Source organism: Serinicoccus marinus DSM 15273, assembly GCF_008386315.1.
In the GTDB taxonomy this organism is placed as follows: Bacteria; Actinomycetota; Actinomycetes; order Actinomycetales; family Dermatophilaceae; genus Ornithinicoccus; species Ornithinicoccus marinus.
On record NZ_CP043808.1, the window covers coordinates 2,451,246 to 2,562,993 of the forward strand.

The following is a 111,748-nucleotide window of genomic DNA, read 5'->3' on the forward strand; positions in this document are numbered from 1 at the left end:
CCGATGCGCAGCGAGAGATCCCGGACCTCCAGGGCGGGCGCGGGGGCGGAGCTCGCCGCCCCCGCGGCCCGGCCCTGGACCGGGCTGTCCTGCTCGGTCACTCGCCCGAGGCCTCCGGCGGCGCGACCTCGTCGGCGGCGACCGTGTCGATGACCTCGGGGACCCAGGCGTCGCCGTCCTGCACCAGGCTGGCGGTGAACATGTCCTGCACGAGGGCGTGGTCGCCCTCACGGACGGTCGTCGTGCCCTTGGGGCCCTCGAACTCCCAGCCCTCGAGCGCGTCGATCATGGCGGTGACGTCGTCCCCGCCCTCGGCGACGGCCTGCACGATCATCTGGCCGGCCACGAAGCCGTCGACGGTGAACAGGTCCGGCGTCCCTCCGGCCTCGGTGACCGAGTCCACGAGGGCCTGGTTGACCTCGTTGTCGGTCGCCTCGGGGAAGTAGTGCGAGAGGAAGGAGATCTGCTCGCCGGCGTCGCCGTAGGCGGCGAAGGTCGCCGAGTCGGCGAGCCCGGTGACGACCGGGGCGGCGTCGAAGACGTCCTGCTGGGTGAGGGACTGCCACATGTTGCCGGCGGTGGCACCCGCCCAGGCGACGAAGATCAGGTCGGGCTCCTCGTCGACCACCTGGCGGGCGAAGCCGGTGAACTCGGTGGCGTCCTCGGGCACCAGCACGCTGGCGACCTCGGCTCCCTCGGCGCCCAGCACTGCCTCGACGGCGGCGAGGTTGCCCTGGCCGAAGGCGTTGTCCTGGGCCAGGACGACCACCTTGCCGGAGCTGTCCTCGAGCATCGCGCCGGCGGTCGCGACGTCCTGGAAAGACTGCCGGCCGGAGCGGAAGGTGAACTCGTTGACGCCGGTGATCGCGTCGGTCGCGGCCGGACCGGAGATGTAGAGGATCTCGTTCTGCGCGGCCTGCTCGGCCATGGCGGTCGCGATGCCGGAGACGACCGTGCCGCCGAGGATCTGGTAGTCCTGACCGATGAGGTCCTTGGCCGCGGCGACGGCGGTGTCGGGGTTGCCGGCGTCGTCGCGGTACTCCACCTCGATCGTGGTGCCGTCGACCTCGCCGGTGCCGTCCGTGGCGTAGTCGATGCCGGCCTCCAGTCCCTGGCGGTACTGCTCGCCGTAGGCCGCCAAGGGGCCGGTCTCGGAGTAGATGATGCCGACCTGGGCGGTGCCGCCGCCCTCGGAGCCCTCGCCGCTCGCCCCGCTGTCGTCGCCACCCCCGTCCGTGCTCGACGGCGCGCAGGCCGAGAGGGTCAGCGCCGTGGTGGCGGTCAGGACGGTGAGCAGGCGGACGGGCCGTGCGGTCACGGGGACACTCCTTCGTGCGGTCGAACATGAAAGGTGATTCATGTTTCGCATCCGAAGGTAGATCTGGCCGTGCAGGGTGTCAACGTCGCCGCGACTCGTGTCCCCCGGTCGTGACCGGATCGTGACCGCGCACCACCTCCGCACACCCCTTCCCCTCCACCGCCCGACCGGACACCCCTTCTGTCCGCCCCCCATACCCGACCGGACACCCCTCATGTCGGCCTCTGGCACGACCGGACACCCGTCGTGACCGGCGGCACCCCAGGGTATGTCGGTGCCCGGTGCCAGGGTGAGGCCCATGAGCGAGGAACTCACGACCGGCGCGGTGCTGCCGCTGCTGCTGGCCCTGGCCGTCGGACTGGTGCTGGGCTGGCTGCTGGCCCGCAGCGGCGCGGCAGCGCGCTCGGCGAGGGCGCAGACCGAGGTGGCGCTGGCCCGCGCCTCTCGGGACCAGGCGCACGCGGAGGCCGCCGAGCTGCGGCTGGAGCTGGACGGCGTGTCCTCCCGCGAGGACCAGGACTCCCGCACCGCGGCCGAGCTCGCACCGCTGCGGGCGGCCCTGGACCGGGTCGAGCAGCAGGTGCGGACGCTGGAGCGCGACCGGGTGGAGCACTTCGGCCAGGTCGGCGAGCACCTGGACCAGGTCGCCACCCAGACGAGGGCACTGCGGGAGCAGACCGCCGCCCTCTCGGGCGCCTTGTCCGCGTCCGGGACCCGGGGCACCTGGGGCGAGGTGCAGCTGCGCCGGGTGATGGAGCATGCCGGCATGCTCGCGCGCTGCGACTTCGACGAGCAGGTGAGCGCGATCAGCCGGCACGATGCCCGGGTCCGGCCCGACGCCGTGGTCCGGCTGCCCGGAGACAAGGTCATCGTGGTGGACAGCAAGGCCCCGTTGTCCGCCTTCCTGCGCGCACAGGCCCCGGAGCGGTCCGGTGACGAGGTCGACGCGCTGCTGGGCGAGCACGCGGCGGCGCTGCGCACGCACGTCGACGGGCTGGCCGCGAAGGACTACTGGTCGGCCTTCGCCACCTCACCGGAGCTGGTCGTGTGCTTCGTGCCCAGCGACGCGGTGCTCGCCGCCGCCCTGCGGGCCGCCCCGGACCTCTACGACCACGCGCAGTCCCGCAAGGTCGTGCTGGCCTCTCCGGCGACGCTCTTGGCGGTGCTGCGGGCGACCGCCCTGGCCTGGCAGCAGGACGCCCTGGCCGGCAACGCCCGAGAGCTGCTCGCCCTGGGCAGCGAGCTGCACCAGCGGCTCGGCACGGTGGGGCGGCACACCCGGGCCATGGGGTCCGCGCTCCGGCGCTCGGTCGAGACCTACAACCAGCTCGTGGGCACGCTGGAGTCCCGGGTCATGGTCACCTCGCGGCGGATGAGCGAGCTCGGGCTCGCCGAGGCGGGCCCGGAGCCGTTGCCGGTCCTCGAGTCCGCCCCCCGACCCGTCGCCGAGGACTGGCTGGCCGTGGAGCTGGAGCAGGGCACGCCGAGCAGGTCGGAGGAGCAGGACGCGGCCGCGGCACGGGGCACGCGGCGCCGGGAGGTGGGCTGATCCGGCGACCGGGCCGACCCCCGGCCGCGGCTCACGCCTCCTCGAGCTCCTGCAGGAAGGCGCGTCCGCGCTCGCTCGTCGGCTGCTGCAGCACCTGGGTCGGCGGGCCCTGCTCCGCGATGCCGCCGTCGGCCAGCAGGACAACCCGGTCCGCGGCCTGGCGGGCGAAGCGCATCTCGTGCGTCACCACCACCATGGTCATCCCCTCCGAGGCGAGGTCACGCATGACGCTGAGCACCTCACCCACGAGCTCGGGGTCCAGCGCGGAGGTCGGCTCGTCGAAGAGCATGACGGCGGGGTCCATGGCCAGGGCCCGCGCGATGGCGACACGCTGCTGCTGCCCGCCAGACAGGTTGTCCGGGTAGGCGTCGGTCTTGTGCTCCAGCCCGACCCGTTCGAGCAGGCTGCGAGCCTTCTCCCGGGCCTGCTCACCGCTGCGGCCGAGCACCTCGCGCTGGGCCACCGCGATGTTCTCCCCCACCGTCATGTGGGGGAAGAGGTTGAAGGCCTGGAAGACCATGCCGATCCGTGACCGGATGTGGTTCAACCGCTTCTCCGTGTAGGCGAGCTCCTCGCCATCCACCTCGATGCTGCCCTCGGTGATCCGCTCCAGCCCGTTGATGCACCGCAGCAGGGTGGACTTGCCGGCGCCCGAGGGGCCGATCAGCGTCACCACCTCGCCGCTGGTGACGTCCAGGTCGATCCCGTCGAGGACGGTCGTGGTCCCGAACCGCTTGACGATGCCGCGCATCCGGACCAGGGGTGTGTCGTCGCTCATGATGTCGCAGGCCTCCTGTGCTTGCTCAGCCGGTGCTCCAGGGCGTTGACCGCCGCCGTCAGCGCCAGCACGATGGCCAGGTAGAAGACGGCGACCGCGATGTAGGCCTCCATCTCCTGGTAGGTGCTCGCCGCCACGTTCCGCGAGGTCTGGAACAGCTCGGTCATGCCGATGAAGGAGACCAGCGAGGAGTCCTTCACCGCGATGATGTACTGGTTGCCCAGCACCGGCAGCGTCGTCCGCAGCGCCAGCGGCGCCTGGACCCGCTTGAGCGTCTTCATCTTCGACATCCCGAGCGAGCGGGACGCCTCGGTCAGCCCCTTCGGCACCGCCTGGAAGCCCGAACGGATGATCTCGGCGATGTAGGCCGAGTTGTGGAACGCCAGCGCCAGCGCCCCGGCCCAGAAGGCCGGGAGCGTGACGATCATGGTCAGGCCGAAGTAGATGATGAAGATCTGGGTGATCAGCGGTGTGCCGCGCACCAACCCGATGTATGCGGTCGCGAGCCACCTCAGCACCCGCACCTTGCTCATCGCGAGGGCCGCGATCAGCGCACCGAGGACCATCGCCATGGCGATGGCTGCGGCGCTGATTCGCAGGGTGACCCAGGCGGCCTCGGTGAACAGCGGCGCATACTCCACGAACAGGTCGAAGAAGCCCACGGGCCGGCGTCCCTCAGTCCGTGGTCGTCGCGGCGTCGTCGGTGCTGCCGGCACCGTCGTCGGTGGCGCCACCGGAGCCGGAGATGTCCTGGCCGAAGTACTCGGTGCTGATCTCGCCGTAGGTGCCGTTCTCGACGATGGTGGCCAGCGCCGTGTTCAGCTCCTCGACCAGCGCGGTGTTGCCCTTCTTCACCGCGAACGCCGGCTCCTCGGTGTAGAGCGGGTCGCCGCAGGGGACGAGGTCGAGCCCGGCCTCGTTGATCTGGTAGAGCCCGACGAGCCGGTCGGTCATCGCCGCATCGAGGCGACCGGTCCCGACGTCCCGCAGCGCCGTGATGTCGGAGGAGAAGGTGCGGACCTCGCCGACCCAGTCGCCGCCGTTGTCGTTGAGCCAGTCCTGGTATGTCGTACCGGCCGCGACCCCGATGGAGGGCTGGTCCATCTGGTCGAGCGAGGTGCACTCCGTGCCGCTGGCGACGAAGGCCTGGGCACCCGAGCTGTAGTAGCCGTCGCTGAACTCGACCTGGGTGGCCCGCTCCTCGGTCGGCGTCATCGAGGCGATGAGCACGTCGTAGCGGTTCGCCCCCAGTCCGCCGATGAGGGTGTCGAAGGCCCCGGTCTGGGGCACCATCTCCAGGCCCAGCTCGTCGGCGATGGCCTGGCCGATGTCGTGGTCGAAACCGGTGAGGGTGTTGCCCTCGAAGTAGCTGAACGGCTGGAACTCGCCGCTCATCGCGACGACGAGCTCGCCGTCGTTGATCAGCTGTGCCTCGGAGGCGTCACCGGTGGAGCCGGCGCCGGACTCGGAGCCTCCCCCGGCCCCGCTGTCGGTGGAGCCGTCGTCGCCGCAGGCGGCGAGGACGAGGGACGAGGCGGCGGCGAGCGCCACCAGGCCGGCACGGAAGGACGTGGTTGCCATTGCTGCAGAACTCCTGCGGTCGCGGGGGCGGCAGGAGCACGCCCCCTCGGGTGCCGGACGGGACCGGCCTGCGGCTCACCCGGCCTCGGCCCGGGGACCGTCAAGGCTCCCGGGCGGGCTCGAGGGGCGGCGCGGCCCGTCAGCCCTCCCACCATGGCAGGTCGTGAAAGGGTCTCCGAACCCGAACGGCCGAGGGTTGACGATGACGGGTCGACCTGCTATCACACACCCGGTGACCTGCGACGCAGCCCCAAGCGGACCGCGAGCGCCCCGGCGGGACCGTTATCGGATCGTGACCTCAGCGCAACGGTCCGTGACCGCTGCCGCTCGGGATCGAGCTCGGGTCGTGCCGCACCTTGGAGGTCTGCTGACCGGCGGCCTTGAGGTCGCGGCGCAGCTCGTTGGGCAGGGCGAAGAGCAGCGACTCCTCGGCCGCCGTCACCGCCGACACATCGGCATATCCGCGAGCCGCCAGCCAGTCCAGCACGTCGCGGACGAGGACCTCGGGGACGCTGGCCCCGCTGGTGACGCCAACCGTGGTCACGCCCTCCAGCCAGGCCTCGTCGATCTCGTCGGCGTAGTCGACCAGGTGCCCGTCGCGCGAGCCGTACTCCAGCGCGACCTCGACCAGCCGCTTGGAGTTCGACGAGTTCTGCGAGCCGACGACGATCATGAGGTCGCAGTCGGAGGCCATCTGCTTGACGGCGACCTGCCGGTTCTGGGTCGCGTAGCAGATGTCGTCGCTGGGCGGGTCCTGCAGCTTCGGGAACTTCTCGCGCAGGCGGCGGACCGTCTCCATCGTCTCGTCGACGCTGAGGGTGGTCTGGGAGAGCCACACGACCTTCTCCGGGTCGCGGACCTCCACGTGGTCGACGTCCTCGGGGCTCTCGACCAGGGTGATGTGGTCCGGTGCCTCCCCCGCGGTGCCCTCCACCTCCTCGTGCCCCTCGTGCCCGACGAGCAGGATGTCGTAGTCGTCGTCCGCGAAGCGGACCGCCTCACGGTGCACCTTGGTGACCAGCGGGCAGGTCGCGTCGATCGTCTTGAGCGAGAGCTGGCGGGCCTCCTCGTGCACCGTCGGGCTGACGCCGTGCGCGGAGAAGATGACGCGGGCGCCCTCGGGCACCTCGTCGGTCTCCTCCACGAAGATCGCGCCGCGCTTCTCCAGGGTCCGGACGACGTGCTTGTTGTGCACGATCTCCTTGCGCACGTAGACCGGCGGGCCGTAGAGCTCCAGCGCCTTCTCCACCGTCACGACGGCCCGGTCCACCCCGGCGCAGTAGCCGCGGGGCGCCGCCAGCAGCACGCGCCTGCCCGTCCGGTCAGCAGCCGCCTCCGGCACGTCCATGGTCTCGGTCGGTCGGGTCGAGGGTGTTGCAGAAGTCACGGGACAAGTCTAGGTGCTGAGGCTGGACGGTCCGTGAACGCCGACGACGGCCTCCCGCAGCGTGGACGCGACCGCCTCCGCGTGGGTCGACGGCATGAGATGGGTGGCGGCCGGGACCGTGACCACACGGGCTCCGCCGGCCGCGCGCGCGAAGCGGCCCGCGTGGATGCGCATCTGGTCGAGCTGACCGTTGACGATGGTCACCGGGCACCTCACCGCCCGCAGCAGCTCCGGGCGGGCCTCACGCATGACCAGGTCCCACGCCGCCGGCAACGCCGCGTAGGCCGCGCCGTCCGGGAGCGCGTCGGCGTGCTCGCCCCGCGCCCCGAGGAGGCGCATCAGCGCGTTGGCCGCGCCAGCGGTGCGGTCCGCGCCAAGGACGGGCAGCGCCCGGGCGAACCCCCGGTAGACCACGGTCAGCGGTCCCCGCGGGTCGGCACTCGCCCCGACGAGGACGAGACCGCCCAGCGCGTCGGGGTGCCGCGCGGCCCACATCATCGCGAGGTATCCCCCGAGCGAGTGACCTGCCAGCACCGGCGGACGACCCCGACCCACGGCTCCGCCGCCGGCCTCGGCGACGGCCGCCCCGATGGTCGCCAGCGCCGACTCGCGGGTGAAGGGCTCGGCGACGCGCGCACCATGACCCGGCAGGTCCACGGTCACCAGGTCGATCTCGGGCAGCAGCGCCCGGTAGGGCTCCCACTGCGCCCGGCTCATCCGGGTGCCGTGCAGCAGCACCATCGCGGGCCGCCGCGCCGTTGCGTCCTCCGGCATAGGCAGGAGTGTGCCCCGCCGCAGGACCCAGGTCGACCGGGGATGTCGCGCCCCGGCAGGAGATCCACGGTCGGCTCCACCGAGGTATGCCCGCTCCGACCGGGGACGTCGCGCCCCGGGCGGACATCCACGGTCGGCGCGGGCACGCGGCATACCCTGGCGTCGTGCCGACGCCCTCGTTGCCCCCGACCGCCCGGGAGACCACGGCCTCCTCGCCGTGGCCGGTGCGCACGCTGTCCATGAAGATCAGCGACTACGTCGACAAGATGTCGCCGCTGTGGGTCGAGGGCCAGATCGTCCAGCTCAACCGGCGCCCGGGGATGTCGACCGCCTTCCTCACCCTGCGCGACACCGATGTGGACATGTCCCTGTCGGTGGCGCTCCCCACCGGGGCCCTGGACGCGATGCCCGCACCCCCGGAGACCGGTGCCCGCGTCGTGGTCCACGCCAAGCCCACCTTCTGGGCCAAGCGCGGCACGCTGCAGCTCGAGGCACGGCAGATGCGCCACGTCGGCGTCGGCGAGCTGCTGGCGCGGCTGGAGCACCTCAAGCAGCTGCTGCGCAGCGAGGGTCTCTTCGAGCCGGGGCGCAAGCGGGCGCTGCCCTTCCTCCCCCGCCGGGTCGGGCTCATCACGGGCCGCGCCACCGCGGCCGAGCGGGACGTCCTCGCCGGTGTCGCCCGCCGGTGGCCCGCGGCGGTGGTCGAGGTGCGGCAGGTGGCGGTCCAGGGCACCGACACGGTGTCCGCGGTCACCGCAGCCCTGCGCGAGCTGGACGAGATGCCGGAGGTGGAGGTCGTCGTCATCGCACGCGGCGGCGGCTCCTTCGAGGACCTGCTGCCCTTCTCCAACGAGACCCTGGTGCGGGCGGTGTCCGCCGCGCGGACCCCCGTCGTCTCGGCGATCGGGCACGAGAGCGACAGCCCGCTGCTCGACTTCGTCGCCGACCTGCGTGCGTCCACCCCCACCCACGCTGCGGCGGCCGTCGTCCCCGACGTCGCCGACGAGCTGCGCGGGCTGACCACGGTGCGGACCCGCGCCCGACGTGAGATGGCTACCCGCGTCTCCCGCGAGCGGGAGCGGCTGCGCGAGCTCATGGCGCGCCCGGTCATGGCCGACCGCGCCGCGATCGTCGCCCAGCACCGGCGGGAGGTCACCGAGGCCCACCGCCGGGGCCGTGCGGTCCTGGAGGGTCGCCTCGACCTGGAGCGCGACCGCAGCGACCAGCTGGTGCGGCACCTGCGGGCGGTCTCCCCCCAGCACACGCTGCAGCGGGGGTATGCCGTCGTCCGCCACGGCGACGGCGTCATCGTGCGCGACCGGGACGAGGTCGACGCCGACGAGCTGCTGCGGGTCACCGTGGCGCACGGGGACTTCGCGGTCCGGCCGGTGGGCCGCTGACGCGACGAGCAGCCGGTCGAACCTACGCCCGCAGCCGGCTCAGGCGTCGGTGGGCGGCCCCTCCGGCGCGGGCTCGGGCGCAGGCTCGGGCTCCATGGGCCCTGGCTCGGACGGGGCGGGCTCCGCCGGGCCGGGCTCGGAGGGTCGTGGCTCGTCGGGAGCCGGTTCTGAGGGCCTCGGCTCGGACGGGGTCGGCTCGGGCGGGGTGGGCTCGGACGTCTGCGGTTGGTCGCTCATCGCACGCTCCTGCTCCTCGGTCGTGGTGCCTCGCACCGTACCGCCGGGCAGGGCCGGTGGCTCGCCGGAGCGTCGCAGCTGCCGGATACCCTGGCCCGATGAGCGAGTCCAGGGACGAATCCACCCCCGCGACCCCCGTGGTCGAGCTCAGCTACGAGCAGGCCCGCGACGAGCTGGTCGCCCTGGTCGCGCGGATCGAGTCGGGCCAGGTGCCGCTCGAGGAGGCCATGACGCTCTGGGAGCGCGGCGAGGAGCTCGCCGCGCACTGCCAGACCAAGCTCGACGCGGCGCAGGAGAGCCTCGACCGGTCCACCCAGGACGGCCGACCGCCGGACGGGACGGCCGCGGAGGACCCCGACGACTAGATGTACTGACCGGGCACGTTGGTCGAGAGAGTGTGACGCGCTGATCTGAGTGATGGCGCACGAGGGCCTCCCGCGGTGAAGTGGAACTGTCTAGGTATCCGCTCTGCTCACAGGAGGCCCTCGTGTCCCACGCTAACGCTGCTCTGACTCCACGGGCTCGGCTCACGGTCGCCCGTCTGGTGATCGATCAGCACGTTCCGATCGCGGAGGTAGCGGCCCGGTTCCAGTGTTCCTGGCCCACGGTCAAGCGGTGGGCCGACCGGCACACGGCCGGTGAACCGCCCCGGGTTCCGCCACCCCGATGAAATCACGAGGTTAGGCGAGCGCGGCGAGGAGACCTTCCTTGAGGCTGGTGGTGGGGCGTCCGATGAGCGCGGAGAGCTCGCCGGTGGCGCCGGCGAGGAGGCCGTCGGCGATGTTCGCATCCAGGGCCGCCATCAACCGCGCGACCTCCTCGGGCATTCCGGTGCCGGTGAGCATCTCGACAAGCGTCGGTCCGTCCACACGCTGGTAGGTGACGGGTTTGCCGATGATCTGGCCGATCGTGGCGGCGAGTTCGTCATAGTCCCACGCCTGGTCCCCGGAGAGCTCGTACACCGTGCCACTGTGCCCCGCGCCGACCAGCACGGCGGCAGCGCCGTCGGCGTAATCGGCGCGGGAGGCGCTGGCGACACGGCCGTCGCCGACCGCCGCGACAACGGCTCCGGTCTGGCGGGCAGTCGCCACCTGCGGCAGATAGTTCTCGGTGTACCAGCCGTTGCGGAGGATCGTGTAGTCCAGTCCTGACGCGGTCAGGTATTCCTCGGTGGCCTTGTGCTCGGCCGCGACCACGAGCTCGCTCGTGGTCGCCTTGGGTGCGCTCGTGTAGACCACGCGACCCACTCCCGCGGTCCGAGCGGCGTCGATGACATTGACGTGCTGCGGCACGCGCTGGCCGACCTCGCTGCCCGAGACCAGCAGCAACGTCTCCACGCCGGTCAGCGCCGACTCCAGCGCGGCGCGGTCTTCGTACGAGGCGACGCGCACCTGCACGCCCTTCGCCGCCAGGTGCTCCGCCTTCTTCTGGTCACGGACCAAGGCGACGAGACTCGCCGCGGACCGGGACTCGAGCAGCTTCTCGATCACAAGGCCTCCGAGGTGACCGGTGGCGCCGGTGACGGCGATCAACGAATCCGACATAGAACACTCCTCAGTTGGTGACGGCGATTCAGTTGGTGACGGCGATGAACCCGAGCACTGCGCTGGCAACCGCCAGCACGCCGAGAATGGCGGGGAACAGCGGGGGCTCCTTGCGACGAATGTGGGTCACGACGGCGCCGATCATGATGATCGCAAGGCCGATCGCCGCGATCGGCGTCAGCACCGGCACGATCCCGGTGAGCAGGGGGACGATGAGGCCAACGGCGCCGAGGACCTCGAGCGCGCCGATGAGCTTGACGGTGCCGGCGGAGAAGTCTTCGACATAGCTCATACCGGACGCGGCCAGGGCGTCTTTGCCGCGCAGGAGCTTCATGCCCCCGGCACCGAGAAAGGCCAGGGCGAGCAGGCCGTTGATGATCCAGAGTGCGAGGAGCATGCAGGTTCCATTCTGCGAGTGGAAGCGTCGGCCCCCCCGTGACGGGAGTAGGTCCGCCGATCCAGACGATCACTTGTCGCGTCAAGTATAACATGGGTGCTTGTCGCAACAAGCAAAGTGAGACTGCTCGCAAGGATTGCCACATGCCGAGTATGGACGAGCTCGAGTCCCGGGCATGGCGTGGACTCATCCGACCTCCATGCAGAAGCGGCCCGACAGACGATGGGCTGGCGCTTCGCGTCGTCGGAGGATCGTGACGCGATTATCGGGATGATCACCGACCAGGCTGAGGCTTCCTCGTTGCGGCTGACACCGCCGGAACTGGCGTCTTCTCCAGACCCGTTCCGGCGCGAGGACGGATCGAGTGTGTTCCGTCCGAAGGCGTCCACCGTGTACTCCTCCGAACAGGTGCTCGCGGCCGAAGACCGTCTCATCGCCGCTGCCGAGACCCGCACCGCGCGCGGCGTGTTGCTGAGCTTCATCGAGGACGCTGCGCGAGGAACCCGCCGCCAGCATGCGCTGACCGCGGATCAAGAGCAAGCGATCGCGCAGGTCGCCGTGTCAAATCGGGTCCTGGACGTGCTTGTCGGCCCGGCCGGGGCAGGGAAGACGACCGCCATGAGCGCGTTGCGCCGCGCCTGGGAACGTCAGCACGGCCGAGGCAGCGTGATCGGCCTGGCCCCGTCTGCCGCCGCCGCCGAAGTGCTCGCTGGCGATCTCGGGATCAGCACGGAGAACACGGCGAAGTGGCTCTACGAGCACCGGCACGGCGCGTGGTCGCTGACGGCCCGGCAGCTGGTGATCATTGACGAGGCGAGCATGGCCGGAACCCTCTCCCTCGACGCGATCACCCGGCACGCCGCCGAGGCCGGCGCGCAAGTCCTGCTCGTCGGCGACTGGGCACAACTGAGCGCGGTCGAGACGGGCGGCGCATTCGGCCTGCTGGTCTCCGCCCGCGAACCCGCTCCGGAACTCACCGATGTGCGCAGGTTCCGCAACGAATGGGAGAAGGGCGCCTCCCTGGGACTGCGCATCGGCGACACAGACGTCATCGACACTTACCTCGCCCAGGACAGGGTCCACGATGGTGGCTACGACGATGTGCTCGACTCCGCATATCGGGCTTGGCAGGCAGATCCAAGGGCATGTCTCCAAAGGCTGAGCGTCGGGGTCGCCGAGTGTGGACCTCGTGAATCGTGAAGCGCTTCTTGAGGATGAGCAGTGGGCGTTGATCGAGCCTCTGCTGCCACCGCAACGGCCCAGGACGGGCCGGCCGATGCGCGACCACCGGCAGGTGGTCGAGGGTGTGATCTACCGGTACCGCTGCGGCCTGGCCTGGCGTGACCTGCCTGCATCGTTCGGGCCGTGGCAGACGGTCTGGAAGCGCCACCGGCGCTTCAGCCAGGACGGCACGTGGGACAAGATCCACCAGGCGCTGCTGACCCGGGCCGACGCCGACGGGCAGGTGGAGTGGACGGTGAGCGTGGACTCCACGATCAACAGGGCGCACCAGCACGCCATCAACCTGCCGCGGGAGAAGCCTGCCGAGGAAGAGAGCGAGACTGTGCCGCAAGACGCTGCGGCGTCCGCGCTCACCGAGGTCCTCGGCCAGGTCAGGGGGGCTGAACCGAATCACAAGAAGCCTGGTCAGGACGGGTGGGCGGACCTGTACACCGAGCCGCTCCATCACGGCATCGGCCGCTCCCGTGGAGGACTGTCCAGCAAGATCCACCAGCTCGTCGACGGACGCGGAAGACCCCTGGTGTGCTCGTCGGACCAGGTCAGGCCAACGACTCCCCAGTCTTTCCCGAACTCCTCGGTCGCTTGAACGTGGCGCGCTGCGGCCCGGGTCGCCCGCGCACCACGCCCGCGGCGGTGCTGGCGGACAAGGCCTACTCCGCCCGTTCCCCCCGCGCCCTGCTGCGCGCGCGAGGGATCAAGGCCGTCATCCCCGAACCCTCCGACCAGGTCCGCAACCGCGAACGGCGCGGCTCCCGCGGCGGCCGACCACCAGCCTTCGACGCCGAGGCCTACCGCGACCGCAACGTCGTCGAGCGCTCCTTCAACACCGTCAGGCAATGGCGCGGACTGGCCACGCGCTACGACAAGCTCGCGATCGTCTACCGCGGCGCCGCCGTCCTACGCGCAATAACGATCTGGCTAAGGCACCTTGAGAGACACGCCCTAGTCGCGCGCCTGGATCGTCTCGAGCAGAGCCCGCGCCTCGTCCTCCTGCGCAGTCCCGTGGACGATCACGGTGCCTGCGTCCTCGGTGTCGAGGACCCAGGCGTTCTGGGCGTTGCCGGACTCGGCCTCCCACGCCTGCCACTGCTGCTCACCGTCGGGCCCCGGGAGCAGGGTCTGGCCCACCTGCTCTCCCCCCGAGAGGACCGCGTCGCGCCAGGCCGGGGTGACTCCGTCCGCCTGGTGGATCGCGAGGTACTCCCCCTCCGGCGTGACGTAGGAGACGTGCCAGGTCGTCACGTCCTCCAGCGGCTCGAACCACACCACGGTCGGCGACCACTCCTGCCCCGGCTCGGGCACCCAGACCGGCCAGTCGGCCTGGTCCACCGCGTAGGCGGCGGTCGAGGCGACCTCCACCCGGCGCGGCTCCTGCTCGGTCGGGTTGTAGGTGAGCGACCACCAGACGAGGACCAGCGCCAGCACGAGCACCGTGGAGTAGACCATGTTGCGCACGGTGTACGACGCCAAGCGCTGGCGCCGACGGTCCGGTGCAGGCGCGGCGGCCGGTGGGCCGGCGGGGGTGGGGTGCGGTCGCTCGCTCACCCCTCCATGGTCGCACCCGACGGCTGGGGTCGGCGCCGGGCGGACCCGATAGGGTGGCGCGCAGCAGCGTTCCGACGAAGGAGGGCCCATGGCCGACCGCTCACCGAAGACGACCGACCAGGTCCTCCCTGACCGCAACCTCGCCCTCGAGCTGGTGCGCGTCACCGAGGCCGCGGCGCTGGCGGCCGGCCGCTGGGTGGGGCGCGGCGACAAGATCCTGGCCGACAACGCCGCCGTCGAGGCGATGCGCAAGGTCATCTCCCAGGTCGCCATGGACGGCGTCGTCGTCATCGGCGAGGGTGAGAAGGACGAGGCGCCCATGCTGTTCAACGGCGAGTCGGTCGGCGACGGCAACGGCCCCGCCGTCGACGTCGCCGTCGACCCGATCGACGGCACCACACCTACCGCCAAGGGCATGGACAACTCGATCGCGGTCATGGCCGTGTCCGAGCGCGGGACGATGTACGACCCGTCGGCGGTGTTCTACATGGACAAGCTCGTCGTCGGGGCCGACGTGGCGGACCGGGTGGACATCCGGCTCCCGGTGCAGGAGAACCTGCGCCGCATCGCCCGCGCCAAGAAGAGGTATGTCGAGGACCTCACCGTCATCATGCTCGACCGCCCCCGCCACGACCGCTACACCCACGAGGTGCGCGAGGCCGGGGCACGGCTGCGCTTCATCACCGACGGGGACGTCGCCGCCGCCATCGCCGCGGCCCGCGAGGGATCCTCGGTCGACATGCTCATCGGCATCGGCGGCACCCCCGAGGGGATCATCACCGCCTGCGCCATGAAGGCCATGGGCGGGGTGATCCAGGGCCGGCTGTGGCCCAAGGACGACGAGGAACGCCAGAAGGCCATCGACGCCGGCCACGACCTCGACCGGGTGCTGTCCACCGACGACCTCGTCACCGGGGACAACTGCTTCTTCGTCGCGACCGGCATCACCACCGGAGAGCTGCTCCACGGTGTCCGCTACGGCTCGGGCACCGCGGTCACCCAGTCGCTGGTCATGCGCTCCCGCTCCGGCACGATCCGCGAGATCACCTCGCACCACCGGCTGGACAAGGTCGCCGCCATCGCCGACTCGCTCGCCCCGGACGCCGTCTGATGGCCGCCGTGCTCACGGTGGGCGAGGCGCTCATCGACATCGTCGTGCCGCACGGCGACGGCGAGCGCAGCGAGCACGTGGGGGGTTCCCCCGCCAACGTCGCGATCGGCATCTCCGCCCTCGACCACGACAGCCGGCTCACGGCATACCTCGCGCCGGACGAGCACGGGGACCGGGTCCGCGAGCACCTCGAGCGGCACGACGTCCGACTCACCGAGGGCTCCCTGCGCGCCGACCACACCTCGACCGCGACGGCGCACCTCGACGCGGACGCCGTCGCGACCTACGAGTTCGACCTCGCCTGGGAGGTGGGACCGCAGGACCTCTCCGGGGTCGGCCACGTGCACACCGGCTCCATCGCCGCCACCCTGGAGCCGGGCGGCTCCGAGGTGGTCCGGCTCATCGAGAGGGCGCGGGAGAGCGCCACCGTGTCCTACGACCCCAACGCGCGCCCCTCGATCATGGGAGACCCGCGGGACACACGGCAGCGGATCGAGGAGTGCCTCGGCCGCAGCGACGTGGTCAAGGCCAGCCTGGAGGACGTCGAGTGGCTCTACGGCGAGGACGTCGACGTGGTGCAGGTCGTCCACGAATGGGGTCAGCTCGGGCCTGATCTCGTGGTGGTGACCCGCGGCGGCGACGGCGCCGTCGTGCATCTCTCGCGCGACGACACCACGCTCGAGCTGCCCTCCCTCACCGTGCAGGTGGTGGACACCGTCGGCGCCGGCGACTCGTTCATGTCCGGGCTGCTGAGCGGCCTGCTCGACGCAGGGCTGCTCGGCTCCCCGCAGGCCCGCACCCGGCTCGCGCACGCTGACCTGGAGGACATCGCGCCGGCGCTGGAGCGGGCGGTGGCCTGCGCCGGCTTCACCGTGGCGCGCGCCGGGGCGGCAGCCCCCACTCGCGCCGACCTGGGCCTGGCCTGACCCACCGCCCGGATAGGCTGACGCACCATGAGCACGAGCACCGCTTTCGAGGACCTGCTGCGCGCCAACGAGGAGTATGCCTCCACGCACGCCGAGGAGCTCCAGGGCTTCGACGGGGTGGCGCACGCCGGTGTCGCCATCGTCACCTGCATGGACTCCCGGATCGAGCCGCTGCAGATGCTCGGCCTGACCCACGGCGACGCCAAGATCTTCCGCAACCCCGGTGGTCGCGTGACCGATGCCGCGCTGGAGGCACTGGTCCTGGGGGTCCACCTGCTCGGGGTCGAGCGCATCCTCGTCGTGCCGCACACCCGGTGCGCCATGACGACGAAGAGCGAGAACGAGCTGCGCGAGACCATCTCCGAGCTCACCGGCATCGACGCGTGGTTCCAGCGTTTCCACGTCGTGCCGGACCAGCAGGCCGTCCTCGCCGAGGACGTGCACCGGGTCACCTCGCACCCGCTCATCCAGGGGCGGGTCGAGGTCGGTGGGTTCCTCTACGACGTCGACACCGGCCGGCTGACCCAGCTGGTCTGAGCCCGTGCTGAGCGCCCTGTCGCTGGCGCCGTTGACGCTGGCCGCGCTGCTCGGCTGGTCCGGGGCGGTCAAGCTGCGCCAGCCCGCCGCCACGGCCGCCATGGTGCGCGAGCTGCGGCTGCCCCGCTGGTGCGCTCCCGCCGCGGTCTCCCGCGTCCTGCCCTGGGCGGAGCTGGGCACCGCGGCGCTGCTGCTCACCCCCTGGACCTGGACGTATGCCGTCGGCGCCGGCGCGGCGCTCGCGCTCTGCACCGCCTTCCTCGTGGTCGTGGCCCGGGCCATGGGCTTCCGACCCCGACCGGTCTGCGCCTGCTTCGGCCGGGTGGGCCACCACCACATCTCCGCCCGCACCGTCGTGCGCAACGCCGCGCTCGTCGGACTGGCCGCCCTCGCGGTCGGCATCGCCGTGGCAGGATCCAGCACCGGGCGCCTCGTGGCGTCCTACCGGGGTGCGGACTGGGTGTGGCTGGGGCTGGCGGTCGCGCTGGCAGCCCTCACCGCGGCCGCGGTGGCGGGCGGCGGCCCTGACACCGACCTCCGGCCCTCCTCGACCCCTGGTCCCGCCTCCCCGGACCGGAGCACCCTGCTGCACTCCCCCCTCGTCGCCGCCGACCTGGAGACCACGACGCTCCTGACCCTGGTGCTGCCGCGTCCCCAGCTCGTGGTGGGGGTCGACTGCTGGTGCGGGTCCACCTTCGCCGTCCTGCAGCGGCTGCCCGACTGGCGCGGGCGGGCGCCGTGGCTCGGTGTGCACCTGGTGCACACGCGTCCGCCCTTCGCCGAGCCGCGCACCCGGGGCCTGACGGACCTGTGGTGGGACCCGGACGGCCGGCTCGTGGCCGCCCTCGGCGCCGGCCCGGGGCCGTGCGCCGTCCTGGTCGACGAGAGCGGCGTGCTGGACGGCCCGGTCACCGGTGTGGAGCAGATCGAGCGCCTGGTGGACTACAGCGCGAGCCGCTCGCGCACGACCTGAGCCAGCCGGTCGGCATACTCCGCCGCCCGCTCCTGCGTGTCCGCCTCGACCATGACCCGCACGACGGGCTCGGTGCCGGACTTGCGCAGGAGCACCCGTCCCTGCTCGCCGAGCTGGGTCTCGATGTCGCGCACGGCGGCGGTGACCCCCTCGTCCTGCTCGACCCGGTCCTTGTCGACGCCCTTGACGTTGACCAGGATCTGCGGCAGCCGCGTCATGACGCCGGCCAGGTCGTGCAGCGCCTGGCCGGAGGACACGACCCGCTGCGCCAGCGCGAGGGCGGTGAGCACGCCGTCCCCCGTCGTGCCGTGCTCGAGCATGATGACGTGCCCGGACTGCTCCCCGCCGAGGGAGTACCCCTTCGCACGCATCTCCTCGAGCACGTAGCGATCCCCCACCGCGGTCTGGACGACCGTGATCCCCTCGCGCTCCATGGCCTGGATCAGCCCCAGGTTGCTCATGACCGTGGCGACGAGGGTGTCGTCGCGCAGCTCGCCCCGGTCGTGCAGGCTGAGCGCGAGGATGGCCATGATCTGGTCCCCGTCGATCTGCGCGCCGCGGGCGTCGACCGCGAGGCAGCGGTCGGCGTCCCCGTCGAAGGCCACACCCATGTCGGCGCCGCGCAGGCGGACCGCCTCCTGCAGCTGGTCGAGATGGGTGGACCCGGCTCCGTCGTTGATGTTGAGACCGTTGGGGTCGGCGCCGATGAGGTCGACGGTCGCCCCGGCCCGACGGAAGACCTCCGGACCCACCTCCGAGGCGGCCCCGTGCGCCGCGTCGATCACGATGCGCAGGCCGTCCAACCGTCCCGGCGCCGCGGCGAGCAGGTGCTCGATGTAGAACTCGGCCCCGACCTGGAAGGGCCGGATGCGTCCCACCCCGGCCCCCGTGGGGCGCTGCCAGTCGCCACCCATCCGCTCGGAGATGCGGTCCTCGATCTCGTCCGCGAGCTTGTGCCCGCCGCGGGCGAAGAACTTCAGACCGTTGTCCGGCATGGCGTTGTGCGACGCCGAGAGCATGGCGCCCATCTCGGCGTTCATACGTTGGGTCAGGAAGGCGATGGCCGGGGTCGGCAGGACCCCGGCGTCCAGCACGTCGACGCCCGCCGAGGCGAGACCGGCCATGACCGCGGCCGACAGGAACTCCCCCGAGGCCCGTGGGTCGCGGCCCACGACCGCCGTGGCCCGGTTGCCGCCGTAGACGCTCTGCCCGCCCAGCTCGTGCGCGACCGCGACCGAGAGGTCCAGCGCCAGCTCGGCGGTGATGTCCTTGTTGGCCAGACCGCGCACCCCGTCGGTGCCGAAGAGCCGTCCCATACGTCGTCCTTGTCCTCGTCCTCGTCCTCGTCGTCGTCCCGTGCGGGCCGACACGGCAGTATGCCGCACCGGCGCCCCCAGGGACGCCGACGGCCCGCCGGGAGCCGTGCTCCGGGCGGGCCGTGCGGGCCGACGGGACGGTCGGTCGACCGGCCCGGCAGGCTCAGCGCTTGCTGTACTGCGGCGCCTTGCGCGCCTTCTTCAGACCGGCCTTCTTGCGCTCGGGGACGCGCGCGTCGCGCGTGAGCAGCCCGGCGCGCTTGAGCGCCGGCCGGTTGAGCTCGGAGTCCACGCCGTTGAGCGATCGGGCCACGCCGAGACGCACAGCGCCGGCCTGGCCGGAGGGGCCACCGCCGTGCACGCGCACGAGGACGTCGTAGGCGCCGTCGAGCTCCAGCAGGGTCAGCGCCTCCGCGGCGATCTGCTGGTGCACCTTGTTGGGGAAGTACTCCGCGAGGGTGCGGCCGTTGATGCGCCACTGGCCGCTGCCCGGGACGATCCGCACGCGGGCCACGGCCTGCTTGCGGCGGCCGGTGCCGGCGCCGGGGGCCGAGGCGCTCGGGCGCTCGGCGGTCGTGCCCTCCGCGCCGGGGGCCGACTCGGTGGTGTACTCGGAGACGGCGTTCTCGTCGAAGTCGCCGTCGGTGGTGTCGATGTCGTTGACAGTCATGGGTCCTTCGGCTTCCTTACTGGGCGACCTGGGAGATCTCGAACGGGACGGGCTTCTGGGCGGCGTGCGGGTGGTTGTCGCCCGCGTAGACCTTCAGCTTGGAGAGCATCTGCCGACCGAGCGAGTTCTTCGGGAGCATGCCGCGCACGGCCTTCTCCACGGCCCGGGTCGGGTGCTTGTCGAGCATCTGCTCATAGCTCTGCGCCTTGAGGCCGCCCGGGTAGCCGGAGTGGCGGTAGGCCTTCTTCTGCTCCAGCTTGGAGCCGGTGAGGGCCACCTTGTCGGCGTTGACGATGATGACGAAGTCACCGGTGTCGACGTGCGGGGCGAAGATCGTCTTGTGCTTGCCGCGCAGCAGCGTCGCGGTCTGTGACGCGAGCCGGCCGAGCACGACGTCGGTGGCGTCGATCACGTGCCAGGCACGGGTGACGTCACCGGCCTTCGGGGAGTAGGTGCGCATTCGCCTACCTTCTTTGCGGAGTCGGGTTCTGGGCAACTGTTCCAGTCTACCGACGCGCGGGACCCCACCCAAACCGATCATCGTCGCAGGTCAGAGTGGGTATGCCCGGCCCACGACCGCGTCATACAGCACCTTTGTGCACAGAGATTGTGCATACTCAGCGGCGCTCGAGTAGCCTCGTCGTCGTCGAGAGGAGCACGCCCGTGCCCATCCTGCCCCCACTGCGTCGTCGCGAGCCCGAGCGCCGCGGCGTCGAGTCCCCCGCCCCCGCGGCCACCCCGGCGGCCCCGACCCCGTGGCCCCGGGCGGTGGTCGTGCTCCTGGGCGTCGCGCTGGCCTTCGCCGTGCTCCTCGGCCTGCACCAGCTCCGGGACTACGTCGCCCCCGTCTTCCTCGCCCTCAACCTGGTCCTCGCCGCCGCCCCGCTGCAGCGCTGGCTGGTCGGGCTGAAGGTCCCCGGACCGCTGGCCGCGGTGACCACCGGCGCGGCGATCTTCGCCTTCCTCATCGGCTTCTTCACCGCCCTGGGCTGGTCTGCCGCGGCGATGGTCGAGGAGCTGAGCTCGCGCGAGTACCGCCAGCGCTACACCGAGCTCTACACCCAGGCGGTCACCTTCCTCGAGGGCTACGGGCTGCAGCAGGACACCCTGACCGAGCAGCTCGAGTCGGCGCTGGACCCGAGCCGCATCATCGGGGCGCTCGGCGGGGTGCTGAGCAACCTCACCGGCATCCTGGGTCTGCTGACGACCACCGCCATCGTCATCTTCTTCCTCATGATCGACACGATGAGCGCCGGCCGGCGGCTCTCGCTCGTCAAGGACCAGCACCCCGACGTGGCGCACGCCCTGGTGAGCTTCGCCCGCGCGTCCGGCGCTACTGGGTCGTCACGACGATCTTCGGGCTCGTCGTGGCGCTGCTCGATGTCATCGCGCTGGTCTGGCTCGGCGTTCCGCTGGCCCTGGCCTGGGGCGTGCTGTCCTTCCTCACCAACTACATCCCCAACATCGGCTTCGTCATCGGGCTGGTGCCCCCGGCCGTCGTCGCGCTGCTGGCCAACGGGCCGGTCAACGCCTTGCTGGTGGTCGTCGTCTACAGCGTGCTCAACTTCGTGGTCCAGTCCCTCATCCAGCCCAAGTTCACCGGCGACGCCGTGGGCGTGACGCCGACGATCACCTTCATCTCGCTGGTCGTGTGGGCCTGGGTGCTGGGCCCGGTCGGTGCGCTGCTCGCCCTCCCGGCGACGCTGCTGGTCAAGGCTGTCCTCATCGACGCCGACCCGGCCGCACGCTGGGTCAACGCCTTCCTCGCCTCCAACCCGGACACGGCGCGGGCGGAGAACACGCGGGAGAGCTTCGAGCAGGGGACCTGAGATGGCGCAGTCGTCGGCGCTGCGCACCTTGGCGCACCCGCTGCGCAGCAGGCTCCTGGCCGAGCTGCGGGTGCACGGCCGTGCGACCGGCACCGAGCTGGCGGCCGCGCTGGGCACCCACACGGGTGCGACGTCCTACCACCTGCGCCGGCTGGCCGAGGTCGGGCTCGTGGAGGACACGGGCACGGGCACGGGACGCCGACGGGTGTGGCAGGCGGTCGAGGACCCCGGACCGGGCGCGACGGACGCGGAGCCCGAGCCGTTGGACGAGGACGACGCCCAGGCCGCCGACTGGCTCGCCCTGGACTACCTCGCCCACTTCGGCGACCGGGCCCGCCACTGGCTGGTCGCCCAGCAGGACTGGGACCCGATCTGGCAGCGGACCTGCGGGCTGGAGGACCACACGGTGCAGGTGACGACCGAGCAGCTCACGGCCATGCGGGCCGAGCTGCTCGAGGTGCTCGACCGCTACCGCCGCGTGGGCCAGGGCAACCCGGTCGCCAAGCGGGTCGTCGTCTACACCTGCGCGCTGCCGGTGGACCCCCGCTCGACGGGTGGGCCGGGTGAGCTCCCCACCCGCTAGCGACGTGCGGGACGCACGAGGACCGTGGCGGTGAGCCCCGGCACCACCACCTGACCCTGCCCGGCGCGCCACCGCGTGGCCTTGACCACCTCGTCGGCACCGTCCCGCAGGACGGACGAGAGCTCCCAGTGCTGCCCGGCCAGCTCGCTGATCTCGATCTCGACGGTGCCGACCGCGGCGTTGAGGACGACCAGCAGGCCGTCCTCGCCACGCCAGGACCCCGCGCACCGGCGTCCGTCGACGAGCATCACCACCCGGTCGGCGGCGCCCTGGCCGCTGCCCGAGACGGGGAAGGACACGGCATGCTCCACCGCCGCCGCCGAGCCCAGCCGCAGCAGCGGGTGACGCTCCCGCAGCCGCAGCAGGTCCAGCGCCCGGTCTCGCGCGCCCTGCATGTCCTCCCTGCTCGGCACCAGCGACGGGTCCGCCAGCAGCGGCCGCATGACGTCCCAGCGGGGACCGTTGTCCGGCTCGGGGGGCAGCCCGCGCGCGAAGCCGTTGTCGCGCAGGCCCGGGTCGTAGTGGTTGAACCAGTCGCCCGAGGCATAGCTGTTGCGGTCCAGGCTCTTGCTCCGCAGCAGCTCGGCCCCGGCGTGCCAGAAGCTGAGGCCCTGCGACAGGGTCACCGTCGCGAGCGCCAGCGTGTTGCGCCGCACCCGCTCGGCCATGCTCGTCCCCGGCGGCAGCTTGAGCAGGAGGGTGTCCCACAGCGTCTCGTTGTCGTGCGCGTCGACGTAGTTGACGCACTCCTCCGGCGAGGCGGCATACCCTGCCGGCGAGCCGCCGTAGGGCACCTGCTCGCCGCGCACCACCTCTCCCGTCTCCTGGCTGCGCAGCACGATGCCCCGCAACCCACCGGCCAGCCCCACCTGCAGCAGATCGGTATGCCGGGGGTCCGCTCCCCCGGTCGCGAAGCCGAGGCCGGACCGCGGGTCGGCGTCGTGCACGCTGCCGCCCCGGACGGCGTCCCGCAGCCGGTCGTTGAAGGTGCCGATCCCGGTGCCGTCCAGCTCCCCCTGGCTCGCCTGGCGGAAGCGTGCGCCGTGCGCGACCTCGCCGAAGTCCCAGCCCTCGCCGTAGAGGTGCACGGCGCTGCCGTCGACCCCGTGCTCCGCCACCGTCAGGGCGTCCAGCGCGTCGCGCACCGCCTCCAGGTTGTCCCGGGAGTGGTGCCCCATGAGGTCGAAGCGGAAGCCGTCCACCCGGTAGTGCCGCACCCAGAGGACGCAGCCGTCGACCATGAGCTTGCCGGCCATGGCGTGCTCGGTCGCGAGGTTCTGGCAGCAGGTCGAGGTCTCGACGTGACCCTCCTCGTCGAGCCGGTGGTAGTAGCCGGGGACGACGCGGTCCAGCACCGAGGCGCGGTGCAGCCCGGAGTCGGTGGTGTGGTTGTAGACCTGGTCCAGCACCACGCGCAGGCCCAGCTCGTGCAGCCCGGCCACCATCGTGCGGAACTGCGCGGTCCGGGCTCCGCCGTGCGCCTGCCCGGGATTGGTGGTGTAGGACCCCTCGGGCGCGAGGAAGTGCCAGGGGTCGTAGCCCCAGTTGAAGGCGTCGCGCAGCGCGTGCGCGCGCACCCGGCGCTGCTGCTCGGGGCTGTCCGGCGGCAGCGCCGCGAGCGCCTGCACCGGCTCGTGCGCCCGCTGCGCCGGGTCCTCCGGCACCGAGGTGAGGTCGTAGGTCGGCAGCAGGTGCACCGAGGTCAGACCGGCCTGCGCCAGCCGCCGCAGGTGCCGCCGCCCGAGCCCGTCGGCGGCGAAGGCCAGGTATGACCCGCGCTCGGCCGGCGACACCTGCGGGTCGTCCCGGGAGAAGTCGCGGACGTGCAGCTCGTAGATCGCCTGGTCGACCGCGCGGACCGGCGCGGGCGTCGGCGCGTCGGTCCACCGCCGCGGGGCGTGCGACGGGTCCTCGAGGTCGACCAGCACCGAGTGCCTCGAGTCCAGCGACAGCCCGACCGACCACGGGTCGGTGCTGCGGACCTGCCGGCGCTCGCCGGTGCGGGGCAGGACGTGGTCGAGCTCGAGGACGTAGCAGCGCTCGGCCCACGCCGTCGTGCCCGTGACGGTCCAGGTGCCGTCCGGCTCCCGGTCCATCGGCACCCGCATCGGCTCGCCGGCCGGCGACCAGGCACGCTCCCGCCCCGGCTCGGGCCGCCCCTCCCACAGCAGCAGGTGGACGCCCCGCGCGGTGGGCGCCCAGACCCTGACGGTCGGCACCCGGGGGAACGGCTCACCGGGCGGCCCCTGCCAGCTCACCCCGAGCTCCCGGCTCGCGGCGGACGAGGCATACAGGTCGTCCAGCACCCCGGGCACCTGCAGCGAGGTGGCGACCCGCAGCGCGCCACCCCCGTCGCGACCGAGCAGCGCGACCTGACCGGTCAGGATCTCCTCGACGCGGCCGACGTCCTCGTCCGCGAGGTGCAGCGCGTGGTATGCCGCGAGGTGCGGCCACCGGCGCGCCGCCGGGTCCGGCAGCGCCCCGGCACCGAGGACGAGCCGCGCCGACCCCGGCGGCGCCTGCGGGTCGAGCCCTCCCTCCGGCGCCAGCGCCAGCTCCCAGCTCAGCTCCGCCACCGCGGTGCCCTGCGGCGCCGCGGTGGCGGGGACGGCGAGGAGGTCACGGGTCAGCCAGTGCGCGCGGGCGCGCAGCAGATCGAGATGGTCCACGCGGCCCATCCTGCCTGCCGCGTCAGGGCTGGACGAAGACCGCCACGGTCCGGGCCGGCACCTGGGCGGTGCCGGTGGCCGCGTCCCACGTGGCCTCCTGGACCACGGGGTCGGCGCCGTCCGCCTGCACCGGCGAGAGCTCCAGATCGGCACCCTCGAGACCGGGCACCACCTGGTCGACCGGCTCGGCGCCGGCGTTGAAGACGACGACCAGGCCGTCCAGCTCCGGGTCGACGTCCGCGCCGACCGTGTCGTCCACCCGCATGACGACGACCTGCTCGTCACCCTGCTCCGTCCCGGAGACCGGGAAGGTGAGCTTGGCCTCGATGAGCTCGGCGTCGCCGAGCCGGAAGAGCTCGGTGGAGGAGCGCAGCCGCAGCAGGTCGGCGGCCATCGCGGAGGCCTGCTCGATGTCGGCCGGCTCGGGCGCCAGCGCCGGGTCGGCCAGGAGGGGCTGCATGAGGCCCCACTTGTCCTCGTTGTCCGCCGCCGGCGGCAGGCCCCGGCCGAAGCCGTTCTCGGTCATGGTGAAGTCCAGCAGGTTGAACCAGTCGCCGCTGTTGTAGGAGTTGCGGTCCAGGCTCTTGCTGCGCAGCAGGTCGGCGCCACCGTGCCAGAAGCTGATCGACTGCGACAGCGTCGTGGTGGACAGGGCGAGGGTGTTCATCCGCACCCGGTCCGCCATCGGCAGGTCCTGCGGCAGCTTGAAGGTGAGGGCGTCGAAGATCGTCTCGTTGTCGTGGGCGTCCACGTAGTTGACGACCTCATCCGGGTCCTCCGCGTAGCCGGCGGGCGAGCCGTTGTAGTCGACCTGCTCGCCGGTCACCACCTCACCGGTCTCCTGGCTGCGCAGCTCGAAGCCCCGCAGGTTGCCGGCGAGGCCGACCTGCACCAGGTCGGTGTCGTTGCCGCTGGTGCCACCCGTCGCGAAGCCCTTCTCCGCACCCGGGTCCTCGTCGAAGGGTCCGCCACCGCGGACGCCGTCGCGCAGCCGGTCGTTGAAGGTGCCGATCGAGGTGCCGTCGAGCTGGCCCTGCGTGGCCTGGTAGAACCGGGCGTTGTCGGCCACCTCGCCGAAGTTCCACCCCTCGCCGTAGAGCGTGACCTGCGAGCCGTCGACGCCGTCGCGGCGGACGGTGAGCTCGTCCAGCGCGGCACGCACCGCCTGCATGTTGTCCCGGCTGTGGTGACCCATGAGGTCGAAGCGGAAGCCGTCGACCTTGTAGTCCCGCGCCCAGACGACCACCGCGTCCACCATGAGCTTCTCGGCCATGGCTTGCTCGGTCGCGATGTTCTCGCAGCAGGTCGAGGTCTCCACGTCACCGACGGCGTTGAGCCGGTGGTAGTAGCCGGGCACGACCTTGTCGAGGACGCTCTTGCTCCCCTGGCCCGACTGGGCGGTGTGGTTGAACACCTGGTCCAGGACGACGCGGAGACCGGACTCGTGCAGCCCGCCGACCATCGTCCGGAACTCGGCCACCCGGGCACCGCCCTGGGCCGCCTGCGTCGTCGAGGCGTAGGAGCCCTCGGGCGCCATGAAGTGCCACGGGTCGTAGCCTCAGTTAAAGGCGTCCGCGTCGGCCTGCGCCATGACGCACTCCTGCTGCTCGGCGCTGTCCGGCGGGAGCGAGTCGAGGTCGCAGTCCGGCTGCGGCACCGCGTCCGCGTCGGCGGTCGTCTCCGGGATCGAGGCGATGTCGAAGGTCGGGAGCAGGTGCACGGTGTTCATCCCCGCCTCGGCGAGCGCCTCCAGGTGGCGGCGGCCGTAGCCGTCCTCGGCAAAGGCCAGGTAGGAGCCGCGCAGCTCGGCCGGCACGTCCGGGTCGGCCATCGAGAAGTCGCGCACGTGCAGCTCGTAGATCGTCTGGTCGACCTCGTCCTCGAGCGCCGGCGCCTCCGCCCGCTGCCAGACCCGCGGCTGCCACTGCCGGTCGTCCAGGTCGACCAGCACCGAGCGCTCGCTGTCGAGGGTGAGGGCGACCGAGTACGGGTCGGTGACCCGGTTGGTCTCCACCGCCCCGGTCTCCGGCACGAAGACGTCGACCTCGAAGAGGTACTCGCGACCCGTCCAGGACCTCTTCCCCTTGATCTCCCAGCTGCCGTCCTTGAGCCGGCGCAGGGACGACTCCTGGGGGTCACCCTGGCCGCCCTCGGGCCAGGTCAGCAGCCGCACGTCCTGGGCGGTCGGGGCCCACAGCCGCAGGGTCGGGTTCGGGCCGCGCCAGCTCACGCCGAGCGCGGTGTCGGCGGCCCGCTCGGCATACAGGTCGTCGAGGACGCCCGGGACCTGGACCCCGGTCGCGTCGGCCAGCCGGCCGAGGTCGTCGTACATCGCGACGGCCACCTGTCCGGTGAGGATGTCCCCGGCGGCCCGGGCGCTGCGCCGGTCCAGCCGCAGGGCGAGGTAGCCCTCGAGGTGCGGGAAGTCCTCGAGCACCTCCTCAGGAAGCCCGTCCGGGTCGAGGGTCAGCGGCGAGGAGTCACCTCCGGTGACGGCCTCGGCATCGATCCCCAGCCCGCCGTCGACGGACCAGTGGAGCCGCCAGTCGCGCAGCACGGCGTCCTCGACCCCCTCTGCGGGCCACGCCACCAGGTCCTCGCGCACCCAGTAGGCGCGCTGCGAGCCGAGGTCCGGCGCCACGCCCGCCTCGGACGTCGTCACGCTCAGCACGTGCGTCTCCAGGTCGTAGCTGAAGGTCGTCCGCACCCCGTCGGAAGGCACGGAGAAGCCGATGTTGGCGCCGTCCCGCTCGCCGCCCTCGCCGTAGTTCTCGTCCCAGGACAGGCCGTGCGCCACCTTGAGCTCGTAGGTGCCGGCCGGGATCGCGGTGGTGGCATAGGTATACGTGCCGTCGCCGTCCGGGTCGATGAGCCAGGGGGCCATGCAGGAGGGGTCCCAGTCGCCGGGGCAGCCCAGCTCGCTCTGCATGGAGCCGGGAGCGGTGATGATCGGGCCCTCCGCGTCGGAGGTCACGTAGTGGCGGGCGTGCTCGTAGTAGAAGCTCACCGGCCCGCCATCGGCGGTGTAGCCGATGTTGGCACCTCCGGGTGCTCCGCCGGCGCCGTAGCTCTCGTCCCAGGAGCGGTCGATCGCAGCCTTGTACTCGTAGTCGCCGGCCGGGATCGTGCCGGCGTCGTAGGTCCCCTTCCAGACGGTGTCCTTCGCGTCCAGCGTGAGCTGCGCCTGGTCGCAGTCCGGCTGCCAGTCGCCCGAGCAGCCCATGGCGGCGTTGTGGCTACCGGGCACGCTGACCGCGTCCGGCTGCTCGACCGGGCCGATGGGGTCCACCCCACCACCGCCGCCCCCGCCGCTGCCGGCCTCGCCGACGATGCCGTAGCTGGAGGAGGCCGAGACGTTGCCGGAGTGGTCCTGCAGGATCGCCCGGTACTCCAGCAGGGTGCCGTCCGGCAGACCGGTGACGTCGTGGAAGACACGGTAGGGCGCGTTGTCGTCGGTGCCGAGCACCGACCACTCCTGCACACCGACGGGGCGGTAGGCGAAGGTCACCTGCGCGAAGACGTTCTCCGGCACCGCGGCACCGATCTCGGCGCGCCGCCCACGACCCCGCCGGCCGCCGGGCTGGTCATCGCGACCGACGGTGCCTCACGACGCCCGCGCAGGTCTTTCTCGGCCCGGTAGACCTCGACGGACAGCGGGTCCACGTCGAGGGTGAGACGGCCTTCGGACCCGGTGATGAACCGGCCCCGCTCGCCGTAGATGGCGCGGAACATCGTGCGGGAGCCGTAGGTCGACAGGGAGGCCTGCTGGGGCTCGTCGGAGTTGTTGGCCACGACGAGGTACTCGACCTGCTCCTCGGCGTCGATCCGGGAGAAGGCGTAGATCCCGGCCTCGTTGCTCGCGTAGCGGTGGATCTGCGCCCCGTCGGCGAGCGCGGGGTTGGCCTCGACGAGGTCGCTGAGCGCCGCGATCTGCCGGTACAACGGGTGCCCGGTGTCGTAGCGGTCCCGCGCACCGGAGGGAGCGCCGATGACCGGCTCGTCGGCATACTGCTGCACCTGGGTCGCGAACATGTCCTGCCGCGCGTCCTTGTCGCCGCCGGCTCCGATGAAGCCCTGCTCGTCGCCGTAGTAGACGACCGGCTGCCCGCGGGTGAGGAACATCAGCGCGTTGGTCAGCTCGACCCGCCGCTGCAGGTCCTCCCCGGAGTGGTCCCCGGCCAGCATCATCGCCGCCCGGCCCATGTCGTGGTTGCCCGTGAAGGTCGGCAGCTGGTAGGCGTTGGAGTCGGTGTCGGTGTAGTAGTCGTCCTGCGCGTAGAACGTCCGCAGATCGGTGGTGGCGGCACCCGCGCGAAGGCGACCGAGCGCGCCTGGAAGCCGAAGTCGATGACGGCCTGGAGCTCACCCTCGGTGGGGAAGGTGGAGAGGTACTCCGGGTTGGAGTCGTAGACCTCGCCGAACATGAAGAAGTCCTCGTTGCCCTCACGCGCCGCCTCCAGCACCGCGGGCTGAACTCCTGCCAGAACTCCAGGTTGACGTGCTTGACGGTGTCGATCCGGAAACCGTCGATGCCCAGGTCGGCCCAGGTGGAGTAGATGTCGACCATGCCGTCGACCACCTCGGGGTTCTCGGTGAAGAGGTCGTCCAGGCCGACGAAGTCGCCGTACAGGCTGGACTCGCCGGCGAAGGTGGAGTCGCCGCGGTTGTGGTAGAGCGTGCGGTCGTTGAGCCAGCCCGGCGCACCTTCACCTCCGCGTCCTCCTCGGTGCGGAAGACGGGGGTGTAGGGGAAGGAGGTCTCGGGGTCCAGGAGCGGGAACGGCTTGTTGACGTAGTCGCGGTCGTCGAAGGCGTTGCCGGCCGCGTCGCGGTAGGGCTCGGTCTCCTTGTCGACGTAGCCGTACTCACCCTCGGCGTAGTCGATGACGTCCGCGGTGTGGTTGGTGATGATGTCGAAGTAGACCTTCATCCCCCGGTCGTGCGCCTCGTCGATGAGCGCCTCCATCTCCTCGTTCGTCCCGAGGTGGGGGTCGATCTGGGTGAAGTCGGTGACCCAGTAGCCGTGGTAGCCCGCGCTCGCGTCGGCCCCCGACCCCTGGACCGGTCGGTTCTTGAAGCTGGGAGTGAGCCAGATGGCGGTCGTCCCCAGGCCCTCGATGTAGTCCAGCCGGTCCTGGATCCCGGCGAGGTCGCCGCCGTGGAAGAAACCCTTGTCGGTCGGGTCGAAGCCGTGCTCCAGCCGGTCGCCCGCGATCTGGGCCGTGTCGTTGCTGGTGTCCCCGTTGGCGAAGCGGTCGGCCATGACGAAGTAGAACTGCTCGCGGGTCACCGGGGCGCGCAGGCTGTCCGCCGCGAGGGCGGCGTCCTGGTCCTCCTCACCTTCCGGGAGCACGGGCACGAGGCCCATCGCATCCGTCTCGTCGTCGAAGGAGAACTCGAGCGTGGCGGGCCCCTGGACCTCGAACGAGAGGTTCTGCTCGGGGTATGCCTCGTCCCACCCGCCGTCCAGCGCGACCTTGTACTCCCAGCGGCCCGCGGGCACCTCGAAGGTGCTGCGGTAGTGGGTACCGCTGCCCTCGACCGGAGCCAGCCGCGTGCTCTCGCACGCCGGCGCCCAGTCCTCGTCGCACCCCAGCTCGCTCTGCAGGTCACCCACCAGGGTGACGGTGCGGGCCTCGTCGGCCTCGGGTGCGGCCAGGGTGGCGGCCGGGAGCACGGCGGCCGCCGTGGTGGCGAGCAGGGTGGACCCGAGCACAGCAGCGAGAAGTCGACGCGTCATTGCGATCTCCAGGAGGGCAGGGATGTGGACCTGGCACTCAACCTAGGACCTGGCTGCGAGAAACACAACACTTCTTCGCAAGATCTTGCACGAACCGCTCAGGCCGGCACCGGCGTGCGCTCGAACGGCGAGGGAAAGGGGAAGCGGGAGTCCAGGAAGTCGCGCATCATCTCCTGCACCGCCGCCCGGGCCTCCTCCGGGGTGTCCAGGTCGTTGAGGCAGAAGGTGTCCACCGGTGGTCCGGCCTCGAGCCGGGCCAGCCGCTCCGCCGCGTCCGGCGCCCCGACGTCGACGTAGCGCATCGCGATGTCGGCCGGGACCGCCCGGCCGGTGAGCAGGGCGTAGTGGTGGTGCAGCGTCGCCGCGAAGCCGACGTCCGCGGGCGAGCGGAAGCGGGACCTGGTCGTGGCACCGACGGCCTCGGGGTAGGCCTGCTCCAGCTCCAGCATCACCTCCCGGATCTGGGGGTGCGGTGCGTGCTTGAACTTGTGCGTGATCCCCCGCCCGAAGGACTCGGCCAGGAGCGCCCGGACGTTCTTGCCGGCCGAGTTGGGGGCGACCTCCCCCGGGATGAGGTCACCCACCCCGAGCTGGAACGGCGAGAACGCCACCCGGGCGATCCCGTTGCCGTGGAAGAAGGTCTCCGCCGTGACGGGCCGCGCGAGGAAGACGTCGTCGTTGAGGTAGAGGTACCGGTCGGAGAGTCCGGCGATGTGGTGCAGCCGGGTGCCGATGGCGTGCGAGTTGAAGGTCGGGAGCGCGTCGTCGTCGAAGATGTCCTGGTGGTCCACGACGGTGATCCCCCGTGCCTCACGGTCCAGCCACCCCGGGACCTGGGCGTCGGTGACGACGTAGACGTGACGCACGAAGGGGGCATACATGTGCAGGGAGCGCAGGGAGTAGCGCAGCTCGTCGTGGCTGATGTACCGCGAGGCGTTCGCGGCGAGGCCTGCAGGCGCCTGGCCGCTGAACCGGGCGCGTCGCCGGGCGTGCTCGGGGTCGTCCCCGTCGACCCAGGTGTAGACGACGTCGACGGGAAAGGTGACCTCGTCGGCCAGCGTCCAGGCGAACGGCTCGTAGGTCGGGCGGGACCGACCCCCGATCGACACGGTCGTGCGCTGCTGCGCCGAGGGTGGCAGGACGTCTGCGACCAGGTTGGGGCGGGGTGCGACCAACGAGACGTCCCTCACCTCCGGAGGTGTCTGGCACCGCAACCGGGCCACCCGCTCCGGTCCGTCCGCCGCCTCCGTCAGCCGCGCCCCCTCCTGCCAGAACTCCACGTCACAGCCGTACTCCAGCCCGGCCAGCAGGCGGCCGGTCGGCGAGACCAGCGGTTCGGCGAAGCGGATGACAGGCGCCCGCTTGATCCGGGCGTCCAGGGCACCGTCCGCGTAGGCGCTGCGCACCTGGGGCCGCCCCTCCCGCGCGGGTCGCAGCGCGTGCAGCGCGCTCATGGCGTGACGTTCGCGCATCGCCTCGAGGACCGCGGCCCGGTGCGACTCGTGGACCCCCACGACCCGCCTCAGCCGCGAGCGGCCTCGGACCACGAAGTAGTCGATCCCGGCCGACTCCAGGACGTCCGCGACCAGTCCCAGGTTGCGATCGCCGGCCCTCGGGCGGTGAAGGCCACGACCTCCCGCCCCGGCCCCTGGAGGCCGTCGGCATCGATGATCCTGATCTGCGGGTCGGCAGCGCGCGCCGCGTCACGCCGCTCGGCGACCCGCCTGCGTCGGCGCTCCTGCCGGTCACGGCGCTCCCGCTCCTCCGTCTCACGCTCGGCGCGCTCGGCAGCCACCCGGCCCGCCTCGGCGCGACGGGCTCGGACCGCGCTCGGCAGCAGCCGGCGCACCGCACCGGGCAGCAGCTGGTCAGGCTGTGGCATCGAGACCTCCCCCGGGCTCAGGCACGACCGCGGGCAGGCCCACGACCGTAGATATGCGAAAGGGCCCACCTTGGGGGGGTGGGCCCTTTCGTTGAGTGGTGGTCCGGCGGTGTCCTACTCTCCCACACTGTTTCCAGTGCAGTACCATCGGCGCTGTCAGGCTTAGCTTCCGGGTTCGGAATGTGACCGGGCGTTTCCCTGACGCTATGACCGCCGTAACAATGTCGACCTCGGGTCAACCACGTGCTGGGTGGTTGCGGGTCGGGAACCGTGCAGTGGACGCGAGCAAATGTTGTCTTGTGTTGCTGTGATGTTTGTTAAGTTGTCGGCTTATTAGTACCGGTCAGCTACGCACATTGCTGTGCTTCCACGTCCGGCCTATCAACCCAGTAGTCTAGCTGGGAGCCTCTCCACCCAAAGGGTGTTGGAAACCTCATCTTGAAGTGTGCTTCCCGCTTAGATGCTTTCAGCGGTTATCACGTCCGAACGTAGCCAATCAGCGGTGCTCCTGGCGGAACAACTGACACACCAGTGGTTCGTCCATCCCGGTCCTCTCGTACTAGGGACAGCTCTTCTCAAGTTTCCTGCGCGCGCAGCGGATAGGGACCGAACTGTCTCACGACGTTCTAAACCCAGCTCGCGTACCGCTTTAATGGGCGAACAGCCCAACCCTTGGGACCGACTCCAGCCCCAGGATGCGACGAGCCGACATCGAGGTGCCAAACCATGCCGTCGATATGAGCTCTTGGGCAGGATCAGCCTGTTATCCCCGGGGTACCTTTTATCCGTTGAGCGACGGCGCTTCCACGAGCCACCGTCGGGTCACTAGTCCCGACTTTCGTCTCTGCTCGACATGTCTGTCTCACAGTCAAGCTCCCTTGTGCACTTACACTCGACACCTGATTACCAACCAGGCTGAGGGAACCTTTGGGCGCCTCCGTTACTTTTTAGGAGGCAACCGCCCCAGTTAAACTACCCACCAGGCACTGTCCCTGATCCGGATCACGGACCGAGGTTAGGAATCCAGAACGACCAGAGTGGTATTTCAACGATGACTCCACAACCACTGGCGTGGCTGTCTCACAGTCTCCCACCTATCCTACACAAGCCGTACCGAACACCAATACCAAGCTATAGTAAAGGTCCCGGGGTCTTTCCGTCCTGCTGCGCGTAACGAGCATCTTTACTCGTAGTGCAATTTCGCCGAGTTCGCGGTTGAGACAGTGGAGAAGTCGTTACGCCATTCGTGCAGGTCGGAACTTACCCGACAAGGAATTTCGCTACCTTAGGATGGTTATAGTTACCACCGCCGTTTACTGGCGCTTAAGTTCAGAGCTTCACCCGAATGGGTTGACCCGTCCCCTTAACGTTCCAGCACCGGGCAGGCGTCAGTCCGTATACATCGTCTTGCGACTTCGCACGGACCTGTGTTTTTAGTAAACAGTCGCTTCTCCCTGGTCTCTGCGGCCCTCAACGCTAACCCGCAAAGGGTTTCACGCCTCGGGCCCCCCTTCTCCCGAAGTTACGGGGGCATTTTGCCGAATTCCTTAACCACGATTCACTCGATCGCCTCGGTATTCTCTACCTCACCACCTGAGTCGGTTTGGGGTACGGGCGGCTCGAACCTCGCTAGGAACTTTTCTTGACAGCATAGGATCACCCTACTTCCCGCATACGCGGTCACGATCAAGCCTCGGGCACTCATGGGGCGGATTTACCACTCCCCGGCCCTGCGCTCTTCGACGTGGACAACCATCGCCACGCGGAGGCTACCTTCCTGCGTCCTTCCATCGCTTACCTACTACCAGATTGGGTCGCGCGTTCCACCACCCGCCCCAACACCCGAAGGTGCCAGGTTATGGGTGGCTTCAGGCGCTCAGCATCCCCGGATTCAGTACTGGGCGGTTCTTCGCCGGTTCCGGAATATCAACCGGATGTCCATCGACTACGCCTGTCGGCCTCGCCTTAGGTCCCGACTTACCCAGGGCAGATTAGCTTGACCCTGGAACCCTTGGTGATTCGGCGGAAGAGTTTCTCACTCTTCTTTCGCTACTCATGCCTGCATTCTCACTCGTGCCGGATCCACACCTCGATCACTCGGATGCTTCACTCCCGGCACGACGCTCCCCTACCCACCAACACGCCTGAACACCACCCACAAAGGGGTGGCGCTGAGCAAAGTGTTGGTGCCACAGCTTCGGTGGTGTGCTTGAGCCCCGCTACATTGTCGGCGCGGAATCACTTGACCAGTGAGCTATTACGCACTCTTTCAAGGGTGGCTGCTTCTAAGCCAACCTCCTGGTTGTCTTCGCAACTCCACATCCTTTCCCACTTAGCACACGCTTAGGGACCTTAGCTGGTGATCTGGGCTGTTTCCCTCTCGACTACGAAGCTTATCCCCCGCAGTCTCACTGCCATGCTCTCACTTACCGGCATTCGGAGTTTGGCTGACGTCAGTAACCCGGTTAGGCCCATCAGCCATCCAGTAGCTCTACCTCCGGCAAGAAACACATGACGCTGCACCTAAATGCATTTCGGGGAGAACCAGCTATCACGGAGTTTGATTGGCCTTTCACCCCTACCCACAGCTCATCCCCTCAGTTTTCAACCTAAGTGGGTTCGGGCCTCCACGCGGTCTTACCCGCGCTTCACCCTGGCCATGGGTAGATCACTCCGCTTCGGGTCTAGACCCAGCGACTAAACGCCCTCTTCGGACTCGCTTTCGCTACGGCTCCCCCACACGGGTTAACCTCGCCACTGAGCACTAACTCGCAGGCTCATTCTTCAAAAGGCACGCCGTCACCCACACACAAGGTGCAGGCCCCGACGGATTGTAAGCGCACGGTTTCAGGAACTATTTCACTCCCCTCCCGGGGTACTTTTCACCTTTCCCTCACGGTACTTGTCCGCTATCGGTCACGAGGTAATATTTAGGCTTAGCAGGTGGTCCTGCCAGATTCGTACGGGATTTCTCGGGCCCCGTACTACTCGGGTGGTCATGCACGCAGTCGAGGGTGTTTCGGCTACCGGGGTCTCACCGTCTACGCCAGGCCTTTCCAGACCCTTCACCTACACCACACGATTTCTCACTACGCACCAGGATGGTAGTCCCGGTCAACACAACTCCCACAACCCCGCAGCTGCAACCCCTACCAGGTCTCACACAACTACGGTTTAGCCTCATCCGCTTTCGCTCGCCACTACTCACGGAATCACATGTTGTTTTCTCTTCCTGTGGGTACTGAGATGTTTCACTTCCCCACGTTCCCTCCACACACCCTATACATTCAGGTGCGGGTGACCAGCGATGAAGCTGGCCGGGTTTCCCCATTCGGACACCCTCGGATCACAGTCTGGTTATCGACTCCCCGAGGCTTATCGCAGATTCCTACGTCCTTCTTCGGTTCCTCGTGCCAAGGCATCCACCGTGCGCTCTTAAAAACTTAACAAAAAGCAACAAAGATACAGATGCTCGCGTCCACTGTACAGTTCTCAACCAACAACCAGCCACCCACACCGACACGATCACCACACACCCACACCCACCACACACAACGTGATGACCATGAACGGGTATGACCCACGGCACCAGGGCCCCAGCCACCGAAAAACCCAACCCCACCCCCCACCACCACACGGGTGATCGGGGGTCACGGGGTCCGATCCTTCAGGACCCAACAGCGTGCTTGCACCACACCCCGACACCACCGCCCCAACCTTTCCCCACCACCACACCCCACCCAGACCCCCACCACAGCAGGGATCCAGACAAACAGGGCGTGGTCGTACTCGACCAGACACAGCAGCACCAACAGTGCAGCGACAGTTCCTTGATGTTCCACCCACGAGCAACCCCGGGCACCACACTCGGGTGCACCACGAGGCCACCCACACCCACCACCACAAACGCGCCGGCGGGTGTGAACGATGCTCCTTAGAAAGGAGGTGATCCAGCCGCACCTTCCGGTACGGCTACCTTGTTACGACTTAGTCCCAATCACCAGTCCCACCTTCGACAGCTCCCTCCCCACAAAGGGGGTTAGGCCACCGGCTTCGGGTGTTACCGACTTTCGTGACTTGACGGGCGGTGTGTACAAGGCCCGGGAACGTATTCACCGCAGCGTTGCTGATCTGCGATTACTAGCGACTCCGACTTCATGGGGTCGAGTTGCAGACCCCAATCCGAACTGAGACCGGCTTTCTGGGATTCGCTCCCCCTCACGGGATCGCAGCCCTTTGTACCGGCCATTGTAGCATGCGTGAAGCCCAAGACGTAAGGGGCATGATGATTTGACGTCATCCCCACCTTCCTCCGAGTTGACCCCGGCAGTCTCCCATGAGTCCCCAACCACCCAAAGGTGTTGCTGGCAACATGGAACGAGGGTTGCGCTCGTTGCGGGACTTAACCCAACATCTCACGACACGAGCTGACGACAACCATGCACCACCTGTACACCAGCCACAAAGGGAAACCACATCTCTGCGATCGTCCGGTGTATGTCAAGCCTTGGTAAGGTTCTTCGCGTTGCATCGAATTAATCCGCATGCTCCGCCGCTTGTGCGGGCCCCCGTCAATTCCTTTGAGTTTTAGCCTTGCGGCCGTACTCCCCAGGCGGGGCGCTTAATGCGTTAGCTGCGGCACGGACCCCGTGGAATGGGACCCACACCTAGCGCCCAACGTTTACGGCGTGGACTACCAGGGTATCTAATCCTGTTCGCTCCCCACGCTTTCGCTTCTCAGCGTCAGTCATGGCCCAGAGACCTGCCTTCGCCATCGGTGTTCCTCCTGATATCTGCGCATTCCACCGCTACACCAGGAATTCCAGTCTCCCCTACCACACTCTAGCCTGCCCGTACCCACTGCAGACCCGGAGTTAAGCCCCGGGCTTTCACAGCAGACGCGACAAACCGCCTACAAGCTCTTTACGCCCAATAATTCCGGACAACGCTCGCACCCTACGTATTACCGCGGCTGCTGGCACGTAGTTAGCCGGTGCTTCTTCTGCCCCTACCGTCACCCCAAAGGGCTTCGTCAAGGCTGAAAGAGGTTTACAACCCGAAGGCCGTCATCCCTCACGCGGCGTCGCTGCATCAGGCTTGCGCCCATTGTGCAATATTCCCCACTGCTGCCTCCCGTAGGAGTCTGGGCCGTGTCTCAGTCCCAGTGTGGCCGGTCACCCTCTCAGGCCGGCTACCCGTCGTCGCCTTGGTAGGCCATTACCCCACCAACAAGCTGATAGGCCGCGAGTCCATCCACCACCAAAAAATCTTTCCACACCAACCCATGCAGGCTGATGTCACATCCAGTATTAGACACCGTTTCCAGTGCTTATCCCGAAGTGGAGGGCAGGTTACTCACGTGTTACTCACCCGTTCGCCACTCATCCACCCCAACAAAAGCTGGGGCTTCAGCGTTCGACTTGCATGTGTTAAGCACGCCGCCAGCGTTCGTCCTGAGCCAGGATCAAACTCTCCGAAAAAACCAAAAACCCATAAACATGAGCATCCGGAAAGCCAGACAAACCCGGCAAAAAAACCACAACACCAACCACGGGGGTGACCAGTGCCATGGCCAAACAAACATGGCATCAAAAAACAAACACGCTGTTGAGTTCTCAAGAATCGGACACACACCGGGGGTAAGACTCTGATCGAGCCTTCCCGCTGCGGGGCAGCCTCTCCAGCCTACCGGACCCTGTGCACCGTCTCCAAATCAGGTGATCTGGAGTGGGTGGTCGGGGTGCCGACTGTGGCTGTGCGTCCGCCGCTTTCGCGTCGGCCGCGAAGCACTACTCTACACGGGCACAGGACCGGCGTGCAAACCGCCGCTCTGGCGGTCAGCGGACCTGGATCCCTAGCTGCCCCACGGCTCCCCCGTCGTGCATCCGGCGCAGGGCGTCAGCCGTCTGGCTCAGGGGATAGCTGCGGTCCATCACCGGCCGCAGCCCGGTGCCGGAGACGAAGCGGCAGAGCCGGGCCAGGTCCTCCCGGGTCCCCATCGTGGATCCCACGACGCGGAGCTGCTTGAAGAAGATCTTCGTCAGCTCCGCCTTCTCGGGAGCATCCCCGGAGGTGGCACCGCAGATGACCACGGTGCCGCCGGGTCGCAGCGCGTTGATCGAGTGGGACCAGGTCGCCGCGCCGACGCTCTCCAGGACGGCGTCGACCCGCGCCGGGAGTCGCTCACCAGGCTCGAAGGTGCGCTCTGCGCCGAGGTCCTGGGCTCGTCGCCGCTTCTCCTCGCTGCGCCCCGTCACCCAGACCGTGAGGCCGGCCGCCGCACCGAGCTGGATCAGAGCGGTCGACACCCCACCACCGGCGCCCTGCACGAGGACGGTGTCACCGGGGGCGACGCCGGCCCGGGAGAACAGCATGCGGTAGGCCGTGAGCCAGGAGGTCGACAGCGCGGCGGCCTCCACGGCGCTGAGGTGCTCCGGTCGCGGGACCCATGCCCCTTCCGGCACGCAGACGTACTCCGCCAGGGTCCCCTGGTGCACCTCGGAGAGCAGACTGCGCCGGGGGTCCAGGGTCGGGTCCCCCTCCCACCCGGGGGTGCCCACGGTGACGGGGTAGATCACCACTTCCCCGAGCTCGGGATGCTCCGCGACCGCGTCACAGCCCAGGATCATCGGGAGCCGCTCGGGGGACAGCCCCACGCCGCGCAGCGACCACAGGTCGTGATGGTTGAGTCCGGCGGCGACGACCGGCAGGACCCGCCATCCCCTCGGCGCCTCAGGGTCCGGCCGCTCCCCGACCACGAGCCCGCGCAGCGGCTCGTCCGGATGGATCTCCTGGGCGTAGGCGGCCTGCATGGCTCGACCCTAGTCCGTCCCCGACCGCGGGTCTCGTCGGCCCGCGGTCACCGGGGCACGCGTGGCCCGGCTCTCCGACGCCCGCGCCGCCTGCGCCTCGGCGGCCTCGGGATAGACGATCTCCTCGAGGCACAGACCGTGCGCCGGCATGACGCGGACACCAGGGTCGCGGGTCCGGGCACGGAGCACCTCCGCCGGCCAGGACCCGGTCCGGCGCCCCTCCCCCACGGGCAGGACACCGCCGACCAGCGCCCGCACCATGCTGTGGCAGAAGGCGTCCGCCACGACCGTGCCGACCAGCACGCCGTCCTCACCCCGGGTCCAACGGTAGTCGAGCAGGGTCCGGATGGTGGTCGCCCCGTCCCGGGGCCGGCAGAACGCCGCGAAGTCGTGCAGCCCCATCAGCGACCGTGCTGCGGCGTCCATCGCCTCCACATCGAGAGCCTGTCGCACCACGACCGTGTCCCGGCGCCGCAACGGGTCGGCGACCTCGGGACGGTCCAGCAGGCGGTAGCTGTAGCGACGTCGCAGCGCGGAGAAGCGCGCGTCGAAGCCGTCGTCCACCTCACGCGCGCGGCGGACCACGACGTCCCGGGGCAGCACGCCTCCCAACCGGGCGACGAGTGCCTGACCGGGTGGCCGGTCGGACCGGCCCGGCACCCTGGACCAGACGGCAGCGTCGACGTCGAGGTGGCACACCGATCCCCGGCGTGCACGCCGGCGTCGGTGCGCCCACCGACGGTCAGCCTCGGCGGGTCGCTGCGCAGGACGGTCGCCAGCGCCGACGCGAGCGTGTCCTCGACCGTCCGTAGCCCGGGCTGACGCGCCCACCCGGAGAAGTCCGTGCCGTCGTAGGCGAGGTCGATCCTGATGCGCACCCGTCCATCCTGCCCTGCACGACCAGGAGGCGACGACGAGGGCCGCCCACCCCCGGTGGGGGATGGGCGGCCCTCAGGTGCGTCCGGGACGCGACGGCTCACTTCGCGGAGTCGTCGCCCTTCGCCGGCTGCTGCGCATCGTCGGCCCCGCCGGAGACCATCGCGGCCTCGGTCGTGTCGTCGGCGGCCTCGTTGTCGGCGACCTCGGTGAGCTCGCCGTCGGCGGCCGGCTCGGCACCGCGCTCGGCGGCGTCGTCGGCGGCCTCGACCTCCGCCTGGGCCTGGTCGACCTGCGCGGCGTCGCTCGTGGTGGGCTCCTCCGCCTCGAGCTCGGCGTCGCTGATGGCCGCGGCCTCGCGGTCCTTGGCCGAGCGCTTGGTGGCACCCTCGGCCTGGGTGACGACCGCCTTCTTGGCGACCGGCTCCCGCACCAGTTCGATGACGGCCATCGGGGCGTTGTCGCCCTTGCGCGGCGCGATCTTGGTGATCCGGGTGTAGCCACCCTGCCGCTCGGCCACGTCGGGCGCGATCTCGGTGAAGAGCCGGTGGACGACGCCCTTGTCCCGGACGATGGCCAGGACCTTGCGGCGGTTGTGCAGGTCGCCGCGCTTGGCGAAGGTCACCAGTCGCTCCGCGAGCGGACGGAGCCGCTTGGCCTTGGCCTCGGTGGTGGTGATGCGGTCGTGCTCGAACAGAGCAGTCGCCAGGTTGGACAGCATCAGGCGCTCGTGCGCCGGACCGCCGCCGAGGCGCGGACCCTTCTTGGGGGCAGGCATGAGTTCTCCTTAAGCCTTCTCGTATCTCAGTACTGCTCGTCCTCGGCGAAGGCGGCGTCGCCCTCGTCCTCGTAGCCGCCGTCCTCGTAGGACGCGGCACCCTCGAACCCGGGCGGGCTGTCCTTGAGCGCCAGGCCCATCTCGGCGAGCTTGTCCTTGACCTCGTCGATCGACTTGGCGCCGAAGTTGCGGATGTCGAGCAGATCCGCCTCGCTGCGCCCGACGAGCTCACCCACGCTGTGGATGCCCTCGCGCTTGAGGCAGTTGTAGGAGCGCACCGTCAGGTCCAGCTCCTCGATGGGCAGCGCCAGGTCGGAGGCCAGGGCACCGTCCCCCACGGAGGGACCGATCTCGATCCCCTCGGCCTCGGCGTTGAGCTCACGGGCCAGGCCGAACAGCTCGACCAGGGTGCGCCCGGCCGAGGCGACGGCGTCGCGCGGGGCGATGGAGCTCTTGGTCTCCACGTCGATCACCAGGCGGTCGAAGTCGGTGCGCTGCTCGACACGGGTGGCCTCGACCTTGTAGGTCACCGCGAGCACCGGCGAGTAGATGGAGTCGACCGGGATCCGGCCGATCTCCTGCTCCCCGGACTTGTTCAGCTGCGCCGACACGTAGCCGCGGCCGCGCTCGACGGTCATCTCCATCTCGATGGTGCCCGACTCGCCGAGGGTCGCCAGGTGCAGCTCGGGGTTGTGGACCTCCACGCCCGCCGGCGGCGCGATGTCCGCGGCGGTCACCGGGCCTGCGCCCTGCTTGCGCAGGTACATCACGACCGGCTCGTCGTGCTCGCTGGAGACGACGAGGGACTTGAGGTTGAGGATGACCTCGGTCACGTCCTCCTTGACACCGGGGATGGTGGAGAACTCATGGAGCACGCCGTCGATCCGGATGCTGGTGAGCGAGGCCCCCGGGATGCTGGACAGCAGGGTCCGGCGCAGGGAGTTGCCGAGGGTGTAGCCGAAGCCCGGCTCCAGCGGCTCGAGGGCGAACCGCGACCGGGTGTCGGAGACGACCTCCTCGGTGAGGGTGGGGCGCTGTGCGATGAGCACTGTTCAGTTCCTTTCCACGGGCGACCGCTATATGACGCCGCGTGCGGGAGCCCGGCATACCTCTGTCCGTATGCCGGGGCCCGGGAATCCGGCGAGCGGAGCGAGGCCTGGATTCCCGGAACGACCAGGAGCGCGAGCGAAGCGAGCTCCTGGTCGTGGGGGTAGGTGGGGGCAAAGCCCCCACCCGATCAGTTCTTCGAGTAGAGCTCGACGATCAGCTGCTCGGTGAGGATCGTGTCGATCTGCTCCCGGGTGGGCAGCTGGTGGATGAGGATCTTCAGCGAGCCGGGCACGACCTTCATCCAGGCGGGGACCGGACGGTCGCCGTAGGTCTGGCGGGCCAGCTCGAACGGGAAGGTCTCGACCGACTGCGGCCGGATCTCGATGATGTCGTACTGCTCGACCCGGTAGCTCGGCACGTCGACCCGCTGGCCATTGACCAGGAAGTGACCGTGGGTCACGAGCTGGCGGGCGGCACGACGGGTGCGGGCCAGGCCGGCCCGGTAGACGACGTTGTCGAGGCGCGACTCGAGGATGATGAGCAGGTTGGCGCCGGTCTTGCCCGGGCGGCGGGCCGCCTCGGCGTAGTAGCGACGGAACTGCTTCTCCATGACGCCGTAGGTGAAGCGGGCCTTCTGCTTCTCCTGCAGCTGGGTCAGGTACTCCTTCTCCTGGCTGCGGCGCCGACCATGCTGCCCCGGGGGGAAGGGACGCAGGTCGAAGTTCTTGTCGCCGCCGACGAGGTCGACCTTGAGCCGGCGGGACTTCTTGGTGATGGGGCCGGTGTAACGGGCCATGATGCTTACCTAGTTCCTTCCGGGGCGGTCAGTTGCGACGCTTCTTGGGCGGGCGGACGCCGTTGTGCGCCTGGGGCGTCACGTCGGAGATCGCGCCGACCTCCAGGCCGGCGGCGGTCAGCGAGCGGATCGCGGTCTCGCGACCCGAGCCCGGACCCTTGACGAAGACGTCGACCTTCTTCATGCCGTGGTCCATCGCGCGGCGCGCGGCGGCCTCGGCGGCCATCTGGGCGGCGTAGGGGGTCGACTTGCGCGACCCCTTGAAGCCGACCTGGCCCGAGGAGGACCAGGCGATGACGGCACCGGTCGGGTCGGTGATCGAGATGATGGTGTTGCTGAACGTGCTCTTGATGTGAGCCTGCCCGAAGGCGACGTTCTTCTTCTCCTTGCGGCGCACCTTGCGCGCACTGGTGGCCTGACGGCTCTTGGGGGCATGTGTTTCTCCTAGCGGAAGAGCAGGTCTGCGGGGGCGGGGCCTCCCGGCAGAGGGATTACTTGGTCGCCTTCTTCTTGCCGGCGACGGTGCGCTTCGGGCCCTTGCGGGTCCGGGCGTTGGTCTTCGTGCGCTGACCGTGCACCGGGAGACCGCGGCGGTGCCGCAGGCCCTGGTAGCTGCCGATCTCGACCTTGCGGCGAATGTCGGCGGCCACCTCACGGCGCAGGTCGCCCTCGAGGCGGAAGCTCGCCTCGAGGTGGTCACGCAGGGCGACCAGCTGCTCTTCCGTCAGGTCCTTGACGCGGGTGGACGGGTCCACGCCCGTGGCCTCCAGCGTCGAGGCGGCGCGGGTGCGTCCCACGCCGAAGATGTAGGTGAGAGCGACCTCGACGCGCTTGTCGCGCGGCAGGTCGACACCGATGAGTCGTGCCATGTGGCAGTGCTCCTTGGCTGTCGTGCGAGAGTCTGGTGCAGCACCGGTCCGCATCGTCTGATGGGCTCGGTCGCCCGCGGTCCCCGGCTCTCGCGGCCGGGGGTGACGTCCCGCCGGTCGGCGGGGGTCGGGTGCTGCGTCATCCTGGGGATATTCAATTGTGGTCGTGCTGACGCATCGAAGCTGCGACGCGCGCGGATCGCTCTCTGCTCAGCCCTGGCGCTGCTTGTGGCGCAGGTTGTCGCAGATCACCATGACCCGGCCGTGACGGCGGATCACCTTGCACTTGTCGCAGATCTTCTTCACGCTCGGCTGAACCTTCATGGCTTCCTGCCTTCGGGTGGAGGGATCTGATCAGGGGTGCTGAGGACGAGGACCCGGAGGGGTCCGCACCACTCAGCGGTAACGGAAGACGATGCGACCGCGGGTCAGGTCGTACGGGCTGAGCTCCACCACGACCCGGTCCTCGGGGAGGATCCGGATGTAGTGCTGCCGCATCTTCCCGGAGATGTGAGCAAGCACCACGTGTCCGTTGGTGAGCTCGACCCGGAAGTTCGCATTCGGGAGGGCTTCGACAACCGTGCCCTCGATCTCAATGACGCCGTCCTTCTTCGCCATGTCCTCCACATTCCCTGAATTGCACTGGACTCGGCCCACGCAGGGCCGACGCACCATCGTACGGGACGGGCAACCCTCGAGGCGAATCAGTCGGCGAGCGGGGCGCAGCGGGCCCCCACGCGCTCCAGGCCGGCCGCTCCCCCGTCGGCCGCGGTGAGCACCCACAGGCCGTCGTCGGTGACCGCGACCGTGTGCTCCCAGTGCGCCGCCCGGCTGCCGTCGCCGGTCACGACGGTCCAGTCGTCCTCGAGCGTGCGGGTCTCGATGGTGCCCAGCGTGACCATGGGCTCGATCGCCAGGGTGGCCCCGGACGGGACCGTCGGCCCGGTGGCGCTGACACCGTAGTTCGGGACGTGCGGGTCCATGTGCATCTCCCGACCGATGCCGTGGCCGGTGTAGTCCTCGAGGATGCCGTAGACCTCCACCCCGGGCACGCCCTCCCGCCGGCGCCGGTCGAGCGAGGCGTCGACGCTGGCCTCCACCGCGTCGCCCACGGCGAAGAGCCGGTCCCCCGGCCGCAACGCCGCCATACCCGCCCACAGCGAGGTCTCGGTGTCGTCCATGAGGGCCAGGTCCGCGGGCGTCCCCCGGTCCCTGCCGCCCACGACCAGGCTGACGGCGGCATCACCGTGCCAGCCCTCGACGATGGCTCCGCAGTCGATCGAGACCAGGTCACCCTCGGCGAGCACCCGCTCCCCGGGGATGCCGTGCACGACCTCGTCGTTGACCGAGATGCACAGGCTCCCGGTGAACCCGTGGTAGCCGAGGAAGCTGGGCACCGCCCCCGCGCTGCGGATGGCGTCCTCGGCCAGGGCGTCCAGCTCGCCCGTCGAGACCCCGGCCACAGCCCGCCGGGAGGCGAGCGCCAGGGTGTCGGCGACGACCCGCCCGGCCCGGCGCATCGCCCGCAGCTGCTCGGGCGTCTTGGCCTCGATCCGGGACCGGCGACGGAACAGCGACATCAGCGCGGGGCGGAGGCGGCGTCGCCGCCGTCCGGCCCGGTGAGGTCCGCGAGTGCCGCCTCGATCCGGGCGGTCACCTCGGCGACCTCGCCCATGCCGTCCACCCGGCGCAGCAGCCCGCGCTCCTTGTAGCGCGAGGCCAGCGGAGCGGTCTCCTCGGCATACATCCGCATCCGCTCGCGGACGACCTCCTCGGTGTCGTCCTCGCGGCCCTGCTCCTGGGCGCGGGTCAGCAGCCGCTGGACCACCTCGTCGGTGTCGACGGTGAGCTCGACCACCGCGTCGAGGCCGTGACCGGCCTCCGCGAGCATCTCGTCCAGCGCCTCCACCTGGCCCGTCGTCCGGGGATAGCCGTCGAGCAGGAAACCCCGGGCCGCGTCGTCCTGGCCGAGCCGGTCGCGCACGATGGCGTTGGTGACCTCGTCGGGGACGTAGCCGCCGGAGGCGGTGATCTGCTTCACCTGCATCCCCAGCTCGGTCTCGTCCTTGATGTTGGCCCGGAAGATGTCGCCGGTGGAGATGGCGGGGATCCCGTGGGCGGCGGAGACGTGGACGGCCTGGGTGCCCTTGCCGGCACCGGGCGGTCCGAGCATGATCAGTCGCATCAGCGGAGGAACCCTTCGTAGTCGTGCTGCTGGAGCTGGGACTCGATCTGCTTGACGGTCTGCAGACCGACACCCACGATGATGAGGATCGAGGCGCCGCCCAGCGGGAAGTTGGCCACCCCCATCACGTTGAAAGCGATGAGCGGGATCAGCGCGAGCCCGGCGAGGTAGAGGGCACCGGGGGTGGTGATCCGGTTGATGACGTACTCGAGGTACTCCGCCGTCGGACGACCGGCCCGGATGCCCGGGATGAAGCCGCCGTAGCGCTTCATGTTGTCGGCGACCTCGGTCGGGTTGAAGGTCACCGAGGTGTAGAAGAAGCAGAAGAAGATGATCATCGCGGCATACAGCACCATGTAGACCCAGTGCGTCCCCGACCCCGTGGCCCCCATCGACAGGTAGCGGTCGACGAAGGTGACCCAGCCCGGTGCCGTCGCGCCTGCCTCCGTGGGCCGGTTGAAGTTCGCGATGAGCGAGGGCAGCATGAGGATCGAGCTGGCGAAGATGATCGGGATCACGTTGGCCATGTTGAGCTTGAGCGGGATGTAGGTCGAGGTCCCGCCGTACTGCCGGCGCCCCACCATCCGCTTGGCGTACTGCACCGGGATCCGCCGCTGGCACTGCTCGACGTAGACGACCAGGGTCATGATGACCAGGCCCAGCAGCATCACCAGCACGAAGGTCGTCACCGAGCTCTGGTAGATCGCGCCGAGGGCGGCCGGGAAGCCGGCGGCGATGGACACGAAGATGAGCAACGACATGCCGTTGCCGACGCCCTTCTCGGTGATGAGCTCCCCCAGCCACATGATGAGGCCGGTGCCGGCCGTCATGGTGAGCACCATCAGGGAGAGGGTCCAGATGCCGTCGTCGGGCATGACGGACGTGCACGCGGCGCCGAACAGCCGGGTGGGTTCGCGGGCGATCGTCACCAGCGTCGACGCCTGCAGCACCGCGAGCCCGATGGTGAGGTAGCGGGTGTACTGCGTCATCTTGGTCTGCCCGGCCTGCCCCTCCTTCTTCAGCTGCTCGAAGCGCGGGATGACCACCGTCAGCAGCTGCACGATGATCGCGGCCGTGATGTACGGCATGATCCCCAGAGCGAAGACGGACAGCTGGACCATCGCGCCGCCGGAGAAGAGGTTGACCATCCCCAGCACGTTGCCGGACAGCTCGGCGGTGTTGAGGCACTGCTGGACCAGGCCGTAGTCGACGCCGGGTGTGGGGATGTGCGTCCCGAGGCGGTACAGCGCCATGATCGCGAGCGTGAAGAGGATCTTCTTGCGAAGATCCGGTGTCTTGAACGCGCGCACGAAGGCGGAGAGCATTCAGGTCCTCCTGAGGGGCCGGTCGACTCGCGCGGCGCGTCGGGCGAGGGTCAGGCCCGGTGACGAGCCATGGATCTCGTTGACGATAACACCGGCGAAGGTGGTGCAGAAAAGCCGTGGGTATGCACGTGAGGCCCTGCAGTCGCCGGAGCGACGCAGGACCTCACGTGGACGAGCGGTGCGGCAGGGGGGTCGGTCAGGCCTCGGTGGTGCTGCCGCCGGCCGCCTCGATCTTCTCCTTGGCGGAGGCCGAGAACTTGGTGGCGGTGACATCGAGCTTGACGGACACCTCGCCGGTGCCGAGGACCTTGACCGGCTGGCCCTTGCGGACCGCGCCCTTGGCCACCAGGTCGGCCGGGCCGATGGAGCCGCCCTCGGGGAAGAGGGAGGCCAGGGTGTCGAGGTTGACGACCTGGTAGGTCACCTTGAACGGGTTGGTGAACCCGCGCAGCTTCGGGAGCCGCATGTGCATCGGGGTCTGTCCACCCTCGAAGGTCTCGGGCACCTGGTAGCGGGCCTTGGTGCCCTTGGTGCCGCGGCCTGCGGTCTTGCCCTTGGACGCCTCACCGCGACCCACACGGGTCTTGGCGGTCTTGGCTCCCGGGGCCGGGCGCAGGTGGTGGACCTTGAGCGCGGCCGCCTCGCGGCGGGCAGTGCTGTCGGCCATATCAGTCAACCTCCTCCACGGTCACCAGGTGGGCGACCGTGCGGACCATGCCCCGGAACTCCGGGCGGTCCTCCTTGACGACGGTGTCACCGATCCGCTTCAGGCCCAGGCTCCGGACGGTCTCCCGGTGCATGTGCTTGGTGCCGACGGTGGACTTGATCTGGGTCACCTTGAGCTTGGCCATCAGGCACCTGCCTTCGCCTCGGCCGCCGCGTCGGCGCGAGCCTTGAGCATCGCGTGCGGGGCGACGTCCTCGAGGGACTTGCCCCGGCGGGCCGCGACGGACTCCGGCTGCTCCAGCCCCTGCAGGGCCGCGACGGTGGCGTGGATGATGTTGATGGAGTTGCTGGACCCGAGCGACTTGCTGAGCACGTCGTGGATGCCGGCGCACTCGAGCACGGCGCGCACCGGACCACCGGCGATGACACCGGTACCCGGGCTGGCCGGCTTCAGCATGACGACGCCTGCGGCGTCCTCACCCTGGATGGGGTGCGGGATGGTGCCGGCGATCCGGGGCACGCGGAAGAAGTTCTTCTTCGCCTCCTCCACGCCCTTGGAGATCGCGGCCGGCACCTCCTTGGCCTTGCCGTAGCCGACGCCCACGGTGCCGTCGCCGTCACCCACCACGACGAGCGCGGTGAAGCTGAAGCGGCGGCCACCCTTGACGACCTTGGCCACGCGGTTGATGGTGACGACGCGCTCCAGGTACTGGTTGCGGTCGTCGTCCCGGCCGCCACGGCCACGGCCGTCACGGTTGTCTCGGTTGTTGTCACGGCCGCCCCGACGGTTGTCGCGGGCGTCACCGGAGGCGGAGCTGCCACCAGAGCCGCGGCGCTGGAAGTCACCAGCCATAGGAAGGTTCCTCTTTCCTGGTCTGTGTCTGTCGGGGTCTGTCAGAGGGCCAGGCCGCCCTCGCGGGCGCCCTCCGCGATCGCGGCCCACCCGGCCGGCGTAACGGTTGCCACCACGGTCGAAGACCGCGGTCTCGACGCCGGCGGCCTTGGCACGCTCGGCGAGCAGCTCGCCGACGCGCCGGGCCTTGGCGGTCTTGTCGCCGTCGGCGGAGCGCAGGTCCGCCTCCATGGTCGAGGCCGAGGCCACGGTCGCGCTGCGGGTGTCGTCGACCAGCTGGACGAAGACGTGCCGGGAGGACCGGTTGACCACGATGCGCGGACGCTCCGTGGTGCCGGTGACCTTCTTGCGCAGCCGCACGTGACGGCGGCCCCGCGCGGCGCTCTTGCTCTTGGCGCGCTTGACGATCTGTGCCATGGCTTACTTACCAGCCTTTCCGACCTTGCGGCGGATGCGCTCACCCTCGTAGCGCACGCCCTTGCCCTTGTAGGGGTCGGGGCGGCGCAGCTTGCGGATGTTCGCGGCGACCTCGCCGACCTGCTGCTTGTCGATGCCCGTGACCGAGAACCGGGTGGGGTTCTCGACCTGGAAGGTGATGCCCTCCGGGGCCTTGATGAGGATGGGGTGGCTGTAGCCGAGCGCGAACTCCAGGTCGCTGCCCTTGGCCACCACGCGGTACCCCGTGCCGTGGATCTCCAGCTTCTTGGTGTAGCCGTTGGTCACGCCCTCGACCATGTTGGCGATGAGGCTGCGCGTGAGGCCGTGCCGGGACCGCGAGTCACGCTCGTCGTCCGGTCGGGTCACCTCGATGCTGCCGTCCTCGCCGGCGGCCACCGCGATCGGCTCGACGACGTCGAGCGCGAGCTGACCCTTGGGGCCCTTGACGGTGACGGTCGAGCCGTCGATGGCCACGTCGACACCGGAGGGGACGGTGACGGGCAGTCGTCCGATTCGAGACATTCTTCTGTGCTCCTTACCTTCTGCTCCGGGTCACCAGACGTAGGCGAGCACTTCGCCGCCGACGCCCTTCTCGGCCGCCTGGCGGTCGGTGAGCAGGCCCGAGGACGTGGAGATGATGGCCACGCCCAGGCCGCCCAGCACCCGGGGCAGGTTGGTGGACTTCGCGTAGACGCGCAGGCCCGGCTTGGACACACGGCGCACACCCGCGATGGAGCGCTCCCGGTTGGGGCCGTACTTGAGGTCGATGATCAGCGTGCTGCCCACCTCGGCCTCCGCAGAGGACCAGGAGGCGATGTAGCCCTCGGCCTTGAGGATCTCGGCAATGGTGGACTTCAGCTTGGAGTACGGCATGGAGACCTGGTCCTTGTGCGCCGAGTTGGCGTTCCGGATCCGGGTCAGCATGTCCGCGATCGGGTCGGTCATGGTCATGGGCTTCGTGCCCTTTCTCATCGCGGTTTCCCCCGGGGCTCCCGGGCGACCTTCGATGTTCCAGGTGGTGGTTTCTCAGATGCAGGTGGTGCGGTATGCCGTGGGCTCGGGCGGGTGTGCCGCCGTCACCAGCTCGACTTGGTCACGCCGGGCAGCTCGCCCCGGTGCGCCATCTCGCGCAGGCAGATCCGGCACAGGCCGAACTTGCGGTAGACCGAGTGCGGACGGCCGCACCGCTGGCAGCGGGTGTAGGCGCGCACCGCGAACTTCGGCTTGCGGTTGGCCTTGTTGATCAGCGCGGTCTTGGCCATCAGTTCTCCTTGAACGGGAAGCCCAGGTGCTTCAGCAGCGCCCGGCCCTCGTCGTCGGTCTTGGCGGTGGTCACGACCGTGATGTCCATGCCTCGGACGCGGTCGATCTTGTCCTGGTCGATCTCGTGGAACATGGACTGCTCGTTGAGGCCGAAGGTGTAGTTGCCGTTGCCGTCGAACTGGCGCGGGGACAGACCGCGGAAGTCGCGGATGCGCGGCAGGGCCAGCGCGAGCAGACGGTCGAGGAACTCCCACATGCGGTCGCCGCGCAGCGTCACGTGCGCACCGATCGGCATACCCTCGCGCAGCTTGAACTGCGCGATCGACTTGCGGGCCTTCGTGACCGACGGCTTCTGACCGGTGATGGTGGCCAGGTCGCGGATGGCGCCCTCGATGAGCTTGCTGTCGCGAGCGGCCTCGCCGACACCCATGTTGACCGTGATCTTGACCAGCCCGGGCACCTGCATGGGGTTGGCGTAGCCGAACTGCTCGGTCATCGCGGGGACGATGTCCTCGCGGTAGCGGCCCTTCATGCGCGGCGCGGGGGCGGCGCTCGGAGCGTCCTGCTCTGTCGCGTTGTCGGTGATCGTGTCAGTCATGCTCACAGGTCCTTACCCGAGCGCACCGCCACGCGGGTGCGCACCGTCTTGTCGCGGCCATCGCGGTCCACCGTCTCGACGCGCGTCCGGATCCGGGTCGGCGTCTTGGTCTCCGGGTCGACCACCATCACGTTGGACACGTGGATGGGGGCCTCCTGGACCTGGATGCCACCGGTGTTGACGCCCCGCTGCCCACCGGCACGGGTGTGCTTGGTGATGCGGTTGACGCCCTCGACCAGCACGCGGTCGGTGTCGGTGTGCACGGCGATGACGCGGCCCTGCAGGCCCTTGTCCTTGCCGGCGATGACCTGCACCAGGTCGTTCTTCTTGATCTTCATCTTCGCCATGTCCTCAGATCACCTCCGGCGCGAGCGAGACGATCCGCATGAATCGCTTGTCGCGCAACTCACGGCCCACCGGGCCGAAGATGCGGGTACCGCGGGGGTCACCGTCGTTCTTGAGGATGACCGCGGCGTTCTCGTCGAAACGGATGTAGCTGCCGTCGGGGCGCCGACGCTCCTTGCGGGTGCGCACGATGACCGCCTTGACGACGTCGCCCTTCTTGACGTTGCCGCCGGGGATGGCGTCCTTCACCGTGGCCACGATGGTGTCCCCGATGCCCGCGTAGCGGCGGCCGGAGCCACCGAGCACACGGATGCACAGGAGCTCCTTGGCACCGGTGTTGTCGGCGACGCGCAGTCGCGACTCCTGCTGGATCACTGTTCGTTCTCCTACTGCCGGCTGGTTCTCACGCGGTATGCCGTGAGCCTGGCCAGACGTCGTGGTGTGGGGGTGCACGGGGGGCGCGAGCCCCCCGGGGGTGTTCTTACTTGGCCTTCTCCAGGATCTCCACCAGGCGCCAGCGCTTGGTGGCCGACAGGGGGCGGGTCTCCATGATGAGGACGCGGTCGCCGATCCCGGCGGTGTTGTCCGCGTCATGGGCCTTGACCTTGTTGGTCGTCCGCAGGACCTTGCCGTAGAGACCGTGCTTCACGCGGTCCTCGACCACGACGATCGTCTTGTCCATCTTGTCGCTGACGACGTAGCCCTGCCGCACCTTGCGGTAGTTGCGGTCACCGCCGTGCCCAAGCGAGCTCTCGCTCGGCTCGTGCGCCTCGACCGCGGTCGCCGCGGTCTCCTCGGCCTGGGTCTGGGTGCTCTCGCTCATGCTCAGCCCACCTTCTCGTTCTCGTCGGACTCACGGCCGATGCCGAGCTCGCGCTCGCGCATCTCGGTGTAGATGCGCGCGATGTCCTTGCGGACGGCGCGCAGCCGGCCGTGGCTCTCCAGCTGCCCGGTGGCGGACTGGAATCGCAGGTTGAACAGCTCCTTCTTGGCCTCGGCCAGAGCGTCGGCCAGCGGGCCGTCCTCCAGGCCGCGCAGCTGCTCGGGGGTCAGGTTCGCAGAACCGACAGCCATCAGATGTCACCACCCTCACGGGAGACGAAGCGGGTCTTCATGGGCAGCTTGTGCATCGCCAGACGGAGCGCCTCGCGGGCGACGTCCTCGGACACACCGGACAGCTCGAACATGACGCGGCCGGGCTTGACGTTGGCCACCCACCACTCGGGCGAGCCCTTGCCCGAACCCATGCGGGTCTCGGCGGGCTTCTTGGTCAGCGGACGGTCCGGGTAGATGTTGATCCACACCTTGCCGCCTCGCTTGATGTAGCGGGTCATGGCGATACGAGCGGACTCGATCTGCCGGTTGGTGACGTAGGCCGGCGCGAGCGCCTGGATGCCGTAGTCACCGAACGCGAGCTGGGTGCCACCCTTGGCCATGCCGGAGCGGCCGGGGCGGTGCTGCTTGCGGTGCTTGACGCGACGGGGGATCAACATCAGGACTGCCCTCCCTCGGTGGTGGCGGGGGCGGCCTGCGCCGACTCGGCCGGCGCGCTCGCAGGAGCCGCGGCACCGGTCTCGGCGCTGCTCGCCTCGTCCCGGCGCGGGGCGCGGCCGCGACGCTCGCCGCCGGCTCCGCCACGGCCGCCTCGGCCACCGCGGCGGTCACCGCGACCGCTGGGGGCCTGGGCCTCCTCGCGCGCGAGCTCCTTGGCGGTCAGGTCGCCCTTGTAGATCCAGACCTTGACGCCGATGCGCCCGAAGGTCGTCTTGGCCTCGTAGAGGCCGTAGTCGATGTTCGCCCGGAGCGTGTGCAGCGGCACCCGGCCCTCGCGGTAGAACTCCGACCGGGACATCTCGGCGCCGCCGAGACGGCCGGAGCACTGGATCCGGATGCCCTTGGCACCGGCCCGCAGCGCCGACTGCATACCCTTGCGCATCGCGCGACGGAAGGTCACGCGAGCGGCGAGCTGCTCGGCGATGCCCTGGGCGACCAGCTGCGCGTCCACCTCCGGGTTCTTCACCTCGAGGATGTTGAGCTGCACCTGCTTCCCGGTGAGCTTCTCCAGCGCACCGCGCAGGCGGTCGGCCTCGGCGCCGCGGCGACCGATGACGATGCCGGGGCGGGCGGTGTGGATGTCCACGCGGACGCGGTCCCGGGTGCGCTCGATCTCGACCTTGGAGATGCCGGCCCGGTCCATGCCGGTCGACAGCAGCGCACGGATCGCGACGTCTTCCTTCACGTAGTCGCGGTAGCGCTGACCCTCCTTGGTGGAGTCGGCGAACCAGCGGCTGCGGTGGTCGGTCGTGATGCCCAGGCGGTAGCCGTTCGGGTTGATCTTCTGCCCCATCAGCGGGCACCTCCCTTGGTCTGATCGGCGACAACCACGGTGATGTGGCTGGTGCGCTTGTTGATCCGGCTCGCGCGACCCTGGGCCGCGGGCGGAAGCGCTTCATGGTCGGGCCCTCGTCGACGTAGGCGGAGGCCACGACGAGGCTGGCCTCGTCGATGCCCGAGCCGGCGTTGTCCGCGGCGTGACGGGCGTTGGCGACCGCGCTGTTCAGGACCTTGAGCACCGGCTCGCTGGCTCCTCGGAGCGAACGCATCAGGGCCTGGGCTCCGGGACGCACTCATGCCCCCGGATCAGGTCGACGACACGGCGCGCCTTCATCGGCGTCACGCGGACGAACCGCGCCTGCGCCTTGGCTTCCATGACGAATCCTTCTTCCGTGCTGTTCGTGGTGGTCGTCATCGCCGGCGACCCTTCCTGTCGTCCTTCTCGTGACCCTTGAACGTGCGGGTCGGAGCGAACTCACCGAGCTTGTGACCGACCATCGACTCGGTCACGAAGACCGGGACGTGCTTGCGGCCGTCGTGGACCGCGAGGGTGTGGCCGAGCATGTCGGGGGTGATCATCGACCGGCGGGACCAGGTCTTGATGACGTTCTTGGTTCCGGCCTCGTTCTGCGCGTCCACCTTCTTGGTGAGGTGGCCGTCGACGAACGGGCCCTTCTTCAGGCTGCGAGGCATTCTTCGGACTGCTCCTAAACTCAGCGCTTCTTGCCGGTCCGGCGACGGCGCACGATGAGCTTGTCGCTGGGCTTGTTGGGCTTGCGGGTACGACCCTCGGGCTGGCCCCAGGGGCTCACCGGGTGGCGGCCACCGGAGGTCCGGCCCTCTCCACCACCGTGCGGGTGGTCGACCGGGTTCATGACGACACCGCGGACGGTCGGGCGCTTGCCCTTCCACCGCATGCGGCCGGCCTTGCCCCAGCTGATGTTGCTCTGCTCGGCGTTGCCGACCTCGCCGATCGTCGCGCGGCAGCGCGCGTCGACGTTGCGGATCTCGCCGGAAGGCATCCGGAGCTGGGCCATCGAGCCCTCCTTGGCGACCAGCTGCACGCGGGCGCCGGCGGAGCGGGCGATCTTGCCTCCCCCACCGGGCCGCAGCTCGATGGCGTGGATGACGGTACCGACCGGGATGTTGCGCAGCGGCAGGTTGTTGCCGGGCTTGATGTCCGCGGACGGGCCGTTCTCGACCGTGTCGCCCTGCTTCAGCCGGTTCGGCGCGATGATGTAGCGCTTCTCGCCGTCGGTGTAGTGCAGCAGCGCGATGCGGGCGGTGCGGTTGGGGTCGTACTCGATGTGCGCGACCTTGGCGTTCACGCCGTCCTTGTCGGCCCGACGGAAGTCGATGACCCGGTAGGCGCGCTTGTGGCCACCACCGATGTGCCGCGTCGTGATGCGACCCGAGGTGTTGCGGCCGCCCGTCTTGGACAGCGGCTTGACCAGCGACTTCTCCGGGGTGGAGCGGGTCACCTCGACGAAGTCGGCCACGCTCGAGCCACGGCGGCCCGGCGTCGTCGGCTTGTACTTGCGAATAGCCATTCTCGAAAGTCCTCTAGCTTCTCGTGTCCCGGCGCTCAGAGCGTGCCGAAGATGTCGATGGAGCCCTCACGGAGCGTGACGATGGCCCGCTTCGTGTCCTTGCGCCGCCCCATGCCGAAGCGGGTGCGGCGGGCCTTGCCCTGGCGGTTCATCGTGTGCACCGAGGAGACCTTGACGTCGAAGATCGACTCGACGGCCTTCTTGATCTCCGACTTGTTGGCGCGGGGGTCGACCAGGAAGGTGTACTTCCCCTGGTCGAGCAGCGCGTAGGACTTCTCCGACACGACCGGCGAGAGCAGGATGTCCCGCGGGTCCTTCTGGGTGCTGAATGCAGTGCTCACTCGGTCTCCTCGGCAGTCGCGGCGGGGCCGGAGATGAAGGTGTCCAGGGCCGCCTGGGTGAAGACCACGTCGTCGGCGCACAGCACGTCGTAGGTGTTGAGCTGGTCGACGAAGAGCACGTGGACCTCGGCCATGTTGCGCACGCTGCGCAGACCGAGCTCGTCCGCGCGGTCCAGGACCACGAGGAAGTTCGGGCGGTCCGAGAGCGCCAGCAGCGCCGTGCGGGCGGTCTTCGTCGACGGGGCCTCCCCCTCGACGAGGGCGGACAGGACGTGGATACGCCCGTGCCGCGCCCGGTCGGACAGCGCACCGCGCAGGGCGGCGGCCTTCATCTTCTTGGGGGTCTTCTGGGCGTAGCTGCGCGGCTGCGGCCCGTGGACCGTGCCACCGCCGGCGAACTGCGGCGCCCGGGTCGAGCCCTGACGGGCGCGACCGGTCCCCTTCTGGCGGTAGGGCTTGCGGCCACCGCCGCGGACGGCGCCGCGGGTCTTGGTGGCGTGGGTGCCCTGGCGCGCCGCGGCGAGCTGCGCCACGACGACCTGGTGGATGAGCGGCACGTTGGTCTGCACGTCGAAGAGCTCGGCGGGCAGGTCCACGGTGCCGGCGTCACCGCCTGCGGGCTTGGTGATGGTGATGGTGGTCATAGCTGGTTCACGCACCCTTCGCGGCCGTGCGCACGAGGACGACGCCGCCGCGGGGGCCGGGGACGGCACCCTTGATGAGCAGCAGGCCCTTGTCCGCGTCCACGGCGTGGACGGTCAGGTTCGAGGTGGTCTGGCGCTCGCCGCCCATGCGGCCGGCCATGCGCAGGCCCTTGAAGACGCGGCCCGGGGTGGCGCAGCCACCGATGGACCCCGGCTTGCGGTGGTTGCGGTGGGCCCCGTGCGAGGCGCCGACGCCGGAGAAGCCGTGACGCTTCATGACGCCCGCGAAGCCCTTGCCCTTGGTGGTGCCGGTGACGTCCACCTTCTGGCCGCCCTCGAAGGCCTCGGCCGTGATCTCCTGGCCGAGCTCGTAGTCGGCGGCGTCGGCGGTGCGCAGCTCGGCGACGTGCCGGCGGGGGGTGACCCCGGCCTTGGCGAAGTGCCCCTTGAGCGGCTGGGTCACCTTGCGCGGGTCGATCGCCCCGAAGGCGATCTGGACCGCGTCGTAGCCGTCGGTCTCGGCGTTGCGCACCTGGGTGACGACGGCCGGACCGGCCTTGATGACCGTGACCGGGACCAGGCGGTTCTCGGCGTCCCAGACCTGGGTCATGCCGAGCTTCTCGCCGAGGACGCCCTTGAGGGTGCGCGTCGTGGTCGATGCAGTGGTTGCCATAGTCATCGTCGTCACACTCACAGCTTGATCTCGATGTTGACGTCCGCCGGGAGGTCGAGACGCATCAAGGAGTCGACCGCCTTGGGGGTGGGGTCGACGATGTCGATCAGCCGCTTGTGGGTGCGCATCTCGAAGTGCTCGCGGCTGTCCTTGTACTTGTGCGGCGACCGGATGACGCAGAAGACGTTCTTCTCCGTCGGCAGCGGCACCGGGCCGACCACGGTGGCGCCGGCACGGGTCACCGTGTCAACGATCTTGCGCGCCGAGCTGTCGATGACCTCGTGGTCGTACGACTTCAGCCGGATGCGGATCTTCTGTCCCGCCATCGCTTGTCTGACTCTCTCTCGTCGTCCATCTGGAACATTCGTGGGCCGACCGTCGGGCACGGGTGGCCACCGACCCCCGCGGTCGGGCGTGTCGCGCCTCCCGCGGACGTCACCCATGGATCTCTCCATCGATCTGGGCGGTGTCCGTGCCCGGCTCGGCCGGGGCCGGCGCTGCCGTCGCCCGCGTCCGTGTCAGGGATGCGTGCTGGACGGCCGGCGACGCGCACATGGGTGCACGCCGCGCGCCAAGCAACCTGTCTAGTGTGCCACGAAGCGCGGCAGCACCTCAAATCGACCCTGGCGGGGGCGGCCCGGCGAGGGTGTTCCCCTCCCCCAGCAGCTCGGTCAGCTCTCCCGGGGTCCACGCGGCACCCACCGCCGGGCTGCGTCGGAGGTACCTCACCACCTCGTCGAGACTGAGCCGGTGCGCGTCCACGAGCCCGCTCGCGATGGTGCGGAGGTAGGCCGGGGCCGGGGCGTTCTCCGACAGGTCGGTCGGGCGGTCCGCGGTGAAGGTGAGGACGGGACGGCCCTCGAGGTCACCCACGTGGTGCACCGTCTCGTAGCGCCCCGGGCCGTACGCGTGCCGCCCGGCGCGCAAGGTCGGCGTCAGGTCGAGCGCGGCGCCGGGGGCACGCCGCATCTCCTGGGCGACGACATCGGCGAACTGCTCGTCGGTGAGGAGGTAGGCGCGGGCCAGGACCTCCGGGCCCTCCCCCTCCTCCGGCTCCGCCCCGGACGGCCGCCCCTCGCCACCGCTCGCCTCGTAGAAGGCGATCCCCCCGCCCCACGTGGGCGAGGTCCACCCGAACCGGAGCTGTCCGGGCAGGTGGTAGGCGACGTCGTCCCGCGGCGCGGCGGCGTCACGGGCGCCCGCGTAGGTGCGGTGCGCCCCGTCGGGTCGACCGCCCTGCAGGTAGCGCAGGAAGCGGCCGCGGTGCAGGTTGGACCCGTAGGCGGCATACCAGACGAGCACGAGGCCTCCTGGACTCGGGAGCGGTCCACCGTCCGGCACTGTAGTGCGACGACGTCGTGTCGTCCCGGCGCCGGCCGGTCCTGGTCGGGACGCGCGAAGGCCCCCGTCACGGATGACGGGGGCCTTCGCGACCGTGAGGGGTCAGATCACTCGAGGATCTTGGTGACCCGGCCGGCACCGACGGTGCGGCCGCCCTCGCGGATGTTGAACATCAGGCCCTCCTCCATGGCGATCGGCTGGATCAGCTCGACCTTCATGTCGGTGTTGTCGCCGGGCATGACCATCTCGGTGCCCTCGGGCAGGTGCACGACACCGGTGACGTCCGTGGTCCGGAAGTAGAACTGCGGACGGTAGTTGTCGTAGAACGGCGTGTGCCGGCCACCCTCGTCCTTGGACAGGATGTAGGCCTGCGCCTCGAACTCGGTGTGCGGGGTGATGGTGCCGGGCTTGACGATGACCTGGCCGCGCTCGACGTCCTCGCGCTTGGTGCCACGCAGCAGCAGGCCGACGTTCTCACCCGCACGGCCCTCGTCGAGCAGCTTGCGGAACATCTCGATGCCGGTGACGGTCGTCTTGCTCGAGCCGGGGCGGATACCCACGATCTCGATCTCCTCGTTGACCTTGAGGATGCCGCGCTCGATACGACCGGTGACGACGGTGCCACGACCGGTGATCGTGAAGACGTCCTCGACGGGCATCATGAACGGCTTGTCCAGGTCGCGCTCCGGCTCCGGGATGTACTCGTCCACGGAGTCCATGAGCTCGAGGATGGTGTTGGCCCACTCCTCGTCGCCCTCCAGCGCCTTGAGCGCGGAGACCTTGACGACCGGCAGGTCGTCGCCCGGGAACTCGTAGGAGGAGAGCAGCTCGCGGACCTCCATCTCGACGAGCTCCATGATCTCCTCGTCGTCGACCATGTCGGCCTTGTTCAGCGCCACGACGATGTAGGGGACGCCGACCTGACGGGCCAGGAGGACGTGCTCCTTGGTCTGCGGCATCGGGCCGTCGGTGGCGGCGACCACGAGGATCGCACCGTCCATCTGGGCCGCGCCGGTGATCATGTTCTTGACGTAGTCGGCGTGACCGGGGCAGTCGACGTGCGCGTAGTGACGCTTCTCCGTCTGGTACTCGATGTGCGCGATCGAGATCGTGATCCCGCGCTGCTTCTCCTCGGGCGCCTTGTCGATGGAGTCGAAGGGCGAGGCCTGGTTCAACTCCGGGTACTTGTCGTGCAGCACCTTGGAGATGGCAGCCGTGAGGGTGGTCTTGCCGTGGTCGATGTGACCGATGGTGCCGATGTTGACGTGCGGCTTGCTCCGCTCGAACTTGGCCTTCGCCACTTTCGTGTCCTCCTGTTGGACTCGGGATGTGCAGTCGTCACCGGCTCGGTGCCGGTGCCGACGTCTGGGATGGGTGTTGCTCGGTCCATCACTCCGCGGACGGAGTGAGCGGGCTCACTCGCCGCGGACCTTCTTGATGATCTCCTCGGCGACGTTCTTGGGAACCTCGGCGTAGGAGTCGAACTGCATCGTGTAGTTGGCACGACCCTGGGTCCGGGACCTGAGGTCACCAACGTACCCGAACATCTCGGACAGCGGCACCACGGCCTTGACGACCTTGGCACCGGAGATGTCCTCCATGGACTGGATCTGGCCACGGCGGGAGTTGAGGTCGCCGATGACGTCCCCCATGTAGTCCTCCGGGGTCCGGACCTCGACGGCCATCATCGGCTCGAGCAGCACCGGGTTGGCGCGGCGAGAGGCCTCCTTGAAGGCCATCGAGCCGGCGATCTTGAACGCCATCTCCGAGGAGTCGACGTCGTGGTAGGCGCCGTCCAGCAGGGTGGCCTTGATGCCGACCACCGGGTAGCCGGCCTGGATGCCGACCTGCATGGCGTCCTGGATGCCCTGGTCCACCGAGGGGATGTACTCCTTGGGGACACGCCCACCGGTCACCGAGTTGTCGAACTCGTAGAGCTCGCCCTCCGCGGTGTCCAGCGGCTCGAAGGTCAGCTGGACCTTGGCGAACTGACCCGACCCACCGGTCTGCTTCTTGTGGGTGTAGTCGTACTTCTCCACGACCTTCTTGATGGTCTCGCGGTAGGCGACCTGCGGGGCGCCGACGTTGGCCTCGACCTTGAACTCGCGCTTCATGCGGTCCACGAAGACGTCCAGGTGCAGCTCGCCCATCCCGCCGATGACGGTCTGACCGGTCTCCTCGTCCAGCCGGACGGTGAAGGTGGGGTCCTCCTGGACCAGCTTCTGGATCGCGGTGGACAGCTTCTCCTGGTCGCCCTTGGTCTTGGGCTCGATCGCCACGTGGATGACCGGCTCCGGGAAGCTCATGGACTCCAGCACGATGTGCTGGTTCATGTCCGAGAGCGTGTCACCGGTGGTCGTGTCCTTGAGGCCGATCATCGCGTAGATGTGCCCGGCCGACGCGGTGCCGACAGGGTTCTCCTTGTTGGAGTGCATCTGGAACAGCTTGCCGATGCGCTCCTTGCGGCCCTTGGTGGCGTTGTAGACGGGCTGACCGGCGTCGATCTTGCCCGAGTAGACGCGCACGTAGGTCAGCGTGCCGAAGAACGGGTGCGTCGCCACCTTGAAGGCCAGGCCGGAGAACGGCTCGGTCGAGTCGGGGCGACGGGTCAGCTCGACGCTCTCGTCGCTGGGGTCGTGGCCGATCATCGGCGGGACGTCCAGCGGGGAGGGCAGGTAGGAGATGACCGCGTCCAGCATGGGCTGGACACCCTTGTTCTTGAAGGCGGAGCCGCACATGACCGGGTAGGCCTGGCTGTTGACGGTCATCGCGCGGATGCCGGCGACCAGCTCCTCCTCGGTGAGCTCGCCCTCCTCGAGGTACTTCTCCATCAGCTCGTCGGTGGCCTCGGCGACCTGCTCGACGAGCGTCTCGCGGTACTCCTCGGCCTTGGCCTGAAGGTCGGCGGGGATGTCCTCGACGACGTAGTCCTCACCCTTGGCGACCTCGCCGCGCCAGGTGAGGGCACGCATCTTGATGAGGTCGACGACACCGATGAAGTCGCTCTCGGCGCCGATCGGCAGCTGGATCACCAGCGGGGTCGCCCCCAGGCGGTCCTTGATGGTCTGCACGGTGAAGTAGAAGTCGGCCCCGAGCTTGTCCATCTTGTTGACGAAGCAGATGCGGGGGACGTCGTACTTGTCCGCCTGCCGCCAGACGGTCTCGGACTGCGGCTCGACGCCCTCCTTGCCGTCGAAGACGGCGACGGCACCGTCGAGCACGCGCAGGGACCGCTCCACCTCGACCGTGAAGTCGACGTGCCCCGGGGTGTCGATGATGTTGATCTGGTTGTCTTTCCAGAACGTCGTCGTCGCGGCGGAGGTGATCGTGATGCCACGCTCCTGCTCCTGCTCCATCCAGTCCATCGTGGAGGCGCCGTCGTGCGTCTCACCGATCTTGTAGTTGATGCCGGTGTAGAACAGGATCCGCTCGGTGGTCGTCGTCTTGCCGGCATCGATGTGCGCCATGATGCCGATGTTGCGGACCTTGTTGAGGTCCGTGAGGACGTCGAGTGCCACAGTCTCTCTTCTCTGGTCGGGTCTTCGTCGGGAGGGGGTGAACCGCGGTGTCGCTTACCAGCGGTAGTGCGCGAACGCCTTGTTGGCGTCGGCCATCTTGTGGGTGTCCTCGCGGCGCTTGACCGCGGCACCCAGACCGTTGCTCGCGTCGAGGATCTCGTTCATGAGGCGCTCGGTCATCGTCTTCTCGCGGCGCTGCCGGGAGTAGCCGACGAGCCAGCGCAGCGCGAGCGTGGTGCTGCGGCCGGGCTTGACCTCGATCGGGACCTGGTAGGTCGCACCACCGACGCGGCGGGACTTGACCTCCAGCGCCGGCTTGACGTTGTCCAGCCCACGCTTCAGCGTCTGCACGGGGTCGGTGCCGGTCTTGGCCCGGCAGCCCTCGAGGGCGCCGTAGACGATGCGCTCGGCGGTCGCCTTCTTGCCGTCCAGCAGGATCTTGTTGACCAGCTGGGTGACGAGGGTCGAGCCGTAGACCGGGTCGTTGATCAGGGGGCGCTTCGGAGCGGGGCCCTTACGAGGCATTACTTCTTCTCCTTCTTGGCGCCGTAGCGGGACCGGGCCTGGTTGCGGCCCCGGACGCCCTGGGTGTCCAGGGACCCGCGGATGATCTTGTAGCGGACACCGGGGAGATCCTTCACCCGGCCGCCGCGGACGAGCACGATCGAGTGCTCCTGGAGGTTGTGACCGACGCCCGGGATGTAGGCCGTGACCTCGACGCCGCTGGTGAGGCGCACACGGGCGACCTTGCGCAGGGCGGAGTTCGGCTTCTTGGGGGTGGTCGTGTAGACGCGGGTGCAGACGCCTCGGCGCTGCGGGTTGCCCTTGAGGGCCGGGGAGTTGGTCTTCTTGACCTTGTCCTGCCGGCCCTTGCGGACAAGCTGGTTGATCGTAGGCACTGAGTCTCCGTCAGTCGTCGTTGGTCCTCGCTCGCCGCGCGGCCGTGCCGGCCCCGCGGGTCACGCTCCTAGGGTTGGGCCTGTCTTCGACACCCGAGGTCGGGCGTGTCGGACACGCTGCTCTCCCCTGCACTTCCCGCCCGGCGCCCGGACGCCCGGTCGTGCGGGGCCAGGGCCGGGCGGACTGCCCGGCGAGAGATGGGTGCCGGCGCGAGGCGCCGACGCGTGCGCAGGACCTAGCCCACGCACGACTCTCCAGAGTACCGGCCTCGCGGCACGCGGACAAATCCTCGCAGGACCGCCGCGGGCGGGTATGCCGGTGCTCGGCATACCCGCCCGTGGCGTGCGCGGTCGACGCGTGGCGCCGACCGGTCCTCGCGTCAGTAGCGCGGCTCGTCCACGGGGACGTCGTCGAGACGGACGGCCTCGCCGCTGCCCTGGCCGAAGGTGCCGGCGTAGTCGAAGTCCTCGTAGTCCGGGACGGCGTACGCGGCGGCCTTGGCCTCCTCGGTCGGCTCCACCGTCAGGTTGCGGTAGCGCGTCAGCCCGGTCCCCGCGGGGATCAGCTTGCCGAGGATGACGTTCTCCTTCAGACCCAGCAGCGGGTCGCTCTTGGCCTCCATCGCGGCCTCGGTGAGGACGCGGGTGGTCTCCTGGAAGGAGGCCGCGGAGAGCCAGGAGTCGGTCGCCAGCGAGGCCTTGGTGATGCCCATGAGCTCGGGACGGCCCGAGGCGGGACGACCGCCCTCGGAGACGACCCGTCGGTTCTCGGTCTCGAAGCGACCGCGCTCGGCGAGCGTGCCCGGCAGCAGCTCGGTGTCGCCGGCCTCGATGATCGTCACCCGGCGCAGCATCTGCCGCACGATGACCTCGATGTGCTTGTCGTGGATCGACACACCCTGCTGGCGGTAGACGCCCTGCACCTGGTCGACCAGGTGCTGCTGGGTGGCCCGGGGGCCGAGGATGCGCAGCACCTGCTTGGGGTCGATCGCACCGACCACGAGCTGGGTGCCGACCTGGACGTGCTCACCGTCCGAGACCAGCAGGCGCGCGCGCTTGCTGACCGGGTAGGCGTGCTCGTCGCTGCCGTCGTCAGGGGTGAGCAGCAGCCGACGCGTCTTGTCGGTGTCCTCGACCTCGATCCGGCCGGTCGCCTCGGCGATCGGGGCGACCGCCTTCGGGGTGCGGGCCTCGAAGAGCTCGACCACACGCGGCAGACCCTGGGTGATGTCGTCACCGGCCACACCACCGGTGTGGAAGGTGCGCATCGTCAGCTGTGTCCCGGGCTCACCGATGGACTGGGCCGCGATGATGCCGACGGCTTCACCGATGTCGACCAGCTTGCCGGTGGCCAGCGAGCGGCCGTAGCACTTGGCGCAGGTGCCGACCAGGGACTCGCAGGTGAGGACCGAGCGGACCTTCACCTCCTCGACGCCGGCGGCCACGAGCTTGTCGATGACCACGTCGCCGAGGTCGATCCCCGCCTGGGCCAGGACCTCACCGTCCACCTCCACGTCGGCGGCGAGGACGCGGGCGTAGACCGCGGTCTCGACGTCGTCGTGCTCGCGCAGACCACCCTCGGCGCCGGCCTGGGCGATCGGCATGACGAAGCCACGGTCGGTGCCGCAGTCGTCCTCGCGGATGATGACGTCCTGGCTGACGTCCACCAGGCGGCGGGTGAGGTAGCCCGAGTCGGCGGTCCGCAGCGCGGTGTCCGCCAGACCCTTGCGGGCACCGTGCGTGGAGATGAAGAACTCCAGCACCGACAGGCCCTCGCGGAAGTTGGACTTGATTGGACGCGGGATGATCTCGCCCTTCGGGTTGGCCATGAGGCCGCGCATCCCGGCGATCTGCCGCAGCTGGAACCAGTTGCCTCGCGCACCCGAGGTCACCATCCGGTAGATGGTGTTGTCCTTGGGCATCGAGGTCTCGAGCTCCTTGGCCACCTCGTTGGTCGCCTGCGTCCAGATCTCGATGAGCTCCTGCCGGCGCTCGTCGTCGGTGATCAGACCGCGCTCGTACTGGAGCTGGACCTTCGCCGCCTTCTCCTCGTAGGAGGACAGGATCTCGGTCTTGCGCTCCGGCGTCTGCACGTCGGAGACCGCCACCGTGGTGCCCGACCGGGTCGCCCAATGGTAGCCGGCGTCCTTGAGCGAGTCCAGGCTGGCCGCGACCTGCACCTTGGTGTAGCGCTCAGCGAGGTCGTTGACGATCGCGGAGAGCCGCTTCTTGTCCACGACGTCGTCGATGTAGGCGTAGTTCGCGGCAGCGCGTCGTTGAACAGCGCCCGGCCCAGCGTGGTCTCCAGGACGAAGGTGTCGACGACACCGTCCTCGCTGACCTCCGCTCCCTCGGGCAGCTCGAAGCCCTCCGGGGTCGCGGTCTGGTTGAGCCGCAGCCGGATCCGGCTGCCAAGCTCAATCTGGCCGGCATCGAAGGCCATGCGCGCCTCCGCGACCGAGCCGAAGCTGCGCAGGTGCTGCTCGCCGTCCTCGTCCACGAGGTAGGCCGAGCCGGCCTCGCCCCGGGTGCTCTCCGAGGTCAGGTGGAACAGCCCGATGATCATGTCCTGGGTGGGCATGGTCACCGGTCGACCGTCGGCCGGCTTGAGGATGTTGTTGGAGCTCAGCATGAGGATGCGGGCCTCGGCCTGGGCCTCGGCGGACAGCGGCACGTGGACCGCCATCTGGTCGCCGTCGAAGTCGGCGTTGAAGGCGGTGCAGACCAGCGGGTGGATCTGGATCGCCTTGCCCTCGACCAGCTGCGGCTCGAAGGCCTGGATGCCGAGACGGTGCAGCGTGGGGGCGCGGTTGAGCAGCACGGGGTGGTCGGTGATGACCTCCTCGAGCACGTCCCACACGACGCTGCGGCCACGCTCGACCATCCGCTTGGCGGACTTGATGTTCTGCGCGTGGTCGAGGTCGACCAGCCGCTTCATGACGAACGGCTTGAAGAGCTCCAGCGCCATCTGCTTGGGCAGACCGCACTGGTGCAGCCGCAGCTGCGGGCCGACGACGATGACCGAACGGCCGGAGTAGTCGACGCGCTTGCCGAGCAGGTTCTGCCGGAACCGGCCCTGCTTGCCCTTGAGCATGTCGGACAGCGACTTCAGCGGCCGGTTACCCGGCCCGGTGACGGCACGGCCACGGCGGCCGTTGTCGAAGAGGCTGTCGACGGCCTCCTGCAGCATGCGCTTCTCGTTGTTGACGATGATCTCCGGCGCGCCCAGGTCCAGTAGCCGCTTGAGGCGGTTGTTGCGGTTGATGACGCGGCGGTAGAGGTCGTTGAGGTCCGACGTCGCGAAGCGTCCACCGTCGAGCTGCACCATGGGGCGCAGGTCCGGCGGGATGACCGGGACGCAGTCCAGCACCATGCCGGCGGGCTCGTTCTTGGTCTGCAGGAAGCTGGTGACGACCTTGAGCCGCTTGATGGCGCGGGTCTTGCGCTGGCCCTTGCCGGTCGCGATGGTCTCGCGCAGAGACTCGGCCTCGGCGTCGAGGTCGAAGCTCTCCAGCCGCTTCTGCAGCGCCGCGGCACCCATCCCGCCCTCGAAGTACATGCCGAAGCGGTCACGCATCTCGCGGTAGAGGATCTCGTCGCCCTCGAGGTCCTGGACCTTGAGGTTCTTGAACCGGTCCCAGACCTGCTCCAGGCGCTCGACCTGGGCGTCGGCCCGGCGGCGGATCTGGTTCATCTCCCGCTCGGCGCCGTCCTTGACCTTGCGCTTCGCGTCGGACTTCGCACCCTCGGCCTCCAGCTCGGCCAGGTCGGTCTCGAGCTTCTTGGCCCGCTCCTCCACGTCGGAGTCACGGCGGTTCTCCAGCGCCTTCTTCTCGGTCTGGATCTGTGCCTCGAGGCTGGGCAGGTCCTGGTGACGACCCTCCTCGTCGACCGAGGTGATCATGTAGGCCGCGAAGTAGATGACCTTCTCCAGGTCCTTCGGGGCCAGGTCGAGCAGGTAGCCGAGCCGGCTCGGGACACCCTTGAAGTACCAGATGTGGGTGACCGGGGCGGCGAGCTCGATGTGGCCCATCCGCTCGCGCCGGACGCCCGCCCGGGTCACCTCGACGCCGCAGCGCTCACAGATGATGCCCTTGAAGCGGACCCGCTTGTACTTGCCGCAGTAGCACTCCCAGTCCCGGGTCGGGCCGAAGATCTTCTCGCAGAAGAGGCCGTCCTTCTCGGGCTTGAGGGTGCGGTAGTTGATGGTCTCCGGCTTCTTGACCTCGCCGTGGGACCAGGTGCGGATGTCCTCGGCCGTGGCCAGGCCGATCCGCAGCTCGTCGAAGAAGTTGACGTCGAGCACGTGATTCCTTCTCTCGTGATCTCGTGAAGAGCGTTAGGTGCAGGTATGCGGTGGAGGGGTCCGCCGCGGCCGTCCCACGTCGCGTGGTGGCCGCGGCGGCATACCTCAGACTTCTTCGACCGAGCTGGGCTCGCGCCGGCTCAGGTCGATCCCGAGCTCCTCGGCCGCGCGGAACACCTCGGTGTCCGACTCGCGCAGGTCGATCTGGCTGCCGTCGGAGGACAGGACCTCGACGTTCAGGCACAGCGACTGCATCTCCTTGATGAGCACCTTGAAGGACTCGGGGATGCCGGGCTCGGGGACGTTGTCGCCCTTGACGATCGACTCGTAGACCTTCACCCGTCCGGTGACGTCGTCGGACTTGATCGTCAGGAGCTCCTGCAGCGCGTAGGCGGCGCCGTAGGCCTCCAGGGCCCAGACCTCCATCTCACCGAAGCGCTGGCCGCCGAACTGCGCCTTACCACCCAGCGGCTGCTGGGTGATCATCGAGTACGGCCCGGTGCTGCGGGCGTGGATCTTGTCGTCCACGAGGTGGTGCAGCTTGAGGACGTACATGTAGCCGACCGAGATCTCGTCCGGGAAGGGCTCGCCGGAGCGGCCGTCGAACAGCTTGGTCTTGCCGCTGGAGTCGATGAGGCGCTGGCCGTCACGCGTCGGCGTGGTGGAGTCCAGCAGACCGACGATCTCCTCCTCGCGGGCGCCGTCGAAGACCGGGCTGGCCACGCGGGTGCGCGGCTCGGCGCTGCGGGCGTCGTCCGGGATGAGCTCGGCCCACTCCGGCTGACCCTCGATCGACCACCCCTGGGCCGCGGCCCAGCCGAGGTGCAACTCGAGGATCTGGCCGATGTTCATGCGGCCGGGCACACCCAGCGGGTTGAGCACGACGTCGACCGGCGTGCCGTCCTCCAGGAAGGGCATGTCCTCGACCGGCAGGATCTTGGAGATGACGCCCTTGTTGCCGTGGCGGCCGGCGAGCTTGTCGCCGTCGGTGATCTTGCGCTTGTTGGCGACGTAGACCCGCACCAGCTGGTTGACGCCCGGGGGCAGCTCGTCGCCGTCCTCGCGGTCGAAGACCTTGACACCGATGACCGTGCCGGTCTCGCCGTGCGGCACCTTCATCGAGGTGTCGCGGACCTCGCGGGCCTTCTCGCCGAAGATGGCGCGCAGCAGGCGCTCCTCCGGGGTCAGCTCGGTCTCGCCCTTGGGCGTGACCTTGCCGACGAGCAGGTCGCCGTCGCGGACCTCGGCACCGATGCGGATGATGCCGCGCTCGTCGAGGTCGGCGAGGACGTCGTCGGAGACGTTCGGGATGTCCCGGGTGATCTCCTCCGGACCCAGCTTGGTGTCGCGGGCGTCGATCTCGTGCTCCTCGATGTGGATCGAGGAGAGCACGTCGTCCTGCACCAGACGCTGGGAGAGGATGATCGCGTCCTCGTAGTTGTAGCCCTCCCAGGGCATGAAGGCCACGAGCAGGTTGCGGCCCAGCGCCATCTCGCCACCGTCGGTCGCGGGACCGTCGGCGAGGAGCTGGCCGGCCTCGACGTGCTCGCCGACGTCCCCCGCACCTGCTGGTTGTAGCAGTTGCCCTGGTTGGACCGGGTGAACTTGTTGATCTTGTAGGACTGGTAGGTCCCGTCGTCGTTCGCCACGGTCACCAGGTCGGCGGACACCTCCTGGACGGCGCCGGCCTTGGCGGCCCGCACGACGTCGCCGGAGTCGAGCGCGGCGCGGTGCTCCATACCGGTGCCCACGAGCGGGGCCTCGGCGCGGACCAGCGGCACCGCCTGCCGCTGCATGTTGGCACCCATGAGCGCACGGTTGGCGTCGTCGTGCTCGAGGAAGGGGATCATCGCGGTCGCCGCGGACACCATCTGGCGCGCGGAGACGTCCATGTAGTCCACCTCGGAGGCGGGCACGTCCACGGCCTCGCCCTCACGGGCACGCACGAGCACCCGGTCGTCGAGGAAAGTGCCGTCGTCGTCCAGCTTGGCGTTGGCCTGGGCGATGACGAAGCGGTCCTCCTCGCCGGCGGACAGGTAGTCGACGACATCGGTGACCTTGCCGTCCTCGACCCGCCGGTAGGGGGTCTCGACGAAGCCGAAGGGGTTGATCCGTCCGTAGGAGGCCAGCGAGCCGATGAGACCGATGTTGGGACCCTCGGGGGTCTCGATCGGGCACATGCGGCCGTAGTGGCTGGGGTGCACGTCGCGCACCTCCATGCCGGCCCGGTCGCGGGACAGACCACCCGGTCCCAGCGCCGACAGCCGCCGCTTGTGCGTCAGCCCGGACAGCGGGTTGTTCTGGTCCATGAACTGGGACAGCTGGCTGGTGCCGAAGAACTCCTTGATGGAGGCGACGACCGGCCGAATGTTGATCAGGGTCTGCGGCGTGATCGCCTCGACGTCCTGGGTCGTCATCCGCTCGCGCACGACCCGCTCCATCCGGGACAGGCCGGTGCGCACCTGGTTCTGGATGAGCTCGCCGACGCTGCGGAGGCGACGGTTGCCGAAGTGGTCGATGTCGTCGACCTCGGCCGGCACCTCGCCGGTCGGGGAGCCGACCTGCTCCTCGCCGGCGTGCAGCGCGACGAGGTACTTGATCGTGGCGACGATGTCGTCGGTGCCCAGCACCGACTCCGACAGCGGGGCCTGCAGGCCGAGCTTCTTGTTGATCTTGTAGCGACCGACCTTGGCCAGGTCGTAGCGCTTGGGGTTGAAGTAGAGGTTGTTGAGCAGCGCCTCGGCCGCGTCGCGGGTCGGCGGCTCGCCCGGGCGCAGCTTGCGGTAGATGTCGAGCAGCGCCTCGTCCTGGTCGGTGGTGTGGTCCTTCTCCAGGGTGAGGCGGATCGACTCGTAGTCGCCGAACTCCTCGAGGATCTGGTCGTTGGTCCAACCCAGCGCCTTGAGCAGCACCGTCACGCTCTGCTTGCGCTTGCGGTCGACGCGGACGCCGACCTGGTCGCGCTTGTCGACCTCGAACTCGAGCCACGCGCCGCGGCTCGGGATGACCTTGGCGGAGTAGACGTCCTTGTCGGAGGTCTTGTCGAGGCTGCGCTCGAAGTAGACGCCCGGGCTGCGCACGAGCTGGGAGACGACCACGCGCTCGGTGCCGTTGACGATGAAGGTGCCGCGCGGCGTCATGAGCGGGAAGTCGCCCATGAAGACGGTCTGGCTCTTGATCTCACCGGTGGAGTTGTTGATGAACTCGGCCGTCACGAAGAGCGGGGCGGAGTAGGTCATGTCCTTCTCCTGGCACTCCTCGACGGAGTACTTCTGCTCCTCGAACCGGTGGTCCCGGAAGCTCAGGGACATGGAGCCGGAGAAGTCCTCGATCGGCGAGATCTCCTCGAAGATCTCCTCCAGACCGGAGGTGGTGGGGATGTCGTCGCGCCCCTCGGCCTCGGCGTCGGCGACCCGCGCCTGCCAGGCCTCGTTGCCGAGCAGCCAGTCGAAGCTGTCGGTCTGGAGGGCGAGAAGGTCCGGGACCTCGAGGGGCTCCCGGATCTTCGCAAAGCTCAGCCGGCCGGAGGGCGTCTGAGCGGTGGACACAGTCTTCTTCGCAGTGCGCGAGGCAGCCAAGGATGGTCCTTCCACGGGCCTAAATGTGTGCGGCGGTCAGGCGTCGCCCGTCTGCTCGCAGAACGCAGCACGAAGTGTCGGTGTCAAGCGCAGCGACGGACCGGCCGGCGCGCGCACCGATCTCTTCGGCGGGATCGAGGGCAGAGGTAGGGCAGCGCAAAGTACTACATTACACGCCCCTCCCCCGAGAGTCCAACTCGCCCGCCCACGAGCCCCGCGCCCCCGATCGTCCTCCTCGCAGGCCTCTTCGTCAAGCACACGGGGACCTCGCGCGTCGTGTCCGTGCACCACCTCCGGCACGGAGACACCGGGGACGACCGAGGGCGGGGCCCCGCATCGACGATGCGCGACCCCGCCCTCGGCGGAGTGGAGCGGCCGGGACCTACGGCATACCCGCAGGTCCCGCCGGGCTCACTTGAGCGTGACGGTGGCGCCAGCGCCCTCGAGCTGCTCCTTGGCCTTCTCGGCGGCCTCCTTGTCGACCTTCTCCAGGACCGGCTTCGGGGCCCCGTCGACCAGGTCCTTGGCCTCCTTGAGGCCGAGGGAGGTCAGCGCGCGGACCTCCTTGATGACCTGGATCTTCTTGTCGCCGGCCGCCTCGAGGATGACGTCGAACTCGTCCTGCTCCTCGGCAGCGCCGCCGGCGTCGCCGCCGCCCGCAGCCGGGGCGCCGGCCGCCGCGACGGCGACCGGGGCAGCAGCGGTGACCTCGAAGGTGTCCTCGAAGGCCTTGACGAACTCGGACAGCTCGATGAGGGTCATCTCCTTGAACTGCTCCAGGAGCTCCTCGGTGCTCAACTTCGCCATGATGGGCGTTCCTTCCTGTTGTGTGCCGTGAGTGGCGTTGTGATGAATGTGCTGATCGCGGTGGCCGGAGCCGGTGCGGTCAGCTCTCGTCGCCACCCTCGGCGACGTCGGTGGTCGCCTCGGCAGGCTCGGCTGCCTCGGCGGTGGTGTCGGCCTCGTCGGCGGGCGCCGACTCGGTCGCGGCGGCGGACCCGCCCTGCTCCTCGACCTTCGCGCGCAGCGACTCCACGACCCGGGCGGTCGTGGACATCGGGGCGGCGAACAGGCCGACGGCCTTGGACAGGTTGCCCTTCATGGCACCCGCCAGCTTGGCCAGCAGGACCTCGCGGGACTCGAGGTCCGCGAGCGTGGTGATCTCGTCGGGCGTCAGCGACTTGCCGTCGAGGACGCCTGCCTTGATGACCAGGGCCGGGTTGGCCTTGGCGAAGTCACGCAGCCCCTTGGCCGCCTCCACCGGGTCACCGGTGACGAAGGCGATGGCCGTGGGCCCCTGGAGGTGCTCGTCGAGGCCGTCGATGCCGGCCTCGGCAGCAGCACGCTTGGTCAGCGTGTTCTTCACCACGGCGTAGGTGGCGTGCTCACGCATGGAGGCGCGCAGCTCGGTGATCTGGCTCACCCGCAGCCCGCGGTACTCCGTGAGCACGGCCCCACCGGAGCTGCGGAACTTCTCCGTCAGCTCGGCGATGGCAGCAACCTTCTCGGGCGTCGCCATACTGGCCTCCTTCACGTCGTGGTGCCGGCTACCCCATGGCCTGGCACGACGAGAGCCCCGGCGCAGGCGCACCGGGGCTCGAGGTTCTCCGGCGAAGGCCGGCGAGCAGAGCTCTGATCACACCTGCGCTGGCGCCCCGACGTGGTCAGGACCTTCGGTCGGCGCCTCCGGCTCGCTCTCGCGCTCCGGGCACACCGACAACCGGCGGTCTTGGGTATGCCTCCAGGCTACGGCATACCGGGGGTGCGCCCAAATCCCCGGAGCCGGCCGCAGCGGCCGCCGGCGCGTTGGGCACCATGGTGCGGTGAGCGAGCAGTCGACGTGGGAGCGGTGGTACCACCGGTTCGTCTCCGCGGACCAGGAGGCCGAGGACGACTTCGGCGGGACCGAGCGGGTGAGCCGGGGCGGGTTGCGGCTCATCGCCGCGGGCGCCCTGCAGAGCATCGGCGACCAGGTGGTCAACGCCAAGACGGTGCTGCCCTGGCTGCTGGCGGTGGTGGGAGCACCGGCCGCGCTGGTGGGGCTGCTCGTCCCGATCCGCGAGTCCGGGTCCATGCTGCCGCAGGCCGCCCTGACCCCGTGGGTGGTGGCGCACCGACGGCGCACCCGGGTCTGGATGGTCGGCGCGGGCGGCCAGGCCCTGGCGACGGTCGCGATGGCCGGCGCGGCCCTGCTGCTGGAGGGGATCATCGCGGGGCTCGCGGTGCTCCTCGCCCTCGCGCTCTTCGCGCTGGCGCGGTGCCTGTGCTCCATGGCGGCCAAGGACGTGCAGGGGCGCACGGTGCCCAAGGGGCAGCGCGGGCAGGTCACCGGCGCGGCGACCATGGTGTCCGGGGCGGCGGCGCTGGTCATCGGGGTCACGCTGCACCTGCTGGGCCCGGACCTCGGGGCGCCGGTGCTAGCGGCCTTCCTCCTGGGAGCATCGCTGATGTGGGCGATCGCCGTGGTGGTGTATGCCGGCATCCCCGAACGCCCGCAGGATCCCGAGGACGCGCGGGAGCCGTGGTGGACCGAGACCGTGCAGCTGCTGCGGCAGGACGCGGCCTTCCGGCACTTCGTGCTGGCCCGTGGGCTGCTGCTCGTCTCGGCGCTCGCGCCGCCCTTCCTGGTGTCGCTCGCCGTGGGCGCCGGCGGCGCCGGCCTGCTCAGCGGCCTGGGGTCCTTCGTCATCGCGCAGGGGGTGGCCTCGGTGGTCGGCGGCCGGGTCTTCGGCGGGCTCGCCGACCGGTCCAGCCGGCTGGTCATGGTCGTCGGGGCGCTCGTGGCGTCCGTCGTGGTCCTGCTCGCCGTCGCCGCCGTGCTCGCGCTCCCGCCGGGCTCGGCAGCACTCCTGGCGTCGCTGGTCGCGGCATACCTGCTGCTCAGCCTGGTGCACGTCGGCGTCCGGGTGGCGCGCAAGACGTATGTCGTGGACGTCGCCGAGGGCGACCGGCGCACCCGCTACGTCGCCGTCTCGAACACGGCGATGGGCGTCATCCTGCTGGTGACCGGCGCGATCAGCGCGGGCCTGGCGACCCTCGGCACGGTGCCCGCGCTGGTCTTCCTCGCCGTCCTGGGGCTGCTGGGCGCGGTCGTCTCCTGGCGCCTGCCCGAGGTCTCGCGCCGCTGAGTCCCCGGCCCGACCTGGGCAAGGCTAGGCATCGCACACGCCATCCCCCGCCGACCTGCGCCGCACGGCCGACCTGGGCCTGGGTATGCACCCGATGCGCCGAGAAGGCTGCTTGCTCCTACCCAGACCTGGGCAAGGGTATGCCCGGCAGACCCCGTCGAGAGGGCTGCCTGTGGTGCACAACATTGCCCAGGTCGAGGGGGGACGAACGACGACGCCCCCGGGAGCCGAGGCTCTCCGGGGGCGTCGCGTCGCTCAGCGATTGGTCACTCGGCCGGCGCGGTCTCCAGGACGCTGCCGACGCGGGCCGGGTCCATCGGGATGCCGGGGCCCATGGTCGTCGACATGGTCGCCTTGGTGACGTAGCGGCCCTTGGAGCTGGCCGGCTTCAGCCGCAGGATCTCCTCGATCGCGGCGGCGTAGTTGCTGGCCAGGGTCGCCTCGTCGAAGGAGGTCTTGCCGATGATGAAGTGGAGGTTGCTGTGCTTGTCCACGCGGAACTCGATCTTGCCGCCCTTGATGTCGGACACGGCCTTGCCGGTGTCCATCGTGACGGTGCCGGTCTTGGGGTTCGGCATGAGGCCGCGGGGGCCGAGCACCTTGCCCAGCCGGCCGACCTTGCCCATGAGGTCCGGGGTCGCGACGACGGCGTCGAAGTCGGTCCAACCGCCGGACACCTTCTCGATCATGTCGTCCGAGCCGACGTGGTCGGCGCCCGCGTCCAGGGCGGCCTGCGCCTTGTCGCCGTTGGCGAAGACGAGGACGCGGGCGGTCTTGCCGGTGCCGCCGGGCAGGTTGACGGTGCCGCGGACCAGCTGGTCGGCCTTGCGCGGGTCGACGCCCAGGCGCAGGGCGACCTCGACGGTCGGGTCGAACTTCGTGGTGGAGGTCTCCTTGGCCAGGCGGATCGCCTCGCGGGGGGTGTAGAACGACCCCTCGGAGAGCTTGTCCGCCGCGGCGCGGTAGGCCTTGCTGCGCTTCATGTGTGACTCCTCGTGATGAGTGGTGGAGCTGTGGTCGGACGGGCCGAAGCGGGCCCTGCCACAGGGTTCGTGGTAGGCCGTCCGCCCGGCGGGCGGAGGCATACCCCGGAGGTTCAGCTGGTGGTGATGCCCATCGACCGGGCGGTGCCCGCGATGATGCGCTTGGCCATGTCCACGTCGTTGGCGTTGAGGTCGGCCATCTTCATCTCGGCGATCTCGGTGAGCTGCGCGTCGGTCAGCGTGCCGACCTTGGTCTTGTGCGGCTCACCCGAGCCCTTGCCCACGCCCGCGGCCTTCTTGATGAGCTCGGCGGCCGGCGGGGTCTTGGTGATGAAGGTGAACGAGCGGTCCTCGTAGACCGTGATCTCGACCGGGATGACGTTGCCACGCTGGGACTCCGTCGCAGCGTTGTAGGCCTTGACGAACTCCATGATGTTGACGCCGTGCTGACCCAGCGCGGGGCCGACGGGCGGGGCCGGGGTGGCGGCGCCGGCCTGGATCTGCAGCTTGATGAAGCCGGAGACCTTCTTCTTGGGGGGCATGTGCTCTCCTTGGTTGTGGGCCGACGCCCTGGGCGATGACCCGGTTGCATCACGAAGACGGCGTCTTCGTGATCCGAGGCCGTCCACGGCCTCGGACATCTGTGAAGTTGTGCGGGCGAAGCCCGCTCCCCCGCGGCGCAGCCGCCCCTCGGGGCGCAGCAACTGCGGGAGTCAGTCGGGGGGCGGAGCCCCCTGACCACTTAGAGCTTGGCGACCTGGTTGAAGGCCAGCTCGACGGGGGTCTCGCGGCCGAAGATGGAGACGAGCACCTTGAGCTTGTTGCTCTCGGGCAGGATCTCGGAGATCGTCGCGGGCAGGGTCTCGAACGGGCCCTCCATGACGGTGACGGACTCGCCGACCTCGAAGTCGACCTGCGGCTGGGCCGGGCGACCCGCACCGCTGTCGCCGCTCTCGGCGCCGGAGTCGGCGGTGGCGGCCGCAGCCGGGCTCGGGGTGTCGAAGACCGGGGCCAGCATCGAGACGACCTCGTCGATCGAGAGCGGCACCGGCTGGTGCGCGTTGCCGACGAAGCCGGTGACGCCAGGGGTGTGCCGGACGGCGCCCCAGGACTCGTCGGTGAGCTCCATCCGGACCAGCACGTAGCCGGGCATCCGCACGCGACGCACCTGCTTGCGCTGGCCGTTCTTGATCTCGGTCACCTCCTCCATGGGGACCTCCACCTCGAAGATGTAGTCCTCCATGTTGAGGCTGGTGATGCGGGTCTCCAGGTTGTGCTTGACCCGGTTCTCGTAGCCGGCGTAGGAGTGGATGACGAACCAGTCGCCGTACTTGCCGCGCAGCACCGAGGTGAACTCCTCGAGCGGGTCGACGACCTCGGCCTCCTCCTCGGCTTCGTCCTGGGCCGGATCCGCGGTGGCCTGCTCGGTCGCGTCGGCCTCCACGGCGGCGTCCTCGGTGCTCACCTGGTCGTCCTCGCCGTAGACGGCCTCCTCCACGGGGTCGGCAGCGGGCTCGCCGTCGTGCCGCTCGGCGGCCTCGACGTCGGCGTCCTGCACGGACTGCTCGGCCGTGACCTCGTCGTGGTCGGGGGTCTGCTCGGACATGCCCTACTTCCTCAATGTCGATTCTGTGGCCCGGCGCGGTGCCGGCACCGAGTGGCGGTCAGGCCCCGAAGACGAGACCGACCAGCCACTGGAACAGCTGGTCCAGGCCGAAGACGAAGGCCATCATCACGAGCACGAAGACGAACACGACGATCGTGTAGGTGATGAGCTCGTTGCGGGTCGGCTGGACGACCTTGCGCAGCTCGGCCATGACCTGCTCGACGAAGGTCGCCGGGCGGCCGGACGGGCCGGGGCCGGCCTGGCTGCGAGCGGCACCGTCGGTGTCGCGGGCGGGGTTCGCCACAGGTCGCCCTCCTTCTCGCAGGTCTGGGTGGTCACGGCAGGCAGGCTGCCTGTCGGTCACGCAGGGCAAGAGGGACTCGAACCCCCAACCGCCGGTTTTGGAGACCGGTGCTCTACCAATTGAGCTATTGCCCTTCACCGGATGGTCACGGGCGGCACCCTGCCGTTGGGGGGCAGGCTGGCGCACGGTGCGAACACCCGAACGATGAGCATACGTGACGGCTCGTGCGGCGTGCAACGACGGGCACGGGGCTGACGTGGCGTGAAGCGACGGTGACATGATGGTGCGCGTGAGCGAGCAGACCCGCATCAGCACTCGAATCGGATCCATCGCCGAGTCCGCCACCCTGGCGGTCGACGCCAAGGCCAAGGCACTCAAGGCCGAGGGTCGACCGGTGATCGGCTTCGGCGCCGGCGAGCCCGACTTCCCCACCCCCGACTACGTCGTGGAGGCGGCGGTGGCGGCGTGCGCCGACCCCGTCAACCACCGCTACTCCCCCGCGGGCGGCCTGCCGGCGCTGAAGGCGGCGATCGTCGCCAAGACGCGCCGCGACTCCGGGTATGAGGTGGAGCCGGCGAACGTGCTCGTCACCAACGGTGGCAAGCAGGCCGTCTACAACACCTTCGCCGCGCTGCTCGACCCGGGCGACGAGGTCATCCTGCCGGCCCCATACTGGACCACCTACCCGGAGGCGATCCGGCTCGCGGGCGGCAGCCCGATGGAGGTCTTCGCCGGCGCGGACGCCGAGGCCGGGGCATACCTCGTCACCGTGGAGCAGCTGGAGGCCGCGCGGACCGACCGGACCAAGGCGCTGCTCTTCTGCTCGCCGTCGAACCCGACCGGTGCGGTCTACCCGCGCGACCAGGTCGAGGCGATCGGGCGCTGGGCGCTGGAGCACGGCATCTGGGTGGTCACCGACGAGATCTACGAGCACCTGCTCTACGACGGGGCGCAGGCGCCGTCGATGCCCGTGGTGGTGCCCGAGCTCGCCGACACCTGCGTCGTGCTCAACGGCGTGGCCAAGACCTACGCGATGACCGGCTGGCGGGTCGGCTGGATGATCGGGCCGACGGACGTCATCAAGGCCGCCACCAACCTGCAGAGCCACGCGACCTCCAACGTCGCCAACGTCTCGCAGCGCGCCGCGATCGCGGCGTTGGAGAGCCCGCTGGACGCCGTCGAGGAGATGAGGGCCGCCTTCGACCGGCGCCGGCGACTCATCGTCGACATGCTCAGCGAGATCGACGGTGTCGAGTGCCCCGTCCCCCAGGGCGCCTTCTACGCCTACCCCTCGGTCGAGGGGGTCCTGGGCAAGGAGATACGCGGCCGCACGCCGCAGACCTCGGTCGAGCTTGCGGCCCTCATCCTGGACGAGGTCGAGGTCGCGGTCGTGCCGGGCGAGGCGTTCGGGCCGAGCGGATACCTGCGGTTGTCGTATGCGCTGGGCGACGCCGACCTCAAGGAGGGCGTCGGGCGCATCCAGGCGCTGCTGGCCGAGGCACGCTGATCCTTCGCTAGACTCCCTCGCGAGGGAGGTATCGACGTGGTAGGTGGGGATCCGGCACGCCTTAACGAGGCGGGCAACACGATGATGACGTGCGCGACGGACGTGCAGGAGAGCGACACCGCTCTCGGCGGCTACCGCAGCTTCGCGTCCTCCGCTCTGGGGCGGGCCGACGGGTCGGGTGTCGCCGCGGCCTTCGACGATGCCGTCGCCGAGCTGCTGCGCGCGACGGGACGGCTGGGGTCGACCCTGGCGACGGACGGGCACTACCTCCAGCAGTCCTCGCGCCAGCTCGACCACGCCACCGACGATGCCGGCGGCGGTGGCGGCGGGGGCGGACGTCCCCCCGGCACCGGGGTCGGTATGACTGCTGCGCGCCACCAGCTCGCCGCGACGATGGTCCTCGGACTGACCCTGACCGCCTGCGTCACCACGGGGGACGACATGCCGACCAGCCAGCAGCAGACCAGCACGTCGGACGTAGGCGAGGAGGAACCGACCACGGAGGTCGCCGGTCGGTCGGCCGCCCCGACCGACGTGGACCTGACCGCCTCCATTACCGCGACCGCGGAGACCGCCACCGCACCCGAGGGCTTCACCAGCGGCCTCGAGGGAGTCCTGGTCTCCTACACCGTCACCAACGAGGGCGCAGAGCCGATCAAGGTCGCCCAGGACCGGGCGGCGTCCCAGGCTCGCTCGGCGGCACAGGCGCCGGCCGGGGTGTGGGTCAGCGCGGGGAGCGAGGACGACATCGTGCGCCTGTCGAAGCAGGTCTTCGGCATACCTGACGGGGTGCTGCCGAACGAGGTGCACCGCGCAGCCAGCACGACGGTCGAGCCGGGAGCCTCCGCCGAGGACACCGCCTTCGTGCCCCTGGAGCTCCGGACGGACCTACCGAGCGGGAGCGAGACGATCACTGTCACCGAGTCACCGCTCGCCGACCCCGGCGCGGCGAGACGCCTCGAGGTCTGCGTGCAGATCGCGCCGGGGCCTCCCGCGGGCCAGGAGGAGCCCTATGCGTCGACGATCGCGGCCGACGCGCAGGACACCGCCCTCGTGTGCAGCGAGCCGATCATGCTCCCCGGGGGTGAGCGATGAAGAGCATCACGGTCGAGGACGTGTGGGACCTCGAGGCCGAGGACGGGTGGCTGGTCGACGCCCGCGGACGGTTCAGCTCCCTGGCGAGCACCCTGACGGGCCAGGCCACGGCGGTCAGCACGACACGGGAGGGGTTGGCCGAGCACTGGGAGGGGGCCAGCGCCGAGTCCTACCTCGGCTACGCGCCGCGGCTGAAGGCCGCGCTCGACGACGCGGGCACACAGGCGGGGAAGATCGAGCAGGTGCTGCAGCAGATCGACACGGACCTGGACACGGCGCAGAACGACCTGGACTCGAGCTACGTCCGGGCCAGCGGCGCCTGCTCCAGTGCGTCGAGGTCAGGGGGCTCGGTCACGTTCAGCTGGCCCGACGACGCAGATCGACCGGGCGAGATCGCCACCGAGCAAGGCCGGGCCCGGACCATCGTGGGCGACCTGCGCGAGACGCTGGGCACGCGGGCCTCCTCGCTGGACTCGGTCGGTCAGCGCGCCCGGGCCATCGCCAACGCCTGGGCCGGACCGGCCGAGGGCACACCGGACTGGGACCCTCCCGAGGACGAGTCCTACGGGCCGATGCAGACCACGCTGGGCGACACGACGACGGTGACCACCGGCAAGGGCGACGACACCATCACGGTCACCGTCGACCCGGACACCGGTGAGACGGTGCTGACGGTCACCTACTACACCGACACCCAGTGCGTGGTCGAGGAGGTGCGCATCCCCGCCGGTCAGGAGGTCGTCATCAACACCGGCGGCGGGAGCGACACGATCACCGTGCCCGCCGGGACGGACGTGGACCTGCGCTTCTCCGGGGGTGAGGGGGAGGACACCGTGTCCGCCCAGGAGGCCGAGGGCGACATCGAGGCCTTCGGCGGGGAGAGTGCTGACACCCTCGAGCTCGGCTCCGGCTCCGACACCGTGCACGGAGGGGCCGACGACGACGACGTCGACAGCGGGGGTGGCGACGACCGGGTCTTCGGCGGTCTGGGCAACGACATCCTCTACGGCATGGGCGGGGAAGACGTCGTCTCCGGCGGGGAGGGCAACGACTACCTCGAAGGGGCCACCGGGGACGACCAGCTCTTCGCCGGGCAGGGCGACGACATCGTCTCCGGCGGGTCCGGCGACGACACCGGCCATGGTGGCGCCGGTGACGACACGATGTATGCCGGGTCCGGCACCGACTCCTTCACCGGCGGCCAGGGCACCGACAAGGTCACCGGCGAGGACCACGACACGATGGACGGCGAGCAGCGCATCACCATCGAGATCCCCTCCGAGGAGCACTACACCCGGTGGCTGGAGTTCGAGGTCGACGGCAGCGACGCCTTCCAGCAGCGGATCCTGGCCGACCTGCAGATGATGGCGTCCAGCGAGACCGGGCAGACCATGCTCGAGGCCCAGGGGCGCCACTACGACGAGTCCGGCTTCCTCGGGATGGGCAAGGACAAGGTCGTCATCCGGGAGTTCGACGAGCAGAACGGCTATGCCAGCCACGGCGCCCCCGGTGACTACTCGATCACCATCAATCCCGACTACCAGGGCAGCATCAACAACTCCACCGACCCCAACGGCTGGTCCGGAAAGCCGCCCGTCGTCGTGCTCTTCCACGAGATGGGGCACATCAACCAGTTCCGGTCCCAAGGTGGTGGGTCGGAGCACTGGACCGACCCCGCCACCGGCGAGCGCTACGTGGACGAGAACGGCCAGCCCCTCATCGAGCGGCAGAACGTCGGCCTGGACTGGGACACGAGCGTGGTGCCGGAGGGGAACGGCGACGACTACGACTTCGACCTCACGGAGAACGGCTTCCGCGACGAGATCGGCGTACCGCGCCGCGAGTGGTACTGAGTCGAGCAGGGCTCACTCTCTCCTCGGACGTCCCTGCCGTGAAGGTCAGCGTTGGGTGCCGGGCTTCCTGCAGCGGCAGCTCTTGACGGGTCATGACGCCTTCCTCTCGGCATACCGGGGCGCCATCGCCTCCATCTGGTCGATGACGAGCCGGATGGCTTCGAGCTGCCGGTCCGGTGGGTAACGATGGAGCACCAGCAGCCGCTTGATCGAGGAGCGCAGCTTGGCCCGCACGTCGTCACGGACCGTCCAGTCCGTCTTGACGTCCCGCTGCATGACGCCCAGGAGCTCTCGCGCGATGGCGGCGAGCACGTCGTCCCCCATGAGCTCGACGGCTGACTCGTTCTGGGCTGCGGCGTCGTAGAACGCCAGCTCGTCCTCGGACAGCGCCGGGTCGAAGGTCGCTGGCGACGCCTACCGACGACGGCAACACCACGACGAAGGCTTCTGACAGCGGCGCGGCCTGACGTGTCCTACCCGCGTCGGGAGGCATACCCCGTGACCGACCCCCGTCCGGACACAAGAGGTGTCCGGTCAGTCGGTGCCGAACTCCATGGCCGCCCAGTCCAGCGACTCCTCCTCGTCCTCGGTCGGGCCCACGCCACCGGCGATACGGTCCGCGCCGCCGGGGGTGAGGTCGCCCACCAGCGAGGTGGAGGCCAGGCCCAGGCCGTTGCGGCCCGCACCCGTCGCAGCGCCCTCGGCCAGCCCCTGGGCGTGAGCGGCGGCACCGACCCCGAGCAGGCCCATGGAGACGTACTGCTCCAGCCGGGCCCGCGAGTCGGCGATGTCGAGGTTGCGCATGGTCAGCTGACCGATCCGGTCGGTCGGCCCGAAGGCGGCGTTGGTCACCCGCTCCATCGACAGCTTGTCCGGGTGGTAGCTGAAGGCGGGACCGTCGGTCGCCACGATCGTGTAGTCCTCGCCCCGGCGCAGCCGCAGCGTCACCTCGCCGGTCACCGCCGAGGCGACCCAGCGCTGCAGCGACTCCCGGATCATCAGCGCCTGCGGGTCGAGCCAGCGCCCCTCGTACATGAGACGCCCGAGCGCGCGACCTTGGGTGTGGTAGGCGGCGATGACGTCCTCGTTGTGGATCGCGTTGACGAGCCGCTCGTAGCCGATGTGCAGCAGCGCCATGCCCGGGGCCTCGTAGATGCCGCGCGACTTGGCCTCGATGATGCGGTTCTCGATCTCGTCGGCCATGCCCAGCCCGTGCCGGCCGCCGATCGCGTTGGCCGCCATGACCAGCGCGACGGCGTCCCCGCCGAAGTCGTCGCCGTTGATCGCGACCGGACGCCCGTCGCGGAACGAGATCGTGACGTCCTCGGTCTCGATCTCGACCTCGGGGTCCCAGAACCGCACGCCCATGATCGGCTCGACGATCTCCATACCGACGTCGAGGTGCTCGAGCTTCTTGGCCTCGTGCGTCGCGCCCCAGATGTTGGCGTCGGTGGAGTATGCCTTCTCCTTGCTCGCGCGGTAAGGCAGGCCGCGCTCGGTGAGCCACTGGCTCATCTCGTCGCGGCCGCCGAGCTCGTGCACGAAGGCCTCGTCCAGCCACGGCTTGTAGATCCGCAGCTGCGGGTTGGCCAGCAGGCCGTAGCGGTAGAACCGCTCGATGTCGTTGCCCTTGTAGGTGGAGCCGTCGCCCCAGATGTGGACGTCGTCGTCCTTCATCGCCCGGATGAGCATCGTGCCGGTGACGGCCCGCCCCAACGGGGTCGTGTTGAAGTAGGTGCGACCGCCGGAGCGGATGTGGAAGGCGCCGCAGGCCAGGGCGACCAGGCCCTCCTCGACCAGCTCGGGGCGGCAGTCGACGATGCGGGCGATCTGCGCGCCGTACTCCTCCGCGCGCCCGGGGACGCCGTCGATGTCGGTCTCGTCGTACTGACCGATGTGGGCCGTGTAGGTGCAGGGCACGGCGCCCTTCTCGCGCATCCACGCCACCGCGACCGAGGTGTCCAGACCGCCGGAGAAGGCGATCCCGACCCGTTCACCGACAGGGATGCTCGTCAAGACCTTGGACATGACCACGAGTGTATGCGCACCTCCGTATAGATATTCAATCCGCAGGTCAGCCGCCACTTTCGACATCCTGCAGACCGTGATGAGATGGGGGTATGCGCGGCGGTGGTCTGCAGGCCGCCCGGGACTGGAGCACCCGGGCCGGCGCCGCGCTGCTCGAGGGCTGGCGCCCGGACCTCATCAACCTCGTGCGCGTGACGACCGCGGCCGTGCTGGCCTACGTCATCACGCGCGCGGTCACGGTCGGGCCCATCGACCTGACCTGCTCGCTCACCGCCATCCTCGTGACGCAGGCGAGCGCCACCGGCTCGCTGCGGATGGGGATGGTGCGGGTGGGCGCCGTGCTCACCGGCATCGGCGTCGCGCTCGTCGTCTCGATCTGGGTCGGGCTGACCTGGTGGTCCCTGGCGGTGGTGATCTTCGCCTCGCTGCTGCTCGCGAGCCTGCTCCGCCTCGGTCCGCAGGCCCTGGAGACGCCGATCAGCGGCATGCTCATCCTCGGGGCCTCGCTGCAGAACACCGCCGCCGAGACGCGGGTCCTCACCACGCTCATCGGGGCGGGCGTCGGCATCGCGCTGCCGCTGCTGTGGCCGCCCGCGATCCCCGTCGGCTCCGCCGCAGCCTCGGTGCGCGCCGTCGCCCGGCGGCTGTCCGACGTCTTCACCGCGGCGGCCACCTCCCTGGACGAGGAGCCGGTCACGACCGAGCGGCTCCACGCCCACCTGCGGGCGGCCCGCGACGTCGGTGACGAGCTGGGTCGGGCGAGCGAGCTGGTGAGCCGGGTCCAGGAGATGTGGCAGTGGAACACCCGCACCATCGGGCGGGCCGACGTGAGCCCGCTGCTGCGCTCCGGGCTCGACTCGTTGCAGGACTGCGCCGCGGCCACCCGGGCCCTCTTCGTGGCGCTGAGCCACGAGGCACCCGACGAGGCCGGCGACGGGCCACCGGAGTTCTCCGCCGAGGTGCGCGCGGCGATGGCGGTGGTGCTCCGCGACGTGGGGGCCTGCATCGACTCCTTCGGTCAGCTCGTCGAGGCCGAGACCGTCGGGGACCTCGAGCACCGGCGCGCCCTGCTCGACGACAACATGGAGCTGCTCCGCGAGACCCGCGCCATCCTCACCGAGCTCATGTTCATGGAGTCGGGCGAGGAGACGGCGGGCGGTCAGTGGCTGCTGCGGGGCTCGGTCCTGCGGGCGGTGGACCGGATCCTGCAGGTGCTGGACGCCCCGGCCCGGGCCGCAGCGCACGCCCGGTGGCGCAGCGAGCAGGGGGAACGGCCGTTGCCCGGCCCGACCGTCTCGCACGAGTTCGCCCCGCTGGACCGGGCTCTTCTGACCTCGCTGCGGCGGGCGCGCCGCCCCGGCCGGCGCTGGGGCCGTCGCCCTACTCGTCGCCCCTGAGCTGGAAGCGCGAGAGCCGCCAGCCGGCGGCCACGACACCGGCGACGAGGAGCACCAGCGAGGCGGTGACGGCATACACCAGGGTCATGTCGGCCACCGGGAGGTCGACGTCCGCAGCCACCTCTCCCACCCGCTCGGCGATCGCCCGCACGGAGACGAACCGGAAGCCGCCGAGGAAGCGCTGGAGCAGCTGCTCCACGACGAGGACGTAGATGAGTCCGGCGATCATGCCGTGCCGGGTCGCCGCGGCCAGGGCGGTGAAGAGCGCGGCGTAGAGCACCGCTCCCCCACCTCCGGTCACCAGCGCCACGACCAGCCACCGGTCCGAGAGGCCGCCCGCGAGGGTGGCACCGAGCAGCCCCGCCACCGAGAGCACGACCGAGGTGCCGGCGGCGACGGCGAACTTGGACGCGGCGACGGCATACCGGCTGACCGGCGTGGAGAGGAGGTAGACCACCGAGCCGTCGTCGATCTCCGGCCCCAGGACGCCGTTGGCCGCGAGCAGCGCCACGAGGGGCACCACGAGCGCGAGCCCGATCTCGCCGACGACCGCCGAGGCGCTGACCGGCTCCCCGGTGACGGCGCGCAGCACCCCCGCGAAGACCACGAGCAGGACCGGGAGCGCGACCAGGACGACACCGCGCCAGCCACCGACGATGGAGCGCAGCGCCAGCCGCATGATCGTGGGGTTCATGACTGCACCAGGTAGGTGAACACCGATTCCAGGCTCTCGTCCGAGGGGGAGATCTCGCGCACGGTGATCCCGGCCGCGCGCGCGAGCTGCGGTAGGGCGTGGGTGAACGCACCCATGTCGGTCACCTCCACGGTGATGGCGTCTGCGGACCCGACCCGGGCCAGGGCGACGCTGCGCACGCCGGGCCGACCCATGAGGGCGGCCGCGAGGGCGCGGTCGTCGGTGGACCGGACGACGTAGTGGCTGGGGCGGTCGGTCATGAGCCGGCGGATCGCGCCGAAGTCGCCGCTGGCGGCGTGCCGCCCGGCGACGACGACCTCGATCTGCCGGGCGATCTGCTCGACCTCCTCGAGGATGTGGCTGGAGAAGAGCACGGTCCGGCCCTGCTCACCCATGCGCGTGAGCAGCTCCATGAGGTGCATGCGCTGCCGCGGGTCGACGCCGTTGAAGGGCTCGTCCAGCAGCAGGACGCCGGGCTCGTGGACCAGCGCGGAGGCGAGCTTGGCGCGCTGCCGCATCCCCTTGGAGTAGGTGCTGATCGCCCGGTCCGCGGCCTCGGTGAGGTCGACCTCCGCGAGCGCCCGCCCGGTCGCGGCGCGCGCGTCGGGCAGCTGGTGCAGCTCGGCGCTGGCCTGCACGAACTGGCGCCCGGTGAGATAGGCGAAGCTCACCTCCCGCTCGGGCACCAGGCCCAGGTCTCGGTATGCCTGCACGTTGCGCCACACGCGCTGGTCGCCGAGGCGGACCTCGCCCGAGGACGGGGCCAGGAAGCCGGCCATGAGGGCGATGAGGGTGGACTTGCCGGCCCCGTTGGGACCGAGCAGGCCGGTCACGCCCGGGCCGATCGTCATCGAGACGTCGTTGACGGCGACCACGTTGCCGTACCAGCGGGAGACCTCGCTCAGGGTCAGGTCGGTCATCACGCCCCCTTGCTGCGGTAGCGGCGGACGAGCAGGAGCAGCCCGCCGGCCATGAGGGCCAGCGCGGCGAGCAGCAGCAGCCACCCGGTGAGCGCCGACTCCGGTGCCTGCGAGATCTGGCCGGCGGTGTCGCCGAGCACCGCGGTGACGGCGTCGACGAGGGCGAAGGGCGAGAGCAGCGAGACCCAGTGGGCCGCGGTGTCCATGCCCTCGGCGAACAGCGTCTCCTTGAGGGCTACGGTGACGCCCAGCCCGACCATCAGCACGATGATGGTGCCCGCGATCGCGAGGCCGCGCCGCAGCGTCCAGGACGCCACGAGGGCGGAGACGGTGGCGACGAGCAGGGCGAGGACGACCGCCCCGCCCAGCGCCCAGGCGACCGGCCCGATCTCCTCGCGGAAGGAGACCCCGGCGGTCAGGCCACCGATGAAGAGCACGAGCAGCGGCGTGAGCACGAAGGCGAGGATGGCCAGCACCAGCGAGGCCCACCGGATGAGTGCGAAGGCCGTCGCCCCCAGCGGCCGCGCGAGGTAGAGGCTGATCACCCCGAGCGCAGGTCCCGGCTGAAGAGCACCGGCGCCTGGGCCGCCACGAAGAGGACGACGAGGAAGGAGCTGCCGGAGTTGTAGCCCGCGTAGTTGAGCAGGTCGGCGTCGAGGCCGATGAAGCTCATGATGCCGACCTGCACGACGGCCGGGACGAGGGTCATGCCCAGGAGCACGAAGGGCAGGATCTTGGCGCGACCGGACCGGCCGAAGCCGAAGACGGCGAGCACCCCCGAGGCGAGCAGGGAGGCCGCGATGCCGCGACGGCCAACCCGGGTCCCGGCATACCGGCGGTAGCCGATGTCGTGGATCACGCCGGCGCGCTCGGCGGGGGCACTCATGCGGGCACCTCCTCGCGGAAGACGTCCTCGAGGCGCCCGGTCTGCGGCTGCAGCCGGACCAGGCCCACGCCGAGGTCGGCGGCGGCGTCCCGGACGAGGTCGCGGAGCCGGTCGTGGGCGAGGGCGGCCGCCGCCGCGTCGTCGGCGGTGCCCTCGACCTCGACGGGATCGATCTCGATCATCGTGCCGCGGGGCCGGCAGACCAGGCCGCGTGCGGCCAGCGCCTCGCCCATGCGGGTCTGGGCGTCGTCCTCCCCGAGCACCTCGACCAGCACCACCCCGGTGTCGGCGAGGAAGGCCTGGGTCGCCTCCGAGCGCAGCAGCCGCCCGCCGTCCAGCACGACGACGTGGTCGCTGATCCGCTCCAGCTCCCCCAGCAGGTGCGAGGTGACGAGCACGGGTATGCCGAAGTCGTGGCCGATGCGCTGCACCAGGGCGAGCATGTCGTCGCGGGCCGCCGGGTCCAGGCCGTTGGTGGGCTCGTCGAGCATGACCAGCGACGGGTCGTGGACCAGGGCCTGGGCGAGCTTGGCGCGCTGCTTCATCCCGGTGGAGTAGCCGCCCATGAGCCGGTAGCGCTCCTCGGCCAGACCCACGTGCCGCAGCACGTCGGCCGCCCGCTCGCGCGCCGGGGCCGGCGGCAGGCCCGACATGCGCCCCATGTGGACCACGAAGTCGATGCACCGCACGTCCGGGGGTAGGCAGTCGTGCTCGGGCATGTAGCCCACGACCTGGCGGATCGCCTCGCCTTCCCCGCGGATGTCGTGCCCCAGCACGGACGCCGAGCCCGACGTGGGCGCGAGGAGGCCGAGCAGGATCTTGATGAGGGTGGACTTGCCGGCGCCGTTGGCGCCGACGAGGCCGGTGACCCCTTCACCGACCTCGATCGAGAGGTCGGCGAGCGCCGCGACCTGGCTGGAGCCGTAGCGCTTGGTGAGCGCCTCGGTCTGGATGACTGTCACGGCTCGACCCTAGATCGCCCCCCCCTGACTCACCCCAGGGGGCTACCCCCCGAGCCCTGCTCCGGCGAGCCCCCGGGAGGACCCGCGGATGAGCCGCGCGCCGTGCTCCCCTCCCGCTCGGCCCGGTCGTCGCGCGCCGCCGCGAGGACCTCGGGGTCGGTGCAGGCCCGGGCCCAGGCGGCGATGCGGGCCCGGATCTCCCTGCCGAGGAGCCACGTCCCGACCTGGTCGGCGACCGGCCGCAGCCAGGCCGGACGGGTGCTGAAGGTGTACTTCCACACCGCCAGCGTGCCCGTCACCCCGTCCTGCTCCTGCGGGGTGAAGCGCCATCCGCCGCCGAAGGTGTCGAAGAATTACGGGCCGGACTCCATGGTCATCCCGGTCTGCCGCGGCGGCCGGTAGCTGACGTAGCGGCTCACCATGGCCAGGCCGACGCGGGCACGCGTCCAGGTGCGGACGCCACCGCGGGTGCGGTGGCCCCGTCGAGGGAGTGCTGCCGCCGGATGAACTGGTCCCACCCGCGCCGCACCCGACCCGTCGTCTGCGACACAGCGAAGGCGTCCGCCGGCTCCACCCCCACCCAGATGCTGGCGCTGACCTGCGGCATACCGGGAGTCTATCGGCGGCGGCGGGACCGCACGTCTACCCTGAGCAGATGCCTGAGGGGACGCGCTCGCTGCTCGCGCTGCCGAAGGCGCACCTGCACCTGCACTTCACCGGCTCGATGCGGGTGGAGACGGTGCGCGAGCTCGCCGAGAAGCACGACCTGCGGCTGCCGCACGCGCTGACCACGCAGTGGCCGCCGGAGCTGTCCGGGATGGACGAGCGGGGGTGGTTCCGTTTCCAGCGCCTCTACGACGCCGCGCGGGCCGTGGTGCGTGACGAGGACGACATGCGGCGGATCGTGCGGGAGGCCGCGGAGGACGACGCCGCCGAGGGGTCCCGGTGGCTGGAGATCCAGGTCGACCCGACGTCCTACGCCCCCTTCGTCGGCGGGCTCACGCCGGCGCTCGAGATCGTGCTGGACGAGGCGCGCGTCGCGACCGAGGCGACCGGCACCCAGGTCGCCGTCGTCGTCGCCGCGTCCCGGATGAAGCACCCGCTGGACGCCCGCGCGCTGGCCCGGCTGGCGGCCCGGTATGCCGGGGAGGGCGCCGGCACCGTGGTCGGCTTCGGGCTGTCCAACGACGAGCGGCGCGGCTGGACCGGCGACTTCGAGCCGGCCTTCCGGATCGCGACGAGGGCCGGGCTGGCGAGCGCGCCGCACGCCGGCGAGCTGCTCGGGGCCGACCACGTGCAGGTCGCCCTGGACCACCTGCTGCCCGACCGGCTGGGGCACGGGATCCGCGCCGTGGAGGACCCGGCGGTGCTGGACCGCGTGGTCCAGGAGCAGGTCACCCTCGAGGTATGCCCGGGCAGCAACGTCGCCCTCGGGGTCTACGACTCCCCGGGCGCGGTGCCGTTGCGGCGGCTGCTGGAGGTGGGGGTCCGGGTCGCGCTCGGCGCCGACGACCCGTTGCTCTTCGGCAACCGGTTGGCCGACCAGTACGTCTCCGCCCGGCTCGACCACGGTCTCGACGACGCCGGGCTGGCGCTCCTCGCGCGTGGCTCGATCGAGGGCTCCACCGCTCCCCCGCAGGTGAGGCGCGACCTGCTGGCGGAGGTCGACACCTGGCTCGGGTCGGAGGGCACCTCGTCCTAGATTGGGGTCGTGGGCGCGACCCGGACCGTGCTGCTCTATCCGCGTCGCCGCCGGCGTCCACGAACGGTAGGCGAGGGCCCGACATACATATGTCAGCCACGGTATGCTCGACCTGTGCGCACGACCATCCGGTTGCCCCAGGACCTCTACGACGAGGTGCGCGAGACGGCGCTCCGCGAGCGCAGGACCGTGACCTCACTCATCGAGGAGTCGCTGCGCGAGGCCCTGGCCTCACGGAGCCACCGGCGCCACGACGCGCCCTTCTCGCTCACGCCGGTCGGCGGGGACGGCGGGCTCCGTCCGGGCGTCGACCTGAGCGACCAGGCCGCCCTGGAAGACCTCATGACCGATGCTCGCCCTTGACGTCAACGTGCTGGTGGGGGCGCTCCACCGGGGCTCACCCGGCCACACGACACTGCGGCCCTGGCTGGAGCGGGCGGTCGACGGGGAGGAGGTCGTGGGCATCAGCGACGCGGTGCTCACCGGGACCCTGCGCGTCGTGACCCACCCCCGGGTCTTCACGACCCCTGCGACGGTGCCGGAGGCGGCCGCGTCGATCAGCAACCTGCTGAGACACCCCAACGTGCGCACCTTGCGGACGCTGGCGGGGCACTGGCAACTGGTCCTCGACCTGTGCGAGCGGGCCGGCGCCACCGGCAACCTCGTCGCCGACGCGGCTCACGCGGCCACGGCGATGCAACATGGCGCGACGCTCATCAGTGACGACGCCGACTTCGCCCGGTTCCCCGGACTGGCCTGGCGCCGCCCGCTGGACCCACGTCCCTAGAGGCTGAGGCCGACCAGCACCGGCTCGTTGACCAGGCGCAACCCGAAGGCCCGCTCGACCCCGTCCCTGACCTCGCGCGCGAGCTCGACGACGTCCTGCGCGCGGGCGGAGCCGCGGTTGGTGAGTGCGAGGGTGTGCTTGGTCGACAGCCCCGCGGGCCGGCCGTCGCGCGTGGCGTAGCCCTTGGTGAAGCCCGCGTGCTCGATGAGCCAGGCGGCGGAGGTCTTGACCAGCTCCTCGGTGTCGGTGGGGTACATCGGCGGGACCGCCGCATCGGCGTCCTCACCGGCTCCCGCCGCCGCCCGGGCACGGACCTCCTCGAGCTGCTCGCGCGGCAGGAGCGGGTTGGTGAAGAACGAGCCGCAGGACCAGGTGTCGTGGTCCGGTGCGTCCAGGACCATCCCCCGGCGCCCCCGCTGCTCCAGCACCGCGGCCCGGGCGTCTGCCAACGGGACCCGCTCCCCCAGCTCGACGCCGAGACCGTCGGCGAGCGCGGCATACCTGATCGGCTGGGAGAGCTCGGTCGGGCGCAGCGAGAAGGTGACGTCGAGGACGACGTGCCGTGGGGTGACCGCCCCCGGTGTCGCCTCCGGGCCGACCATGGACTCCTTGAGCACCGAGTGCCGGTAGTCGAAGCCGAGGTCGGCGGAGAAGAGCGTCCGCACCCGGCCCTGGTCGCGGTCCCAGACCCGGACGCTGGCGATGGTCTGGGCGACCTCCTGGCCGTAGGCGCCGACGTTCTGCACGGGCGTGGCGCCGGTGGCGCCGGGGATGCCGGAGAGCGCCTCGATCCCCGACCAGCCCTGCTCGCAGGCGTGGGCCACGACCTCGTCCCAGTTCTCCCCCGCCGCGACGGTGGCGCTCACCCCGCCGCAGGCGGAGTCGTGCGGCACCGCGACGCCGCGCGTCCGGACCAGCACGACGGTGCCCGGGAAGCCCTTGTCGGCCACGACGAGGTTGGACCCGCCACCCACGACGAGCAGCGGCTCACCTGCCTCGTCGGCCTCGCGGACGGCGTCGATGAGCTCGGCCTCGGTGGTGGCTGTGACGAGGCGGCGCGCGGCCCCGCCGACCCGCATCGTCGTGAGCTCGGCGAGCGGTGTCGTCCCGACGTCGGCGGCAGCGGTATGCCCCACGGCTCCGCTCACGCGTCGGCCCCGGCGCCAGCGCCGTCGAGGCGGACGACCGCCTGGCAGCGGCCGAGCACCTTCTCCCCCTCGCAGGTCGCGGTGAGCTCGAGGGTCTGCGTGCCGGCCTCGGTGTCGGTCTTCCTCACCACGCCCTCCACGAGGACCTCGACGGATCTGCCCTCGGGGACGACGACCATGCCGGTGAAGCGGGTCTGGCAGGACAGGATCCGGCCGGGATCGCCACCGACGTGCTCGGTGACCGCCTCCAGCGCGGCGCCCATGGTCCACATGCCGTGCGCGATGACGTCGGGCAGCCCGACCGAGCGCGCGACGTCGGGGTCCTGGTGGATGGGGTTCTGGTCACCGGAGGCCTCGGCATACGCGACCAGCCGGTCCCGGTCGACGGTGACGGTGCGGCTCAGCTCGCTCATGAGGACTCTCCCCGCACGACGATCGTCGAGGTCACGGTGGTGACGGGCGCGCCGTCGGCGTCGGTCAGCTCGACCCGGGTGCTCACCATGCCATGGCCGCCCGCCTCGCGGATGGTGTCGACGTGCAGGGTGCCGGTGAGGGTGTCGCCGGCCACGATCGGCCGGTGGTGGGTGAAGCCCTCCTGCCCGTGGACCACCCGGGAGAAGTCGATCCCGGCGTCCGGGTCCTGGACCAGCTGGGCCTCGCACTGCTGCGCCAGGCGCACGGCGAAGGTGGGCGGCGCGACGACGTCGGCATACCCCAGCCGCTGCGCGGCATCGGCGTCGCGGTGCGCGGGACCGGTCGCACCGACCGCGTCGGCGAAGGCGGTGACCTGCGCGGCGGTCACCTCGAAGGGGCCGGCCGGCGGGTACTCCCGCCCGGCGAAGTCTGCGTTGACGGACATACCTCCAGCCTAGCGATGCCCTGCCCCTGCGGGACCGAGTGGGAAGGGCGGGCATGACGAAGGCTCCACCCCGGAGGCTGATGGCCCGCGCATGTCGAGCGCGGCCGCGTCGGGAACCGCGGAGTTCACGATCGCAAGCATTCCAGCGATCAGGGCGCGCACCATCACGCCGCCCGCGCGGAGCGGAAGCCGCGCCCGGACGACACTCGAGTCATCGGGCACGGGCGTGGCCACACCGCCGCCGGGACGCAACTTCTCGTCAGGTCGCAGCAAGAGCGCAGGAACTCCCAACGTCTGGCGTCGACCCCGCTTGACACCCTCGATCATCCATGATCGCCTGAGAATATCTAGGAGGTTTCTTCATGAAACGCCACTTTGCGCTCTTCCTCATCGTCGGACTGGCAGCGGGGGGGACTAGCCACCGCGATTCCCGCTCAGGCATGTGAAGCAACATCACGACACACGACGGCCGACGACTACGCATGGGCCGTTCCCGTCGGACTGTGCTCGCCGGTCTTCGTCCGACATCACTATGATCCCGCGTAAAGCAGCCACAATTTCTATACCAATTGGGTGGTTGGCGATGGGGGAGAGCCTGGATACACTCGCCCATCGCCCGAACTGCGCTTTCGCGAGGTGACGTTCTGATGGCATCATCCTCGACAGGTAGACGGTCTGGCCGACGGTGGTTCGGCCTCGCTGCCATCGCAGGATTGTTTGCGACGACGGCAGTGATGGTGAATCCCGCCAGCGCCTCCGATGAGTGCAGCATGTGGTCACGCCAGGTAGGAGATCCGGCGGAGGTGCATGACCTGGGTGACAACTGCGACTACGTCTCTGTTCGCCATGCGTACGACCCTTACTGGTCACATGTCAACTACTGGACACCCTGGTTTGGCGGATCTGACAACTACTACAGAACGGTTCCCCATGCAGTTCTCTACGATGTAAGGGCGAGGGGATGGTAAGGACTCGAATGCGTGGAGGTGTCCCTGCCGCCATGCTGACCATAGGTGTCGTCCTCACCGGATGCCAAACGCCACCTGAAGACAGGTACGAACCACCTCCTGCATGGGATCAAGTTGTGGAGTCAGCCTTGGAGAGGGCATCAGAGCAAGGCGCATCCGACGCACAGTTGCGCGACTTGAGAGCGGCGCAGGATCAGGGGGAACTGACTTTTCCAGAGCTGGAAGAGGCAGTGGGCCGGAGCCTGTCGTGTATGCGTTCGGCGGACATCCCCGTCATCGATGCGACCGTCGACGAGTCCGAGGGATATCCCAGACTCGACTATGCCTACGGCGCCTCGTCAGAAGGAAGATCCGCCGAGCAGACCGATGCTCTCGCGCAGGAGTGCCTCAGGACACACTCGCTGTATGTGGAGGCCATCTATACCTCTTCGCCGCAGGTACGCGAGGCGCGCGATGTCCAGCTCGACCAGGTTCGTGAAGAGCTGGTGTCATGCCTGGAGGAAGCAGGCCTCGACGTGATGGCCGACGCCGAGCCCTGGGTCCTACGACGTCAGGCGACAGATCTGTTGATCGACGACGGGACTGATTGTCTGGTCGCGGCCGGACTCGGCCCATGAAGTTGCCCCGGCCCCTATGGAGTGTCATCACACTCTTGGGCGTGATCGGCACCGGGCTCGGGATCTGGGCTCTGGTCGTGGTGACTGCCTCGAGCCCGCTGGCATCGGACACTGCTCCAGCACCTGTCGTGGTACACGTGCAGCGAGACGATGTCTCCCCAACCGTCAGCCAGACGCTCGAGGTGGTGTCGCGACCGGGTCCTGAACTGATCCTGCGAGGTGGAGGGACCATCACCTCCTGGTCCGTCGAGCTCGGCGCCAGTCTGGAGTCGGGAGAAACGCTGCTGACTCTTGACGACACTCCAGTTGTGCTGATGGCCGCGTCGGCACCACTGCACCGCGACCTCGGGCCTGGCGATACCGGACCAGACGTCGCTCGGCTCGTGCAATTCCTGGCTCAGGGGGGCGCCGACGTCGAGGGAGACACGATGACAGAGGAGGTCGTCGCGGCTGTGGAGGAGTGGAATACCGCGCACGGGCGTCAGGGGCAGACTTTCGGTGTCGCCTCGGTGGTGTGGATTCCCCACGAACCTGCGACGTCCCTCGTCGAACGGGTCGTAGCCGTAGGTGCCATCACGACACCCGGACAGACTGTCGCCCGCACCCCCGATGTCGTCGAACGCATCGACGCCCGTCCACGAACAGCGCTGGCGGAGGGCCCTCTCACGCTCCGGGCTGCAGGTGAGGAGGCGGCTCTCGACCGGGAAGCATGGGCCGTGACAGACCCTGAAGAGGCACAACGCATCGCGCAGGCCCTGCCCCGGACCGAAGGCGTCGGCGAGATCCGTGCACGCGACCCACAACCTGCGTTGGTGGTCCCATCGGCCTCGGTGGTGACGGACGCGACCGGCGCGACCTGTGTCGTCGCGATGCCTGGACAGAGAATCGTGCGCGTGGACGCGGTGGACAGCGACGCCGGCGGAACACGGCTTCCCGCGGACACCGACCTCGATGCAGTGCTGGTCAACGCACGCCGGCTCATGCCAGGGCTGTCATGCACCTCTCGTTGACGGGGGTCACGAAGTCGTTCACCGGGCATCGCGTACTCCGGGGGATCGACCTCGAGATGGAGGCGGGCGAGACCGTCGCTGTGGTGGGACCCTCAGGGTCCGGCAAGTCGACGGTCCTGCAAGTGGCCGGTGGCCTTCTTTCGCCGGATGAAGGCTCGGCGACAGTCCGCACGGACGATGGCAGGCAGGACGGACCGCGTCACCACGTCGCCTTTGTGCTCCAGACCGTCAGCCTCCTCACGTTCCGATCCGCACAGGACAACGTGGCTCTCGGCGGCCTCCAGCAAGGCCTGGCCTGGAAGGAGGCACGTGCACGCGCCCGGATGGCTCTGAACGCGTTGAACCTGTCGGATCGCCTGCACGCCAGAGCCGCCACCTTGTCCGGCGGCGAAGCGCAACGCGTGGCCGTCGCCCGAGCGACCATCAGTGGGGCCTCCTTCATCCTTGCCGACGAACCCACCGGCCAGCTCGACGCGGACACCACTCGAGAAGTGATGGAAGCCATGCAAACCGTCCGCGACACAGCCGGCCTGCTGGTGGTCACGCACGACCTGCAGGTCGCGGCGTCCTGCGACCGAACGCTCGTCCTCGACGACGGAAGGCTCAGGCCGGCATGAGGACGAGCACGTCGAACCGTGGGTGGCGCTGGCAGGAGGTCCTGCTCCAAGGGGTGCGCATATCGTCCTCAGCGAACCGCCACGGGCTGGTCACCTGCATCGCCAGCGCGGCCTGCCTCGTCCTGGCCGCCCTAGCAGAGGCTCTGCCGACCCACTCGATCACCCAGCAGGAACAACGATGGATCAGCAGCGGCGGCCACATCTTGATCGTCTCCACCTCGGACGACGGAGTCATCGACGGCGCGGCCTGCGACGGCCTTGCCACCCTGTCTGGCGTCGAAGGGGCCTTCGGAGCAAGGCGCGCTGCGGTCCCGCTCGTCGAGGCCTCGCGGCCAGGAAGCGTCTTCGCCGCAACACTGACCACCCCCGGCGTCGTCGACTTCTTCACGGCAGCGCCAGCTGTGGCGATCCGCCCCACCCCTACCGAAGGTACGAGTGAGACCGGCACCACGGGTGGGGCGATCGTGCTCACAGAGGCGCGGCCTGAGACAGACCCTGCGACGACCGCTTTGCTTCCATATCTTGACTCGCCATTGGCTCCGGTCCACGCAGCCGATCTCTCCGTCCTCGGGGACGAGCGCGCGACGGATGTGCTGCTGGTGTCCGCCGATCTCGGAGGTGTCGACCGGTGCTTCGTCCGTTCGTCGCCAGAGAGTCAGGACACCGTAGCGTCCGTGCTGCCGTTGCTCCTTGGCGGTACAGAAGGCGTCGTGGTGAGCCCGAGATTGGCGAACGGAGCACTCGACCTGACGCCAGAACAGCGCCAGGAGCAACGGCATCCTTTCCTCGTCGCTGCGCTCCTCGGCGCAGCCCTGGGACTCCTCGTGGGTCTGCGCTGGTGGATGAGCCGGCGCGAGGACGCGCTGCTGATCACGCTGGGCGCGAGGGCGCCCGAGATCAGGGTGCTGCGGGTCGTGGAGTTCCTCACAGGGATGGCAGGTGGTTCCATCCTGGCGATGCAGGTATGCCTGCTGATGGCGCTGATCGTCGGGCCCCTGCAGCCGGCGGTTCTCGCCTACGGAGCGCGGGGAGCGCTCGTGGCGTTCGCCGTATCGCTGGTGGTCGCCGGCCTCGCGACCCTGCGACCGATGCGGAGCGTGACCCTTGACCTGCGTGAGTAGGGAGGTATGACGAAGGCCGCCACCCCGCAGGGGTGACGGCCCGGTCGTGGCTGGCGCGGTGCGTCAGCGGGTCTCGCGGTGCGCGGTGTGCTTGCCGCAGCGCGGGCAGAACTTCGCCATGTCGAGCCGGTCGGGGTTGTTCCGACGGTTCTTCTTGGTGATGTAGTTGCGCTCCTTGCACTCCGTGCACGCCATGGTGATCTTGGGGCGGACGTCGGTGGACTTGGCCACGGTGCAACCTGCTCTCGGAAGTGGATCTCTAGCTTGTGCGGTGCGTACCAGCGAGGTACGTGTAGCGGTGGAGGCGGGGCTCGATCCCGCGACCTCACGATTATGAGTCGTGCGCTCTAACCAGCTGAGCTACTCCGCCTCGCGGCGACCGGCCGAGCCGGCTCACCAGAGCCCCCAAACGGAATCGAACCGTTGACCTTTTCCTTACCATGGAAACGCTCTACCGACTGAGCTATAGGGGCGGGCTGTGGGTCCTGCCGGGGCGCGGGCCCCGCAGGCAGCGAGATGCAACTTTACACGAGGGCGCCGGGCGGGACCAAAACGGCGGACCCGGCGCCCGACGCTGCTCAGGGCAGCGCTGTGACCTGCATCGACAGGTGCTCCTTGGAGCCGTCGCGACTCGTCACGGAGAGCTCTCCGCCGCGCCGCGACATCGCCCCGCGGAGCACGACCGTGGACGGCAGGAGCACCGGCTTGAGGAACTGCGCGGACACGGTGTATGCCTGCGGCAGCCGGTCCTGCACCGCGGCCAGCGCGCGGGCGTGGGTCCACATCCCGTGGGCGATGGCGCGCGGGAAGCCGAGCGCCTTCGCCGACAGCGCCGAGAGGTGGATGGGGTTCACGTCGCCAGCGACCCGGGCGTAGGAGCGACCGAGGTCGGCGGGCAGCCGCCAGACCCCGAGCTGGGGTCCGTGGCCGGTCACACGCATACCGTCCTCGACCTGCGGCGCCCCACCCGTCTGCCGGCTGTCACCGGTGGCCGCGCCGGGCTCCCGGTCCGCCGGGACGTCACCCTGCGGACGGGCGCCGCGCACGAGGTAGGTGCTGCGACCCGACCACACGACGTCCTCGCCGACCCGTGCCTCTCCGACGAGGTCCACCGTGCTGCCCTTGCGGTGCGGCGCGAGGGCCTCGGCCCAGGAGGAGAGGGTCAGGGTCTCCCCGACCCGGACCGGTCGGTGCAGCGTCATCTCGTTGGCGACGTGGACCATCCCCATCATGGGGAAGGGGAAGTCCCGCGAGGCCATGAGCCGGACCTGCAGCGGGAAGGTCAGGACGTGCACCCAGGTCGTGGGGAGGGTGTCGGCGAGGACCCCGCCGGTGACGGCGCAGAAACCGGCAAGACGCTCGACGTCCTGCTCCACCCCGGGAAGCACCACCCGACGGGCGGGCAACGACCCGGAGGCTCCGGGACGACCGAGCCCCGTCGCGACGCCCCGGACGAGCGTCCCGGCGACCTGCGGCGGCGCGTCGAGCAGGTCCACGTCGAGGTCGGGGGTGGAGAGGGGCGCGTCCGGTCCGGCGGCGCCGCGTCCCGACGGCAGGTCCGGTCGGGTCATGGTCAGGCCCCGATCTGGCTCTGGCCGCAGACCCGCAGGACCTGGCCGGTGACCGCCGAGCTGGCCGGGTCGGCGAACCAGCCGATGGCCTCGGCCACGTCGACCGGCTTGCCACCTTGCTGGAGGCTGTTGATGCGGCGGGCGACCTCCCGGGTCGCCAGCGGCATCTTGCCGGTCATCTCGGTCTCGATGAAGCCCGGCGCCACGGCGTTGACGGTGATGCCCCGCTCGGCCAGCCGCGGGTCGGCGCCCATGGCGCGGACCAGGCCGATGACGCCCGCCTTGGACGCGGCGTAGTTGGCCTGGCCACGGTTGCCCGCGATGCCGGAGGTCGAGGCGACCCCGATGATGCGGCCACCCTCGTCCAGCCCGCCGGGCAGGTCCGGGTCCAGCAGGGTCTGGTTCATCCTGATCTGCGCGGCGAGGTTGACCTCGAGCACGCTGCCCCAGCGGTCCTCGTCGGTGTTGGCGAGCAGCTTGTCGCGGGTGATCCCGGCGTTGTGCACGATCGCGTGGATGCGGGCCGCGTCGCCGAAGCGCTGCGCGACGTGCGCGGCGATCCGGCTGCCCGCGTCGGCGGCCGTGATGTCCAGCTGCAGGGCGGTGCCCCCGATGGCGTTGGCCACCTCGGCCAGCCCCTGCCCGCCGGCGGGCACGTCCACCGCGACGACGAGGGCGCCGTCGCGGGCGAGGGTCCGGGCGATACCGGCCCCGATCCCGCGACCGGCGCCGGTGACCACGACGACGCGACCCTCGAGCGGCCGCGCCTCCACCTGGCCGGGCTCGACCGCCGCGTGCCCGAGCCGCAGCACCTGCCCGGACACGTAGGCCGACCGGCCCTCGAGCAGGAAGGACAGCGTCGAGGCGAGCTCCGCGGCGGTGGTCGGTTCGCTGGTGAGCAGGTCGACCCGCACGAGGTTGGCCGTGGCACCCGCGCGCAGCTCCTTGCCCACGCTGCGCACGATGCCCTCCAGCGCCTGCTGGGTCGCGACGGCGGTGGGGGCGCCGGCGGTCTCCGGATCCAGGCCGAGCACGACGACGCGACCGGAGGGCTCCAGCCCCTTCATCGCCGGGCGCAGCAGCCCGCGCACCGTCTCCAGGTCGGCGATGGAGGTCGCGGCCGTGGCGTCGAGCACCAGGGCACCGATCTTGGCGGGGTATGCCTCGGGCACCTCGCGGGTGCGGCCGTCGTCCGTGGTCTCGGTCACCCGGGTCTGCGGGGTGTCGAGGAGCGCCTCGCGGGTGGGCACGCCGAGCAGGTCCAGGGTCTGGGCGGCGATCCGCCCACCCCCGGCGGAGCCCACGGCGACCGGGCCCGAGGGCAGCTCGCGGCCGCGGCGCAGCCGGGTGGCCTGCGGCACACCCAGCTGCTTGGCCAGCGGGTTGGTGGTCAGCATCTGCATCAGGTCAGCCATGTCAGCACCCTTCCAGGATCGCGACGACGCCCTGACCGCCGGCCGCGCAGATCGAGATGAGGCCGCGCGAGCCCGGGCCGAGCTCGTGCAGCATCTTGGCCAGCGAGGCCACGATGCGCCCACCGGTCGCGGCGAAGGGGTGGCCGGCGGCGAGCGAGGAGCCGTTGACGTTGAGCCTGCTCCGGTCGACCGTGCCCAGCGGCGCGTCGAGGCCGAGGCGTCCACGGCAGAACTCCTCGGACTCCCAGGCGGCCATGGTGGACAGCACCGTGGAGGCGAAGGCCTCGTGGATCTCGAAGCGGTCGATGTCGGCGAGGGTGAGCCCCTGACGCGCGAGGAGCCGCGGCACGGCATACGCCGGAGCCATGAGCAGCCCCTCCTCACCGCCGACGTAGTCCACCGCGGCGACCTCGGCGTCGACGAAGCGGGCGAGCGCGGGGAGCCGGTGCTGCTGGGCCCACTCCGGGCTGCCGAGCAGGACGAGCGCGGCCCCATCGGACAGCGGCGTCGAGTTGCCCGCGGTCATCGTCGCGCCCTCGCCCTTGCCGAAGACCGGGGAGAGCCCGGCCAGCTTCTCGACCGAGGTGTCCGGGCGCAGCCCCTCGTCGCGGGAGAGGCGCAGGAAGCCGGTGGCGAGGTCGTCGAAGAAGCCCTCGTCCCAGGCGCGCGCGAGGTTGTGGTGGCTGGCGGCCGCCAGCTCGTCCTGCGCCTCACGGGTGATGCCCCACTCCTTGGCGGTGAGCGCCTGGTGCTCCCCCATCGAGAGCCCGGTGCGCGGCTCGGCGTTGCGCGGGGTCTCGGGCGCCAGGTCACCGGGCCGGATCGCGGCCAGCGCCTTGGCCCGGGCCATCGGGGTGCGGGCACGGCTGGCCCCGAGCAGCGCCTTGCGCAGCCCCTCACCGACGGCGATGGGCGCGTCGCTGGCGGAGTCGACGCCGCCGGCCACGCCGGAGTCGACCTGGCCGAGCCGGATCTTGTTGGCGACTTGGATGACGGCCTCGAGGCCGGTGCCGCAGGCCTGCTGCAGGTCGTAGGCCGGGGTGTCCGCGCCGAGCGCCGACCCCAGCACGGCCTCCCGGGTGAGGTTGAAGTCGCGGGCGTGCTTGAGCACGGCCCCCGCGGCGACCTCGCCGACCCGCTCGCCGGCCAGGCCTAAGCGCGCCACCAGGCCGTCGAGCGTGGAGGTGAGCATCGCCTGGTTGGAGGCGTGGGCGTAGGCGCCGCCGGACTTGCCGAACGGGATCCGGTTGCCGCCGAGGATGACGGCGTCGGTGAGCTGGTCTGGCATGGGGAAGGTCTCCTGATGAGCGGTGGGGCCCGAACTATCCGATACCGACTGTAGCCGATACGAGCCGTACGCGGTACTGTGGAGGGCATGAGGACCGACATCGAGCCCCAGAGCGCCCGTGCCCCGGTCGCCCGGGACGGGCGGGACGCTCGCTGGGAGGCGCACCGGACGGAGCGTCGCCACCAGCTCGTCGAGGCGGCGCTCAAGGCCATCCGTCAGCACGGTGCCGGCGTGGGCATGGACGAGATCGCGGCCCAGGCCGGCACGAGCAAGACGGTGCTCTACCGCCACCTCGGCGACAAGGCCGGTCTCTACAGCGCCGTCGTCGCCGCCGTCGACGAGACCGTGCTGGGCGACCTGGCGGCGGCCTCCCGGCAGGGGGGTGACGTCCTGGCCAGGATCCAGGCGATGGTCCACTCCTACCTCTCCCTGGTGGAGCGCGACCCGGAGATCTACCGCTTCGTCATGACCCGCCCCCTGGAGACGACCGAGGGCGACCCGGACGACCCGGTGCACCGCATCACCGACCGGGTCAGCGACCAGCTGGCCGGGGCGATCCGCACCCACCTCACGCAGCACGGCCGCGGCGCCGAGGCCGACCTGCTGGCCCCGGCCTGGGGGCACGGCATCGTCGGCCTGGTCCGCGCGGCGGCAGACCACGTCCTCACGAGCACATCGACCACCCGGCTCAGCGTCGACGACGCCACCCACGCCGTGATCGAGCTGATCCGGCCCGCACTCGCAGGAGAGAACCGATGACCACCTCCACGCAGCAGACCCACACCCCCGAGCCCCGCACCGACGTGTCGATGCCGGGCGCCGCCGCACCCGAGGCCAGCGCGCCCCGCTCGAGCGAGCGGCTCACCGACCTCGGGGAGGCGCTGCGGACCGCCTCCGGCGGCAGCTACGGGCCGGTCCGCGACCTCGCGCGGGCGAGCGTCCCCGCCGAGGTCATGGTCCGCGACCAGGGCCTCACGATGGACCAGGCACGGGACTGGACCAACGGCGCCATGGCCGGCCTGGTGCAGTACGGCATGGCCGGCAGCGGCTTCCCGACGGCCGTCGGCGGGCTGGACGACGTCGGCCGCTCCTGCATCGACTTCGAGATGACCGCGCACGGCGACCTGTCGCTCACGGTCAAGTCCGGTGTCCACTTCGGGCTCTACGGCGGAGCCGTCACCGCGCTCGGCAACGAGTGGCACCACGAGACCTTCCTGCGGCCCAACCTCGCACTCGAGCAGATCGGGTGCTACGCCATGACCGAGTTCGGCCACGGGTCTGACGTCGCGTCGCTGGAGACCACGCATACCTATGACCCGGAGACCGACGAGATCGTCGTCCACTCCCCCACGCCGTCGGCGACCAAGACCTACATCGGTGCCGCGGCGCGGGACGCCCATGTCGCCGCGGTCTACGGCCAGCTGCACGTCGGCGGGGAGTCGCACGGCGTGCACGTGGTCGTCGTCCCGATCCGTGACACCGACGGCACCCCGCTGCCCGGCGTCACCCTCGGCGACAACGGCGCCAAGGGCGGGCTCGCCGGTGTCGACAACGGGACCATCACCTTCGACCAGGTGCGGGTGCCGCGCACCCACCTGCTGAACCGCTACGGCGGCATCGACGACGAGGGTCGCTACGTCTCCGACATCGACAGCGACGGCAAGCGCTTCTTCACCATGCTCGGGACGCTCGTGCGCGGCCGCATCTGCGTCGCCGCGGGTGCGGCGACGGCGTCCCGCAAGGCGCTCTCGATCGCCACGAGGTATGCCCTGCGCCGGCGCCAGTTCACCGCCCCGGGCCACGACGGCGAGGTCGTGCTGCTGGACTACCTCGCCCACCAGCGCAAGCTGATCCCGGCGATCGCGACGACCTACGCGCACATGTTCGCCGTCAACGAGGTCGTCGAGCGGCTGCAGGAGCTGCACGAGATGCCGGAGAAGGACCAGGTCGCCCAGCGTGAGTTGGAGACCCGCGCCGCCGGCCTCAAGGCGGTCATCACCCGCTTCGGCAACGACACGATCCAGACCTGCCGCGAGGCCTGCGGCGGCGCGGGCTACCTCGCGGAGAACGGCCTGACCGTGCTGCGCGGCGACGCCGACGTCTTCGCGACCTTCGAGGGCGACAACACCGTCCTGCTGCAGCTGGTCGCCAAGGGCCTGCTCTCCGGCTACAAGGAGATGTGGGGCGACCTGGACATGCGCGGCATGGTGCAGTTCGCCGCCCGCGCCTTCGGCGGGCAGTTCGTCGAGGCCACCGCCGCCCGGCCGCTCGTGGAGCGGCTGCGCACGGCCGCGGCCCGCAAGGGCGAGGACGAGACGCTGCTCGACCGCGGCTGGCAGCTGGCGATGTTCGCCGACCGCGAGCGCCACGTGCTGGAGACGCTGGCCACCCGGCTGCGACGGCACGCGGACGACAAGGACTCCTTCGAGGCCTTCAACTCCGCGCAGGACCACGTCCTGCTCGCCGCCCGCACGCACATGGACCGCGTCGTGCTGGAGGCCTTCGTGGCCGGGATCGAGGCGTGCGAGGACGAGCAGGTGCGGGAGGTCCTGGAGCGGCTGTGCACCCTGCACGCGCTGAGCTCCATCGACGCCGACTTCCGGCTGGTTCCAGGCCCACAACCGCATGTCCGCGGGGCGGGCGAAGGCCGTCGTCGCACAGATCAACGAGCTCTGCGCCGAGCTGCGGCCGCACGCCCTGGAGCTCGTGGAGGGCCTCGGGATCCCCGAGGCGTGGCTCAACTCACAGATGCTCGAGGACGAGACCGCCGCCCGCTGGACCCCGGGCGCCTGACCGGCACCTCGGGCGGGACCGGCACGAGGCCCGGGTGGCTCACCGGGCGCCGTGGCCCCAGAGGTCGCGCAGCAGGGCCACCTCGGCCAGGTGGTGGATGGCCTCGCGGTTGATGTGCAGGACGAGGGTGAGCATCGGCGCCTGCGCCCACGGCCCCTCCGCCGGGCCGACGGGCCGTCGCAGTCCCTCGTCGTCGAGCCCGCGCACCCCGGCCGACCAGGCGGCATACGCCTCGTCGAGCTGATCGAGGGCGCCCGCGGCGGTCCCGGCGTAGTCCCAGGCGAGGATGTCTGCCTCGGGTCCGCCGAAGTGGCTGTGGGCGCGCACCCCCAGCACCCCGACGATGACGTGCCCGAGCCGCCAGGCGATCGAGGTGACCGGCGCGGGGTCGGGCTCGGGGTGGGCCCAGTCCAGCTGCCACTCCCCGCCCCCGGCGCGCGCCGTCACCGAGGGCGGCGGCTGGTCCGAGCGGCGGCGCGCGTTCCAGGTCCCCGGGACCGGCTCCCAGAGGTATTCCTCGTCGCTCAGCCCGTCCAGCCGTGGCCGGGCGTGGTGCGTCCAGTGGAAGTCGAGCTGCTCGGCGAGGTCCGTCGTGAGGGAGTCCATGCTGCGATGACACCACAGCACGAGGACACGTCCTGTCCGCGGCGCGTGACAGGGTGTCGCCATGACCGACCCCACGACCCGGGTGCTGCGGCTCCTGGGGCTCTTCCAGACCCGGGCCCTGTGGAGCGCGCAGGAGCTGGCGGACCGGCTCGGGGTGACCACCCGGAGCATCCGCCGCGACGTGGAGCGGCTGCGCGAGCTCGGCTACCCCGTGCGGGCCAGCAGCGGGGTCGGGGGCGGCTACCAGCTCGGGTCCGGGGGCTCGCTGCCGCCGCTGCTCCTGGACGAGGACGAGGCGGTGGCGGTGGCGGTCTGCCTGCGCCTGGCCGCCGGCGGCACGGTCGCGGGGGTGAGCGAGGCGGCGGTCAGCACCCTGGCCAAGCTGGACCAAGTCCTGCCCGCCGGTGCCCGGGAGCAGGTCGGCGCGATCCACGAGAGCACGGTGGCGGTGGGCAGCGGACGAGCCGTGGTCGATCCGGAGGTGCTCATGGCCCTCTCCCGCGCCTGCCGGGACCGGCTGCGGACCACCCTGCGCTACGTCGCCCGCGACGGTGCGTCGTCGACCCGCCGCGTCGAGCCCGTCTCGCTGGTCGCGGTGAGCCACCGGTGGTACCTCCTGGCCTTCGACCTGGACCGGGACGACTGGCGCAGCTTCCGGCTGGACCGGGTGCAGGAGGTCGCCGTGGGCACGATGCGCAGCCGGCCGCGCCCGGTGCCGGACCCCGCGACCTACATCACCCGGTCGGTGACCCGTGCGCCCTACCGCTGGGTGGCGCGCGCGAGGGTCCAGATGCCCGCTCCGGAGCTGGCGGAGCGCGTCTCGCCGCTGGCGGGTGAGGTGAGCGAGCTGGGCGAGGGCTGGACGGAGCTGGTGACCGGTGCCGAGTCGCTGGACTACCTCGCCGCCGAGCTGGTGGCCCTGGGTCGCCGTCGAGGTCCTGGAGCCGCCGGAGCTCGTCGCGCACCTGAGGACGGTGCGCGACCGGCTCCGGTGAGGCTCAGGGCAGGGCGCGGCGGAGCGCGGCGTAGGACACGAGCGCGAGCAGCGCCAGCACCGGCAGGCTCCAGAGCGTCAGGCCCAGGACGCCCGTGCCGGCCACCCAGGAGAAGACCTCGCCCCAGGCCTCCAGGCGGGTGATGAGCCACAGCCCCACGAGGAGGAGCAGCGCGACGGCGATCATCCCGGCCGTCAGCACGAGCGCGCCGAAGCGCTTGTAGATCGTGGCGCAGAAGAAGCCGACCTGGAAGAAGGCGAAGGACAGCACGAGGTAGATGAAGCCGGCAGCGGCCCAGCCCTGCGCCCAGACACCCGGCACCTTGAAGAAGACGCTGCCGGTGCCGAAGCCGCCCGTGGCGTCCTCGATCAGACCGCCGACGACATAGATGGCGCCCAGGGCGGCCGAGGCGAGCAGCGCGGTGAGCATCGTCCCGACGTAGAACTCCCGGCGGGTCACGCTGAGTGCCTGGGAGAACGGGAAGGTCAGCGTGAGCGACTGCACCCCGACGACCAGGAAGTACCACATCGGGGCCTGCGCGCCGCCCCCGACGATGCCGTCGACCGGCAGCATGGCGAAGATCGCCATGGTGATGACCAGGGCGCCACCGAGGACGAGCAGCGGGACCCAGAGGAAGGTCTGCTTGTTGACCAGCTGCAGCCGGACGACGGACAGGGTGCGGTTCATGGCACGAGCTCCTTGTGCTGCGGGACGGACCCTGCGGCCCGTCGGGTGAGACGGACGACGAGCTGCTGGAGCGACACCGGCGCGACCTCGAGATCGGCGGCGGCGAGCCGCTGACGGTCCTGCTCGGACAGGCCGCCCAGCACGGTGGCCGAGGAGACCCGGCCCAGGCTCTCGGTATGGATCACCTCACGCCCGGCGACGAAGCCCTCGACCGCGGCGGAGTCACCGACCACGACCGCCGCCCGGCCGCGCAGCGCGTCGGTGTCCTCGTCGAGCAGGATCTGCCCCTGCTCGATGACGAGCACCCGCTCCAGCAGCGGGGCGACCTCGTCGATGAGGTGGCTCGAGAGCACGATGGTGCGCGGGTGGTCCGCGTAGTCCTGCAGCAGCCGGTCGTAGAACAGCTGCCGGGCGACGGCGTCGAGCCCGAGGTAGGGCTCGTCGAAGAAGGTGATCTCGGCCCGGGAGGCCAGCCCGATGATCACCCCGACGGCCGAGAGCTGGCCGCGGAGAGCTTCTTGATGCGCCGGTCCACGGGGAGGGCGAACTCCTCGACGAGCTGACCCGCGAGCTCGTCGTCCCAGCGCGGGAAGAACAGCCGGGCCATGGCCAGGGCGTGTCGCCCGGTCGCGTCGTCCGGGTATTTCTGGCTCTCCCGGACGAAGCACATCCGGGACAGCACCCGCGAGTTCTCGAAGGGGGTCTCGCCGAAGACCCGGGCCTGGCCCGAGGTGGCGAAGTTCTGCGCCGTGAGGATCGACATCAGCGTCGTCTTCCCCGCGCCGTTGCGCCCGAGCAGGCCGTAGATGGAGTCCTGCTCGATCGAGAACGACACCTCGTCCAGCGCGGTCGTCTCGCGGTATCTCTTCGTGAGGCTCTGCACCTCGATGACCGAACTCATCAGCTCGGCTCCTTCCTGGTGGTCCCTGCGGTCCGCTCGGCGATGAGGGCGGTCACGTCGTCCGGCCCGAGGCCGAGCCGGCGTGCCTCGGCGAGCAGCGGGTCGACATACGCGGCGGCGAAGTCGTTGGTCCTCCGGGCCAGCAGCGCAGCCCGGGCACCGGTGGCGACGAACATCCCGACGCCGCGACGCTTGTAGAGCACGCCGTCGTCGACGAGCTGGTTGATGCCCTTGGCGGCGGTGGCCGGGTTGATCCGGTGGAAGGCCGCCAGCTCGTTGATGGACGGTGCGCGCTCCTCCTCGGCCAGGCTGCCGTCGACGATCGAGCCCTCGATGCTCTCCGCGATCTGCACGAAGATCGGTCGACCTTCTTCGATCACCGCCGCCTCCTTGGTTAGTTACTAGACTAGTAGACCATGGGACTGGGGTACGCGCAAGAGGCGGCGGAGCGCGCAGCAGGGCGCAGAGGCACGCTGGTGCAGAAGGTGGCGTCGCAGGGGTGGCTCCGACGACGCGCGTGTCGCACGGCTCCGCACGAGGAGATGCACCACGAGATGCACCAGCGTGGTCAGCGGGCGAGGAACCCCGTCAGCACCGCGCCCCCGACGATCAGCAGTCCCGCCACGAGGTGCGGTCGACGCGCCTCCTTGAGCACGATGAGCAGCTCGCGCAGGTAGGCGCCGGCCGGGAAGTCCATCGGGACCCGCACCCCGACGACCTGCACCGGCAGCCGGTGCCGCGCGATGAGCAGGCTGGTGCGGGCGGCGTGGTAGGCGCTGGTCACGACCGCGTAGGGCGGCGGGCAGCCCTGGTCCTGAAGCAGCCGGGTGGAGAGCAGGAGGTTCTCCTCGGTGGTGGTGGCCCGGTCCTCGAGGAGGAGCGGTGCAGCCGGATCCTGGCTGCGCACCCAGCGCGCCATCGCCTCCGACTCCGCAGGTCGGTCACCCTTGGCGCGCCCTCCGGTCAGGACGAGAGGCGACGTCGCCGCGCCGAGTCCCCCGAGGGTGGTGAGTCGGCCGAGCGCGGTCAACCCGCCGCGCAGCCGCGCGGCGAGCTCCTCCCCCACCCGCCCGTCGGGCACCGGAGCACCCAGCACGATCACGGCCCGACGGTCGACGTCGACGGGGCGACGGCACAGCCACCAGCGCCGGCCCAGGAGCAGCACCATGACCAGCCCCGGCCACGCCGCGAGGAGGAGCAGGCCCGCGCCCAGGCCGACGAGCACCGGCGCCGCGGCATACCCGAGCAGGAGCAGGCCGCCGACGGGGACGACGATCGTGGCGAGCCCACCGACCAGGGCACCCCGGGTGTCGGCGTCACGGCGCCCGCGGGCGAGCCGTTGCCCGGCATACCAGAGCAGCAGGCCCGGCAGGACGAACCCGAGCGGCGCCAGCACCAGGCCCGTCACGAGGACGGGCGCGGGGACGTTCAGCCGCGGGCCTCGGCGAGCACGGCGCCGAGCGCGTCGGTGATCTGCCGCAGCTCGTCCTCGGTGATCGTCAGCGGCGGGGCGAGCCGGATCGTCGAGCCGTGGGTGTCCTTGGCGAGGACGCCCTTGCGAGCCAGCGCCTTGCACGCCTCCTTGCCGGTCATGAGGCCCGGGTCGATGTCGATGCCCGCCCAGAGACCGCGCACGCGGACCGCCTCGGCGCCCTGCCCGACGAGGTTGCCCAGCTCCTCGGCGAAGACCGACTCCAGCTGCTTGGCGTGCGCCTGGTGCTCGCCGGTCGCGAGCAGGTCGACGACGGCCTTGCCGACCGCGGCCGCCAGCGGGTTGCCGCCGAAGGTGGACCCGTGGGTGCCCGGGGTGATGACCTTCATGACCTCGGCGTCGGCGGCCACGGCCGAGACAGGCACGATGCCCCCGCCGAGCGCCTTGCCGAGGGTGTACATGTCGGCCTCGACGCCCTCGTACTCACAGGCGAGGGAGGTGCCGGTGCGGCCGAGCCCGGACTGGATCTCGTCCGCGATCATGAGGACGTTCTTGCTGGTGCACAGCTCGCGCAGGCCCGGCAGGAAGCCCTCCTTGGGGATCATGACGCCCTGCTCGCCCTGGATCGGCTCGACGAGAACGGCCGCGGTGCTGTCGGTGATCGCGGCCTCGATCGCGGCGAGGTCGCCGTAGGGCACGGCGACGAAGCCCGGCGTGTAGGGCCCGTAGTGGTCGTGCGCCTCCGGGTCGTCGGAGAAGGAGATGATCGTCGTCGTGCGGCCGTGGAAGTTGCCGTCCATGACGATGATCTCGGCCTGACCGTCCGGCACCCCCTTCACCTGGTAGGCCCACTTGCGGGCGATCTTGAGCGCGGTCTCGACCGCCTCGGCGCCGGTGTTCATCGGCAGGATCATGTCCTTGCCGACGAGCCGCGCCAGCGCCTCGCAGAAGGGACCGAGCTGGTCGTTGTGGAAGGCGCGCGAGGTCAGCGTCGAGCGGTCGAGCTGGTCCTTGGCCGCCTGCACGAGGCCGGGGTGGCGGTGCCCGAAGTTGAGCGCGGAGTAGCCGGAGAGGGCGTCGATGTAGGTGTTGCCCTCGACATCGGTGACGTGGATGCCCTCCGCGTGCTCGACGACCACCGGCAACGGGCTGTAGTTGTGCGCGGCGACCTGGTCCTCGAGGTCGATGTAGGCCTGGTTGGTGGACAGCTCAGTCATGCGGTCATCCTAGGGGTCGCGTGGGGAGGGTCGGTGCGTCGCAGCGCATGACCACACCACGCTGTGTAGCCATGCGCTCGTCAGCATACCTATGCACTTGCGGTCCCCCGACAACCCTGTCCCCACCCCACCCGCGCGGGCCAGAACGCTGGACAGATCAGTGGGAACCCTCGTCCTTGTCCTAGAGGACGTCGGCGAACTGCCTCTGAGCCTCCAGGATGACTGCGTCGTCCGGCGGCAGCTTCTCGAACCAAGCCTCCTGGTCAGTGGCCTCGACCACGACGAGGCCACCGCCGTCGGCGATGGCCGGACGGACTGACCAGCCAGTCAGATCGCACTGCGGTATCGCGTGAGCGTGGAGCACCATCCACCCGAAGATCTCCGGGACACCCGTCACCCTGCCCGGATATGCCCCCACCGTCGTCCAGGCCTTCCAGTTGCGACGCAGGTCCGCGGCGCCGAGGGACGTCGGGAACAGGCGAGCCCAGGCACGCTTCATCGCCTCGAGCGACACGCTCCCGTCGCGGCTGGTCATCCTGTTTCCAGGGCATCGCCGGCCTGCTCCGGCAGCAGGAGGTATGCCGCGAGCGCACCCACGACGAAGGCGGCACCGAAGAGGGTGAACAGGGCCGCGTTGCCCCAGGTGCCGAGGATGACCGGGACGAGCAGCGGCGCGGCGATCGAGGCGATGCGCCCGAAGCCTGCCGCGGCGCCCGCACCCGAGGCGCGCACGCTGGTCGGGTAGATCTCCGGGGTGACGGCATACAGCGCGCCCCAGGCACCCAGGTTGAAGAAGCTCATGGCGCACCCGGCGGCGATGATCTGCCACACCTCGCCGGACAGGCCGAAGAAGACGGCCGACACCGCCGAGCCGAGCAGGAAGGTCGCCAGCGTCGCACGCCTGCCCCAGACCTCCACGAGGACCGCGGCGAGGGCATACCCGGCAGCTGGGCGAGGGTGATGACCAGGGTGTAGCCGAAGGAGCGCACCAGGTCGAAACCCTGGGCGTAGAGCAGCGTCGGAAGCCAGATGAAGGCGCCGTAGTAGGAGAAGTTGACGCAGAACCACACCGCCCAGATGCCGATGGTGCGCACCCGGTATGCCGACGACCAGAGCGCGCCGGGCGTCCTGGGCGGCGCCTCGGGCAGCGGCCGGCTCTCCTGGTGCGGCACCCCGGCGGACTCCTCGAAAAAGCGGACGACCTGCTCGGCCTCCGCCTCGCGGCCACGGCGCTCGAGGAAGAGCGGCGACTCCGGCATCCCCCACCGGATGACGACGGCATACAGGGCCGGGACGAGACCCAGCGCGAAGGCCCAGCGCCAGCCGTCGTCGCTGAGCGGCACGACGAAGTAGCCGATGAGCGCTGCCAGGAGCCAGCCGACGGCCCAGAAGGACTCGAGGATGACGACCATCCGGCCCCGGATCCGGGTGGGCGAGAGCTCGCTGACCAGGGTCGAGGCGACCGGCAGCTCCGCACCGAGGCCGATGCCGACGAGGAAGCGGAGCACCAGCAGCGCCGCCAGTCCGCTGACCAGCGCCGAGGCGCCGGTCGCCAGGCCGTAGACGAGCAGGGTGAGCGCGAAGACGGTGCGCCGGCCGTAGCGGTCGGCGAGCATGCCACCGAAGGTCGCCCCGAGCGCCATGCCGACGAAGCCGATCGAGAGCAGCCAGGACTGCTCGGTGCGGGTGAGGTCCCACTGGGTGGCGATCGCCAGGCCGACGAAGGAGATGAGCCCCACGTCCATGGCGTCGAGCGCCCAGCCGGTCCCCGAGCCGAGCAGGACCCGCGTGTGCTGCCGGGTGTAGGGAAGGCGGCCCATCCGCTCGGGGCGGGTGGGCAGATGGTCTGTCACGGTCGCCATGGGCGTCGATGATAGAGGGGCAGCACCCTACCGCGGCAGGGAGGCGAGCAGGGCCAGGATGCGGTCGACGGAGTCGGCCGGGAGGGCGTCGCTGCCGCCGAGCGCGGTCCGCACGTAGATCCCGTCGCTCACCCGCAGCACGAGCAGGGCCAGGTCCGGGTCGCCCAGCGTCTCGGTCAGTGCTGCGAGGAAGTGGTCGTCGAGCCGCAGCAGCGCCTCGCGCGCGACCTCGTGCTCGTCCAGCTGCCCGAGCTTGAGCAGCGCCAGATAGGTGCGGTCGAAGGGCTGGTTCGCCGCCACGGACTCCCGCAGGAAGACCTCCAACGCGTCCGGCAGGGCGGACAACCGCTCCTCCTCGGCGGCGCCGAAGACCTCCAGCCGCTCCGCCAACCCCTGCACGAGGGCGTCCTTGGACCCGAAGTGGTAGAGCAGCCCGCCCTTGGACACCCCGGCCTCCTGCGCCGTGGCGGCCAGGGTCCCGGCCCGTTCCCCGTGCTCGATGACGAGATTCTCGAAGGCGTCGAGCACCCGCGCGCGCGTCCGTTCACCCTTCGACATGGCGCCCATCCTAACGTTGTCAACTAAACCGTCCAGACGGTATAGTTTTGGTATGGCCACGCTGGACCTCACTCCCCCCGACACGGCACCCCGCGCCACCCGCCGCGACTGGGCAGGCCTGGCCGTGCTCATGCTCCCGGTGCTCCTCATCTCCATCGACACCACGGTGCTCAACTTCGCGCTGCCCCAGATCACCCAGGCCCTGT

General features: G+C 70.1%; 103 protein-coding genes, 3 tRNA genes, 3 rRNA genes and 15 pseudogenes (2 of these 124 only partly in view). 28 read left to right on the top strand and 96 right to left on the bottom strand.

Annotated features, from left to right (window positions below):
- Positions 1-101, bottom strand: the 5' portion of a protein-coding gene (locus FU792_RS11660) for an ABC transporter ATP-binding protein (RefSeq protein ID WP_022926231.1). The gene continues 709 nt to the left of window position 1, outside the view; only the first 101 of its 810 coding nucleotides appear in the window; the start codon lies at positions 99-101; its stop codon lies beyond the left edge, outside the window.
- On the bottom strand, positions 98-1,318 hold the full coding sequence (locus tag FU792_RS11665) for a substrate-binding domain-containing protein (protein WP_022926232.1): 1,221 nt from the start codon (positions 1,316-1,318) through the stop codon (positions 98-100). The genes FU792_RS11660 and FU792_RS11665 overlap by 4 nt, the downstream gene beginning before the upstream one ends.
- Before the next feature lie 298 nt (positions 1,319-1,616).
- On the opposite strand from FU792_RS11665, the gene FU792_RS11670 reads away from it, so the two are divergent.
- Positions 1,617-2,867, top strand: coding sequence for a DNA recombination protein RmuC (locus FU792_RS11670; protein ID WP_022926233.1), 1,251 nt, complete (start codon positions 1,617-1,619; stop codon positions 2,865-2,867).
- Between the two features lie 31 nt (positions 2,868-2,898).
- Here the strand turns inward: FU792_RS11670 and FU792_RS11675 are convergent, their stop codons facing one another.
- From FU792_RS11675 to FU792_RS11695, 5 genes are all read right to left on the bottom strand, one after another.
- Positions 2,899-3,645 (bottom strand): amino acid ABC transporter ATP-binding protein, encoded by a 747-nt coding sequence (locus FU792_RS11675; protein WP_022926234.1) that lies wholly within the window; start codon positions 3,643-3,645, stop codon positions 2,899-2,901.
- Positions 3,642-4,307, bottom strand: a complete 666-nt coding sequence (locus tag FU792_RS11680) for an amino acid ABC transporter permease (RefSeq protein ID WP_022926235.1) — start codon at positions 4,305-4,307, stop codon at positions 3,642-3,644. The genes FU792_RS11675 and FU792_RS11680 overlap by 4 nt, the downstream gene beginning before the upstream one ends.
- A 13-nt stretch (positions 4,308-4,320) precedes the next feature.
- Entirely contained in the window at positions 4,321-5,226 is a 906-nt protein-coding gene (locus tag FU792_RS11685) for a transporter substrate-binding domain-containing protein (RefSeq protein ID WP_022926236.1), read from the bottom strand.
- A gap of 298 nt (positions 5,227-5,524) precedes the next feature.
- Entirely contained in the window at positions 5,525-6,574 is a 1,050-nt protein-coding gene (locus FU792_RS11690) for a 4-hydroxy-3-methylbut-2-enyl diphosphate reductase (RefSeq protein ID WP_022926237.1), read from the bottom strand.
- 48 nt (positions 6,575-6,622) lie between these two features.
- On the bottom strand, positions 6,623-7,387 hold the full coding sequence (locus FU792_RS11695; protein WP_022926238.1) for an alpha/beta fold hydrolase: 765 nt from the start codon (positions 7,385-7,387) through the stop codon (positions 6,623-6,625).
- 86 nt (positions 7,388-7,473) lie between these two features.
- On the opposite strand from FU792_RS11695, the gene xseA reads away from it, so the two are divergent.
- The gene (xseA, locus tag FU792_RS11700; protein WP_022926239.1) at positions 7,474-8,787 is read left to right on the top strand and encodes an exodeoxyribonuclease VII large subunit; all 1,314 of its coding nucleotides are present in this window, start codon (positions 7,474-7,476) and stop codon (positions 8,785-8,787) included.
- A 39-nt stretch (positions 8,788-8,826) separates the two neighbouring features.
- On the opposite strand, the gene FU792_RS16805 is transcribed toward xseA, so the two are convergent.
- Positions 8,827-9,024: a hypothetical protein gene (locus tag FU792_RS16805; protein WP_157609223.1), complete on the bottom strand. Its 198-nt coding sequence runs from the start codon at positions 9,022-9,024 to the stop codon at positions 8,827-8,829.
- Positions 9,025-9,122: 98 nt separating this feature from the next.
- Between FU792_RS16805 and FU792_RS11705 the strand changes: the two genes are divergently transcribed.
- Complete coding sequence (locus FU792_RS11705; RefSeq protein ID WP_022926240.1) at positions 9,123-9,389, top strand: exodeoxyribonuclease VII small subunit; 267 nt, start codon at positions 9,123-9,125, stop codon at positions 9,387-9,389.
- 122 nt (positions 9,390-9,511) lie between these two features.
- Positions 9,512-9,670, top strand: a pseudogene (locus FU792_RS11710) (helix-turn-helix domain-containing protein); the annotation flags it as partial.
- Between the two features lie 34 nt (positions 9,671-9,704).
- Here FU792_RS11710 and FU792_RS11715 read toward each other — a convergent pair.
- Positions 9,705-10,568, bottom strand: a complete 864-nt coding sequence (locus FU792_RS11715; protein ID WP_033419131.1) for an SDR family oxidoreductase — start codon at positions 10,566-10,568, stop codon at positions 9,705-9,707.
- 28 nt (positions 10,569-10,596) lie between these two features.
- Positions 10,597-10,965, bottom strand: a complete 369-nt coding sequence (locus FU792_RS11720) for a DoxX family protein (RefSeq protein ID WP_028131252.1) — start codon at positions 10,963-10,965, stop codon at positions 10,597-10,599.
- A 192-nt stretch (positions 10,966-11,157) separates the two neighbouring features.
- Here FU792_RS11720 and FU792_RS11725 point away from each other — a divergent pair.
- Together FU792_RS11725 and FU792_RS11730 are read left to right on the top strand one after the other, a co-directional pair.
- Positions 11,158-12,144 (top strand): annotated as a pseudogene (locus FU792_RS11725) (AAA family ATPase); the annotation flags it as partial.
- A gap of 10 nt (positions 12,145-12,154) precedes the next feature.
- Positions 12,155-13,153, top strand: a pseudogene (locus FU792_RS11730) (IS5 family transposase).
- On the opposite strand, the gene FU792_RS11735 reads toward FU792_RS11730, so the two are convergent.
- Positions 13,150-13,752, bottom strand: coding sequence for a DUF4245 family protein (locus FU792_RS11735; protein ID WP_161600249.1), 603 nt, complete (start codon positions 13,750-13,752; stop codon positions 13,150-13,152). The pseudogene FU792_RS11730 and the gene FU792_RS11735 sit on opposite strands and share 4 nt — an antisense overlap.
- An 88-nt stretch (positions 13,753-13,840) precedes the next feature.
- On the opposite strand from FU792_RS11735, the gene glpX reads away from it, so the two are divergent.
- From glpX to FU792_RS11755, 4 genes are read left to right on the top strand one after another with little or no spacing between them, the layout of a single operon-like run.
- Positions 13,841-14,863, top strand: coding sequence for a class II fructose-bisphosphatase (gene glpX / locus FU792_RS11740; protein ID WP_022926242.1), 1,023 nt, complete (start codon positions 13,841-13,843; stop codon positions 14,861-14,863).
- On the top strand, positions 14,863-15,789 hold the full coding sequence (locus tag FU792_RS11745) for a carbohydrate kinase family protein (RefSeq protein WP_022926243.1): 927 nt from the start codon (positions 14,863-14,865) through the stop codon (positions 15,787-15,789). The genes glpX and FU792_RS11745 overlap by 1 nt, the downstream gene beginning before the upstream one ends.
- A 27-nt stretch (positions 15,790-15,816) precedes the next feature.
- Positions 15,817-16,326 (top strand): beta-class carbonic anhydrase, encoded by a 510-nt coding sequence (locus FU792_RS11750; protein WP_149814783.1) that lies wholly within the window; start codon positions 15,817-15,819, stop codon positions 16,324-16,326.
- Positions 16,327-16,330: 4 nt separating this feature from the next.
- Complete coding sequence (locus FU792_RS11755; RefSeq protein ID WP_022926245.1) at positions 16,331-17,299, top strand: MauE/DoxX family redox-associated membrane protein; 969 nt, start codon at positions 16,331-16,333, stop codon at positions 17,297-17,299.
- On the opposite strand, the gene glmM is transcribed toward FU792_RS11755, so the two are convergent.
- From glmM to rplM, 3 genes are all read right to left on the bottom strand, one after another.
- Positions 17,269-18,615, bottom strand: coding sequence for a phosphoglucosamine mutase (gene glmM, locus FU792_RS11760; protein ID WP_022926246.1), 1,347 nt, complete (start codon positions 18,613-18,615; stop codon positions 17,269-17,271). The two genes, FU792_RS11755 and glmM, sit on opposite strands and share 31 nt — an antisense overlap.
- 163 nt (positions 18,616-18,778) lie before the next feature.
- A complete protein-coding gene (gene rpsI, locus FU792_RS11765; protein ID WP_022926247.1) occupies positions 18,779-19,285 on the bottom strand; it encodes a 30S ribosomal protein S9 in 507 nt (168 codons plus the stop codon).
- Between the two features lie 16 nt (positions 19,286-19,301).
- Positions 19,302-19,745 (bottom strand): 50S ribosomal protein L13, encoded by a 444-nt coding sequence (gene rplM, locus FU792_RS11770; protein WP_022926248.1) that lies wholly within the window; start codon positions 19,743-19,745, stop codon positions 19,302-19,304.
- A gap of 907 nt (positions 19,746-20,652) precedes the next feature.
- Between rplM and FU792_RS17990 the strand changes: the two genes are divergently transcribed.
- Together FU792_RS17990 and FU792_RS11780 are read left to right on the top strand one after the other, a co-directional pair.
- Positions 20,653-21,114, top strand: a complete 462-nt coding sequence (locus tag FU792_RS17990; protein WP_238705979.1) for an AI-2E family transporter — start codon at positions 20,653-20,655, stop codon at positions 21,112-21,114.
- A gap of 1 nt (position 21,115) precedes the next feature.
- Positions 21,116-21,697, top strand: coding sequence for an ArsR/SmtB family transcription factor (locus tag FU792_RS11780; RefSeq protein ID WP_022926250.1), 582 nt, complete (start codon positions 21,116-21,118; stop codon positions 21,695-21,697).
- Here the strand turns inward: FU792_RS11780 and pulA (FU792_RS11785) are convergent.
- From pulA (FU792_RS11785) to rplJ, 49 genes and pseudogenes are all read right to left on the bottom strand, one after another.
- On the bottom strand, positions 21,694-24,366 hold the full coding sequence (pulA, locus tag FU792_RS11785) for a pullulanase-type alpha-1,6-glucosidase (protein WP_022926251.1): 2,673 nt from the start codon (positions 24,364-24,366) through the stop codon (positions 21,694-21,696). The two genes, FU792_RS11780 and pulA (FU792_RS11785), sit on opposite strands and share 4 nt — an antisense overlap.
- A gap of 22 nt (positions 24,367-24,388) precedes the next feature.
- Positions 24,389-30,105, bottom strand: a pseudogene (gene pulA / locus FU792_RS19270) (pullulanase-type alpha-1,6-glucosidase).
- A 98-nt stretch (positions 30,106-30,203) separates the two neighbouring features.
- Entirely contained in the window at positions 30,204-31,619 is a 1,416-nt protein-coding gene (locus FU792_RS11795) for a stealth family protein (RefSeq protein ID WP_202980377.1), read from the bottom strand.
- A gap of 8 nt (positions 31,620-31,627) precedes the next feature.
- Complete coding sequence (locus tag FU792_RS17365) at positions 31,628-31,987, bottom strand: hypothetical protein (RefSeq protein WP_149814785.1); 360 nt, start codon at positions 31,985-31,987, stop codon at positions 31,628-31,630.
- A gap of 101 nt (positions 31,988-32,088) precedes the next feature.
- Positions 32,089-32,205: ribosomal RNA gene (rrf, locus tag FU792_RS11805) — 5S ribosomal RNA — on the bottom strand.
- 95 nt (positions 32,206-32,300) lie between these two features.
- Positions 32,301-35,436, bottom strand: a 23S ribosomal RNA gene (locus tag FU792_RS11810).
- A gap of 489 nt (positions 35,437-35,925) precedes the next feature.
- A 16S ribosomal RNA gene (locus FU792_RS11815) occupies positions 35,926-37,467 on the bottom strand.
- Together the 16S, 23S and 5S rRNA genes form the textbook arrangement of a ribosomal RNA operon.
- A 357-nt stretch (positions 37,468-37,824) precedes the next feature.
- Complete coding sequence (locus tag FU792_RS11820) at positions 37,825-38,799, bottom strand: zinc-binding dehydrogenase (RefSeq protein WP_022925321.1); 975 nt, start codon at positions 38,797-38,799, stop codon at positions 37,825-37,827.
- 9 nt (positions 38,800-38,808) lie between these two features.
- A pseudogene (truA, locus tag FU792_RS11825) lies at positions 38,809-39,677 on the bottom strand (tRNA pseudouridine(38-40) synthase TruA).
- A 98-nt stretch (positions 39,678-39,775) separates the two neighbouring features.
- The gene (gene rplQ / locus FU792_RS11830; RefSeq protein ID WP_022925319.1) at positions 39,776-40,453 is read right to left on the bottom strand and encodes a 50S ribosomal protein L17; all 678 of its coding nucleotides are present in this window, start codon (positions 40,451-40,453) and stop codon (positions 39,776-39,778) included.
- Positions 40,454-40,479: 26 nt separating this feature from the next.
- Entirely contained in the window at positions 40,480-41,502 is a 1,023-nt protein-coding gene (locus FU792_RS11835) for a DNA-directed RNA polymerase subunit alpha (protein ID WP_022925318.1), read from the bottom strand.
- Between the two features lie 188 nt (positions 41,503-41,690).
- Positions 41,691-42,299: a 30S ribosomal protein S4 gene (gene rpsD, locus FU792_RS11840; protein WP_022925317.1), complete on the bottom strand. Its 609-nt coding sequence runs from the start codon at positions 42,297-42,299 to the stop codon at positions 41,691-41,693.
- A gap of 28 nt (positions 42,300-42,327) precedes the next feature.
- Positions 42,328-42,696 carry a 30S ribosomal protein S11 gene (rpsK, locus tag FU792_RS11845; RefSeq protein WP_149814786.1) on the bottom strand — a complete coding sequence of 123 codons (369 nt, stop codon included), beginning with the start codon at positions 42,694-42,696 and terminating at the stop codon, positions 42,328-42,330.
- Positions 42,697-42,790: 94 nt separating this feature from the next.
- Complete coding sequence (rpsM, locus tag FU792_RS11850; RefSeq protein WP_022925315.1) at positions 42,791-43,168, bottom strand: 30S ribosomal protein S13; 378 nt, start codon at positions 43,166-43,168, stop codon at positions 42,791-42,793.
- 210 nt (positions 43,169-43,378) lie between these two features.
- Entirely contained in the window at positions 43,379-43,492 is a 114-nt protein-coding gene (gene rpmJ / locus FU792_RS11855) for a 50S ribosomal protein L36 (protein ID WP_022925314.1), read from the bottom strand.
- Positions 43,493-43,564: 72 nt separating this feature from the next.
- Positions 43,565-43,786, bottom strand: coding sequence for a translation initiation factor IF-1 (gene infA / locus FU792_RS11860; protein ID WP_022925313.1), 222 nt, complete (start codon positions 43,784-43,786; stop codon positions 43,565-43,567).
- Positions 43,787-43,872: 86 nt separating this feature from the next.
- A complete protein-coding gene (gene map / locus FU792_RS11865; protein WP_022925312.1) occupies positions 43,873-44,748 on the bottom strand; it encodes a type I methionyl aminopeptidase in 876 nt (291 codons plus the stop codon).
- Positions 44,748-45,353 carry an adenylate kinase gene (locus FU792_RS11870; protein WP_022925311.1) on the bottom strand — a complete coding sequence of 202 codons (606 nt, stop codon included), beginning with the start codon at positions 45,351-45,353 and terminating at the stop codon, positions 44,748-44,750. Before FU792_RS11870 ends, map begins: the two co-directional genes overlap by 1 nt.
- Entirely contained in the window at positions 45,353-46,678 is a 1,326-nt protein-coding gene (gene secY, locus FU792_RS11875) for a preprotein translocase subunit SecY (RefSeq protein ID WP_022925310.1), read from the bottom strand. Before secY ends, FU792_RS11870 begins: the two co-directional genes overlap by 1 nt.
- A 196-nt stretch (positions 46,679-46,874) precedes the next feature.
- On the bottom strand, positions 46,875-47,345 hold the full coding sequence (gene rplO, locus FU792_RS11880) for a 50S ribosomal protein L15 (RefSeq protein WP_022925309.1): 471 nt from the start codon (positions 47,343-47,345) through the stop codon (positions 46,875-46,877).
- Position 47,346: 1 nt separating this feature from the next.
- On the bottom strand, positions 47,347-47,529 hold the full coding sequence (gene rpmD, locus FU792_RS11885; RefSeq protein ID WP_010148653.1) for a 50S ribosomal protein L30: 183 nt from the start codon (positions 47,527-47,529) through the stop codon (positions 47,347-47,349).
- Positions 47,529-48,197 carry a 30S ribosomal protein S5 gene (gene rpsE, locus FU792_RS17995; RefSeq protein WP_022925308.1) on the bottom strand — a complete coding sequence of 223 codons (669 nt, stop codon included), beginning with the start codon at positions 48,195-48,197 and terminating at the stop codon, positions 47,529-47,531. Before rpsE ends, rpmD begins: the two co-directional genes overlap by 1 nt.
- 99 nt (positions 48,198-48,296) lie before the next feature.
- Positions 48,297-48,614: pseudogene (gene rplR, locus FU792_RS18000) on the bottom strand (50S ribosomal protein L18); the annotation flags it as partial.
- A 3-nt stretch (positions 48,615-48,617) separates the two neighbouring features.
- Positions 48,618-49,157, bottom strand: a complete 540-nt coding sequence (gene rplF / locus FU792_RS11895; RefSeq protein ID WP_022925306.1) for a 50S ribosomal protein L6 — start codon at positions 49,155-49,157, stop codon at positions 48,618-48,620.
- A gap of 30 nt (positions 49,158-49,187) precedes the next feature.
- The gene (rpsH, locus tag FU792_RS11900; protein ID WP_022925305.1) at positions 49,188-49,586 is read right to left on the bottom strand and encodes a 30S ribosomal protein S8; all 399 of its coding nucleotides are present in this window, start codon (positions 49,584-49,586) and stop codon (positions 49,188-49,190) included.
- A 125-nt stretch (positions 49,587-49,711) separates the two neighbouring features.
- Positions 49,712-49,897, bottom strand: a complete 186-nt coding sequence (locus FU792_RS11905; protein ID WP_022925304.1) for a type Z 30S ribosomal protein S14 — start codon at positions 49,895-49,897, stop codon at positions 49,712-49,714.
- Positions 49,897-50,496 (bottom strand): 50S ribosomal protein L5, encoded by a 600-nt coding sequence (rplE, locus tag FU792_RS11910; protein WP_052327845.1) that lies wholly within the window; start codon positions 50,494-50,496, stop codon positions 49,897-49,899. The genes FU792_RS11905 and rplE overlap by 1 nt, the downstream gene beginning before the upstream one ends.
- A gap of 2 nt (positions 50,497-50,498) precedes the next feature.
- A complete protein-coding gene (gene rplX, locus FU792_RS11915) occupies positions 50,499-50,843 on the bottom strand; it encodes a 50S ribosomal protein L24 (protein WP_022925302.1) in 345 nt (114 codons plus the stop codon).
- A 4-nt stretch (positions 50,844-50,847) separates the two neighbouring features.
- On the bottom strand, positions 50,848-51,216 hold the full coding sequence (gene rplN, locus FU792_RS11920) for a 50S ribosomal protein L14 (RefSeq protein ID WP_010148661.1): 369 nt from the start codon (positions 51,214-51,216) through the stop codon (positions 50,848-50,850).
- Positions 51,217-51,322: 106 nt separating this feature from the next.
- Positions 51,323-51,664 (bottom strand): 30S ribosomal protein S17, encoded by a 342-nt coding sequence (gene rpsQ, locus FU792_RS18545; protein ID WP_149814788.1) that lies wholly within the window; start codon positions 51,662-51,664, stop codon positions 51,323-51,325.
- A gap of 2 nt (positions 51,665-51,666) precedes the next feature.
- Entirely contained in the window at positions 51,667-51,915 is a 249-nt protein-coding gene (gene rpmC, locus FU792_RS11930) for a 50S ribosomal protein L29 (RefSeq protein WP_022925300.1), read from the bottom strand.
- Positions 51,915-52,334, bottom strand: coding sequence for a 50S ribosomal protein L16 (gene rplP, locus FU792_RS11935; protein WP_022925299.1), 420 nt, complete (start codon positions 52,332-52,334; stop codon positions 51,915-51,917). The genes rpmC and rplP overlap by 1 nt, the downstream gene beginning before the upstream one ends.
- On the bottom strand, positions 52,334-53,188 hold the full coding sequence (gene rpsC / locus FU792_RS11940) for a 30S ribosomal protein S3 (RefSeq protein WP_022925298.1): 855 nt from the start codon (positions 53,186-53,188) through the stop codon (positions 52,334-52,336). The genes rplP and rpsC overlap by 1 nt, the downstream gene beginning before the upstream one ends.
- Positions 53,188-53,551, bottom strand: a pseudogene (gene rplV, locus FU792_RS11945) (50S ribosomal protein L22). The gene rpsC and the pseudogene rplV overlap by 1 nt, the downstream one beginning before the upstream one ends.
- Before the next feature lie 35 nt (positions 53,552-53,586).
- Positions 53,587-53,868, bottom strand: a complete 282-nt coding sequence (rpsS, locus tag FU792_RS11950) for a 30S ribosomal protein S19 (RefSeq protein ID WP_022925296.1) — start codon at positions 53,866-53,868, stop codon at positions 53,587-53,589.
- Positions 53,869-53,888: 20 nt separating this feature from the next.
- On the bottom strand, positions 53,889-54,725 hold the full coding sequence (gene rplB / locus FU792_RS11955) for a 50S ribosomal protein L2 (protein ID WP_022925295.1): 837 nt from the start codon (positions 54,723-54,725) through the stop codon (positions 53,889-53,891).
- 35 nt (positions 54,726-54,760) lie between these two features.
- Entirely contained in the window at positions 54,761-55,066 is a 306-nt protein-coding gene (gene rplW / locus FU792_RS11960; protein ID WP_022925294.1) for a 50S ribosomal protein L23, read from the bottom strand.
- Positions 55,063-55,710 carry a 50S ribosomal protein L4 gene (gene rplD / locus FU792_RS11965; protein WP_022925293.1) on the bottom strand — a complete coding sequence of 216 codons (648 nt, stop codon included), beginning with the start codon at positions 55,708-55,710 and terminating at the stop codon, positions 55,063-55,065. Before rplD ends, rplW begins: the two co-directional genes overlap by 4 nt.
- Before the next feature lie 7 nt (positions 55,711-55,717).
- On the bottom strand, positions 55,718-56,383 hold the full coding sequence (gene rplC, locus FU792_RS11970; RefSeq protein WP_022925292.1) for a 50S ribosomal protein L3: 666 nt from the start codon (positions 56,381-56,383) through the stop codon (positions 55,718-55,720).
- Positions 56,384-56,400: 17 nt separating this feature from the next.
- Positions 56,401-56,709 carry a 30S ribosomal protein S10 gene (gene rpsJ / locus FU792_RS11975; protein WP_006946210.1) on the bottom strand — a complete coding sequence of 103 codons (309 nt, stop codon included), beginning with the start codon at positions 56,707-56,709 and terminating at the stop codon, positions 56,401-56,403.
- Between the two features lie 286 nt (positions 56,710-56,995).
- Entirely contained in the window at positions 56,996-57,685 is a 690-nt protein-coding gene (locus FU792_RS11980) for a hypothetical protein (RefSeq protein ID WP_022925291.1), read from the bottom strand.
- A 146-nt stretch (positions 57,686-57,831) separates the two neighbouring features.
- Positions 57,832-59,025: an elongation factor Tu gene (tuf, locus tag FU792_RS11985; protein ID WP_022925290.1), complete on the bottom strand. Its 1,194-nt coding sequence runs from the start codon at positions 59,023-59,025 to the stop codon at positions 57,832-57,834.
- Positions 59,026-59,139: 114 nt separating this feature from the next.
- Complete coding sequence (gene fusA / locus FU792_RS11990) at positions 59,140-61,242, bottom strand: elongation factor G (protein WP_022925289.1); 2,103 nt, start codon at positions 61,240-61,242, stop codon at positions 59,140-59,142.
- A 54-nt stretch (positions 61,243-61,296) separates the two neighbouring features.
- Positions 61,297-61,767, bottom strand: coding sequence for a 30S ribosomal protein S7 (gene rpsG, locus FU792_RS11995; protein ID WP_022925288.1), 471 nt, complete (start codon positions 61,765-61,767; stop codon positions 61,297-61,299).
- Positions 61,767-62,141, bottom strand: a complete 375-nt coding sequence (gene rpsL, locus FU792_RS12000; protein WP_022925287.1) for a 30S ribosomal protein S12 — start codon at positions 62,139-62,141, stop codon at positions 61,767-61,769. The genes rpsG and rpsL overlap by 1 nt, the downstream gene beginning before the upstream one ends.
- Positions 62,142-62,521: 380 nt before the next feature.
- Positions 62,522-66,447, bottom strand: a pseudogene (locus FU792_RS18550) (DNA-directed RNA polymerase subunit beta').
- 105 nt (positions 66,448-66,552) lie between these two features.
- Positions 66,553-70,025, bottom strand: a pseudogene (gene rpoB / locus FU792_RS12010) (DNA-directed RNA polymerase subunit beta).
- 411 nt (positions 70,026-70,436) lie between these two features.
- Positions 70,437-70,832: a 50S ribosomal protein L7/L12 gene (gene rplL, locus FU792_RS12015; RefSeq protein ID WP_022925284.1), complete on the bottom strand. Its 396-nt coding sequence runs from the start codon at positions 70,830-70,832 to the stop codon at positions 70,437-70,439.
- Positions 70,833-70,911: 79 nt separating this feature from the next.
- Positions 70,912-71,544, bottom strand: coding sequence for a 50S ribosomal protein L10 (gene rplJ / locus FU792_RS12020; RefSeq protein WP_022925283.1), 633 nt, complete (start codon positions 71,542-71,544; stop codon positions 70,912-70,914).
- Positions 71,545-71,848: 304 nt separating this feature from the next.
- On the opposite strand from rplJ, the gene FU792_RS12025 reads away from it, so the two are divergent.
- Positions 71,849-73,153, top strand: a complete 1,305-nt coding sequence (locus FU792_RS12025) for an MFS transporter (RefSeq protein ID WP_022925282.1) — start codon at positions 71,849-71,851, stop codon at positions 73,151-73,153.
- A 266-nt stretch (positions 73,154-73,419) separates the two neighbouring features.
- Here FU792_RS12025 and rplA read toward each other — a convergent pair whose 3' ends face one another.
- The 5 genes from rplA to FU792_RS12050 form a co-directional block, all read right to left on the bottom strand.
- Entirely contained in the window at positions 73,420-74,136 is a 717-nt protein-coding gene (gene rplA, locus FU792_RS12030; protein WP_022925281.1) for a 50S ribosomal protein L1, read from the bottom strand.
- A 113-nt stretch (positions 74,137-74,249) separates the two neighbouring features.
- Positions 74,250-74,678 (bottom strand): 50S ribosomal protein L11, encoded by a 429-nt coding sequence (gene rplK, locus FU792_RS12035; protein ID WP_022925280.1) that lies wholly within the window; start codon positions 74,676-74,678, stop codon positions 74,250-74,252.
- 200 nt (positions 74,679-74,878) lie between these two features.
- Positions 74,879-75,742, bottom strand: a complete 864-nt coding sequence (gene nusG, locus FU792_RS12040) for a transcription termination/antitermination protein NusG (protein WP_022925279.1) — start codon at positions 75,740-75,742, stop codon at positions 74,879-74,881.
- A gap of 58 nt (positions 75,743-75,800) precedes the next feature.
- Entirely contained in the window at positions 75,801-76,046 is a 246-nt protein-coding gene (gene secE, locus FU792_RS12045; protein WP_022925278.1) for a preprotein translocase subunit SecE, read from the bottom strand.
- A 61-nt stretch (positions 76,047-76,107) separates the two neighbouring features.
- Positions 76,108-76,180: transfer RNA gene (locus FU792_RS12050), tRNA-Trp, on the bottom strand.
- A 146-nt stretch (positions 76,181-76,326) separates the two neighbouring features.
- Here FU792_RS12050 and FU792_RS12055 point away from each other — a divergent pair.
- From FU792_RS12055 to FU792_RS12065, 3 genes are all read left to right on the top strand, one after another.
- The gene (locus tag FU792_RS12055; RefSeq protein ID WP_028131069.1) at positions 76,327-77,553 is read left to right on the top strand and encodes a pyridoxal phosphate-dependent aminotransferase; all 1,227 of its coding nucleotides are present in this window, start codon (positions 76,327-76,329) and stop codon (positions 77,551-77,553) included.
- Positions 77,554-77,634: 81 nt separating this feature from the next.
- Positions 77,635-78,648 carry a hypothetical protein gene (locus FU792_RS12060; RefSeq protein WP_161600250.1) on the top strand — a complete coding sequence of 338 codons (1,014 nt, stop codon included), beginning with the start codon at positions 77,635-77,637 and terminating at the stop codon, positions 78,646-78,648.
- Positions 78,645-80,501 carry a M91 family zinc metallopeptidase gene (locus FU792_RS12065; protein WP_022925274.1) on the top strand — a complete coding sequence of 619 codons (1,857 nt, stop codon included), beginning with the start codon at positions 78,645-78,647 and terminating at the stop codon, positions 80,499-80,501. Before FU792_RS12060 ends, FU792_RS12065 begins: the two co-directional genes overlap by 4 nt.
- Before the next feature lie 90 nt (positions 80,502-80,591).
- On the opposite strand, the pseudogene FU792_RS12070 reads toward FU792_RS12065, so the two are convergent.
- Both FU792_RS12070 and argG read right to left on the bottom strand, forming a co-directional pair.
- Positions 80,592-80,903: pseudogene (locus FU792_RS12070) on the bottom strand (type I restriction enzyme endonuclease domain-containing protein); the annotation flags it as partial.
- Positions 80,904-81,035: 132 nt separating this feature from the next.
- The gene (gene argG, locus FU792_RS12075) at positions 81,036-82,529 is read right to left on the bottom strand and encodes an argininosuccinate synthase (RefSeq protein ID WP_028131067.1); all 1,494 of its coding nucleotides are present in this window, start codon (positions 82,527-82,529) and stop codon (positions 81,036-81,038) included.
- Between the two features lie 92 nt (positions 82,530-82,621).
- On the opposite strand from argG, the gene FU792_RS12080 reads away from it, so the two are divergent.
- Positions 82,622-83,926 (top strand): FUSC family protein, encoded by a 1,305-nt coding sequence (locus FU792_RS12080; protein WP_022925271.1) that lies wholly within the window; start codon positions 82,622-82,624, stop codon positions 83,924-83,926.
- On the opposite strand, the gene FU792_RS12085 is transcribed toward FU792_RS12080, so the two are convergent.
- The 7 genes from FU792_RS12085 to FU792_RS19280 form a co-directional block, all read right to left on the bottom strand.
- On the bottom strand, positions 83,910-84,620 hold the full coding sequence (locus FU792_RS12085; protein WP_022925270.1) for an ABC transporter permease: 711 nt from the start codon (positions 84,618-84,620) through the stop codon (positions 83,910-83,912). The genes FU792_RS12080 and FU792_RS12085 overlap by 17 nt on opposite strands.
- Complete coding sequence (locus FU792_RS12090) at positions 84,617-85,540, bottom strand: ABC transporter ATP-binding protein (protein ID WP_022925269.1); 924 nt, start codon at positions 85,538-85,540, stop codon at positions 84,617-84,619. Before FU792_RS12090 ends, FU792_RS12085 begins: the two co-directional genes overlap by 4 nt.
- Positions 85,540-86,085, bottom strand: coding sequence for a hypothetical protein (locus FU792_RS12095; protein ID WP_149814790.1), 546 nt, complete (start codon positions 86,083-86,085; stop codon positions 85,540-85,542). The genes FU792_RS12090 and FU792_RS12095 overlap by 1 nt, the downstream gene beginning before the upstream one ends.
- On the bottom strand, positions 86,082-86,426 hold the full coding sequence (locus tag FU792_RS12100) for a hypothetical protein (RefSeq protein WP_149814791.1): 345 nt from the start codon (positions 86,424-86,426) through the stop codon (positions 86,082-86,084). The genes FU792_RS12095 and FU792_RS12100 overlap by 4 nt, the downstream gene beginning before the upstream one ends.
- Positions 86,423-87,388, bottom strand: coding sequence for an ABC transporter ATP-binding protein (locus FU792_RS12105; protein WP_022925267.1), 966 nt, complete (start codon positions 87,386-87,388; stop codon positions 86,423-86,425). The genes FU792_RS12100 and FU792_RS12105 overlap by 4 nt, the downstream gene beginning before the upstream one ends.
- Positions 87,389-87,417: 29 nt before the next feature.
- The gene (locus tag FU792_RS19275) at positions 87,418-87,687 is read right to left on the bottom strand and encodes a hypothetical protein (protein WP_420329311.1); all 270 of its coding nucleotides are present in this window, start codon (positions 87,685-87,687) and stop codon (positions 87,418-87,420) included.
- A 116-nt stretch (positions 87,688-87,803) separates the two neighbouring features.
- Positions 87,804-87,995, bottom strand: a complete 192-nt coding sequence (locus FU792_RS19280) for a hypothetical protein (protein ID WP_420329310.1) — start codon at positions 87,993-87,995, stop codon at positions 87,804-87,806.
- Between the two features lie 48 nt (positions 87,996-88,043).
- On the opposite strand from FU792_RS19280, the gene FU792_RS12115 reads away from it, so the two are divergent.
- On the top strand, positions 88,044-89,090 hold the full coding sequence (locus FU792_RS12115; RefSeq protein WP_022925266.1) for an adenosine deaminase: 1,047 nt from the start codon (positions 88,044-88,046) through the stop codon (positions 89,088-89,090).
- A 114-nt stretch (positions 89,091-89,204) separates the two neighbouring features.
- Positions 89,205-89,309: pseudogene (locus tag FU792_RS19285) on the top strand (ribbon-helix-helix protein, CopG family); the annotation flags it as partial.
- A gap of 12 nt (positions 89,310-89,321) precedes the next feature.
- Here the strand turns inward: FU792_RS19285 and FU792_RS19290 are convergent.
- Entirely contained in the window at positions 89,322-89,573 is a 252-nt protein-coding gene (locus FU792_RS19290; RefSeq protein WP_475297032.1) for a hypothetical protein, read from the bottom strand.
- Between FU792_RS19290 and FU792_RS12125 the strand changes: the two genes are divergently transcribed.
- A complete protein-coding gene (locus FU792_RS12125; RefSeq protein WP_478013401.1) occupies positions 89,467-89,877 on the top strand; it encodes a TA system VapC family ribonuclease toxin in 411 nt (136 codons plus the stop codon). The two genes, FU792_RS19290 and FU792_RS12125, sit on opposite strands and share 107 nt — an antisense overlap.
- On the opposite strand, the gene FU792_RS12130 is transcribed toward FU792_RS12125, so the two are convergent.
- Genes FU792_RS12130 through FU792_RS12140 form a run of 3 tightly spaced genes read right to left on the bottom strand, consistent with a single transcriptional unit; the run spans position 89,874 to position 91,884 of the window.
- Positions 89,874-91,025 carry a UDP-N-acetylmuramate dehydrogenase gene (locus FU792_RS12130; protein WP_275100701.1) on the bottom strand — a complete coding sequence of 384 codons (1,152 nt, stop codon included), beginning with the start codon at positions 91,023-91,025 and terminating at the stop codon, positions 89,874-89,876. The genes FU792_RS12125 and FU792_RS12130 overlap by 4 nt on opposite strands.
- On the bottom strand, positions 91,022-91,438 hold the full coding sequence (locus FU792_RS12135) for a MaoC/PaaZ C-terminal domain-containing protein (RefSeq protein ID WP_022925262.1): 417 nt from the start codon (positions 91,436-91,438) through the stop codon (positions 91,022-91,024). Before FU792_RS12135 ends, FU792_RS12130 begins: the two co-directional genes overlap by 4 nt.
- A complete protein-coding gene (locus FU792_RS12140; RefSeq protein WP_022925261.1) occupies positions 91,435-91,884 on the bottom strand; it encodes an FAS1-like dehydratase domain-containing protein in 450 nt (149 codons plus the stop codon). The genes FU792_RS12135 and FU792_RS12140 overlap by 4 nt, the downstream gene beginning before the upstream one ends.
- Before the next feature lie 1,084 nt (positions 91,885-92,968).
- Between FU792_RS12140 and FU792_RS12145 the strand changes: the two genes are divergently transcribed.
- From FU792_RS12145 to FU792_RS12160, 4 genes are read left to right on the top strand one after another with little or no spacing between them, the layout of a single operon-like run.
- The gene (locus tag FU792_RS12145; RefSeq protein ID WP_033418902.1) at positions 92,969-93,469 is read left to right on the top strand and encodes a hypothetical protein; all 501 of its coding nucleotides are present in this window, start codon (positions 92,969-92,971) and stop codon (positions 93,467-93,469) included.
- A gap of 41 nt (positions 93,470-93,510) precedes the next feature.
- Positions 93,511-94,479, top strand: coding sequence for a hypothetical protein (locus tag FU792_RS12150; RefSeq protein WP_149814793.1), 969 nt, complete (start codon positions 93,511-93,513; stop codon positions 94,477-94,479).
- Complete coding sequence (locus tag FU792_RS12155; RefSeq protein ID WP_022925258.1) at positions 94,464-95,096, top strand: ABC transporter ATP-binding protein; 633 nt, start codon at positions 94,464-94,466, stop codon at positions 95,094-95,096. The genes FU792_RS12150 and FU792_RS12155 overlap by 16 nt, the downstream gene beginning before the upstream one ends.
- Entirely contained in the window at positions 95,093-96,217 is a 1,125-nt protein-coding gene (locus FU792_RS12160) for a hypothetical protein (protein ID WP_022925257.1), read from the top strand. Before FU792_RS12155 ends, FU792_RS12160 begins: the two co-directional genes overlap by 4 nt.
- A gap of 63 nt (positions 96,218-96,280) precedes the next feature.
- Here FU792_RS12160 and rpmG read toward each other — a convergent pair whose 3' ends face one another.
- The 6 genes from rpmG to FU792_RS12190 all read right to left on the bottom strand — a co-directional run bounded on the left by rpmG (position 96,281) and on the right by FU792_RS12190 (position 100,491).
- On the bottom strand, positions 96,281-96,448 hold the full coding sequence (gene rpmG, locus FU792_RS12165; RefSeq protein WP_010148718.1) for a 50S ribosomal protein L33: 168 nt from the start codon (positions 96,446-96,448) through the stop codon (positions 96,281-96,283).
- 65 nt (positions 96,449-96,513) lie between these two features.
- Positions 96,514-96,587 (bottom strand) — tRNA-Met (locus tag FU792_RS12170).
- A gap of 30 nt (positions 96,588-96,617) precedes the next feature.
- Positions 96,618-96,690 (bottom strand) — tRNA-Thr (locus FU792_RS12175).
- Positions 96,691-96,795: 105 nt separating this feature from the next.
- Positions 96,796-97,788 (bottom strand): MaoC/PaaZ C-terminal domain-containing protein, encoded by a 993-nt coding sequence (locus FU792_RS12180; RefSeq protein ID WP_022925256.1) that lies wholly within the window; start codon positions 97,786-97,788, stop codon positions 96,796-96,798.
- A 2-nt stretch (positions 97,789-97,790) separates the two neighbouring features.
- Positions 97,791-99,203, bottom strand: a complete 1,413-nt coding sequence (locus FU792_RS12185; protein ID WP_022925255.1) for a 3-oxoacyl-ACP reductase — start codon at positions 99,201-99,203, stop codon at positions 97,791-97,793.
- 1 nt (position 99,204) lies between these two features.
- Entirely contained in the window at positions 99,205-100,491 is a 1,287-nt protein-coding gene (locus FU792_RS12190) for an acetyl-CoA C-acetyltransferase (RefSeq protein WP_149814794.1), read from the bottom strand.
- An 87-nt stretch (positions 100,492-100,578) separates the two neighbouring features.
- Here FU792_RS12190 and FU792_RS12195 point away from each other — a divergent pair, with 87 nt between their 5' ends.
- Positions 100,579-101,250: a TetR/AcrR family transcriptional regulator gene (locus FU792_RS12195; protein ID WP_022925253.1), complete on the top strand. Its 672-nt coding sequence runs from the start codon at positions 100,579-100,581 to the stop codon at positions 101,248-101,250.
- The gene (locus FU792_RS19495) at positions 101,247-103,397 is read left to right on the top strand and encodes an acyl-CoA dehydrogenase family protein (protein ID WP_478013393.1); all 2,151 of its coding nucleotides are present in this window, start codon (positions 101,247-101,249) and stop codon (positions 103,395-103,397) included. The genes FU792_RS12195 and FU792_RS19495 overlap by 4 nt, the downstream gene beginning before the upstream one ends.
- Here the strand turns inward: FU792_RS19495 and FU792_RS12205 are convergent.
- A complete protein-coding gene (locus FU792_RS12205) occupies positions 103,324-103,890 on the bottom strand; it encodes a DinB family protein (protein WP_022925251.1) in 567 nt (188 codons plus the stop codon). The genes FU792_RS19495 and FU792_RS12205 overlap by 74 nt on opposite strands.
- A gap of 61 nt (positions 103,891-103,951) precedes the next feature.
- Between FU792_RS12205 and FU792_RS12210 the strand changes: the two are divergent.
- A pseudogene (locus FU792_RS12210) lies at positions 103,952-104,515 on the top strand (helix-turn-helix transcriptional regulator); the annotation flags it as partial.
- A gap of 373 nt (positions 104,516-104,888) precedes the next feature.
- On the opposite strand, the gene FU792_RS12215 reads toward FU792_RS12210, so the two are convergent.
- The 8 genes and pseudogenes from FU792_RS12215 to FU792_RS18560 all read right to left on the bottom strand — a co-directional run bounded on the left by FU792_RS12215 (position 104,889) and on the right by FU792_RS18560 (position 111,542).
- Positions 104,889-105,572: a hypothetical protein gene (locus tag FU792_RS12215; protein ID WP_022925249.1), complete on the bottom strand. Its 684-nt coding sequence runs from the start codon at positions 105,570-105,572 to the stop codon at positions 104,889-104,891.
- Positions 105,569-106,473: pseudogene (locus tag FU792_RS12220) on the bottom strand (ABC transporter ATP-binding protein). The gene FU792_RS12215 and the pseudogene FU792_RS12220 overlap by 4 nt, the downstream one beginning before the upstream one ends.
- The gene (locus FU792_RS12225; protein ID WP_022925247.1) at positions 106,473-106,853 is read right to left on the bottom strand and encodes a GntR family transcriptional regulator; all 381 of its coding nucleotides are present in this window, start codon (positions 106,851-106,853) and stop codon (positions 106,473-106,475) included. Before FU792_RS12225 ends, FU792_RS12220 begins: the two are co-directional and overlap by 1 nt.
- 188 nt (positions 106,854-107,041) lie before the next feature.
- Positions 107,042-107,881, bottom strand: coding sequence for a YdcF family protein (locus tag FU792_RS12230; RefSeq protein WP_022925246.1), 840 nt, complete (start codon positions 107,879-107,881; stop codon positions 107,042-107,044).
- Positions 107,882-107,901: 20 nt separating this feature from the next.
- Positions 107,902-109,122 (bottom strand): ornithine--oxo-acid transaminase, encoded by a 1,221-nt coding sequence (gene rocD, locus FU792_RS12235; RefSeq protein ID WP_022925245.1) that lies wholly within the window; start codon positions 109,120-109,122, stop codon positions 107,902-107,904.
- 181 nt (positions 109,123-109,303) lie between these two features.
- Entirely contained in the window at positions 109,304-109,657 is a 354-nt protein-coding gene (locus FU792_RS12240) for a hypothetical protein (protein ID WP_022925244.1), read from the bottom strand.
- Positions 109,654-110,984: pseudogene (locus tag FU792_RS12245) on the bottom strand (MFS transporter). The gene FU792_RS12240 and the pseudogene FU792_RS12245 overlap by 4 nt, the downstream one beginning before the upstream one ends.
- 27 nt (positions 110,985-111,011) lie before the next feature.
- On the bottom strand, positions 111,012-111,542 hold the full coding sequence (locus FU792_RS18560; protein WP_022925242.1) for a TetR/AcrR family transcriptional regulator: 531 nt from the start codon (positions 111,540-111,542) through the stop codon (positions 111,012-111,014).
- Positions 111,543-111,594: 52 nt separating this feature from the next.
- Between FU792_RS18560 and FU792_RS12255 the strand changes: the two are divergent.
- Positions 111,595-111,748, top strand: a pseudogene (locus FU792_RS12255) (MFS transporter); it runs 1,360 nt beyond the window's last position.

Bases quoted from the DNA above. Each gene is read 5' to 3' on its own strand.
- FU792_RS11670 (WP_022926233.1), top strand. From the start codon at position 1,617: ATGAGCGAGGAACTCACGACCGGCGCGGTGCTGCCGCTGCTGCTGGCC.
- FU792_RS11675 (WP_022926234.1), bottom strand. From the start codon at position 3,645: ATGAGCGACGACACACCCCTGGTCCGGATGCGCGGCATCGTCAAGCGG.
- FU792_RS11685 (WP_022926236.1), bottom strand. From the start codon at position 5,226: ATGGCAACCACGTCCTTCCGTGCCGGCCTGGTGGCGCTCGCCGCCGCC.
- FU792_RS11690 (WP_022926237.1), bottom strand. From the start codon at position 6,574: ATGGACGTGCCGGAGGCGGCTGCTGACCGGACGGGCAGGCGCGTGCTG.
- FU792_RS11695 (WP_022926238.1), bottom strand. From the start codon at position 7,387: ATGCCGGAGGACGCAACGGCGCGGCGGCCCGCGATGGTGCTGCTGCAC.
- xseA (WP_022926239.1), top strand. From the start codon at position 7,474: ATGCCCGCTCCGACCGGGGACGTCGCGCCCCGGGCGGACATCCACGGT.
- FU792_RS16805 (WP_157609223.1), bottom strand. From the start codon at position 9,024: ATGAGCGACCAACCGCAGACGTCCGAGCCCACCCCGCCCGAGCCGACC.
- FU792_RS11705 (WP_022926240.1), top strand. From the start codon at position 9,123: ATGAGCGAGTCCAGGGACGAATCCACCCCCGCGACCCCCGTGGTCGAG.
- FU792_RS11715 (WP_033419131.1), bottom strand. From the start codon at position 10,568: ATGTCGGATTCGTTGATCGCCGTCACCGGCGCCACCGGTCACCTCGGA.
- FU792_RS11720 (WP_028131252.1), bottom strand. From the start codon at position 10,965: ATGCTCCTCGCACTCTGGATCATCAACGGCCTGCTCGCCCTGGCCTTT.
- glpX (WP_022926242.1), top strand. From the start codon at position 13,841: ATGGCCGACCGCTCACCGAAGACGACCGACCAGGTCCTCCCTGACCGC.
- FU792_RS11745 (WP_022926243.1), top strand. From the start codon at position 14,863: ATGGCCGCCGTGCTCACGGTGGGCGAGGCGCTCATCGACATCGTCGTG.
- FU792_RS11750 (WP_149814783.1), top strand. From the start codon at position 15,817: ATGAGCACGAGCACCGCTTTCGAGGACCTGCTGCGCGCCAACGAGGAG.
- glmM (WP_022926246.1), bottom strand. From the start codon at position 18,615: ATGGGACGGCTCTTCGGCACCGACGGGGTGCGCGGTCTGGCCAACAAG.
- rpsI (WP_022926247.1), bottom strand. From the start codon at position 19,285: ATGACTGTCAACGACATCGACACCACCGACGGCGACTTCGACGAGAAC.
- rplM (WP_022926248.1), bottom strand. From the start codon at position 19,745: ATGCGCACCTACTCCCCGAAGGCCGGTGACGTCACCCGTGCCTGGCAC.
- FU792_RS11780 (WP_022926250.1), top strand. From the start codon at position 21,116: ATGGCGCAGTCGTCGGCGCTGCGCACCTTGGCGCACCCGCTGCGCAGC.
- FU792_RS17365 (WP_149814785.1), bottom strand. From the start codon at position 31,987: ATGCCACAGCCTGACCAGCTGCTGCCCGGTGCGGTGCGCCGGCTGCTG.
- FU792_RS11820 (WP_022925321.1), bottom strand. From the start codon at position 38,799: ATGCAGGCCGCCTACGCCCAGGAGATCCATCCGGACGAGCCGCTGCGC.
- rplQ (WP_022925319.1), bottom strand. From the start codon at position 40,453: ATGCCTGCCCCCAAGAAGGGTCCGCGCCTCGGCGGCGGTCCGGCGCAC.
- rpsD (WP_022925317.1), bottom strand. From the start codon at position 42,299: ATGGCCCGTTACACCGGCCCCATCACCAAGAAGTCCCGCCGGCTCAAG.
- rpsM (WP_022925315.1), bottom strand. From the start codon at position 43,168: ATGGCACGACTCATCGGTGTCGACCTGCCGCGCGACAAGCGCGTCGAG.
- rpmJ (WP_022925314.1), bottom strand. From the start codon at position 43,492: ATGAAGGTTCAGCCGAGCGTGAAGAAGATCTGCGACAAGTGCAAGGTG.
- infA (WP_022925313.1), bottom strand. From the start codon at position 43,786: ATGGCGAAGAAGGACGGCGTCATTGAGATCGAGGGCACGGTTGTCGAA.
- map (WP_022925312.1), bottom strand. From the start codon at position 44,748: ATGTCGCTGTTCCGTCGCCGGTCCCGGATCGAGGCCAAGACGCCCGAG.
- FU792_RS11870 (WP_022925311.1), bottom strand. From the start codon at position 45,353: ATGCGACTGATCATGCTCGGACCGCCCGGTGCCGGCAAGGGCACCCAG.
- secY (WP_022925310.1), bottom strand. From the start codon at position 46,678: ATGCTCTCCGCCTTCGTGCGCGCGTTCAAGACACCGGATCTTCGCAAG.
- rplO (WP_022925309.1), bottom strand. From the start codon at position 47,345: ATGGCCGACAGCACTGCCCGCCGCGAGGCGGCCGCGCTCAAGGTCCAC.
- rpmD (WP_010148653.1), bottom strand. From the start codon at position 47,529: ATGGCCAAGCTCAAGGTGACCCAGATCAAGTCCACCGTCGGCACCAAG.
- rpsE (WP_022925308.1), bottom strand. From the start codon at position 48,197: ATGGCTGGTGACTTCCAGCGCCGCGGCTCTGGTGGCAGCTCCGCCTCC.
- rplF (WP_022925306.1), bottom strand. From the start codon at position 49,157: ATGTCTCGAATCGGACGACTGCCCGTCACCGTCCCCTCCGGTGTCGAC.
- rpsH (WP_022925305.1), bottom strand. From the start codon at position 49,586: ATGACCATGACCGACCCGATCGCGGACATGCTGACCCGGATCCGGAAC.
- FU792_RS11905 (WP_022925304.1), bottom strand. From the start codon at position 49,897: ATGGCCAAGACCGCGCTGATCAACAAGGCCAACCGCAAGCCGAAGTTC.
- rplE (WP_052327845.1), bottom strand. From the start codon at position 50,496: ATGACTGACACGATCACCGACAACGCGACAGAGCAGGACGCTCCGAGC.
- rplX (WP_022925302.1), bottom strand. From the start codon at position 50,843: ATGGCGAAGATGAAGATCAAGAAGAACGACCTGGTGCAGGTCATCGCC.
- rpsQ (WP_149814788.1), bottom strand. From the start codon at position 51,664: ATGAGCGAGAGCACCCAGACCCAGGCCGAGGAGACCGCGGCGACCGCG.
- rpmC (WP_022925300.1), bottom strand. From the start codon at position 51,915: ATGGCTGTCGGTTCTGCGAACCTGACCCCCGAGCAGCTGCGCGGCCTG.
- rplP (WP_022925299.1), bottom strand. From the start codon at position 52,334: ATGTTGATCCCCCGTCGCGTCAAGCACCGCAAGCAGCACCGCCCCGGC.
- rpsC (WP_022925298.1), bottom strand. From the start codon at position 53,188: ATGGGGCAGAAGATCAACCCGAACGGCTACCGCCTGGGCATCACGACC.
- rpsS (WP_022925296.1), bottom strand. From the start codon at position 53,868: ATGCCTCGCAGCCTGAAGAAGGGCCCGTTCGTCGACGGCCACCTCACC.
- rplB (WP_022925295.1), bottom strand. From the start codon at position 54,725: ATGGCTATTCGCAAGTACAAGCCGACGACGCCGGGCCGCCGTGGCTCG.
- rplD (WP_022925293.1), bottom strand. From the start codon at position 55,710: ATGACCACCATCACCATCACCAAGCCCGCAGGCGGTGACGCCGGCACC.
- rplC (WP_022925292.1), bottom strand. From the start codon at position 56,383: ATGGCAACCACTGCATCGACCACGACGCGCACCCTCAAGGGCGTCCTC.
- rpsJ (WP_006946210.1), bottom strand. From the start codon at position 56,709: ATGGCGGGACAGAAGATCCGCATCCGGCTGAAGTCGTACGACCACGAG.
- rpsG (WP_022925288.1), bottom strand. From the start codon at position 61,767: ATGCCTCGTAAGGGCCCCGCTCCGAAGCGCCCCCTGATCAACGACCCG.
- rplL (WP_022925284.1), bottom strand. From the start codon at position 70,832: ATGGCGAAGTTGAGCACCGAGGAGCTCCTGGAGCAGTTCAAGGAGATG.
- rplJ (WP_022925283.1), bottom strand. From the start codon at position 71,544: ATGGCGACGCCCGAGAAGGTTGCTGCCATCGCCGAGCTGACGGAGAAG.
- rplA (WP_022925281.1), bottom strand. From the start codon at position 74,136: ATGAAGCGCAGCAAGGCCTACCGCGCCGCGGCGGACAAGCTCTCCGAG.
- rplK (WP_022925280.1), bottom strand. From the start codon at position 74,678: ATGCCCCCCAAGAAGAAGGTCTCCGGCTTCATCAAGCTGCAGATCCAG.
- nusG (WP_022925279.1), bottom strand. From the start codon at position 75,742: ATGTCCGAGCAGACCCCCGACCACGACGAGGTCACGGCCGAGCAGTCC.
- FU792_RS12055 (WP_028131069.1), top strand. From the start codon at position 76,327: ATGGTGCGCGTGAGCGAGCAGACCCGCATCAGCACTCGAATCGGATCC.
- FU792_RS12060 (WP_161600250.1), top strand. From the start codon at position 77,635: ATGATGACGTGCGCGACGGACGTGCAGGAGAGCGACACCGCTCTCGGC.
- FU792_RS12065 (WP_022925274.1), top strand. From the start codon at position 78,645: ATGAAGAGCATCACGGTCGAGGACGTGTGGGACCTCGAGGCCGAGGAC.
- argG (WP_028131067.1), bottom strand. From the start codon at position 82,529: ATGTCCAAGGTCTTGACGAGCATCCCTGTCGGTGAACGGGTCGGGATC.
- FU792_RS12080 (WP_022925271.1), top strand. From the start codon at position 82,622: ATGCGCGGCGGTGGTCTGCAGGCCGCCCGGGACTGGAGCACCCGGGCC.
- FU792_RS12085 (WP_022925270.1), bottom strand. From the start codon at position 84,620: ATGAACCCCACGATCATGCGGCTGGCGCTGCGCTCCATCGTCGGTGGC.
- FU792_RS12090 (WP_022925269.1), bottom strand. From the start codon at position 85,540: ATGACCGACCTGACCCTGAGCGAGGTCTCCCGCTGGTACGGCAACGTG.
- FU792_RS12100 (WP_149814791.1), bottom strand. From the start codon at position 86,426: ATGAGTGCCCCCGCCGAGCGCGCCGGCGTGATCCACGACATCGGCTAC.
- FU792_RS19280 (WP_420329310.1), bottom strand. From the start codon at position 87,995: ATGCCGCAGGTCAGCGCCAGCATCTGGGTGGGGGTGGAGCCGGCGGAC.
- FU792_RS12115 (WP_022925266.1), top strand. From the start codon at position 88,044: ATGCCTGAGGGGACGCGCTCGCTGCTCGCGCTGCCGAAGGCGCACCTG.
- FU792_RS12135 (WP_022925262.1), bottom strand. From the start codon at position 91,438: ATGAGCGAGCTGAGCCGCACCGTCACCGTCGACCGGGACCGGCTGGTC.
- FU792_RS12140 (WP_022925261.1), bottom strand. From the start codon at position 91,884: ATGTCCGTCAACGCAGACTTCGCCGGGCGGGAGTACCCGCCGGCCGGC.
- FU792_RS12155 (WP_022925258.1), top strand. From the start codon at position 94,464: ATGCACCTCTCGTTGACGGGGGTCACGAAGTCGTTCACCGGGCATCGC.
- FU792_RS12160 (WP_022925257.1), top strand. From the start codon at position 95,093: ATGAGGACGAGCACGTCGAACCGTGGGTGGCGCTGGCAGGAGGTCCTG.
- FU792_RS12180 (WP_022925256.1), bottom strand. From the start codon at position 97,788: ATGACCCGACCGGACCTGCCGTCGGGACGCGGCGCCGCCGGACCGGAC.
- FU792_RS12185 (WP_022925255.1), bottom strand. From the start codon at position 99,203: ATGGCTGACCTGATGCAGATGCTGACCACCAACCCGCTGGCCAAGCAG.
- FU792_RS12190 (WP_149814794.1), bottom strand. From the start codon at position 100,491: ATGCCAGACCAGCTCACCGACGCCGTCATCCTCGGCGGCAACCGGATC.
- FU792_RS12195 (WP_022925253.1), top strand. From the start codon at position 100,579: ATGAGGACCGACATCGAGCCCCAGAGCGCCCGTGCCCCGGTCGCCCGG.
- FU792_RS19495 (WP_478013393.1), top strand. From the start codon at position 101,247: ATGACCACCTCCACGCAGCAGACCCACACCCCCGAGCCCCGCACCGAC.
- FU792_RS12205 (WP_022925251.1), bottom strand. From the start codon at position 103,890: ATGGACTCCCTCACGACGGACCTCGCCGAGCAGCTCGACTTCCACTGG.
- FU792_RS12215 (WP_022925249.1), bottom strand. From the start codon at position 105,572: ATGAACCGCACCCTGTCCGTCGTCCGGCTGCAGCTGGTCAACAAGCAG.
- rocD (WP_022925245.1), bottom strand. From the start codon at position 109,122: ATGACTGAGCTGTCCACCAACCAGGCCTACATCGACCTCGAGGACCAG.
- FU792_RS12240 (WP_022925244.1), bottom strand. From the start codon at position 109,657: ATGACCAGCCGCGACGGGAGCGTGTCGCTCGAGGCGATGAAGCGTGCC.
- FU792_RS18560 (WP_022925242.1), bottom strand. From the start codon at position 111,542: ATGTCGAAGGGTGAACGGACGCGCGCGCGGGTGCTCGACGCCTTCGAG.